Origin of the sequence: Cupriavidus sp. H39 (assembly GCF_050271075.1) — a bacterium.
Lineage (GTDB): Bacteria > Pseudomonadota > Gammaproteobacteria > Burkholderiales > Burkholderiaceae > Cupriavidus > Cupriavidus necator_B.
The window spans coordinates 898,087-1,009,400 of the sequence record NZ_CP189848.1; the positions used below are offsets into that span (position 1 = coordinate 898,087).

A 111,314-nucleotide genomic window follows, 5' to 3' on the forward strand; every position below is an offset into this window, starting at 1 on the left:
GGCCAGCCCGCGCGGCTCATGCCAGATGCGCTGGCCCAGCTTGTTGTAGTACGACAGGGACGAGGTCTCGACGGCGATCGCGGCCAGTGCATCGCGCAGGCCCAGCTGGTCCAGCACGCGCACGGCGTGCGGCAGCAGGTTGATGCCCACGCCCAGCGGGCGCAGCGATTCGCTGGCTTCCCAGACCTCGGCCTCGATGCCGTGGTGGTGGCACAGCAGCGCCAGCGTCAGTCCGCCGATGCCGCCTCCGGCGATTGCGATCTTCATGGTGTCTCCCGCGTGCAGTTCGCGCCGGAGCCGCGCATGGCGGCACCCGGCGATCGAATTTGTTATGGAGTATAACGATTCGACCGGTTGCGGCAAGACGGGAAAGACCCCGGCGCATGGCGTCCGGGGTCGGGAAAAACCCTGCTCAGCCCAGCGCGGCGCTCTCCGGCTTGGATTGCGGCTTGGACTGCGCCTTGACCGACGGCACCGGGAACACGATGTCGTACAGCCAGTTGTACACCAACGCGTAGACCATGTAGAAGCCGGCCACGGCGATGTCCATGATGAGCGCTTCGACCAGGCTGATACCGAGATACCACGCCAGCGACGGCAAAAACACCACCAGCAGGCCCAGCTCGAACAGCAGCGCGTGCAGCACGCGCACCGGCACCGATTTGCGCAGCTGGCCGGTGAAACGCAGCATGCCCTTGTCGAACAGCACGTTGTACAGGTAGTTCCAGCCGGTGGCGATCAGCGAGGCGACCGCGCCGATCAGCCCCATCTGGTGCAGTTCATAACCGAAGGCCCAACTCGCCAGCGGGGCGAAGATCAGCAGGCCGACCACCTCGAAGCCAACGGCATGGCGGATCCGGTCCCAGGTTTTGCGCATGGTTTCTCCTTGCAGGCAAACACGATGGGGCCTAGTCTATCTGCTGGGCAGGGATTGCCAAGTTGGATACCATCGGTTTAACAGATAGATGTCGAGACGGAGGTACGGATGAGTCTCTCGCTGGAGCAATTGCAGGCCTTCGTCGCGGCAGCCGACACCGGCTCGTTTTCCGCCGCCGCGCGCCGCCTGGGCAAGGCCCAGTCGGTGGTCAGCGCGGCGGTGTCCAACCTGGAGATCGATGCCGGCAACGCGCTGTTCGACCGTGCCGGCCGCTACCCGGTGCTGACCCCGGCCGGCGAGCGGCTGCTGGCGGAGGCACGCGTGATCCTGGAGCGCTGCGAGCACTTCCGCGGCGTCGCCAAGAGCCTGGGCGAGGGCGTGGAGACGCGGCTGGTGCTGGCGGTCGACGAGCTGTATCCGGAAGAGACGCTGGGCGTGCTGCTGGAAGAATTTTCCCGGCGCTTCCCGGCGGTAGAGCTCGAGCTCCTCTTTCCGCTGATGGAGGACGTCAGCCGCCTGGTGCTCGAGGGCTGCGCCGACCTCGGCATCATGTGGCGCCAGGAGGTGCTGCCACCGGAACTGGGCTTCCATGCGCTGGGCTGGATGCCGATGCAGATCCTGTGCGCGCCCGACCATCCGCTGGCATCGCAACGGGTCGACTGGGAAGAGCTCAAGCGCTACCGCCAGCTGATGGTCGCGACCCGCACCGATAGCGAGGAAAAGATGCGCCTGCGTGTCGCCGCCGACGTGTGGTGGGTCGAAAGCCAGTGGGTCATCGTCGAGCTGGTCAAGCGCGGACTGGGCTGGGCCTTCGTGCCATGGCACGTGGTGGCCAATTCGCCGGCCGCGGCGCAGCTGGTGTCGCCGCCGCTGGCGTTCCAGCAGCAGGACTGGCCGGTGGCGATGGAGCTGGTCTGGCACAAGCAGCGGCCGCTGGGCAAGGCCGCCACCTGGCTGCGCGAGCGCATCTGCGCGCAGCCGTTGCCGAGCGCGCCGCAGCGCGGCGCCTAGCGCTGCCCGACGGTGGCGGCTTCCTGGCCACCGGCATTGCCATTCACCGGCTGGGCGTGCCAGCCGCCCCCCAGCGCCTTGATCAGCACCACGGCTGCGGTGTACTGGCGCCCGCTGATCGACAGCGCGGTGCGCTCGGCGGTGTAGGCGCTGGTCTGCGCCGTGAGCACATCGAGCAGGCCCGCGGTGCCGGCGCGGTAGCGGTTGTTGACCAGCGCCAGCGCCTCGCGCGCCGAGCGCAGCGCGTCGTTCTGCACCACCGCCTCCTCTTCCAGCAGCCGCTGCGCGGCGAGGTTGTCCTCGACCTCCTGGAACGCGCCCAGCACGGTCTGGTGGTAGTTCGCCACGGTCTGGTCGTAGGCCGCCACCGCTTGCGCCTTGGCCGCGCTGCGCAGGCCGCCGTCGAACAGTGTGCCGGCCAGCCCGCCGCCGATCGACCAGATCCGGTCGGGCAGCGACATCCAGCGCGCCAGCGTGCTGGCGGTCAGGCCGCCGCTGGCCGACAGCGACAGGGTCGGGTAGTAGGCCGCCTGGGCCACGCCGATCTGCGCATTGGCCGACGCCATGCGGCGCTCGGCCGCGCCGATGTCGGGGCGGCGCTCCAGCAGTTGCGACGGCAGCGCGGCCGGCACGCGCGGCGCGGCGGCGCGGAACTCGCCGGCGGCCAGCGACAGTGCCGCGGGCGGCTTGCCCACCAGCACGGCGATGGCGTGCTCCAGTTGCGCGCGCGTGATCTGGATATCGATCTGCTGCGCCTGCGCACTCTTGAGCTGGGTCTCGGACTGCAGCACGTCGGAGCGCTGCGCGGTGCCGGCGGCGTACTGGTTCTGCACCAGCTGCAGCGACTTCTGGTAGTCGGCCACGGTGCGGTCCAGCAGCGCCTTCTGCGCATCGGCCACGCGCAGCAGGAAGTAGCTTTGCGCCAGCGTCGCCTGCGTCGACAGCAGCGCCGACGCCAGGTCGGCCTCGCTCGCCTGCGCGCTGGCCTCGCTGCTTTCCACCTGGCGCCGCACGCGGCCCCAGACGTCGAGCTCCCAGGTCGCGCCCAGCGTGAGGTTCTGCCCGTTGAGCGTGTTGCCGCTGGCGCCGCGCGCGCGCGAGGCCCCGGCTTGCGCATCAACGGTGGGGAAGAACCCGGCGCGCGCGGCCTGCAGCGACGCCACCGCCTGGCGGTACTGCGCCTCGGCGGCCTTGATGTTCTGGTTCGAAATCTGCACCTCGGCCATCAGCGCATCGAGCTGCGCGTCGCCGAACACCGTCCACCAGTCGGCGCGCGCCAGCGCATCCTGCGGCTCGGCGGGCTTCCAGTCGCCACGCCAGGCCGGGGTGGCGGCATCGGCTTCCTTGAAGGATTCGGACACCGGCGCATCGGGGCGCTGGTAGTCGGGGCCGACGGCGCAGCTGGTCAGCAGCAGCGCGCACGCCAGCGGTACTGGCAGGGCATGGGTCAGCAAGCGGGAAAAAGCGGTCATGGCGAATCTCTGCATCACTAAACGGCGGCCGGCTGGTCAGGCGTGCCGGCGCCGCGACGGCGCTGGCGCCAGGCCTTGACCCGCAGGCGCCAGCGGTCCAGCGTCAGGTAGACCACCGGCGTGGTGTACAGCGTCAGCAGCTGGCTCACCACCAGTCCGCCGACAATGGAAATACCCAGCGGCGCGCGCAGCTCGGCGCCGTCGCCGCGGCCCAGCGCCAGCGGCACCGCGCCCAGCAGCGCGGCCATGGTGGTCATCAGGATCGGGCGGAAGCGCAGCAGGCAGGCGCGATAGATGGCGTCGCGCGGCGACAGACCCTCGCGCCGCTCGGCGTCGATGGCGAAGTCGATCATCATGATCGCGTTCTTCTTGACGATGCCGATCAGCAGGATCACGCCGATCAGCGCGATGATGCTGAAGTCGGTCTTCGACGCCAGCAGGGCCAGCAGCGCGCCGACGCCGGCCGACGGCAGCGTCGACAGGATCGTCAGCGGGTGCACGTAGCTCTCGTACAGCACGCCCAGCACGATATAGATCGTGATCAGCGCCGCCAGGATCAGGATCGGCTGGCTCTTGAGCGAATCCTGGAACGCCTTGGCGCCGCCCTGGAAGTTGGCGCGCAGCGTCTCCGGCGCGCCGATGCGCGCCATCTCGCGCGTGATCGCGTCGGTGGCCTGCGACAGCGAGGTGCCCTCGGCAAGGTTGAACGAGATCGTCGAGGCCGCGAACTGGCCCTGGTGGTTCACGCCCAGCGGCGTGCTGCTCGGCGTCACGTGCGCGAACGCGGCCAGCGGCACGCGCTTGCCATTGCCGGTGACCACATAGATGTCCTTGAGCGCATCCGGCCCCTGCAGGTATTCCTGGCTCAGCTCCATCACTACGCGGTACTGGTTCAGCGGATGGTAGATGGTCGACACCAGCCGCTGTCCGAAGGCGTCGTTCAGCACCGCGTCGACCTGCTGCGCAGTCACGCCCAGGCGCGAGGCCGCATCGCGGTCGATGATCACCGAGGTCTGCAAGCCCTTGTCGTTGGTGTCGGTATCGATATCCTCGAGCCCCTTCAGGTTGGACAGCGCCGCGCGCACCTTGGGCTCCCACGCGCGCAGCACTTCCAGGTCGTCGGACTGCAGCGTGAACTGGTACTGCGAACTGCTCTGGCGCCCGCCCACGCGGATATCCTGCACCGACTGCAGGAACAGGCTGGCGCCGGGCTCCTTGGCCAGCTTGCCGCGCAGCCGCGCGATGATGGCGTCGGCCGATTCCTTGCGCTCAGACAGCGGCTTGAGCGTGACGAACATCTGCCCGGTATTGCGCTGCGAGCCGCCGGTAAAGCCGGTCACGTTGACCACCGCCGGGTCGGACTGGACGATCCTGATGAAGCTGTCGAGCTTGCCGCGCATGGCCTGGAACGAGGTGGCCTGGTCGGCGCGGATAAAGCCGATCAGCCGTCCCGTATCCTGCTGCGGGAAGAACCCCTTGGGCACGATCACATACAGGTACACGTTCAGCGCGATGGTGGCGATCAGCACCAGCCACACCAGCGGGCTCAGCCGCAGCGCGGTCGACAACGAGCGCGCATAGCCGTCATGCAGCCACTGGAACATGCGCTCGGTGGCGCGGAAGAAGCGGCCCTGCTTCTCGGGCTCGGCCGGGCGCAGCAGCCGCGCGCACATCATCGGCGTGGTGGTCAGCGAGACCACCAGCGACACCAGGATCGCCACCGACAGCGTGATCGCGAACTCCTGGAACAGCCGGCCGACAATGCCGCCCATCATCAGCAGCGGAATAAACACCGCGATCAGCGACAGGCTCATCGACAGCACCGTGAAGCCCACCTCGCGCGCGCCGCGCAGCGCGGCGGCGAGCGGCTTCATGCCATCCTCGATATGGCGCGAGATGTTCTCCAGCACCACGATGGCATCGTCGACCACGAAGCCAGTGGCGATGGTCAGCGCCATCAGCGACAGGTTGTTCAGCGAGAACCCGGCCAGGTACATCACCGAAAACGTGCCGATCAGCGACACCGGCACCGCCACGCTGGGAATGAAGGTGGCGCGCACGTTGCGCAGGAACACGAACACCACCATGATCACCAGCGCTACCGAGATCATCAGCGTGTGCTCGACCTCGCGCAGCGAGGCGCGGATGGTCGGCGTGCGGTCCATCATCACGTCCATCGAGATCGCCGCCGGGATCATCTTCTGCAACTGCGGCAGCATCTCGTTGACGCGGTCGACAGTCTCGATGATGTTGGCGCCCGGGGAGCGGTTCAGCACCAGCAGCACCGACGGCTTGCCGTTGGCCGAGCCGGCATTGCGGATGTCCTGCACCGAATCGACCACATTGGCGACGTCGCGCAGCCGCACCGGCACCGCGAACGCATTCGGCCCGCTGGTGGCGCTGGTGCCGCCGGTGGCGCCGCTGGTGATGGTGGTGGTGCCGCTGCTGGTGGTCAGCGTGGTGACGGTGACGCCGTTGACCACCTTGGTGCTGACCCCGCCGCTGGCGGCGGCGTTGGCGGTGCTGGCGATCAGCGCGCCGGCCGATGCCGACGAGTACGTGCCGGGCGTGGCGTAGCGGATGATCAGCGGCATGTAGTCTTCCGCCTTCATCGCCTGGTCGTTGGCGTAGACCTGCCAGTTGCTGGCGGCATTCTCCAGCGTGCCCAGCGGCCGGTTGGCGTTGGTCGCGCTGATGGTGCTGCGCACGTCCTCGAGCGAGATGCCGTAGCGGTTCAGTGCGGTCGGGTTCAGCTCCACCCGCACCGCCGGCAGCGAGGCCCCGCCGATGGTGACCTGGCCCACGCCCTCGACCTGCGACAGCTTCTGCGCCAGGATGGTCGAGGCCGCGTCGTAGAGCTGCCCGCGCGTCATGGTCGGCGAGGTCAGCGCGATGATCATGATCGGCGCGTCGGCCGGGTTGACCTTGCGGTAGGTCGGGTTGTTGGGCAGGCTGGTCGGCAGCGTCGCGCGCGAGGCGTTGATGGCCGCCTGCACGTCGCGCGCGGCGCCGTCGATATTGCGCGACAGGTCGAACTGCAGCGTGACCCGGGTCGAGCCGAGCGAGCTGCTGGAGGTGATCTCGGTCACGCCGGCGATGGTGCCGAGCGCGCGCTCGAGCGGCGTCGCCACCGTCGCGGCCATGGTTTCGGGGCTCGCGCCCGGCAGCGACGCCGATACCGAGATAGTGGGGAAGTCCACCTGTGGCAGCGGCGACACCGGCAGCAGCCGCAGCGCGGCCAGCCCGGCCAGCAGGATGCCGAGCGTCAGCAGCGCGGTCGCGACCGGCCGGTGGATAAAGGCGGCGGACAGGTTCATCGCTGGGCCGGCTCCTCGCCGGTTCCGCCTTCCTCAGGATCGCCGAAGCGGCGCTTGCGCCAGCCCTTCACACGCGTCGCCACGCGGTCGAAGGCCAGGTAGATCACCGGCGTGGTGAACAGCGTCAGCACCTGGCTGACCAGCAGCCCGCCGACCATGGTCACGCCCAGCGGCCGGCGCAGCTCGCTGCCGATGCCGGAACCCAGCATCAGCGGCAGCGCCGCCAGCAGCGCCGCCATGGTGGTCATCAGGATCGGGCGGAAGCGCAGCAGGCAGGCCTGGAAGATCGCGTCGCGCGGGCGCATGCCGCCTTCGCGCTCGGCCTCGAGCGCGAAGTCGATCATCATGATCGCGTTTTTCTTGACGATGCCGATCAGCAGGATGATGCCGATGATGGCGATGATGCCCAGGTCCTGCCCCGCCACCAGCAGCGCCAGCAGCGCGCCGACGCCGGCCGACGGCAGCGTCGACAGGATCGTGACCGGGTGGATGGTGCTTTCATACAGCACGCCCAGCACGATATACATGGTCACCACCGCGGCCAGGATCAGCCACAGCGTGTTCGACAGCGACGCGCGGAACGCCAGCGCCGCGCCCTGGAAGCTGGTCTGCATCGAGATCGGCAGACCCAGTTCATGCTCGACCTGCGTGATCTTGTCGACCGCCGCGCCCAGCGATTCGCCCGGGGCCAGGTTGAACGAGATCGTCGCCGCCGGGAACTGCCCCTGGTGGTTGATCACCAGCGGCCCGGTGCGCTCGGTGATGCGCGCGAACGCGCCCAGCGGCACCTGGCCGCCGGAAGAGGAGGGCAGGCGCAGGTCGGCCAGCGACTGCGGGTTCTTGCGGAATTCCGGCATGGTCTCGAGCACCACGCGGTACTGGCTCGACTGCGTGAAGATGGTCGACACCAGCCGCTGGCCGAAGGCGCTGTACAGCGCGCTGTCGATCACCGCGGTGGTGATGCCGAAGCGCGCCGCGGCGTCGCGGTCGATATCGACATAGGCGCGCAGGCCGTTGTTCTGCTGGTCGCTGGTGACGTCGCGCAGTTCGGGCTGCTGGCGCAGCCGCTCCACCAGTTTCGGCACCCATGTGGCCAGCGTGGCAGGATCAGGATCCTCCACCGTGAACTGGTACTGCGTGCGCGAGACCTTGTCCTCAATGGTCAGATCCTGCACCGGCTGCGTGTACAGCGACACGCCGCCCAGGTCATGTACCGCCTGCTGCAGCCGCTGCGTGACCACGTCGATGGGATCGCGCTCGCCCTTGGGCTTGAGGTTGATCAGCATGCGCCCGGCATTGAGCGTGGTGTTGGTGCCATCCACGCCGATGAACGACGACAGGCTGGCCACCGCCGGGTCCTGCATCACCACCTTGGCCACGGCTTCCTGCTTGCGCGCCATGGCGCTGAACGAGGTGGTCTGCGCAGCTTCGGTGATGCCCTGGATCACGCCGGTGTCCTGCACCGGGAAGAAGCCCTTGGGCACCAGCAGGTACAGCAGCACGGTCAGCGCCAGCGTCGCCACCGCCACCACCAGCGTGGCCTTCTGGCGATCCAGCACCCACTCCAGTCCGCGCCCGTAGCGCGCGATCACGTCGTCGAAGAAGCGGCCGGTGGCGCGGTGGAAGCGCGACAGCTTCTCTTCCGGCACGTGGTGCAGCAGGCGCGCGCACATCATCGGCGTGAGCGTCAGCGACACCACCGCCGAGATCAGGATCGACACCGCCAGCGTGATCGCGAACTCGCGGAACAGCCGGCCGACCACATCGCCCATGAACAGCAGCGGGATCAGTACCGCCACCAGCGAGAACGTCAGCGAGATAATGGTGAAGCCAATCTGCCTGGAACCCTTCAGCGCCGCCTGCATCGGGGAATCGCCTTTTTCGATGTAGCGCATGATGTTCTCGATCATCACGATCGCGTCATCGACGACGAAGCCGGTGGCGATGGTCAGCGCCATCAGCGTCAGGTTGTTGATCGAGAAGCCGGCCAGGTACATCACGCCGAAGGTGCCCACCAGCGACAGCGGCACCGCCACGCCGGGGATGATGGTGGCGGGGATATTGCGCAGGAACAGGAAGATCACCAGCACCACCAGCGCGATCGCCAGCAGCAGCTCGAACTGCACGTCCTCGACCGAGGCGCGGATGGTGGTGGTGCGGTCGGTCAGCAGTTGCACATGGACCGAGGCCGGTAGCGCATTCTGCAGCTGCGGCAGCAGCGCCTTGATGCGGTCCACCACCTCGATCACGTTGGCGCCCGGCTGGCGCTGGATGTTCAGCACGATCGCGGGCTTGTCGTTGGCCCATGCGGCCAGGCGGCTGTTCTCGGGGCCGTCGACGATCTCGGCCACGTCGGTGATGCGGATCGGCGCGCCGTTCTTGTAGCCCAGGATGATCTGGCGGTATTCGTCGGCCGAGCGCAGCTGGTCGTTGGCGTCGATGGTAGAGGCGCGCGCCGGGCCGTCGAAGCTGCCCTTGGCGCCGTTGACGTTGGACGCGCCGATGGCGGTGCGCAGGTCGTCGATCGACATGCCCAGCGACGCCAGCGCGGCCGGGTTGGCCTGGATCCGCACCGCCGGGCGCTGGCCGCCGCTGATGGTGACCAGGCCCACGCCCTGGATCTGCGAGATCTTCTGCGCCACGCGGGTATCGACCATGTCCTGCAGCTTGGGCAGCGGCATGGTGTCGGAGGTCATGGCGATGGTCATGATCGGCGCGTCGGCCGGGTTGACCTTGCTGTAGACCGGCGGCATCGGCAGGTCGGACGGCAGCAGGTTGCTGCCGGCGTTGATGGCGGCCTGCACCTCCTGCTCGGCCACGTCCAGCGGCAACGTCAGCTCGAACTGCAGCGTGATCACCGAGGCGCCGCCGGACGAGGATGACGACATCTGCTTCAGGCCCGGCATCTGCCCGAACTGCCGCTCCAGCGGCGCGGTCACCGACGAGGTCATCACGTCCGGACTGGCGCCGGGGTAGAGCGTGGTGACCTGGATGGTCGGGTAGTCGACCTCGGGCAGCGCCGACAGCGGCAGCAGCCGGTACGCCACCAGCCCGGACAGCAGGATGGCCAGCATCAGCAGCGCCGTGGCAACCGGGCGCTCGATGAAGAGGCGTGAGGGGTTCATGCGCGGTCCTTACTGCTGCGGGCCGCGCGCGCCTGGCACGCTGGCGCCCGCTTCGCGGTGGCGGCGGTGTTCGCCCTGCGGCGCCGAGGCCCCCGCGGCCGCGCTGGCATCGGCATGCGCGCCGCTGGCGCCGCCGGCGCCGTCGCGCTGGCGCCGCCCGCGTGCGCGCGGCTGGCTCGCCGGCACCACCGCCGCGGCGCGCGCGGCCGGGTCGACCGCCTCGACCGTCATGCCTTCCTTGAGCCGGTCGGCGCCGTCGATCACCACGCGCTGGCCGGGCTCCAGGCCCTTCAGCACGGCGTTGCGGCTGCCATCGCCAGGGCCGAGCGTGACCACCTGCACCTTGACCTTGCTGGCCTCGTCCACGGTGTAGACAAAGGTGCCCTGCTGGCCGCGCTGGATCGCCGCGACCGGGATCACGGTGGCATCCCTGAGCGTGTCCACGCGGGTGCGCACGTTGACGAACTGGTTGGGGAACAGCATGCCGTCGGCATTGGCGAAGACCGCCTTGAGCTTGACCGTGCCGGTGGTGGTGTCGATCTGGTTGTCGGTGGTCAGCAGCGTACCTTCGCCCAGCTGGTTGCGCACCTGGCGGTCCCAGGCCTGCACCGGCAGTTTCTCGCCGGCGTTGAGCTTCTTCAGCACCGAGGGCAGGTTGTCCTCGGGGATGGTGTACATCACCGCGATCGGCTGGATTTGCGTGATCAGCGCGATGCCATTGGTGTCGCTGGTATTGACGATGTTGCCCGGATCGACCTGGCGCAGGCCGATGCGGCCCGACACCGGCGCGACGATCTTCGTATAGCCGAGCTGCAGCCGCGCGTTGGCGACATTGCCCTGGTCGGTCTTGACCACGCCCTCGTACTGGCGCACCAGCGCGTCCTGGGTGTCGACCTGCTGCTTGGAGATCGAGTCCTGGCCCAGCAGGGTGCGGTAGCGCTGCTGGTCCAGCCGCGCGTTCTGCAGCAGCGCCTGGTCGCGCGCCAGCTGGCCCACGGCTTGGTCGAGCGCGGCCTGGAACGGGCGCGGGTCGATCTCGGCCAGCACGTCGCCGGCCTTGACCATCTGGCCTTCCTTGAACAGCACCTTGAGCAGCGGCCCGGACACTTGCGCGCGCACGGTGACGTTCGAGACCGGGGTCACGTTGCCCAGCCCGTTCAGGACCACGTCCATGTCGCGCTGGACCACGGTGGCTACCACCACCGGAGAGCGCGGCATGCCGGCGCGCCCGCCCGGGCCGCCGGGACCTCCCGCCGCGGGTCCGCTGGCGCCGCCGGGGCCCCCGGCGACGCCTTTGGGGGCGTCGCCGCGGTGCGCATACCAGTACCAGCCGCCCCCGGCCAGCAACAGCACCAGCAGCCCGGCATACAGGCGGCGCCGGTTCCTGCGCGGGGTGCCTGGCGGCAGGGGTGGGCGGGAAGACGGGGAGGGGGAAGGGTTAGGTTGGCCTGGTTCGGGGTGGGACATGTCCGCAATCCTGGGAACGGCGCGCCCGGGCGCGCCGTAATGTTCTGCTGGCAAGTGGCGATGCCGCAGTATGCCGCATCGCATGGGCGCAGGCCGGCCTCGCGGGGAAGCGGGTCCAAGGGGCCGCAAGCGTGCCGGCGTGTGCCGTGCGGCGCGCATGGGGCGGCGCCGCCGGCGAGTCATGCGGCAAGGATAATGTGCGGACGCGGACGCCCGTATTTCGGTGGCCGGCCGATTTATTACAGAGGATTACCAGGACCCCGGGTGTAACCTGCGGAAACAAAACCGTCCGGCCCCGCCGGCGTATGTGGCGCCGGGGCTGACTATCATGTGCCTATGCGAACGAACCAGCCTACCCAGATCCTCGTCGTCGACGACGATCCCGAACTGCGCGATCTGCTGCGCGAATACCTGACCCAGCAGGGCTTCGCCGTCTCGGTGATGCATGACGGCGACGGCCTGCAGGCGCGCCTGGAGCGCGAGCGGCCGGCGCTGATCGTGCTGGACCTGATGATGCCCAAGGTCGACGGCCTGACCGCGCTGCGCAACCTGCGCGCCAGGAACGACGATATCCCGGTGATCCTGCTCACGGCCCGCAGCGACGAGATCGACCGCATCGTCGGCCTGGAGATCGGCGCCGACGACTACCTCGGCAAGCCGTTCTCGCCGCGCGAACTGCTGGCGCGCATCAATGCCGTGCTGCGCCGCAAGCTGGCGCGCCCGGCGGCGGCGCCCGAAGACCGCGAGTCGGTCGCGTTCGGCCCGTTCCGCGTCAACTTCCGCCAGCGCACGCTGTTGCGTGCCGGCCAGCCGCTGTCGATCAGCGATACCGAGTTCGCGCTGCTCAAGCTGCTGCTGATGCATCCGCTCGAAGTGCTGTCGCGCGAGCGCATCGTCGAGCTGATGTATGGCAGTGCCAGCGGCATCAGCGACCGCGGCATCGACGTGCAGATCTGGCGCCTGCGCCGGCTGCTGGACGAGGATGCGCAGCGCCCGCGCTATATCCAGACCGTGCGCGGGCGCGGCTATACCTTCGTGCCCGATGAAGCGGAAGAGATTCCGGCGGGGCTCCCCGAATAATGGCTGCGCCCGCCACGCGCTGGCGCCGTTAGCCACCAGAACTGCCTTCCAATGAAGTTGCGACGTATCGATACCCTGTTCGGCCGCATTGCGCTGCTGATCGCCGCGGTGCTGGTGATCAGCCATTTCTCGTGGCTCGCCATCCTGCGCATGGACCGCCGCCAGCAGCAGGTCGACTATTCCGTGGAGCAGATGCTGTTCCAGCTCGACAGCATCGAGCGCGCGCTCGACGCGCGCCCGCCGGCGAAGCTGCCGAGCCTGGTGGAGACCGCCAATACCGCCGATGCCGACGAGCACGCCACCGTGCCAAAGGGCGGGCGCTCGCGCCGGCTGGTCGAACAGTTTATCCGCAGGCTGCCGCAGGGCACCGAGATCCGCCTGGAGGACGAGACCACGCCGCGCATCTGGATCAAGCTGCCGGACCGCGCCAACTGGATCGCCATGCCGATCCTGTGGGTCCACAACCCGCCGCCGGACAACCGGCTGGTGCCCGGCGTGATGCTGGTGGTGGGCGTGGCGATCGTGTTCGCTGTGCTGATCGCGTGGCAGATCCAGCGCCCGGTGCGCGACATGGCCAACGCCGCCGCGCTGCTGTCGCGCCAGCACGCGGTGCCGCCGCTGCGCGAGCGCGGCCCGCATGAGCTGCGCCAGCTGATCGAGCGCTTCAACCGCATGGTGGCCGACCTGGCGCGCATCGACCAGGAGCGCAACACCATGCTGGCCGGCATCGCCCATGACCTGAAGACGCCGCTGGCGCGCCTGCGGCTGCGTGCCGAAATGCTCGCCGATCCGAAAGCCGCCGCGGGGGTCACGCGCGACGTCGAATCGATGGCGGCCATCGTCGAGCAGTTCCTGAGCTTCGCGCAGACCAGCGAGTCGACCGCGCGGCCGGTGCCGGTGGACCGGCGCGTCAACGAGCTGGCCGCATCGCTGGCCGAGCAGGAGCGCCAGGTAGTGCTGTCGCTGGAGGCGGGCGATGGCTTCCGCATGATCGCCACGCAGCTGGACCGCATCGTCGGCAACCTGGTCGACAACGCCTACGCCTACGGCAAGCCGCCGGTCTGCATCGCGACCTCGCGCACGCCGGATGGCTACATGCTGGTGGTGGAGGACCAGGGCGACGGCATTCCCGATGGCGACAAGGAACGCGCCACGCTGCCGTTCGTGCGGCTGGACCCGGCGCGCGGCGGCAATGCGCATTCGGGGCTGGGGCTGGCCATCGTCGACCGGCTGGTGCGGCAGGCGGGCGGCAAGCTCAACCTGGTGAATGCCGAGGGGGGCGGGCTGCGGGTGGAAATGGTGTTCGGGGCGGGGGTGGTGTGATGAACGCTGGTTTGCCCCCCTCTCACGCAAGCGGGAGAGGGAGTACGCCGCGGGGGTGCTGATGTGGTCAGCCGTTGCGTTTGCCAGTGGGCTGCATGCTTCAAACCTTCTTCTTCTCCCCGATCCGGCTTTCCTTGCCCGCCAGCAGCTTGGCGATGTTCTGCCGGTGCCGTGCAATCAGCAGCACGCTGATCATGAAGATCGCGCCGGCCATCACATCGACGCCGTTCATCAGCACGTGGAAGAACGGCGCGAAGATCGCCGCCACCAGCGCCGCCAGCGACGAATAGCGGAAGAAGAAGGCGATGATCAGCCAGGTGGCCAGCGTGCCGAGTCCCAGGACCGGGTTGATCGCCAGCAGGATGCCGGCCGCGGTGGCCACGCCCTTGCCGCCGGCAAAGCGGTGGAACACGGGGAACAGGTGGCCCAGGAACACCGCCAGCGCCACCATGGCGAGGCCGGTGTCGTTGAGGCCATGCGCCGGCCCGAAGCGCGCCGCCAGCCAGACCGCCAGCCAGCCCTTCAGGGCATCGCCGATCAGCGTCAGGATCGCGGCCTTCTTGTTGCCGGTGCGCAGCACGTTGGTGGCGCCGGGGTTGCCCGAGCCGTAGGAGTGCGGGTCCGGCAGCCCCATCAGCTTGCTGACGACCACAGCGAAGGAAACAGAGCCGATCAGGTAGGCGGCAAGGGCAAAAAGCAGATTGGCCATGTGGAGTGGGATGTTTGCAGGCTGGCGCGATTGTAGCGCGGCGGGGGCCGCCGCCACGACCGTGATTTCTCCGATTGGCGTGGAGGCTTCCCTCGAGCTGCCGCCAGTCAGGCTCAGTCGGGCAGCGCGCACTGCACCGGCTGGGCGTCTAGCAGCGCGGGCAGCAGCTTCGGGTCCAGGCTCACCAGGTAGCCGCGGCGCCCGCCGTTGATATAGATGCGCGCCAGTTCGAGCACGGTCGCTTCCACATACACCGGCATGCGCTTCTTCGTGCCAAACGGCGAGGTGCCGCCCACCAGGTAGCCGCTATGCCGCTGCGCCACCTCGGGCTTGCACGGCTGCACGCTCTTGCGCCCGGTCTGGCGCGCCAGGTTCTTGGTCGAGACCGAGCAGTCGCCGTGCATCAGCACCACCAGCGGCTGCGCGCGCTCGTCTTCCATGATCAGGGTCTTGATCACGTCATGCTCGGGCACGCCAAGTTGGCGCGCCGACTCGCCGGTGCCGCCGTGCTCGACATAGGCATAGGGGTGCTCGCCGAAGGCAACGCCATGCTTGCGCAGGGTTTGCGTGGCGGGAGTTTCCGAAACGTGTCTGGACTTGCTCATGACAGTGGCCGCCGCCCCGGCGTTCAGCCGCGCGGATGGTGCTGCTGGTGCAGCTCGCGCAGGCGTTCGCGGGCGACGTGGGTATAGATCTGGGTGGTTGAGATGTCGGCGTGCCCCAGCAGCAGCTGCACCACGCGCAGGTCGGCGCCGTGGTTCAGCAGGTGCGTGGCGAAGGCATGCCGCAGCGTGTGCGGTGACAGCGGCGCGTGCACGCCGGCATCGCGCGCATGGCGCTTGATCAGGTGCCAGAACGCCTGCCGCGTCATGCCTTCGCCGCGCTGGGTGACGAACAGCGCATCGCAGGCACGCCCCGCCAGCAGCGCGGGACGCGCGCTGGCCAGGTAGCGGCGCAGCCAGTCGCCGGCCTGCTGGCCGAACGGCACCAGCCGTTCCTTGTCGCCCTTGCCCCCGACCACGCGCGCCACGCCCTCGTTCAGGCCGATCTCGATGGTCTTCATCTGGGTCAGCTCCGACACGCGCAGCCCGCTCGCGTACATCAGCTCGAGCATGGTGCGGTCGCGCAGCCCCAGCGGCGTGCCGGTGTCAGGCGCTTCCAGCAGCGCGTCGACCTGGGGTTCGGTCAGGGTCTTGGGATAGCGCGGCGGCTGCTTGGCCGGGCGCAGCAGCAGGCAGGGATCGGTCTGCACCAGGTGCTCGCGCAGCGCCCACTGGTAGAAGCGGCGAAACACCGCCAGGCGCCGGTTCGCCGACGACGCGCGGGTCTGCGTGTGGCGCGCGCTGAAGTACGCCGACAGCGCGCCGTCGTCAGCGCCCAGCAGCTCACCGCGGCGTTCGTGCTGCAGCCAGCGCGCCAGCAGCGTCAGGTCGCGCCGGTAGGCGTCGATGGTGTTGCGCGAAAGCCCGTCTTCGAGCCACAGCGCGTCGCAGAAGCGGCTGACCAGGGCCACGTCGGCATCGCTGGGGACGGCGGCGAGCTCGGCTGCCGGCGCGGCGCCGCTCATATCAGCATGGCGCCCTCATGGCGCAGCAGCCAGCGTTTGACGTCGAGGTAGAAGCCGTCTTCGGCATGGTGGGAGAAACCGCCGATGCCGCGCGCGGACACCACGCGATGGCACGGTATCAGTATCGGGAAAGGATTTTGTCCGCAGGCCTGGCCGACCGCGCGCGGCATCGCGCCGATGGCTTCGGCGATGGTGCCGTAGGTGGTGGTGGCGCCGCGCGGCACGGCACAGATGGCCTGCCACACGCGCTGCTGGAACTCGCTGCCGGCCGGGGCCAGCGGCAGGTCGAAAGCGGTGTCGGGATCGTCGTAATAGGCCGCCAGTTGCGCGGCGAGCCGCTGCGTCAGCGCATCGGCCGGCGCATGCGCCTCGACGTGCCCGGGAAGGTACACGATGGCCCGGATGCACGCCCCGTCCGTGCGCACGCCGATCTTGCCGAACGGGGCGGTAAGGATGGCGTCGTAGTTGGCGGGCATGGCGGTCGGGCTGGGGCGAATGCTGGATTTTAGTGCTTTTTGGCGGGCGCAGAAAAAAAGGCCGCCTCGCGGCGGCCTTCGGGCAGTTGGGCTTCGCTTGAGGTGGCTTCCAGCTAAACCACCCCTCACCCCGACCCTCTCCCCGTGAGGGGAGAGGGAGAACACCTTGCTCAGGCGAGCTCCGGCGGCTTGGGCGCGCTCAAAACCGCGCAGCCCGTTTTGCTTTTTTTACTGCTCCAGCTTGATGTTCTGCACCTTCACCAGATTCTTCATCTTGTCGAATTCCTTCTTGATTTCCGCCGCGTGCTGCGCCGGGGTGTTGCCCGACGGCTCGGCGCCGGCGGTGCGCAGGCGCTGCTGGAAGTCCTTGTCCTGCAGCGCCTTGACGGCGGCTTCGTTGAGCTTCTTGATGATCTCGTCAGGCGTGCCCGCCGGTGCCACCAGGCCGTACCAGGCCGGATCGTTCGGCTCCTTCAGGCCCATCTCGCCGAAGGTGGGCACATTGGGCATCGATTCCAGGCGCTTGTTCCAGGCCACCACGATCGGACGCAGCTTGTTGGCCTTGATGTAGGGCATCGACGACGGCAGGTTGTCGACCATGATCGGCACCTGGCCGGCCAGCACGTCGTTCAGTGCCGGGCCCGCGCCGCGGTACGGGATATGGACCATGAAGGTCTTGGTCGAGACCTTGAACTGCTCGCCCAGCATGTGGCCGAAGCCGCAGGTGCCCGACGACGCGTACGAATACTTGCCCGGGTTGGCCTTCAGCACGGCCAGGAACTCCTTGTAGTCCTTGGCCGGGAAGTTCGGGTTCACCGCGATCACGTTGGCGACGTTGGCCAGGTTGGTGATGGGCTTGAAGTCCTTGATCGGGTCGTACGACAGCTTGGGGTTGCAGGCCGGGTTCACGGCCATGGTCGAGACCGTGGAGATGCCGATGGTGTAGCCGTCCGGCGCCGCCTTGGCGATGGCGTCGGCGCCGATCGAACCGCCCCCGCCGGCGCGGTTTTCCACCACCACCGGCTGGCCCAGGATGCGGCTCATCTGGTCCGCCGCGCCACGGCCGACGATGTCGGTGGTGCCGCCCGGTGCGAACGGAATGATCAGGCGGATCGGCTTGGTGGGGTAGCTCTGGGCTTGCGCCGCGGTGGCGGCGGCCGCCAGGGCCAGGGTCAGTGCGAGTTTGCCAGCTTGCATGAGATCATGTCTCCCGTCAGAAATCCGGGCAGGGTGCCGCCCGGAAGCAAAAAAACCGTCGCAGTGCCACAGGTCGGGCGGTGCGCCGGCAGCGTAATCTGGTTCAGCCGCCCAGCAGGCCGCGCTTGACCCCGGCGTCGGCCGGGCGTTCGCCCAGGAACACCCGCAGCACGGCCTGGTAAAAATCTTCGCCGGGAATCGGCCGGCCGCGCGGGGTGCCGTTGATGGCGATGACCGTCCCCGTCTGCGGCGAAAAATCCAGGTTGATGACGTCGCCCTTGTGCGCGGTGCCGATCTCGCCCAGGGTGCGCTCGAACTGTACCAGCCGCGCTGCCAGCCCCTGCATCTGCGCCTCGCTGTGGTTGTCGCGCATGCCCTGGCGGATCGCGCGCACCACCGCCGGCGGCTCGGTCTCGCGCAGGATGCGCAACTGTAGCCGCTTGGCCCCCGGCGTGCCCAGTACCAGGGCTGCGTTGCGGGCCTTTTCCTGCAAGTACAGTGCGGCCACGTAGCCCTTGGTCAGGAAGCCGGTGCGCAGTGCCGCGCCATTGAGTTGCAGCTCCTTGCCGCCCACGCGCGCCGCATCGTCAAAGCGCATGCCTTCGATCTCGAGCGCGCGCGCCGGCCCGGGTACGGCGTGCACCGCGGCGGCGGCGCCGAGCGCCGCCAGCACGACGGCCAGGCGCAGGCGGCGGCCCTGCCGAAGGCCAGGGCGGAAGCGGGAGCGGAACAGGGTGTTCGCGCGCAGGCGCGCGCAACGGATGCGGGACAACATGGCGGCAGGCGTACAACTTGGCATGCCATGCTGCCCGAAATCTGGAAAAATACCTATCCGTATCTGCCCTAGTCTGCACATTCCGGCTTTCTTGCCGTTATCTCTCCCCTGCCGCCGTTTCCACGCGACGGCAGCAAGGGCCGCCGCAGCGCCATGCCACCACTACAACAACAACGCTAGATGTCTTCCGCCCTCCTGCTGGTCCCGGACTTCAGCCTGATCCTGATCGGCTGGCTGCTGGTGCGCTATTCCCCCTTCGACCGCGCCTTCTGGGGCGGGGTGGAGCGGCTGGTCTACTTCGTCCTGTTCCCGGCGCTGCTGCTGCAGTCGACCAATACCGCGGTGCTGGATTTCTCGTCGACCTCGGCCATGCTGGGCCTGGCGCTGCTGGTGCTGGCCACCGGCATAGCCGGCGGCTACGCCGTCAAATGGGTGCTGCGCCCGGACGCGCTCAGCTTTGCCTCGGGCCTGCAGACCGCGTTCCGCTTCAATTCCTATATCGGGCTGGCGCTGGCCTCGCGGCTGGGCGGTTCCGAAGGGCTGGCGCTGATGGCGGTGATCGTCGGCTGCACCGTGCCGTTGTGCAATGTGGCTGCGGTGTGGGCGCTGGCCAGGCATGGCCAAAGCACGCTGTGGAAGGAGCTGGCGCGCAACCCGCTGATCCTGGCCACCGCGGGCGGCCTGGCGACCAACCTGATGGGGCTGCACGCGCCCGAGGTGCTGGGCATGACGCTGAACCGGCTGGGCTCGGCGTCGACCGCGCTGGGCCTGATGACGGTGGGTGCGGGGCTGCAGATGAGCGGTGCCACCGGCACCGCCGGGCCGGTGGCGTGGTGGACCGGGGTCAAGCTGGTGGCGATGCCGTGCGTGGCATGGCTGGTGGGCCGGCACCTGCCGCTGACCGCGCTGCAGTATCAGATCGTGGTGCTGTACGCCTCCCTGCCCACTGCCTCCAGCGCCTATATCCTGGCCGTGCGCATGGGCGGCAACGGGCCGATGGTGGCCGCGACCATCTCGCTGATGACGGTGGCGGCGATCGTCACCACGCCGCTGTGGCTGGCGCTGGTGAGCTGAACGATCGCCGGGGCGGCTGGGCTAGAACCCGGTTCAGCCGTCCTGCTCCGCCGGCGGGCCGCCCTGCGCCAGGGCCCAGTCGATATGCTCGCGCACCAGCGGCGTGGCGCTCTCGCGCCGCGCCAGCAAGGCCGCGCGGATGCGCGCGGCCAGTGCCGCGTCTTCGGCGCGCGTGCCCGACAGTGCCGCGCGCAAGCTGTTGCCCAGCCCCACCGCCAGGTTGCGCAGCCAGCGTTCATGGCCGATGCGGCGGATCGGGCTGCCTTCAAGGCGCTGGTTGAATTCGGCTTCGGTCCACGCGAACAGCGCGACCATGTCGGGCGCGTCCAGCCCGTTGCGCACATCGAAGTCCGGCACCGTGGCCACGTGCGCGAACTTGTTCCACGGGCAGGCCAGCTGGCAGTCGTCGCAGCCGTAGACGCGGTTGCCCATCGGCGCGCGGAATTCCACCGGGATCGCGCCCTTGTGCTCGATGGTGAGATAGGAAATGCAGCGGCGCGCATCGAGCCGGTAGGGGGCGACGATGGCGCGCGTGGGGCAGATGTCGAGGCAGCGGTGGCAGTTGCCGCAATGGTCGGACTCGGGCGGATCGGCTGGCAGCGGGATGTCGACCAGGATCTCGCCGAGGAAGAACATCGAGCCGCCGTCGCGGTCCAGCAGCAGCGTATGCTTGCCGCGCCAGCCGAGTCCGCCCTGGCTGGCCAGCGCCACTTCCATCACCGGGGCCGAATCGGTAAAGACGCGGTAGCCGAATTTGCCGATCTCGGCCTCGATCCGGCTGGCCAGCTGCTGCAGGCGGCTGCGCAGCACCTTGTGATAATCGCGCCCGCGTGCGTACAGCGACACCACCGCGGTGGCCGGGTCGTCCAGCCGCGCCAGCTCGTGGCGGCGCCAGTCGGCGGCATCCGCGTGCGCGCCGGCGGCCGCAATGTACGGCATGCGAGCCACGATCGCGCGCACCGTGCCGGGCACCAGTTCTGCCGGACGGGCGCGCCGCAAGCCGTGGTTGGCCATATAATCCATGTCGCCGTGGTAGCCCTGCGCCAGCCAGGCCAGCAGTCCCGGCTCGGCGTGCGCGAGGTCGACATCGGCGATGCGCACCGAGGCAAAGCCCAGCGCCGCGCCCCATGCGCGGATCGACGCGGCCAACGCCGCAAGCTCCCCGGGGCCCGCGGCCGCATGGCCGGTGGTGTCTGGAACGGGAGTGGGCGGCGTATCCGCCTGCCCGGGGGCGACTCGGTCGATCATTCCTGAATTGTACGCAATGCCCTTGCTCGAAGAACGCACCCTGACGCTGCCCGACGAAGCCGCCACCGCGCGCCTGGGCGCCGCGCTGGCCGCCGCGGTGCAGGCCATGCCGCCGCGCACGGTCCATGTGCAGCTGTCCGGCGACCTGGGCGCCGGCAAGACCACGCTGTCGCGCGCCGTGCTGCGCGCGCTGGGCCACGCGGGCAAGGTCCGCAGCCCGACCTATACCCTGTGCGAGCCCTATGACGTCGCCCGCGCCGACGGCTCGCCACTGACGGTCTACCATTTCGACCTGTACCGCTTTGCCGACCCCGAAGAGTGGCTCGACGCGGGTTTTCGCGACTGTTTCGCCGAACCGGCCTTCAACCTCGTCGAGTGGCCGGAAAAGGCCGGGCGCCTGCTGGGGGAACCGGACCTGCACGTGTTGCTCCAATCGGACATGGCCGGCGCGGATGATGCCGGCGAGCGGCGGACCGCGATGATGCGCGCCTATACTCCCACTGGACTTACCTTGCTGAACGCATGCTGATCAAGCGACTTGCCACCGACCGCCCCGATGGACCCGACGGCCTGCTGCAGGCGCGCCGCAAATGGATGGCGCAGGCGCTGAAGCTGGGCGCCGGCACCGCCGTCCTGACGCTGGCCGGTCCCCAGATCGCGTTCGGCGCCGGTATTGTCGCGGTGCGCGTGTGGCCGGCCGAGGACTACACCCGCGTCACCATCGAATCCGATGCGCCGTTGGCCGCCGTGCACCAGATGATCCGCGACCCCGACCGGCTGGTGGTGGACATCGACGGCCTGGACCTGTCGCCGACGCTGCGCGAGCTGGTGGCCAAGATCACCCCCAACGACCCCTATATCCAGACCGTGCGCGTCGGCCAGAACCGCCCGCGCGTGGTCCGCATGGTGTTCGACCTGAAGGAAAACGTGGCGCCGCAGGTGTTCACGCTGGCGCCCATCGGCAGCTACCGCAACCGGCTGGTGTTCGACCTGTACCCGGTCAACCCGCCCGACCCGCTGTGGAAGCTGGTGCGCGACACCGAGGAAAAGCAGCGCCGCTTTGCCACCTCCGACCCGGCGCCGGGCGCCGAGGGCATCGCCGGCGCGCCGGCCGGCGCGGAAGAAGACGCCATCGGCGCGCTGGTGCGCCGCTTCGACGAGAAGGGCGAGGTGCCGCCCACCACCGCGCCGCCGCCGGTGGCCGCGGCCCGGCCCAAGCCCTCGGCACCGCCGGTGCCGGCCCCCAGTGCCCCCGTGGTGCCCCCGGTCGCGCGCGACAATCCCACCGCCGAGCGCCCCTTCAAGATGCGCCGCCTGCTGACCGTGGCGATCGATCCCGGCCACGGCGGCGAAGACCCGGGCGCGACCGGCGCCGCCGGCTCGCGCGAGAAAGACGTGGTGCTGCAGATCGCGCACCGGCTGCGCGCCAAGATCGATGCGCAGCCCAATATGCGCGCGATGATGACGCGCGACGCCGACTTCTTCGTGCCGCTCAATGTGCGCGTGCAAAAGGCGCGCCGGGTGCAGGCCGACCTGTTCGTATCGATCCACGCCGATGCCTTCCTGTCGCCCGAGGCGCGCGGCGCGTCGGTGTTCGCGCTGTCCGAGCGCGGCGCGTCGAGCAGCGCGGCGCGCTGGCTCGCCAACAAGGAAAACGCCTCCGACCTGATCGGCGGCGCCAACATGGGCAACAAGGACGCGCAGGTGGCGCGCGTGCTGCTGGACTTGTCGACCACCGCGCAGATCAACGACAGCCTGCAGGTCGGCAAGGCCGTGCTGGGCGAGATCGGCGGCATCAACAAGCTGCACAAGGGCAGCGTCGAACAGGCCGGGTTTGCGGTGCTGAAGGCGCCGGATATTCCGTCGATCCTGATCGAGACCGCGTTTATCAGCAATCCGGAAGAAGAGCGCAAGCTCAACGACAACGCGCACCAGGAGCAGCTGGCCAACGCCATCCTGAAGGGCATCCGCGCTTACTTCGCGCGCAATCCGCCGCTGTCGAAGAATCCGTCGGTCTGAGCCGTCGCGCTCGCGGCGGGCACAAAAAAACCGGGGCATGCCCCGGTTTTTTCATGGCGGCGCGCGTCAGGCCCGCGCTGTGGCCTGGTCCTCCAGCAAGGCATCGCGATTGGCATAGCGCGACGCGATCACCGAGCAGACGATCAGCTGCAGCTGGTGGTAGACCATCAGCGGAAGCACCAGCAAGCCCAGCGCAGGATGGCCGGCGAACAGGATCTTGGCCATCGGGATGCCGTTGGCCAGGCTCTTCTTCGAGCCGCAGAACACCGCGGTGATCTCGTCCTCGACCGAAAAGCCCAGGCGGCGCGCGGTCAGCGTGGTGAAGCCCAGCACCACGAACAGCAGCACCGCGGCGATCGCCATCACCGCGCCGATGGTCTGCCACTGGTACTGGTGCCACAGGCCTTCGGCGGTGGCGTCGCAGAACGACGAATAGACGATCAGCACGATCACGCCGCGGTCGATCTTGTTGGTGATGTGCTTCTTCTTGGCCAGCCAGTTGCCGATCAGCGGACGCAGCAACTGCCCCAGCGCGAACGGCAGCAGCAGCTGCAGCGCCACGCCGGTCAGCGCCTTGCCCAGCGGCATCGACGCGCCGCTGGCGCTGATCACCAGCCCCATCAGCAGCGGTGTCACCAGCATGCCGATCAGGCCCGAGATGGTGGCATTGAAGATCGCACCCGAGACATTGCCGCGCGCCATCGAAGTCATGGCCACCGACGACGACACCGTCGACGGCAGCGCGCACAGGAAAAACACGCCCAGCAGCAGGTCGGGCGGCAGCGTATTGCGCAGCGACAGCATCAGCAGCGCGCCCACCACCGGGAACACCACGTACGTGAACACCTGCACGAACACATGCAGGCGCCAGTGCTTGGCGCCCGCGACCAGCTTGTCGCGCGACAGCGCCGCGCCGTGCAGGAAGAACACCAGCGCCACGCCCAGGCTGGTGACCACGCCCAGTTGCAGCGGGCCATCGCCGGTGCCGAGTTCCGGCGCGGCCAGCGCGATGGCGATGGCCGTCAGCATGACGAGCACAAAGCCGTCGATCAGGTCATAGAGCTTCTTGAGATTGCGGACAATACGGGACATGACTGCGGGTGAAATCCTGCGGTGTAAGGGTTTTGCCTAGTATTGGACGCTAGCCGGGTCTAGAATGCAAATTCATTTATAGAATCTATTTATCCGCTTGTTGCATGAATTACACATTGCGCCAGTTGCGCGTGTTCCTGGCCGTGGCCAACAGCGGCGGCTTCAGCCGGGCCGCTGACGCGGTCGGCCTGACCCAGCCAGCCGTCAGCCGCGGCGTGGCAGAGCTGGAAGACGCGCTCGGCGTGCGGCTGCTGGATCGCACCACGCGCGAAGTGGTGCTGACCGAAGCCGGCCATGCGCTGGCGCCGGCGCTGGAGCGCCTGCTCGGGCAACTGGACGACACGCTGGAAGAAACCCGGCAGCTGGGGGAACGCTATCGGGGTCGTGTAGTGATAGCGGGGGCGCCGACGATCTCCGCCCGGCTGATGCCGCTCTACGTGGCCGCCTGCGCCGCGCAATATCCGGAGATCCGCCTGACCGTGCGCGACAACGTCCAGGCCGACGGCCTGGAACAGGTTCGCGCCGGCGCGGTGGACTTCGGCGTGCTGATAGATCCGCTGGTGCGCGACGGGCTGCTGGTCGTGCCGGTGGCGACCGATCCGTTCTGCTTTGTGTGCCGGCGCGACCATCCGCTGGCGCAGGCGGATTCGGTGCCGTGGTCGGCGCTGCACGGCTTGCGGCTGGTGCTGCTGGACTTTGCCTCGGGCAGCCGGCCGCTGATCGACCGCGTGTTCGGCCGGCACGGCGTGGCGCCGCAGGTGGTGCAGGAACTGGGCCATTCGGCCAGTGTGTTCGGCATGGTCGAGGCCGGCATCGGCGCTTCGGTGCTGCCGTCGTTCTCGCTGCCGTTGCCGGCGGCGTCGCCGCTGGTGTGGCGGCCGCTGGTACCGCGCGAGGAACGCAGCATCGTCATGGTGCGGCGCGAGGATCGTTCCCTGTCGCCGGCCGCGGCGGCGGTGTGGGAGCTGGTGCGCCGCCTGACGGTGCGGGCGGAGGCGCCAGCCGTCAGCGCCGCGGCCTGAGCCGGGCGCGTCCGGTCACCGCGCGGTGACCATGACCGCTTCCAGTTCAAAGCTGCCGTCTTCCTGCACGCGATAGTGCTCGCGCACTTCGGCCGGCGCCACCCGCCACAGGTGCCGGATCGCGTCCACCGCCACCGCTGGCGTGCGCATGCGTTGCACCCAGCTGTCGAACGCGATGCCGATGCGCCAGATCTCCGATACCGCGATGGCCTCCGCGGCAAAACCCGCGGCTTCGAACATCTCCCGCCAGCCGGCCGGGGTGTAATCGCGCACGTGCGAGGGATCGCGCAGCAGCTCGACCGATTGCAGCCAGGTATCGCGCAGCGGGTCCGGCGCGCCGGCGATATCGATCATGACCACCTTGCCGCCGGGCTTGAGCACGCGTCGGATTTCGGCCAGCGCGGCCGGCACATCGCGCCAGTGGTGCGCGCTCATGCGCGACACCACCGCGCAGAAGCTGGCATCGTCGAACGGCAGCTGCTCGGCCGCGCCCTGGCGGGTGCGGAGATTGGACAGCCCGCGCTCGCGCGCCGCGGCCTCGACCACGGCCAGCATGTCGGCCGACAAGTCGTAAGCGGTGACTTCGCCCGCCACTGCAGCGGCGGCGAAGCTGGCATGGCCGGCGCCGCAGCCCAGGTCGAGCACGCGGCTGCGCGGGCGGTTGGCCGCGGGAATGAGCGCGGCCAGTTCGTCCTTCAGTTGCTGCAGGTCCGCGCCGCTGGCGTGGACCGCGCTGGTGAGATAGGCGCTGGCGGTGGCGCCGAATTGCGCGGCGACGAGTTCCTGTTGCTGCATGGTGCTGGGCTCCTTGGGCCGCGGCCGAATCAGGTCGGGCTGGCGGTCTTGTTGTCTGGGGGAGGGACTTGCCCGCGAGGCGGGTACGGCATACTGTAGGCGGGCCATTTTCCCGGTACAAGTCACCGCTTTATCCTGGTATAAGCGCCACCAGCCTGCCATGTCGCCACTCGCTCAGCTTGCAGATCCCTCATCCTCGCCAGCATCGCGCGAAGCCGTGCTCGGCGCCTTCCTGCGCGCGCACCGCGAACGCCTGGCGCCGGCGGACGTGGGCCTGGCACCCGGCCAGCGCCGCCGCACCCCTGGCCTGCGCCGCGAAGAGGTCGCGCAGCTGGCGGGACTGAGCACAACCTGGGTGACATGGCTGGAGCAGGGCCGGCCGGTGGCGCTGTCGGCACGCGCGCTCGCCAGCCTCGCCGCGGCGCTGCGGCTGTCGCGCGCCGAGCGCGCCTACCTGTTCGAGCTGGCCGGCCGGCGCGACCCGCAACACGCCGCCGGCGAGCCGGTGCCGCCCGCGGTGCTGGCCAGCGTGCATGCCATCGACGGACCGGCTTACCTGCTTGACCGCCAATGGACCGCGCTAGCCTGGAACGGCGCGGCTGCGGACCTGTTCGCCGGCTGGCTCGACGCCGCCAGCACCGAGCGCAACCTGCTGCGCGCCATGTTCCTGTCGCGGGCGCTGCAGGCGCTGGTGCAAGACTGGCCGCACCGCGCCGCCCGGCTGGTGGCGGAGTTCCGCGCGCACAGCATCCGCCACGCCGAGGCGGCGCCGACACGGGCGTTGATCGAGGGATTGATGGCAGAGAGCGCGGACTTCCGCGCTGCCTGGCTGTCGCAGGACGTGGAAGACCGCGAGGGCGGGCGCCGCGGCTTCCGCCATCCGCGCCAGGGTGCGCTGCAGTTCGAGCAGGTCACGCTGGTGCCCGCGGCGGCGCCAGGGCTGATGTTGGTGATGCTGCTGCCCGGTTGAGCGGGCAGCAGCGAGCCATTACTTGGGCTGCATCCGGATCGCGCCGTCCAGGCGGATCACCTCGCCGTTGAGCATGGTGTTCTCGATGATCGAGCGTGCCAGCTTCGCATATTCGGCGGGCCGGCCCAGCCGCGGCGGGAACGGCACCATCTTGCCCAGCGCGTCCTGCACCTCCTGCGGCATGCCCAGCAGCATCGGCGTCTCGAACAGGCCCGGGGCGATGGTCATGCAGCGCACGCCATCGCGCGACAGATCGCGCGCGATCGCCAGCGTCATGCCGACCACGCCGCCCTTGGACGCGGCATAGGCGGCCTGCCCGATCTGGCCATCGAAGGCGGCCACCGAGGCGGTATTGATGATCACGCCGCGCTCGCCCTCGCTGTCCGGGGTGTTCTGCACCATCGCCGCGGCGGCCAGCCGGATCATGTTGAAGGTGCCGACCAGGTTGATGCGGATGGTCTTGTCGAAGGCGTCGAGCGGATGCGGGCCATTCTTGCCCACGGTCTTGTTGGCCGTGGCGATGCCGGCGCAATTGACCAGCCCGGCAAGGCGGCCAAGGGACTGCGCCGCCGCGACCACGGCCTGGCCATCGGCTTCCGAGGTCACGTCGCAGCGCACGAACCGGCCCCCGATCTCGCTGGCCAGGGCCTGGCCGGCGGCTTCGTTCAGGTCGGCAATGACGACCCTGGCGCCTGCTTCCGCGAGCAGGCGGGCCGTGCCCGCACCCAGGCCGGAAGCGCCGCCGGTGATGATGAATACGTTGTCCTTGATTTCCACGTTGGTGTCTCCTCGGGGGGTGGTTTCCGTTTACGTAAACGTCAATATTGTACGGAGCAAGGCCCGGCATGCAAGGGCTATCAAGGGTGGTTTCGGGTAGGAGAGGGGCATAAGGCGCGGTGATACCCGTCAACCAAAATGAAAAAGCGGCCGGAAGGCCGCTTTTTCATTGCTGCGCTGGCGAACAGGCGATTACTTCAACGCCTCGAACACCCGCGCGGTGATCTCGTCGACGTTGCCGACGCCCAGGATCTTGCGGTACTTCGGCGGTGCCACCTTGGCCGCGGCGTCGCCCTTGGCGGCCCAGTCCGAGTAATAGTCCACCAGCGGACGGGTCTGCTGCGAGTAGACGTCGAGACGCTTCTTGACGGTTTCTTCCTTGTCGTCGTCGCGCTGGATCAGCGGCTCGCCGGTCTCGTCGTCGACGCCCGGCGCCTTGGGCGGGTTGTACTTGAGGTGGTAGGTGCGCCCCGATGCCACGTGCACGCGGCGTCCGCTCATGCGTTCGATGATGGCGTCGAACGGCACGTCGATCTCGAGCACGTAGTCGATCGCCACGCCCGCTTCCTTCATCGCCTCGGCTTGCGGAATGGTGCGCGGGAAGCCGTCGAACAGGTAGCCGCCCTTGCAGTCGTCCTGCTTCAGGCGGTCCTTCACCAGGCCGATGATGATGTCGTCCGACACCAGTCCGCCCGCGTCCATGACCTTCTTGGCTTCCACGCCCAGCGGCGTGCCGGCCTTCACCGCGGCGCGCAGCATGTCGCCCGTGGAGATTTGCGGAATGCCGAACTTCTCGCAGATGAACTTGGCTTGCGTGCCTTTGCCGGCGCCAGGCGCGCCCAACAGGATCAAACGCATTTACGGGTCCTCAGAGTTTTTAATCCGGTATGGCGGGAGATCAGAAGGAGGGTAACGCCGTAACTTGACGCAAGACTTACTGCGGTCCCGGTGCGTGCTGACTGCGTTCAGCGCGGGCACGGCTCAGGCGTACCCACGCGTACGGCCGGCGGCGGCTGCCAGGTGGATGGCGGCGCGGCGCACCGGACGGGCTCTATCTTTATCTCCCCACCGAGCCTTGGCCGGCGGCGCGATTGCTCGTGCCAGCGGGGCGGCTCTGTATCGGCAAGCATTATGCCATGAGGCGGGCTGGATTCGGCCCGAAATCGGCCCCCCGATTGAGGTTGCAGCAGAATCAACCGGAGCGGGCAGGCGCTCGCGCGGGCGCCGTGCCCGGACCGATGGGGCGCCGGTCAGGGCCCTTCCTGGGCCATCGACTGCGCCCATAGCGCGCGCACGCGTTCAAGGTCGGCCTGGGTGTCGACGCCGGGCGCGGGCGCGCCGGCGGTCTGCATCACGGCGATGCGCTCGCCATGCCACATGGCGCGCAGCTGCTCCAGCGCCTCGGTCTGTTCCAGCGGCGCTGCGGGCAGCGTGGGGAAGCGGCGCAGGAACCCGGCGCGATAGGCATACAGGCCGATATGGCGCAGCACCGGCATGGCCGGCAGCGGTACCTGCGCCAGCGCGGCGGGCACGGCCGGCACGCCGGACCAGGCGTCGCGCGCCCACGGAATCGGCGCGCGCGAGAAATACAGCGCGCGGCCGGCGGCGTCGCACACCACCTTGACCACGTTGGGGTTGAACACTTCGGCGCTGTCGTGCAGCGGATGGGCCGCGGTGGCGATGGCGCAATCGGCGTGGCGCGCCAGGTGCAGCGCCACTTCGTCGATCAGCGCCGGCTCGATCAGCGGCTCGTCGCCCTGCACGTTGACGACGATGGCGTCATCGGCCAGGCCCAGTTGCGCGGCCACCTCGGACAGGCGGTCGGTGCCGGAAGGGTGGTCGGCACGCGTCAGCACGGCTTCAATGCCGTGCGCGGCGCAGGCCTGCGCCACCGCGGGCGCGTCGGTGGCGACTACCGTGCGCTGTGCCGACGACGCATGCGCGCGTTCGGCCACGCGCACCACCATCGGGCGCCCGCCGATATCGGCCAGGGGCTTGTCGGGCAGGCGGGTCGAGGCCAGCCGCGCCGGAATGACGACGGTAAACGCGGGCAGGGTCATGGCCGCGCTGCTCAGTTGCCCGCCGGCGCGTCCGGCTCGACCACGCGGCCCGGCACCGACTGGCGGGCCTCGTCGGCCAGCATCACGGGGATGCCGTCGCGGATCGGGTACGCCAGCTTGTCGGCGTGGCAGATCAGCTCTTGGGCGGCGCGGTCGTATTCCAGCTTGCCCTTGCATAGCGGGCAGACCAGGATTTCAAGCAGCCGGTTGTCCATCTCGGTGTTCCTCGTTGCGCCCGGCGGCGCCGCTCGCGGCGGCCGGCGCGTTCGGCGCGGGTTGGATTTGCGCCTGCACGGCGCGGCGGATTTTATCGATCAGGGCCGCATCGATCACGGGCTTGGTGGGGACGACCCAGATGCGCGGGTCGTCGAAGCGCTCGCATTTTACGGCATCCTTCTCGGTGATCAGGATCACGTCGGCATCGAGGGCATCGGGATGGTCGAAGAACGGGTCGGCGACGAAGTCATAGTGGTCGGGCAGCGGCAGCGTCTTCGGCGCGAGGCCGGCGCCGCGCAGGCTGGCGAAGAAGCGCTCGGGGTTGCCGATACCGGCCGCGGCCAGCACGCGCCGGCCGGCAAAGGCGCTGAGCGGCCGCGCCATGGTCGGATCGGCAAGCTGCCAGGCGTCATCGAGTTCCAGCCGCATGCCGTACACGCCGGGGCGGTCAGGCGTGGCGCGGAAAGTGGGGTCGTTGATCAGGGTGGCGTCGCGCGGGCGCGACAGCGGCTCGCGCAACGGGCCGGCCGGCAGCATCAGGCCGTTGCCACCCATGCGCGCGTCGAACATCACGATCTCGAAGTCGCGCTGCAGCTTGTAGTGCTGCAGGCCGTCGTCGAGCAGCAGCACATTGACGCCGGGGTGCGACACCAGCATGGCCTGCGCGCACAGCGCGCGGTCGGGAAAGACCCACACCGGCACGTCGGTGGCGCGCGCGATCAGCAGCGGTTCATCGCCGACGTCGCCGGCCTGCGAGGTGGGCTTGACCCGGCGCGGGTGCTTCAGCTGCACGCCGTAGCCGCGCGAGACCACGCCGGGCCGCAGCCCGGCCTCGGTCAGCGCCTGCGCCAGCGCAATCACCGCCGGGGTCTTGCCGGTGCCGCCCACGGTGACGTTGCCGACCACCACCACCGGCATCGGCAGCCGCGTCGACTTGAACCAGCCGCGCTGGTAGCCATGGCGGCGCACCCGCGCGACCAGGCCGAACAGTAGCGAGAACGGCAGCATGACCCACGCGAACCAGCCGCGGCGTTGCCACTGGGCGGTTACGAAATCGGCAAGGGCATGACGGGGAACGGGCATGGACGCGGCGGGCGAGAGTCGAAGGTCGGGATGCGATTGTAGTGCGCGCGCGGCTTCGCCCCTCGGGCGACCCAACCATTATGGGCATTGCCATGCGCATGGGGCAAGTCCGCCGGCCGCCGGCGGGGCGGGCCGGCCCGGGATCAGCGCGGCTGCGCGCTCTGGGTGGCGAAGGTCAGGCGCGACAGCCCCGCCAGCCGCGCGGCCTCCATCACATTGACCACGGCCTGGTGGGTGGCCTGCGCGTCGGCATTGACGATCACCACCGGCTGCTGGCCGCCGGCGCCGGAGGCTGCGCGCAGCCGGTCGGCGAGGCTGGTGACGTCTTTTTGCTCCATCACCTGCTTGTTGACCGAATAGACGCCGCGAGAAGACACCGATACCACGATCTCCTGCGGCTGCTGCCGGGCGCGCTCGGCATCGGCGGTGGGCAGCTGGATCTGCAGCTCGGTAAAGCGCGAGTACGTGGTCGTGATCATCAGGAAGATCAGGATCACGAGCAGCACGTCGATCAGCGGGATCAGGTTGATCTCCGGCTCTTCGCGCCGCTGGCGGGAACGGAAGTGCATGGCGTTCGCTTTGCGTGCGGCGCTCAGGCGCGCCGCTGCGGCAGGATGGCGTCGAGGAACGAGGTGGCGCGGAATTCCAGTTCGGCCACGTAGTCGTCGACGCGGCGGCGGAAGTAGCGCCAGAAGATCAGCGCCGGGATCGCCACGATCAGGCCGAAGGCGGTGTTGTACAGCGCCACCGAGATGCCATGCGCCAGCTGCTCGGGGCTGGTGCCGGTGCCGCCCTGGCTGCCGAAGATCTCGATCATGCCGATCACCGTGCCCAGCAGCCCCATCAGCGGTGCCACCGAGGCGATCGTGCCGAGTGCGTTCAGGTAGCGCTCGAGCTCATGCGCGACCACCCGGCCGGCTTCCTCGACCACGTCCTTGGCGGCGTCGCGCGAGGTATGCGGCTGCAGCACGACGTGGCGCAGCCCCGCGGCCAGCACCCGGCCGAGCGGTGAATTCTGTTCCAGCGTATTGACCACTTCCGGCGTGGCGCGGCGCTGCTGCGCGGCCGCCAGCGCTTCGTCATAGAGCCGCGCGGGCAGCACCTTGCTGCGCTTTAGCGACAGGAAACGTTCGACGATCAGCGCCAGTGCGATGACCGAGGCGAGCAACAGCGGCCAGATCGGCCAACCGGCCGCTTGAATGATGGAAAACAATTGGACCCCCGGGATCGACCACCGAATAACGAAACCCCAAACCACCAGTCGGCATGCCTTGAGGCGCGTCGGCATGATGCCTTGCTGCGCGCTCCGGCATTGCTCTGAAAAAACAGGCGCCACTCTAACCCGCGGCCTGGCGCGCGGCAAGGGACCGCGCGCCGCTGTCTCCGGCGCGCATCGCGCCGGCAGTCGCCGCCCCGCGCTGTCCACAGCGCGCAGGGACAGTGTTGTGGATCGATTGTGGAAAGCTGCCGGACAAGATGGCTAAGCCATTGATCGGAAAGGGCAAAGCAAGCGCTGCTTAAATTTTATGCAACGCCGCTCCTTACGTGCTGCGGCGCATTCGGCACGTGCCGCAGTGATGGCTGCCACAGCATCAGGCCATGCCTCGGTGCGCAAGGGCACCTTTGGACACAACTTTCCACAACGCAGCGGGACAGTACTGTGGAGGTCTTGTGGACAGGTGCCTGAGAAATTACCTAACCCGTTGATTCTAAAAGCAGTCGAACTCGATGCTTAAAAAACAGGCAGGCCGGCATTTCCACTGCGGGCGGGCGCCACGGCAGGCAGGCCCGGCAAAAAATTGGGGTTGTCCACAGCGGCGAGGGAGAGCATTGTGGACGGCTTGTGGACAAATCCGGGAAAAGAGATTCAAGTCTTTGAATTTATATGGTTTTTTCAGCGATGCCGAGAAATTGTGCAAGCGCAGCACTAAACGCTCGCAAGCGCACCGCATTCAGGGCGGTGCTGGCCGCGCGAAGAGCGAGGCGCATGGCGCATCCGATAAGCGGACTACTCGTCATGCGATCCTGTAAAGTGTTTTATGCGTTGCATTTTATCCAGAGAAGCTGTGGATAACTTTGTGAACAAGCCCTTCGGCCGCCGTGTAAGTGGTTGATGCAAAAGAGAAATGGTTATATTGCCTAATTTTTGTTGTGCTTATAAATCGCATAAGAATCAAAGGCTTGCACGAATTCATGCGGCTTCCGGGGCAACCGTCAGGCATCAGCGCTACCCCCTTGACATAGCAGTTATGCTGTGGACATGTCTGATCCACGCCGCTTGCCCGCGGCTTGCCCATGCCTGACTTGCCGAATTTTTCACGTGACCCTTCCTCCACCGCACCGCGTGGCGGCCGCGAGGTGATCTCCGTCGGCGAACTCAACCACGCCATCGCCGGCGTGCTCGAACGCAGCTTCCCGCTCGCCTGGGTACGCGGCGAGATCTCAAACTTCACGCGCGCGGCGAGCGGCCACTGGTATTTCTCGCTGAAGGACGCGCGCGCGCAGATCCGCTGCGTGATGTTCCGCGGCCGCAACCAGCATGTCGACTTCCAGCCGCGCGAAGGCGAGGCCGTTGAAGTGCGCGCCGTGGTTTCGATGTACGAGGCGCGCGGCGAACTGCAGCTGGGGGTCGAGGCCATGCGCCGCGCCGGGCTCGGCAACCTGTATGAAGCCTTCCTGCGGCTCAAGGAAAAGCTGTCGCAGGCTGGGCTGTTCGCGCCCGAGCGCAAGCGCCCGGTGCCGGCGCAGCCCCGCCGCATCGGCGTGGTCACGTCGCTGCAGGCCGCGGCGCTGCGCGATGTGCTGAGCACGCTGCGGCGGCGCGCGCCGCATGTGCCGGTGGTGGTTTATCCGGTACCGGTGCAGGGCGCCGGCGCGGCGCAGAAGATTGCGGACATGCTCGATGCCGCGGCGGCGCGCGCCGAATGCGACGTGCTGATCCTGTGCCGTGGCGGCGGCAGCATCGAGGACCTGTGGTCGTTCAATGAAGAGGTGGTAGCGCACGCGATCGCGCGCTGCGCGCTCCCGGTGGTCTCCGGCGTCGGCCACGAGACCGATTTCACCATTGCCGATTTTGTCGCCGACGTGCGCGCGCCGACGCCCACCGGCGCGGCCGAGCTGGTCAGCCCGGATCGCGCGCACCTGCTTGCGCAGACGCTGCGCGCGCGCGATGCGCTGCGGCAATGCATGCGGCGCGGGCTGGACCTGCGCGCGCAACACGTGGACTGGCTGGCGCGGCGCGTGCGCAGCCCGCAGGCGCAGTTGCAGGAGCGGCGCGCACAGGTCGACAATCTGGCGCGACATTTGCGATCGGCATTGCGTGACACCGTGGTGTCGCAGCGGCATCGCCAGCAATTGCTGGCGATGCGCTGGCGCGCGAGCCGTCCCGACGCCGCCGCGGCCCGCGCCGACGTGGCGCGCTTGTGGCAACGGCTGCAGGCAGCCGCGCTGCGCCAGCACGAACGCGCGGGCCAGCGCCTGGCGCGCAGTGCCGGCGCGCTGGAACTGCTGGCGCCGCAGCGCACGCTGGAACGCGGCTATGCGGTGCTGCTGGACCAGCGCGGACGCGCGCTGCGCGCGCCCGCCGAAATCCGCGCCGGCAGCGTGGTCGAAGCGCATCTCGCCGAGGGCGTGGCAGACCTCGCCATCGCCGCCGTGCAGGCCAAGCTGCCGGAGTTCTGAGCCGCTGCGCGGCGTCGGGAACGCCTTTCATTCGAGTCGTTCCGCCGTCGCAGAGACGGCACGGAAATCTCCCGGAAACCCGCGCGCGGACAAACTAACATCGGAGCAGGGGACTTTGCGCCGCGGTTTGCGCGGGTCTTGCAAGTCCCCTACAATCGGCAATTCCGGACCCACAACCCCAACCCACAGAGACAGAACAATGGAACACAAGCTCCCCCCGCTGCCGTACGCGCATGATGCCCTGGCTCCGCACATCTCCAAGGAGACGCTGGAGTTCCATCATGACAAGCACCACCAGACCTACGTCACCAACCTGAACAACCTCATCAAGGGCACCGAGTTCGAGAACGCGACCCTGGAAGAGATCGTCAAGAAGTCGTCGGGCGGCATCTTCAACAACGCTGCCCAGGTGTGGAACCACACCTTCTACTGGGATTCGCTGAAGCCCAACGGCGGTGGCCAGCCGACCGGCGCACTCGCCGATGCCATCAACGCCAAGTGGGGCTCGTTCGACAAGTTCAAGGAAGAGTTCACCAAGGTTGCCGTCGGCACCTTCGGCTCGGGCTGGGCCTGGCTGGTCAAGAAGGCCGACGGCTCGCTGGACCTGGTGTCCACCTCCAACGCCGCCACGCCGCTGACCACCGATGCCAAGCCGCTGCTGACCTGCGACGTGTGGGAGCACGCCTACTACATCGACTACCGCAATGCCCGCCCGAAGTACGTCGAGGCGTTCTGGAATGTCGTGAACTGGGACTTCGCCGGCAAGAACTTCGCTGGCTGATCCACGGATCGTCCGCAGTGCAGGAAAGGGCCGCGAGGCCCTTTTTTGTTGCCCGCCTTCGGCGTTGCGACGTTGCCGGAGTTCCCGGCGCTAGGCCTGGTGCGGTTGGCCGTTCGAAGCCATCAGGCCGCCGTCGACCGGCAGGTTCACGCCGGTGACAAAGCGTGCATCGTCGCTGGCGAGGAAGGCGATCACCGCGGCGATGTCCTCGGGCTCGGCGGTGCTGCCAAGGGCGATGCGGTCGCGGAAGCGCTCGAGCAGCGCTTCATCGCTGAACATGTCCTCGGTCATGCCGGTGCGCGTCAGCGACGGGCATACCGCGTTCACGCGCACGCCGTCGCGGCCGTAGTCCATCGCCAGCGCCCGCGTCAGGTTGCTGACGCCGCCCTTGGCGGCGTTGTAGAACGACAGGCCCCAGTCGCCGCCAAGCCCCGAGACCGACGACACGTTGACGATGCAGCCGCGCGATTGCATCAGCGCGGGCATTGCCGCGCGGCAGCCATGGAAGACGCCGTCGAGGTCGATCGACATCACCTGGCGCCAGTCTTCCAGGCTGGCCTCGGTGATGCGGCCCTCGACCGCCACGCCGGCGTTGTTGACCATCACGTCGAGCCGGCCGAAGCGCCGCAGCGTGGCCTCGACCAGTGCCTGCACCTGCGGCCACTGCGCCACGTCGGTCACCTGCACCAGGCATCGGTCGGAGGGCAGCCCGGCGGCAGTCTTGTCGAGCTTGTCGCGCGTGCGTCCGGCCAGCGCCACGCTGGCGCCTTCGTCGGCAAAGCGCCGCGCGGTGGCCGCGCCGATACCGGAACCGGCGCCGGTGACGATCACTACCTTGTCAGCAAATCGTGCCATCGCTCCGCCTCCTGATGGGGTTCAGCGTGCCTTCGAATCCGGCACGCGGGTCTGGTCGATCGAGGCCCCGCCGGTGCCCTTGCGCGGCTTGCCATGCAGGCCGTCGCGGTCGGCCTTGCCGGCGCTCTCCGAGGCCGGCTTGGGCTTGTCGCGGCCGGGCAGACCGCCGGCGGTGTGCGGCTCCTTGGGTACGTCGCCGAGGTCCTTGGCGAGGCCGCCGGGGTTGGTCGGCGTGGCGCCGGGCGTGCTGCCCGGCGTGGTGCTGGCACCGGGCGGCGGAATGGTCTGGCTGCCCTTGGGGCCTTTGTCGGTGCGCACGCCGGTATCGGCCGGCTGTGCCAGCGCCGCCCCTGCCAGCGCGGATAGCAGCACGAGCGCTGCCGCATGTGGGATCGAGGATCGCATCTGGAATCTCCTGGTGAACGCGGGCATGTGGTACGCGAAAAGCATTTGCCGGGCCAACCCGCGCGCTGGCGCGTAGGGCGCGGCGGCGGACCGGCGCAAAGCACTTTCTACAAGCGCCGGCGGTTGTTACAAGCAAGCGGCGCGGCGCGGCGGCCGGATCCGTGCGCGGGGGCGTGGGGCCAGGGTGGGAACGAAGCTTGCGCGCTCCTTGGTGTTGGCCGGCACTTGCAGCCGGTATTACCGGAGGCGCCATGAAGCACAGCAAGCACGATACGTCGAACAAGCCCTCGCTTGACCAGCGCCAAGGCCTGGATGACCGTGAACTGAAGGAAAACGCAGCGGACAACCAGCGCGCCCGCGAACGCGCGCGAGCCGATTGGGAGAATGCCGCGTCACACCGCAAGGACGAGCCGAAAAAGCCGAAGGCCCCGCAGCCCGGCAAGGGCGAAATGCCACCCGGCGTCGGCTCGCGTGACCTGCACGATCCCGGCAGCCGTGATCCCGACGCGCCGCCGACCGTGAACCGGTCCTGACGGGTCAGCCGGGCTTCGCGCCGCGCGCCAGGCGCGCGGCCGCGCGCAGGCTGCGCACGATGCGGTCGAAGGCCGCGGCGCGCGCTTCGTCGCTACGCTGGCGCAGGGCAAAGGAGGGGTGGTAGGTCGCGATGACCAGCCGCCCCTCATGCTCAACCGGTGTCTCCATCATGCCCGCCAGCGTCACGCTCTTGCGGCCCAGCACCGCGCGCGCAGCGGTGGCGCCCAGCGCCACCACGACGGTGGGATGCACTTGCTCCAGCTCGCGCTCCAGCCAGAGGTTGCAGGCCTCGATTTCCTGCTGCGCCGGCGATTTGTGCAGCCGGCGCTTGCCACGCCACTCGAACTTGAAATGCTTGACCGCATTGGTCATGAAGAGCTTGTCGCGGTCCAGGCCGGCGGCCTGCAGCGCTTCGTCCAGCAGATGTCCGGCCGGCCCGACAAAGGGCGAGCCCTGCAGGTCTTCCTGCGAGCCCGGCTGTTCGCCCACCAGCATGATGCGTGCATGGGCCGCGCCGGCGCCGGGCACGCCCTGGGTGGCGTTGCGCCACAACGGGCAGCGCCGGCATTCGTTCAGTTCGCCGCGGCTGACAGGCGGCTTGTTGCGCTCGGGCATGGCGGATGGCAGTAGCGCAGCGCGCGCAGGCGCTGCTGCCGGTTTGCAGCACGTTCCGCGCCATGGCGGGGCGCGCGCTGCGAGCCGCCCGCGCCGCATTGTCATCGGTATGGAACTTGCCTTGCCCCAAGACCCCGCGGCGGCCACGCCACCGCGCCGGGAGCCTTGCCTGCTGCACCAAACGCCTGACGCCTGAACCGCGCGCATGCCCCAGACCATCCGCCCCGCTTCCCGCCGCCGCATCGCCGCGGAACTGTTCCGCGCGATCTGGCGCTTCCGCGCCCGCGTGCTGATCGCGGTGTCCCTGCTGCTGCTGGCCAAGGCCTGCGCGGTGGCTGTGCCGCTGATGCTCAAGCTGGTGGTCGATGAAGTCACGCCGGCCGCGGCCGGCACCGACGCGGCGCGCCTGGGGCTGGTCACCATGCCGGTGTTCCTGGTGCTGGCCTATGCCATCCTGCGGCTGCTCGGCAACGCCTTCAGCGAGCTGCGCGACGTGGTCTTCGCCTACGTGACGCAGAGCACGGTGGCGGGCTTCATGGAACGTGCGTTCGCGCACCTGCATGCGCTGGGTGCGCGCTTCCACGCGCAGCGGGCCACCGGCAGCGTGATCCGCGACCTCGAGAAAGGCACCGCGGCGATCGGGTTCCTGCTGGGCGTTGCGGTCTTCACCATCGTGCCGACGCTGATGGAGATTGTGTCGGTGCTGGCCATCATGGTCGGCGCCTATGGCACGGCCTTCGCCGCCATCATCCTGGGCGTGTTCGTGTTGTACGCGGGCTTTACCTACGTTTTCACGCAGCGGCGCATGCGGGTGCAGCGCCAGGTCAATGCGATGGAAGCGACCACCAACAGCAAGCTGGTGGACAGTCTGCTCAACTACGACACCGTCAAGTTCTTTGCGCGCGAGTCCTTCGAAACCCGGCGGCTGTCCGGGATGCTGCAGCGCTGGGTCGGCATCAGCGTGGAAAACCAGTATGCGCTGTCGGCGCTGCATATCGGGCAAAGCCTGTGCATTGCCGTGGGCGTCGGCGCGGTGATGCTGCTGGCCACGCAACGGGTGATCCAGGGCTCGCTGTCGGTGGGCGACCTGGTGCTGATCAACGCCTACATCATCCAGGTGGTGTTGCCGCTGAACACGCTGGGCTTTATCTTCCGCGAGTCGAACGACGCCATGACCAACGTGGAGCGGCTGTTCGCGCTGCTCGATGCCCACGGCAAGCCCGGCGAGGACAGCGACGCACCGGCCGCGCGGCCGTTGCGCGTGACCCGCGGCGAGATCGTGTTCGACCGCGTCAACTTCAGCTACGACCCCAGCCACCAGACCCTGTGGGACGTCAGCTTCCGCGCCGGGGCCGGCCAGACCGTGGCGGTGGTGGGCGGCAGCGGCTCGGGCAAGTCGACGCTGGCGCGCCTGCTGTTCCGGCTGTACCAGCCCGACAGCGGCAGCATCAGCATCGACGGCCAGGATCTGCGCCTGGTCACGCAGCGCAGCCTGCGCGAGCTGATCGGCATCGTGCCGCAGGACACCATCCTGTTCAACGACACCATCGCCTACAACATCGGCTATGGCCGCGAAGGCGCGACCCGCGCCGACATCGTCGCCGCGGCGCGCGCGGCGCAACTCGACGCCTTTATCGACCGCCTGCCCGACGGCTATGAAACCCAGGTGGGCGAGCGCGGCGTGCGCCTGTCGGGCGGCGAGCGCCAGCGCGTGGCGATTGCGCGCGCGATGCTGAAGCGCCCGCCCATCGTGGTCTTCGACGAGGCCACCTCGGCGCTGGACACGCGCTCCGAACGCGCGATCCAGCAGGAACTGTCCGAAGTGGCGCGCGGACGCACCGCGCTGATCATCGCGCACCGGCTCTCGACCATCGTCGACGCCGACCGCATCCTGGTGATGGAGCACGGCCGCATCGTCGAAGACGGCAACCACGCCACGCTGCTGGAGCACGGCGGCATCTACACGCAGATGTGGCAGTTGCAGCAGCAGCAGCGCGAACTGGAGCGCGCCGAGCGGCGCCTGGCGCTGCAGCCGGTGCGGCTCGAGATCCTGGTCGCCAGCGTGGTCGACGGGCTGCGCGAGCTGATCGCCGAGCGCCGTCTCAACCTGTTCACGGTGCAGAGCGAGTCGGAGCTGCGCGTCACCGGCGACCCGGGCGTGCTGCAGAAGGCGATCTGGGAGCTGTGCCAGCACATGATCGCCACCGTCGAGCCGGGCGGGCGGCTGGAGTTGCGGCTCGAGCGGCTTGACGGCCAGGCCGGCCTGCGGCTGTCTTCCACGCCGGGCGACCTGCCGTTGCCGGATGTGCAGGGCCTGCACGAATGGCTGGCCGAGCACGGCGTCGCGCTGGCTGCCGACGGGGCGGCGCACGCGTACCAGCTGCTGATGCCGATGCGCGCCGTGCAGGAAGCCGAGCCACGCCGCGCCCCGGCCACGCAGCCAACCACCGAGGCCGCGCCCGAGGCGCCGGATGCGCAGGCGCTCAAGGGCCTGCGTGTGCTGCTGCTGGACGACGACGAACCCACGCGCGAGGTGCTGAGCGCCTCGCTGGAAGACTACGGTGCCCATGCCATCGCGCAGCAGCGCGGCGATGACGTGATCGCGCTGCTGGCGGGCACGCATCCGGGCCAGTGGCCGCAGGTGCTGCTGTGCGACCTCGCGCTTGACGAGGAAGACGGCTACACCGTGCTGCGCCGGGTGCGGCGGCTGGAAGCGCAGATGCAGGTGCCGCTGGGCAAGCGCATGACGGCGATCGCCCTGTCCGGGCACGCCGAGCCCCAGGACCGCATGCGTGCGCTGATGGCGGGGTTCCAGCTGCACCTGTCCAAGCCGGTGCGGGTGGGCGAGCTGGTGGCGGCGATCCGTTCGCTGGCGGTGCGCTCGACGCAGGAAGCGTAGCGCGGCCGCATCTCAGGCGCGCGGCTCGCGCAGCCGGCGCCGCAGTGTCAGCACCTCTGGCGGGATCACGCGCCGCTCCTGCCATACCCACGGCATGCCGCCCAGCATTTCGGCCACGCCGCGCCATCCCTGGCAGCGCCACAGCTGCGGCAAGGCCGCCGCGGTTTCTTCCAGCGCCATATGCCACGGCAAGCGCAACCAGGCGGACCAGATTGCATTGCGCGCCAGCAGCGAGCGGCGCTGCGCAGGGTTGCGCAGCGGACTGGGATGGTGATGCACCACCAGCTGCGGCGCATACACCAGCTGCCAGCCATGCGCGGCGAGATCCAGCGCCAGCAGCGTTTCCTCGCCGCCAAGGAAGAAGCGTGGATGGTAGCCGCCGGCCTGCCGGAACGCATCGGTGCGGAATGCGGTGGCGCCCGCCATCAGGCCCAGGATGGCGCGGCCGGGCAGCCTCGCCGAGGGCAGGGGGCTGGCCGCCATGCGCGCGCAGGTCGGGTCTTCGCCGCGGTGCTCGCCCACCAGGATGCGCGCAGTCAGCGCGCCGACGCGCGGATGGCGCTCGAACATCGCGCAGGCGGCCGACAGCGATCCCGGCGCCCACCAGCAATCGTCGTCGCAGAAGGCGACATAGCGGGTGCGGGCCCAGTCCGCGCCGAGGTTGCGGCCGGCCGCGCCGAGATTGCACGCGCTGCACAGCAGCGCCGCGTGCGGAAACTCGCGCCGCACCATGGCCGCGGTGCCATCGTCCGAGGCGTTGTCGACCACCGCGATGGGCGGGCGCTCGGGCAGCGCGCTCAGGCGCGCCAGCGCGGTGCGCACCGTATCGCGACGGTTGTGCGTCAGCACCACCACGCTGATGTCGCAAGGGGCGGCGCGCGCGGACAGGCGGGCAGGGGGAGCGTTGGTTGGTATCGGCATTGGGGTTGGCATGGCTCAGGCAGGGTCGGCGCCGGCCGGCTGCAGCATCCAGTAGCGCTCGGGCGCGCACAGGTCGCATAGCTTGTCTTCGCTGAACAACTGCAGCTGGCTCTGATAGGCGTTCAACGCATAGCTCTTTTGCGTCAGGTACTGCGTCACCGGCAGGTTGAGCGGCGTGGCGCGCAGGCCGCTGTCCCGGCATTGCGCCAGCCGTTGCTGCAGCAGGCCGGGCATGCGGCGGTAGATCGCGTCCTCGTAGTAGAGCCACTGCACGGGCGGTGGGCTCCACGCCGGACCGTACGCGGGCGTGGCCAGCATCAGCAGCCGGCAGGCATCATGCACCAGCGCATGGTCGGAATGAAACAGCCCGAGGGGGGCCACCACCACGCCCTCGGTCTGCGTCAGCAGCACGGTGTGCAGGGCGTCGGCAAGCTGTTGAGGGGTGTAGCGGCGACCATACTGGCTGTCCCAGAACTCCAGCCACACCGCGTGCGCGCCCAGCATGGTCAGCGCGTGGTTGTCCTCGCGCCGGCGCGACAGCACCGCCTGTTCGGCGCTGGCAAAACCGGCGGCCTGGTCCCAGTCGGGGGCCGGCAGGTCCGCGGGCGGCACGCCCGCGAACACGGTCACCACGCGCGCCGCGCGCGCGGCCGCGATCAGCCCGCCGCAACTGAACACGGCATCGTCCAGGTGCGGCGAGATCACGGTCACCGGGGCGGCGAGATCGACCACCAGCGCCGTGCCCATGCCGCCCCCTCGCGCGCTCCGGCACGCCGTCAACTGAGCGCGGCACGCGCTTCGCGCGCGGTGGCGGACACCGGCACCACGTTGCCCGGCGCGCCGGCGGCATGCGCCTGGGCGGCGAGCCGCGCGGCAAAGTAATCCACGGTGCGGCGCAGGCCGTCTTCCAGCGCGGTGTGCGGCTCCCAGCCCAGCAGCTGGCGCGCCAGCGTGATGTCGGGGCAGCGCTGGTGCGGGTCGTCGGCCGGCAGCGGGCGCATCTCGATGGCCGACTGCGAACCGGTGGCGCGCAGCACCGCCTGCGCAATCTGCAGCATGGTGGTCTCGCACGGGTTGCCCAGGTTGACCGGCGTGCCGCTCGCCGGCGCCTCCATCAGGCGGACCAGCGCGTCGACCATGTCGTCGACGTAGCAGAAGGCACGGGTCTGCGCGCCGTCGCCGTACACGGTCAGCGGCTGCCCGGCCAGCGCCTGGGTGATGAAGTTCGATACCACGCGGCCGTCGGCGGGGTGCATGCGCGGCCCGTAGGTGTTGAAGATGCGCGCAATGCGCACGTCCAGCCCGTGCTGGCGGTGGTAGTCCATGAACAGGGTCTCGGCGCAGCGCTTGCCTTCGTCGTAGCAGGAGCGGATGCCCACGGGATTGACGTGGCCCCAGTAGCCTTCCTGCTGCGGATGGTGCTCGGGGTCGCCATAGACTTCGCTGGTGGAGGCTTGCAGGATGCGCGCCCTGAGCCGCTTGGCCAGTCCCAGCATGTTGATGGCGCCGTTGACGCTGGTCTTGGTGGTCTGCACCGGATCGTGCTGGTAGTGCACCGGCGAGGCCGGGCACGCCAGGTTGTAGATCTCGTCGACTTCGACATACAGCGGGAAGGTGACGTCGTGGCGCAGCAGCTCGAAATTGGTCCGGCCGAGCAGGTGCGCGATGTTTTCCTTGGTGCCCGTGTAGAAGTTGTCCACGCACAGCACGTCCTGCCCGGCGCGCACCAGCCGCTCGCACAGGTGCGAGCCGAGGAATCCCGCGCCCCCGGTGACCAGGATGCGCTTGCGATCGCTTTCCTTCATTTCCGCTCTCCTTCGATTGACTTGCACTGGGTGGCTTGCATTTACCGCCAGCCTCAGGCCGCGGCACGGCCGGCCGCTGCTTGCAGCGCCGGGGCGCCGGCACAGACGCGCGCATAGACCGCTTCCATCTGCCGGGCCACGCCGGCCCAGGTGAAATGCGCCTGCGCGCGGTGCCGGCCGGCTTCGCCCAGCTGGCGCGCCAGCGCAGGATTCGCGGCCAGCTGCGCCAGCCGCGCCGCCAGCGCCGCCGGCGCCTTGGGCGGCACCAGGAAGCCGGTGTGCCCGTCCACCACCGTGGAGCGGATGCCGCCGACGTCGGCGCCGATCACCGGTGCGCCGCACGCCATCGCCTCCACCGGCGTGATGCCGAAAGGCTCATACCACGGCGTGGTCACGAAGACATCCGCAGCGCTGTAGAACAGGCGCAGGGTGTCGCGCCCGCGCCGGCCGGTAAACACCACGCGATCCGCCACGCCCTCGGCGCTGGCCACGTCCTGCAGCCGGCCGATCTCCGGCGTGGCTTGCACGCTGGGCTGCTCGGCGTTGCCGCCCACCACGTACAAGGTGGCGTCGAGGTCGGTGTCGCGGCGCAGGCAGCCCAGCGCGCGGATCACGTTGTCGATGCCCTTGCGCGGCACCAGCCGGCCCAGCTGCAGCACGCGAAACCCGTGCAGCGGCCAGCCCAGTGCGCGCCGCGCCGCGTCGCGCGGCACCGGCGCGAATTCGGCGGCGTCGAAGCCGCACGGCACGGTCTGCACGCGCGCGGGGTCGGCGCTGTACAGGTTGACCAGGTCGTCGAGGTCCTGCGGACATTCCGCCACCACGCAGTCGGCCTCGCGCACCAGCGTGTCCTCGATCTCGAAGCGCTCGTCGGGAAAGCCGTCGGTGCTGCCCTGGTGCAACCTGCGCACCTTGCCCAGCGCGTGGAAGGTCATCACCAGCGGGATGCCGAGCGCGTGGCGGGCGCGCAGCGCCGCCAGCCCGGACATGAAGAAGTTGGCATGGAGCACGTCGTAGCCGGTGACATCGCGGCGCACGAAGTCGGCCAGGAACGCGCCGAAGTCCTCCATATAGGGCAGCAGCTGTTCTTTCGGGATCTGCACCGGCGGCCCGGCAGTGACGTGGATCACGCGCACGTTGGGTGCGAACGCCACCACCTCTGGCAACAGCGCCTTATCGCGCCGCGTGAATACATCGACCTGGTAGCCGCGGCTGCCAAGCTGCCTTGCAAGATGCGCCACATAGATGTTCTGTCCGCCGCAGTCGGTGCTGCCGACACTGGCGAGTGGCGAGGCATGTTCGCTGATCAGCGCGATCTTGCGCATGGTGGGCTCCGGTGTATTGCGGCCGTGCCCGCGAACGCGGGCGGGATGGGAGGCCGTGGCTCTTGCAGCTAGCGTGCCATCCGCAGTTGCCGACGATTAAGGCGAAAAAATTCATCGGACTAGGGAACCGATGGAGAGGCGATATAACGCTTCTTTCCTGGTATGGGTGCCCGCATTGCGAAGAAGACGCACCGGCGCGCGCCCGGCCCGGTTTGGTCATTCTTACGCCGCCGCTTTGTAATTTGCGCTTACGGATCTTTCAGTGGCGAGCGCATCCAGCGCAGGCTTGCGACCGGCCCGATGTTTGCTGGGTCGATGGCTCCGATGCAAGCCGCGCTGCACGCGATGCCGGCGCGGCGTGCGCTGCCAACTCTCGATGGAGCTGCCCATGCCACTCACCCCTGAAGCCGGCCAGGCGCCCCGCGCCTCCCATGCCGGCGCAAGCCGGTTCAGCGATCCTGCCGCGGCACGGCGCGCGGTCGAACTGGCGTTGCCGATGCTGCAAGCTTCGCTGCGCGACAAGGCGGTCGGCGAAAGCGGCTGCATGCATGTGGTCGTGATGGATCCGACGCTGCAGCCCGGCGATTGCGCCTTCGAGGAAGCGATCCTCTAAGAGCACTCGCTGCCGTCGCGCGAGGCCTGGGACGCGGACTACAGCCGCTATGCGCGCGCCAAGGCCAGCCTCAGCTGGCGCACCGGCATGGCCAGCGCGCAGGTCGTGCACTGCAGCCCGCACCGGCTGCGCAGCGACGACACGCTGCTCGGCGGGGCGGTGGTGGTGGACGGCATCGTAGTGGCGGTGAGCGGTGCCAACGCCTGGTACGACGAGGCCTTTGCCGGCTGTGTGGCGATGCTGCTGCGGGCCGTGGCGCAAGGCGCTTGCGTGCGGGCCCAGCCGCCTGGCTGATGGCTGCGCACGCGGCTTCGCCTGACTGTTGGCACACATTTCGCACCGACAGCAAGCCTGCGCACGAAGAGATGCCTGCCCTGAACGCAGCATGCCGCCACCGCCAGGGCACCAGCGCCGATGTCCGTTTGTTGTCCGAATCACCGTCCACCACACACCGAAGGCCAAGGAATCCACCATGCAAACTTCGCATCCGCCCCGCCCCGCCGCGCACACCGAGGCCGCCATGCCGCTGCAGGACCGCACTTACCTGGTCAGTGGCGCGGGCAGGGGGCTGGGCGCCGCCATTTGCCGCACCCTGAGCGCGGCCGGCGCGGCCGTGATCGTGGCCGATATCGACGACCAGCTGGCGCACGACAGCGCCGGCGCGCTGGCCGAAGCCGGCGCGCACGCTTGGCCGCTGCACCTGGATGTCGCCGATCCCGCTTCCGTGCGCGCCGCCTTCGAGGCGGTGCGGGCGCGCGGCGAGCGCCTCGACGGTATCGTCAACAACGCTGCCATCGACATCACGCTGCCGGTGGACGAGGTCGATGCCGAGACCTGGCGCAAAGTGCTGATGGTCAACCTGTACGGTCCGTACCTGATGGCGCATGCGGCCGTGCCGCTGCTGAAGGCGCAGGGCGGGGGGCATATCGTCAACATTGCTTCGACCGCGTCCAAGCGCGCGTGGCCCAATGCCTCGGCCTACCACGCCACCAAGTGGGGCCTGCTGGGCTTTTCGCATGCGCTGCACGCGGAATTGCGGCCGCACGGTATCAAGGTGTCGGCGATCGTGGCGGGTGGCATGCGCACGCCGTTCCTGCTCGACCGCTTTCCCGATATCGACCAGGGCAACCTGCAGGATCCGGCCAACGTCGCCAACGCGGTGCGCTTCGTGCTGACGCAGCCCGAAGAGACCGTGATCCCCGAGGTGATGGTGTTGCCCATGAAGGAGACCTCCTGGCCATGAGCGCCGCGATCGTGCCCGGGCGCGCGCTCAGCGCCGCCGTGCTGCTCGACAAGGATGGCACGCTGCTGGACGACGTTCCCTACAACGTGGATCCGGCGCGCATGCGGCTGGCGCCCGGCGCCGCCGCCGCCCTGCGGCTGCTAGGCGGATTGGGCCTGCCTCTGGTGGTGGTGACGAACCAGCCGGGGGTGGCCCATGGCCTGCACAGCGAGGCGGATCTTGCGCCAGTGCGTGAGCGGCTGGCGGCGATGTTTGCCGAGCACAGTGCCGCGCTCGCCGGCTTCCTTTACTGCCCGCATCATCCCGCGGGGCAGGTGGCGCCCTATGCGCGCGCATGCCTGTGCCGCAAGCCGATGCCGGGACTGCTGCTGCAGGCTGCCACGGCCTTGCGGCTCGACCTGGCGCGCTCATGGATGATCGGCGACATCCTCAATGACGTCGAGGCCGGCAAGCGTGCGGGTTGCAGCACCGTGCTGGTCGATTGCGGCAACGAGACCGAATGGCAGATGTCGCCCGCGCGCCAGGCGGACTACGTGGTGCCCACGCTCGATGCCGCCGCGCGCATTGTCGTCGCCCGCATCCGCGCCGTGGCCCAACGCTACGCGGAGGCGCCATGAGCGGCTGGCAATCCGCGCGCAGCGTGCTGTGCGTGCGCCTGGACAATATGGGCGACGTGCTGATGAGCACGCCCGCCATGCAGGCACTGGCCGAGTCGCTGCCGGAACGGCGCCTGACGCTGCTGACCTCGCACAGCGCGGCGGGCCTGGCGCCGCACCTGCCGATGGTCAGCCGCGTGCTGCCCTGGGATGCGCCATGGGCCAGGCACGGCGAAGCCCATGCCGCGCCCGCGCCCGGCCCGCAGATTGCCGCGTGCGCACGCTGGCTGGCGCGCTTTCGCTTCGATGCGGCCGTGATCTTCACCGTCTACAGCCAGAGCCCGTTGCCGGCAGCGATCCTGTGCGCGCTCGCCGGCATTCCGCTGCGGCTGGCGTGCTGCCGCGAGAATCCGTACACGCTGCTGAGCGACTGGGTGCCGGATACCGAGCCCGGCGCGCAGCCGGGACAGCGCCCGCGCCACGAGACGCAGCGCCAGCTGGACCTGGTCGCGCACGTCGGGGCGATCGCGCGCGACACGCGCCTGCGCTTCCGGGTGCTGGCGCCTGACCGCGCCGCGGTGGCCGCGCGCCTGGCTGCCATCCGCGCAGGCCGCAGCGGGCCGGTGGTGGTGGTCCATCCCGGCGCCAGTGCGCCGTCGCGGCGCTGGCCCCCCGCGCGCTTTGCCCAGGTGGCGCACGCGCTCGCGGTGAAAGCCGGTGCGCATGTGCTGGTGACCGGCGATGCCGCCGAGCACGACATCGTGCGCGCGGTATGCGCCGCCGCCGGCCACGCGCGCGTGGTGCCGCTGGCCGGCGCGTTGCGCCTGGGCGAGATGGGCGCGCTGCTGGAAGCGGCCGACCTGCTGGTCTCGAACAACACCGGACCGGTGCACCTGGCCGCCGCGCTGGGCACGCCGGTGGTGGACCTGTACGCGCTGACCAATCCGCAGCACACGCCCTGGCAGGTGCCGCACCGCACGCTCTTTGCCGACGTGCCGTGCCGCTATTGCTACAAGAGCCTGTGCCCGCAAGGACATCATCGCTGCCTCGAAGACGTGCCGGCCGCGCACGCGGTGCAGGCCGCGCTGGCACTGCTGGGCGGCAATGCCGACGGCATGCCCGCGGTCGAGCTGCCCTGGCCCGGCGCCGGCATGCCGCACGCGGGGACCGGTGCGGCGCCGGCGCGTCCCGATGCCGCGCCGGCGATACCGGACGCCGGATCGACCAACCCTGTTCCTCACGACGAGGCCGCCCATGTACACCCTTGGCATTAACGCCGCCTACCATGATTCCGCCGCCTGCCTGGTGCGCGATGGCGAGGTCGTCGCCGCGGCGGAGGACGAGCGCTTTACGCATATCAAGCACGGCAAGCGCCCGGTGCCGTTCACGGCGTGGGAGCTGCCGTTCCACGCGATCGACTACTGCCTCGGCGAAGCCGGCATCGTGCTGCGCGACGTCGACCACGTCGCCTACTCGTACGATCCCGAGCTGATGCTGGGGGCGCGCCGGCATGACGCGACCGTGACGTTGCCGCTGGAGCCCTCGGCACAGGGCGCGGCCACCGGGCACGAGTCGCCGTGGGATCCGCTGTTCCTTTCCTACGTGGTCAATACGCCGCGGCAACTGGCCAGCGGCGCGCCGCATCACCTGGCCGCGCGCTTTCGCGGCGTGACGCATGACGGGCCGTTCCGCTGGCATTTTGTCGAGCACCACATGGCGCATGAAGCCAGCGCCTTCCTGGCGGCGCCGTTCGCGCGCTGCGCGGTGCTGACCATGGACGGCCGCGGCGAGCGCGCCACCACCAGCTATGGCGTGTTCGACGGCAAGGATTATCGGCGCATCAAGCAGATCGACCTGCCGGACTCGCTGGGCCTGCTGTATGAACGCGTCACCCGCCACCTGGGCTTCCTGCATTCGTCGGACGAGTACAAGGTGATGGCGCTGGCCTCATACGGCCAGCCCGCGCATCTGGGCGTGTTCCGCGACATGGTCCGGCGCGATGCCGAGGGCGGCTACCGCGTGGCGCAGGCCGACCTGGCCGCCTTGCTCGGGCCGCCGCGCCAGCGCGGCGAGGCCTTCGGCGCCGCGCATTTCGATATTGCGCGCTCGTTGCAAGAGGTGCTGGAAGAAACCGTGGTCGGCATGACCACGTGGCTGGCAGAAACCACCGGCGAAAGGCAGCTTGCCATGGCCGGCGGCGTGGCGCTGAACTGCGTGATGAACGCGCGCGTGCGCGACCAGAGCCCGTTCGACGAGGTCTGGGTGCAGCCGGCCGCCGGCGACGCCGGCACTGCGCTGGGCGCGGCGCTGTGGACCGACTTCGTGCACAGGGGGCGGCCGGCGCGGCACTGGTCGATGGAACATGCCTACCTCGGGCCGGATTATGACGAGGACGAGATCGCGGCCTTCCTCGACTGGGCCAAGCTGCCTTACCGCCGGCTCGATGACCTCGCCACAGAGACCGCGGAGCTGCTGGCGCAGAACAAGATCATCGGCTGGTTCCAGGGCCGCATGGAATTTGGCCCGCGCGCGCTGGGCGCGCGCTCGATCCTGGCCTCGCCGATCGATCCCGGCATGCAGCAGCGGCTGAACCAGATCAAGGACCGCGAAGACTTCCGCCCGGTGGCGCCGGTGGTGATGCAGGAGCGTGCGCCGGACTGGTTCAGCGCGGCCAAGCCCGGCCGCGGCGAAGCGCCGTTCATGCTGTTCATCTACGACGTGCGCCCCGAGCAGGCGGCGCGCATCCCCGCGGTCTGCCACGTCGACGGCACCGCGCGCGTGCAGACCGTGCGCCGCGAGCAGAATCCCGCCTACTACGACCTGCTGGCGGCGTTCGAGCGCCGCACGGGCGTGCCGATCCTGGTCAACACCTCGTTCAACACGCGCGGCGAGCCCATCGTGTGCACGCCGCGCGATGCGGTGGAATGCTTCTGGACCTCGCCGCTGGACGCGCTGGTGATCGGCCCGTTCCTGCTGGAGAAACCCGCCGCCGGAGGCGCACATGGACCGGCCTGAGCCCAGCATCTCGGTGGTCATTCCGACCTGGCGACGTCCGGCGCTGCTGGCCCGCTGCCTGCAGGCACTGTGCGCGCAGCGCCTGCCCGCGTGGGCGTACGAGGTGATCGTCGCCGACGACGGCTGCGAGGCGCGCATCGAACGGCTGGTGGCGCTGATGGCCGCGCAGCATCCGCATCATGCACTGCGCTATGTGCCGGTGCCGGGCACGCAGGGGCCCTCGGGCGCCCGCAACGCCGGCTGGCGCCGCGCGCGCGCGCCGGTGATCGCGTTCACCGACGACGACACCGTTCCGGATCCCGGCTGGCTCGAAGCGGGCTGCGCCGCGCTGGCGGACCAGCCGGAGTGCTGCGCGGTAGCGGGCACGGTGTTCGTGCCGCTGCCGCCGCGGCCCACCGACCACGAGCGCGATACCGGCGGCCTCGCGCACGCCGAGTTCGTCACCGCCAATTGCTTCGTCCGGCGCGACGCGCTGCGGCGCATCGGCGGCTTCGACGAGCGCTTTACGCGGGCGTGGCGCGAGGATTCGGACCTGCAGTTCCGGCTGATCGAGCAGGTGTGCCCGGTGGGGCGCGCGCCGGCGGCCGTGGTGGCGCATCCGGTGCGGCCGGCCGCATGGGGCAGCAGCATGGCGGCACAGGCCAAGGTGTACTTCGACGCGCTGCTGTACAAGAAGCATCCGCGCCTGTACCGGCAGCGCATCCGGCGCGTACCGCCATGGCATTACTACGTGACGGTGCTGGCGCTGCTGGCCGCGCCCACGGCGTGGCTGGCGGGCGCACCCGTGCTGGCCGCGGCGGCAGGCTTGCTATGGCTGGGGTTGACCACGGCATTCTGCGTGCAGCGCCTGCGCGGCGCCGCGCTGACGCCGGCCCACGTCGCCGAGATGGCGGTCACCTCCATGCTGATCCCGCCGCTGTCGCTGTACTGGCGGCTGCGCGGCGCGCTGGCGTTCCGGGTGGTGTTCCTATGAGCGCCTGCGTCGAACCCGTCAAGGCCTTGCCGCTGGCGCAGCCTCTGCAGCGGCGCCGCGCGGCGCCGGCGCGCGCGCGGCGCATCGCCGTGTTCCGCGCGCTGCAGCTGGGCGACATGCTGTGCGCGGTGCCGGCGCTGCGCGCCCTGCGCGCCGGCGAGCCCGAGGCCCGCATCACGCTGATCGGCTTGCCGTGGGCGCAGGAGTTCGTGTCCCGCTTCAGCGCGCTGGTGGATGACCTGATGGTCTTTCCCGGCGCGCCGGGCATGCCCGAGCAACCGTGCGCAGAGGCCGCGGCGGGCCCGTTCTACGCCGCGGCGCACGCGGCGCGCTTCGACCTGGCGATCCAGTTGCACGGCAGCGGCGCGCTGACCAACGACGTGGTGCAGCGGCTGGGCGCGAAGCGCATGGCCGGGTTCTGCCCCGATCCCGCCGCGGCGCGCTGCGATCGCGCCGGCGTGCTGGTGCCCTGGCCGCAGGGCAACGAGGTGGAGCGGCTGCTGGCGCTGATGCAGGCGCTGGGCTATCCGTGTGCGGACCGCAGCCTGGCGTTTCCGCTGCGCCCGATCGACCATGCCAGCTGGCGGCTGCTGGCGGCCGAGCATGGCCTGGTGGCCGGCGAATACGTCTGCCTGCACGCCGGGGCGCGCATGCTGTCGCGGCGCTGGCCAGTGGAGCGCTTCGCCGAGGCCGGCCGTGCGCTGCGGCGCCACTGGAAGGTGGTGCTGACCGGCAGCCGCGACGAGTCGGCGCTGGTGGCGCAGCTGGCGCGGCGCGTCGGCAAGCCGGTGGTCAACCTGTGCGGGCAGACCGCGCTGGGCACGCTGGCCGCGCTGATCCGCGATGCGCGGCTGCTGCTGTGCAACGACACCGGCGCCTCGCATATCGCCGCGGCGGTCGGCACGCCCAGTGTGGTGGTCTCCTGCGGCAGCGACAGCGCGCGCTGGGCACCGCTCGACACCACGCTGCACCGCGTGCTGGCCGACCAGCCGGCATGCCGGCCGTGCATGCACCAGCGCTGCCCGGTCGCGGGGCACCCGTGCGCGTCGAATATCAGCGTGGCATGCGTGGTCGAGGCCGCGCTGGCGCTGGCGCAGCAGGGGCGCGGCCATGGCTAGGCGGCTGCGCATCCTGACCTGGCACGTGCACGGGAACTACCTGTACTACCTGTCGCAGATCCCGCACGACCTGTACCTGGTCACGCGCGCTGACGGCACCCCGGGCTATGCCGGCGCCGGCGGCGCGCTGCCGTGGGGCGGCAACGTGCACGAGGTGCCTTACGACGCCGTCCCGGCCGGCCGCTTCGACTGCGTGCTGTACCAGCATCGCGACCATTACGCGCACGACCGCGTGGCGCTGCTGAGTGCCGCGCAGCGCGCGCTGCCGGCGATCTACCTCGAGCACGATCCGCCGCAGGAACATCCGACCAACACGCGCCACCCGGTGCAGGACCCGTCGATGCTGCTGGTGCACGTGACGCCGTTCAATGCGCTGATGTGGGACAGCGGCGTCACCCCGTGCCGCGTGATCGAGCACGGCGTGCTGGTCGACGAGGCGGTGCGCTACAGCGGTGAGCTGGCGCGCGGCATCAGCGTGGTCAACAACCTGTCGCGGCGCGGCCGTCGCCTTGGCGCCGACCTGTTCGCGCGGGTGCGCGAGCAGGTGCCGCTGGACCTGGTCGGCATGGCGGCGCAACAGGCGGGCGGGCTGGGCGAGGTGCCCAACCCCGACCTGGCGGCATTCGTCGCGCGCTATCGCTTCTTCTTCAACCCCATCCGCTACACCAGCCTGGGGCTGGCGGTGGTGGAGGCGATGATGCTGGGGGTGCCGGTGGTGGGCTTGGCCACGACCGAACTGGTCACAGTGATCCAGAGCGGCCACAACGGCTATGTCGATACGCGCCCCGACGTGCTGGTCAGCGTGATGCGCGAGCTGCTGGATGATCCGGAACTGGCGCGGGTCTGGGGAGAGCGGGGCTGCCACCTGGCGCGCGAACGCTTTGGCATTGGCCGCTTCGTGGCCGAATGGGACGAGACCTTGCGCGCCGTCTGCGCGTGACGATGACCGGCGCGGGCGACGCACGCGGGGGCTAGCCCGGCTCGCCGTTGTGGCCGCCGTCGCCGCCGCCGTTGTGGCCGCCGCCATGCAGCCGCGCGCGGGCGCCGGAAGAGGCCGTGCAGCACACCAGGTAGTACGCGCGCTTGAACTCCAGCGCCGCCTCCAGCCTGCGTCCGGCGGCGGCCTCGGCAAACGCGGTGTGCAGGCAGCGCGCGATGCTGTCGGCGGTGCCGCCTTGCTCGAACAGGCCCGGTGGGCGCTGCTCCCACAAGCGCATCAGCACGGCGCGCCGCTGCGCCAGCGTATGCGGGGGCCACGCGTGGTCGCGGCTGAGCAATTCCAGCCGCGTCGCCAGCAGCGTTTCCAGCAACATGGTGGGCCGTGCGAAGCGCGTAGGAGGTGCCGCCTCGTGCGTTGCCGACGCAGCGGACGTTGCGGGCATGGCGGGCGTGGCCGCGGTATCGACCAGTGCCGCGGGCAGGGGCGTGGCGTTGGAAGAGCGGTCGGTCATGGCAGACAGCCTGGCGCAGCCGGGCGCGACACGACCACCCAGCACGTGACAGCCGCGGCTTTCATTCCGTGGCCGCTTCGGGGACGGATTCTTCGGCGTCTGCCATGGCGACGGCCGCTGCGGGCTGCGCCAGTGGCTCGGCGGCCCGGATGCGCAGCACGGTCTGGCGCGACGTGCTGAAGCGCCGCGCGGTCTCGCTGACCGAATAGCCCGCGGCGAGCGCACCCAGGATGGCATGGCGCTGTTCCGGCGTGTGCTTGGGCGGACGGCCGACCTGGCGCCCCATGGCCTTGGCCGCGGCCAGGCTTTCGCGCACGCGCACGCTGCGCGTCGCGCCTTCCAGCGCGGCCACCGCGCGCAACACCTCGACCGCTTCAGGCGGTGTTGCGTTGGCCAGGTCGTCGCGCGACAGCTGCACGCAGTACAGCGCCACGCCCAGCAGGCGGAAACGCCGGACCGTGGCCAGCACTTCGGGCACGCTCCAGCCCAGGCTGCACAGGCGCAGCGCCACTACCGCGTCGCCCGCCTGCACCTGGTGCTGCAGCGCGCGCAGGCGCGGGCGCTGCAACGCCGGCACCGAGGCCGGCGCGGCTTCCCAGAAGACGTGTTGCGGGTCGATGCCATAGCCGGCGGCGCTGGCGGCCTGCAGTTCGTCCTGGACCGCCGACAGGGCATCGGCGCAATTCGAGTAGAGGAAGGTGGTCGGCATGATGGTGTCGGACGGCGCGGACGCCGCACCCTGGTGATGGCGGTTCGGACAGAGGATCTGTTCCGGCTTGCGGGTCCTGCCGCAACTTTCATGCCGCGCGCCCCGGCGCATGGCCGGGGCGGCGCAACGTGATACCGGCGCGGCAACGCGATGCGCGATTTCGGGCGTTGCCTCACGCGCCGCCGCGGGCACAATTACAAGGCTTCGCGCAGGAATTGCAATGACTGGCAGGCCGGCTCGCCGTGTGCGCGGCGCCGCGCTGCTGCAGCGCGGGCACGGAACCTGCCTGCGTTCCGGGGCGAAGCCGGAGTGCCGGCTCCCCACCAGGAGAAAACCGTGGACAAGTCGAAGATCCCCGCAGACCAGGCCGAGGCCCTCGGTGCCTTGATGGACGATCACCGCGCCGCCAAGAAGCAGTTCAAGGCGTTCAAGGACACCGACGATCGCGGCGAGAAGGAATCGATCGCGCTCGAGGTGTGCCACCAGCTGACCGTGCATGCCACCATCGAGGAAGAAATCTTCTATCCGGCGTTGCGGGGCGTCAGCGACGAGATCGACGACATGCTCGACGAAGCCCAGGTCGAGCACCAGGTGGCCAAGGACCTGATCGCCGCGATCGAGGAAGATCCGGCCGGCGACATGCTCGAGGCCAACTACACGGTGCTGTCGGAATACGTCTCCCACCACATCGAGGAAGAGGAAGGCGAGCTGTTCAAGAACGTGATCAAGGAAAAGATCAACCTGCGCGACGTGGCGCAGGCCATGGCCGCGCGCAAGGAAGAGCTGATGCGCGAGACCGCCTGACGCCGCAGTGCCGGGCGGGGCGTGCGCGGCGCCCCGCCGCTTCAGCAGTTTTGAACGACTCGCACAAGCCGGCGCCTCCCACGCGCGCCGGCCGGGCGTTAACATCACGCACTGATTTCCTGCCGTTCCGTGACTGCCCCATGACCTTTGTCGTGACGGATGCCTGCATCCAATGCCGCCATACCGATTGCGTCGAAGTCTGCCCGATGTCGTGCTTCCACGAAGGGCCTAACTTCCTTGCGATCGATCCCGACCAATGCATCGACTGCTCGATGTGCGTGCCGTTGTGCCCCGTCGGCGCGATCTATTCCGAGCATGATGTGCCGGAACACCAGCGCCATTTCATCGCGCTCAATGCCGAGTTGTCGCGGCGGCCGGACTGGCTGCCGTTGTTGAAGGCCAAGGGGCCGATCGATGGCCACGAGCAGTGGGCCGGCCATCCTGAGCGCCTGTCGTTGCTGCGGCGCTAGCGCGGCGGTGTAGCGCTGTCATTGTCGCTGTAGTCCGGGAAGGCTTCCGGCAAGGTCTGCACGGTGCCGGTCAGCGTGCCGTCATAGCCGGGCAGCGCATTGACGCGCTGGCGGAAGGCCTCGCTGGTCAGCGCGCCGACCGCGCCGGCCAGCGCCGCGCTGCGCAGCTTGGCGCGCTCGATCGCAAAGAAGTAGCGCTCCTTGATCACGGGCACGAAGGCCAGCCCGAAGCGCCGCGCCGCGGTTTCCACGCCAAAGCCCACGTCGGCCATGCCGCTGCCGATATACGCCGCCACCGCGGCGTGGGTAAATTCCCCGTTGCTGTAGCCCTCGATGCGCGCGCCGTCGATGCCGCGCGCCGCCAGCATCAGGTCCAGCAGCAGCCGCGTGCCGGAGCCGACCTGCCGGTTGACGAAGCGGACGTCGGGCCGGGTCAGGTCCTCGAGCGCATGAATGCCGAGCGGGTTGCCGGGCCGCACGAACAATCCCTGGCTGCGCACCGCCAGGTGCACCAGGCAATGGGTCTCGGGCTTGAGCCAAGTGGTGAAGTGGCGCCACATGCCGTGCTCGAACTCGCCCACCGGCACATGGAAGCCGGCGATGTCGCAGGCGCCTTCGGCCAGCGCCGCCACGGCCTCGACGCTGCCGCAGTACTTCAGGTCGTGACGCACCTGTTGCTCGTCGAGGAAGTCGCGCAGCGCCGCCACCGCAAAGCCGTGGCTGGCATGCAGCCGTGCCGTGGCCTCTGGCTGCGCCATCAGCTTCTTCAGCTCGATCTCCAGTTCGGACGCAAGGCTATCCAGCGTCGGCGACAGCCGCGCGCCGATCCGCTTGCTGGCCCACACCAACTGCTGCGCCAGCGGCGTCAGCGCGCTGCCGCGCCCGCGCGTCTTGTCGATCAGCGGGCCGCCGAACAGCGCCTCGGCATCGCGCAGGATGCCCCACGCATAGCGGTACGACAGCGAGACCGCCTGCGCCGACTGGCTGATGCTGCCGGATTCCCCGATATGGCCGAGCAGGGCCACCAGCCGGGACACGTCCAGCGGCTCGCCGCCCGGATAGGCGTCGTCGCGGATTTGCAGATGGGGGTGGATCGAGATGCGAAGCATATGTAGAAAATAGCTTATTGAACGGTCGCTGTCACTCTCATATAGTCCGCCTAACGGGCCAGACGGCGATCCGGTAGCCCGGAAATAGGAAAAAAATAGCATATAAGCGGGATCCAGGCAGGCATTGCCGCCGGTCCTGGCGAGCCCTCACAGGAGACGCCATGCCAGATATCGCCCCCAACGCACCGGGTGCAGCCGGTGCCCCGGCAGCCCCCGCCGCTGCCGCGCGCATTGCCGCCATCGTCGCGGCACGCCAGCACATGCCGGGCGCCCTGCTGCCGATCCTCCATGAGATCCAGGACACCCAGGGCTTTATCCCCGACACCGCCGTGCCCGCGATCGCCCGCGCGCTGAACCTGTCGCGCGCCGAGGTGCATGGCGTGATCACGTTCTACCATCACTTCCGCCAGCAGCCCGCCGGCCGGCATGTGGTGCAGGTGTGCCGCGCCGAGGCGTGCCAGGCCGTGGGCGCCGAGGCGCTGGCCGCGCACGCGCAGCGCGCGCTGGGCTGCGGCTTCCATGAAACCAGCGCGGACGGGCAGGTGACGCTTGAGCCGGTCTATTGCCTGGGCCAGTGTGCCTGCGGACCGGCGGTGATGGTCGGCGAGCAGCTGCACGGGTATGTCGATGCCGCGCGCTTCGATACGCTGGTGCGCGCCTTGCGCGCCTCCACTACCGCATCCCCCGCCAAAGCGGAGGCCCAGGCATGAGCCCGACCACCACCATCTTCGTGCCGCGCGACTCCACCGCGCTGGCGCTGGGCGCCGATGACGTTGCGCGCGCCATCGCGCGCGAAGCCGAGGCCCGCGGCGAGCCGGTTCGCATCGTGCGCAACGGTTCGCGCGGCATGTTCTGGCTGGAGCCCCTGGTCGAGGTGCAGACCGCCGCCGGGCGCGTGGCCTATGGGCCGGTCAGCGCGGCCGAGGTGCCGGGACTGTTCGATGCCGGGTTGCTGCAGGGTGGCACGCATGCGCTGGCGCACGGCCTGACCGAGGAGATCCCGTTCCTGAAACGGCAGGAGCGCCTGACCTTCGCCCGCGTCGGCATCACCGACCCGCTGTCGCTGGACGACTACCGCGCGCACGAGGGCTTCGTCGGCCTGGAGCGTGCGCTGGCGATGCAGCCGGACCAGATCGTGCAGGAGGTCACCGACTCGGGCCTGCGCGGCCGCGGCGGCGCCGCGTTCCCGACCGGCATCAAGTGGAAGACCGTGCTGGGCGCGCAGTCGGCGGTCAAGTACATCGTCTGCAATGCCGACGAAGGCGACTCGGGCACGTTCTCCGACCGCATGGTGATGGAAGACGACCCCTTCATGCTGATCGAAGGCATGACCATCGCCGGCCTGGCGGTGGGCGCGGAGCAGGGCTATATCTACTGCCGCTCCGAATACCCGCATGCGATCGCTGTGCTGGAAAGCGCGATCGGCATCGCCGGCGCCGCGGGCTGGCTCGGCGACGACCTCCGCGGCAGCGGCAGGCGCTTCCATCTGGAAGTGCGCAAGGGTGCCGGCGCCTATGTCTGCGGCGAGGAAACCGCGCTGCTGGAAAGCCTGGAAGGCCGGCGCGGCGTGGTGCGCGCCAAGCCGCCGCTGCCCGCGCTGAAGGGACTGTTCGGCCAGCCCACGGTGATCAACAACGTGATTTCGCTGGCCACCGTGCCGGTCATCCTGGCGCGCGGCGCGCAGTACTACCGCGACTACGGCATGGGCCGCTCGCGCGGCACGCTGCCGTTCCAGCTAGCCGGCAACATCCAGCGCGGCGGGCTGGTGGAGAAGGCTTTCGGCGTGACGCTGCGCGAGCTGCTGGTCGACTACGGCGGCGGCACCCGCAGCGGCCGCGCCATCCGCGCGGTGCAGGTGGGCGGACCGTTGGGCGCCTACCTGCCCGAATCGCGCTTCGATGTGCCGCTGGACTATGAAGCCTATGCCGCGTTCGGCGGCGTGGTCGGCCACGGTGGCATCGTGGTGTTCGACGAGACCGTCGACATGGCCAGGCAGGCGCGCTACGCGATGGAGTTCTGCGCGATCGAGTCGTGCGGCAAATGCACGCCGTGCCGGATCGGCTCTACCCGCGGCGTCGAAGTGATGGACCGCATCATCGCCGGCGAGCAGCCGGTCAGGCACGTCAAGCTGGTGCGCGACCTGTGCGACACCATGCTCAACGGCTCGCTGTGCGCGATGGGCGGCATGACGCCGTACCCCGTGCTGTCCGCGCTGAACGAATTCCCCGAGGACTTCGGCCTCGCATCCAATCCGGCCAGGGCCGCCTGAGCCAGGTCCGTCAGAGACACGGGAGACAAACCGCCATGAACGCCCGCAACGAGATTGATTTCGGCACGCCCGCCAGCCCATCGACCGAGCTGGTCACCCTGGAAGTCGATGGCGTCAGCGTCACCGTGCCGGCCGGCACTTCGGTGATGCGCGCCGCGATGGAAGCGCAGATCGCCGTGCCCAAGCTGTGCGCCACCGACAGCCTGGAAGCGTTCGGCTCGTGCCGGCTGTGCCTGGTCGAGATCGAGGGGCGCCGCGGCTATCCGGCATCGTGCACCACGCCGGTCGAGGCCGGCATGAAGGTCAGGACCCAGAGCGACAAGCTTGCCGACCTGCGCCGCGGCGTGATGGAGCTGTATATCTCCGACCACCCGCTTGATTGCCTGACCTGCCCGACCAACGGCAACTGCGAGTTGCAGGACATGGCCGGCGTGGTCGGCCTGCGCGAAGTGCGCTACAACGATGGCGGCCCGCAAGCCGCGTCGAGCGTGCCGACCGCCACGCACACGCAGATGAAGAAGGACGAATCCAATCCTTACTTCACCTACGATCCGTCCAAGTGCATCGTCTGCAACCGCTGCGTGCGCGCCTGCGAGGAAACCCAGGGCACCTTCGCGCTGACCATCAGCGGCCGCGGCTTCGATGCGCGCGTCTCGCCCGGCACCAGCCAGTCGTTCATGGACTCGGACTGCGTCTCGTGCGGCGCGTGCGTGCAGGCCTGCCCGACCGCGACCCTGACCGAGACCTCGATCATCAAGCTGGGCCAGCCTTCGCACAGCACCGTGACCACCTGCGCCTATTGCGGCGTCGGTTGCTCGTTCAAGGCCGAGATGAAGGGCAATGAAGTGGTGCGCATGGTGCCGTACAAGGACGGCAAGGCCAACGAAGGCCACGCCTGCGTCAAGGGCCGCTTTGCCTGGGGCTATGCCACGCACAAGGACCGCATCCTCAAGCCGATGATCCGCGCGAAGATCACTGATCCGTGGCGCGAGGTGTCGTGGGAAGAGGCGATCGACTATGCTGCGTCGGCGTTCAAGCGCATCCAGGCGCAGCACGGCAAGGACTCGATCGGCGGTATCGTGTCGTCGCGCTGCACCAACGAAGAGGGCTACCTGGTGCAGAAGCTGGTGCGCGCGGCGTTCGGCAACAACAACGTCGACACCTGCGCGCGCGTGTGCCATTCGCCCACCGGCTATGGACTCAAGCAGACGCTGGGCGAATCGGCCGGCACGCAGACCTTCAAGTCGGTCGAGAAGGCTGACGTGATCATGGTGATCGGCGCCAACCCGACCGATGGCCATCCGGTCTTTGCCTCGCGCATGAAGAAGCGCCTGCGCGCCGGCGCAAAGCTGATCGTGGTCGATCCGCGCCGCATCGACCTGGTCGATTCGCCGCATATCCGCGCGGATTTCCACCTGCAGCTGCGCCCGGGCACCAACGTCGCGCTGGTTACCTCGCTGGCGCATGTGATCGTCACCGAAGGCCTGCTCAATGAAGCCTTTATCGCCGAGCGCTGCGAGGACCGCGCTTTCAGCCAGTGGCGGGACTTCGTCGCGCTGCCGGAGAATTCGCCCGAGTCGATGGCAAGCGTCACCGGCATCCCGGCCGAACAACTGCGCGGGGCTGCGCGCCTCTACGCCACCGGCGGCAACGCCGCGATCTACTATGGCCTGGGCGTGACCGAGCATGCGCAAGGCTCGACCACCGTGATGGGCATCGCCAACCTGGCCATGGCCACCGGCAATATCGGCCGCGAGGGCGTGGGCGTGAATCCGCTGCGCGGGCAGAACAACGTCCAGGGCTCGTGCGATATCGGCTCGTTCCCGCATGAGCTGCCGGGCTACCGCCATGTGTCGGACTCGACCGTGCGCGGCCTGTTCGAAGATGCCTGGCAGGTCGAGATCAGCCCGGAGCCGGGCCTGCGCATCCCCAACATGTTCGAGGCCGCGCTGGCCGGCAGCTTCAAGGGCCTGTACTGCCAGGGCGAGGACATCGTCCAGTCCGACCCGAACACGCAGCACGTGTCCGAGGCGCTGTCGTCGATGGAATGCATCGTGGTGCAGGACATCTTCCTGAACGAGACCGCCAAGTACGCGCACGTATTCCTGCCGGGCTCGTCGTTCCTGGAAAAGGACGGCACCTTCACCAACGCCGAGCGCCGCATCTCGCGGGTGCGCAAGGTGATGCCGCCCAAGGCGCGCTATGCCGACTGGGAAGCCACCATGCTGCTGGCCAATGCGCTCGGCTATCCGATGGACTACCAGCATCCATCCGAGATCATGGACGAGATCGCGCGGCTGACGCCGACCTTCGCGGGTGTCAGCTACCAGCGCCTGGACCAACTGGGCAGCATCCAGTGGCCGTGCAATGCCGACGCGCCGGAAGGCACGCCGACCATGCATATCGACGCCTTCGTGCGCGGCAAGGGCAAGTTCATCATCACCAAGTATGTGCCGACCACCGAGAAGATCACGCGCGCCTTCCCGCTGATCCTGACCACGGGGCGCATCCTGTCGCAGTACAACGTCGGCGCGCAGACGCGGCGCACCGACAACGTGCACTGGCACGCCGAGGACCGGCTGGAAATCCATCCGCACGACGCGGAAGAGCGCGGCATCAAGGATGGCGCCTGGGTCGGGGTGCAGAGCCGCGCCGGCGACACCGTGCTGCGCGCCATTGTCAGCGAACGCATGCAGCCGGGCGTGGTCTACACCACCTTCCACTTCCCCGAGTCCGGCGCCAACGTGATCACCACCGACAACTCGGACTGGGCCACCAATTGCCCCGAGTACAAGGTCACCGCGGTGCAGGTGCTGCCGGTGGCGCAGCCGTCGGCATGGCAGCAGCAGTACCAGGACTTCAACGCCACGCAGCTGCGGCTGCTGGAAGCGGCCAGCGCCGATCCGGCGCAGGCCGCGGGCTGAGCGGAGGGCGACGCGATGATGCGCTGCCTGCAGTCGCCGGAACTGGATCCGGCCACGGCGCAAGACGCCGTGACAGCCACCCACACCACTTTCGCGGTCAACCGCTGGCGCGGCGGCGAGCTGATGCTGGGCCCCGACGAGGTGGCCGAGGAAGTGCCGGTGGCGCTGGAGTATAACGGCATCTCGCACGCGGTGATGCTGGCCACGCCGGCCGACCTGGAAGACTTCGCGCTCGGCTTCAGCCTGAGCGAAGGCATCGTCGGCAGCGCGCGCGAGGTCTACGACATCGAGATCGACACGCGTCCCCAGGGCATCGCCGTGCGGCTGGAGATCGCCTCGGCCGCCTTCATGCGGCTCAAGGACCGGCGCCGCTCGCTGGCCGGGCGGACCGGCTGCGGGCTATGCGGCACCGAATCGCTGGAACAGGTGATGCGGGCACCCGCGCCGGTGCAAAGCACGGCGAGCTTCCACACCGACGTGATCCAGGCCGCCTTCGTGCAACTGCAGCTGCGCCAGGCCCTGCAGCGCCATACCGGTGCGACCCATGCTGCCGCGTGGCTGCGTGCCGACGGACACGTTTCGGTGGTGCGCGAGGACGTGGGCCGCCACAACGCGCTGGACAAGCTGGCCGGCGCGCTGGCCCGCGGCGGCGAAGACATCGCCGGCGGCGCGGTGCTGGTGACCAGCCGCGCCAGCTATGAAATGGTCCTGAAGGCCGCCGCCATCGGCGCCGGCGTGCTGGCGGCGGTGTCCGCGCCGACCGCGCTGGCGGTGCGGCTCGCCGAACAGGCCAACATCACCCTGGCAGGGTTCGTGCGCGCCGGCGCGCACGTGGTCTATGCCCATCCCCAACGTCTGCAACACGAAGCGAGCCTGGCATGAAGATCGACAACCTCATCACCATGGCCAACCAGATCGGCAGCTTCTTCGAGGCCATGCCGGATCGCGAGGAGGCCGTCGCGGATATTGCCGGGCATATCAAGCGGTTCTGGGAACCGCGCATGCGCCGGGCGTTGCTCGGGCATGTCGATGCCGAGGCCGGCAGCGGGCTGCTCGATATCGTGCGGGAAGCACTGGGCAGGCATCGGCAGATTCTGGAGTAGCAGGGGGCGGGCCGTCTTGCCGGCTGCCCCAACGGCCCCTTATTTCAACCGCAACGGCTCCAGCAACGCCCCGTCATACTCCCCCCGCGAAATCCTGCCCAGCTCCAGCATGCGCCGCAGGATATAAACCTGCCGCTGCCGCGCCCGCCTGGGATTCGCCACCGGATTATTGGCCGAGGGGGCCTTCGGCAGCCCTGCCAGCATCGCGCACTCCGCCAGCGTCAGCTGGTCCAGCCGCTTGCCGAAGTAAGTCTGCGCGGCATCGGCAAAGCCATACGCGCCCTGTCCCAGGTAGATCTTGTTCAGGTACAGCTCCAGGATCTCGTCCTTGCTGAGCGCCTTTTCGATCCGGTACGACAGCAGCACTTCATACAGCTTGCGCGTGTAGGTCTTGTCCCGCGATAGATAGAAATTGCGCGCCACCTGCATCGTGATGGTCGACGCCCCCTGCGACAGCTCGTCCGACAGGTTGGCGACGCCGGCGCGGATGACGCCGACGTAGTCGATGCCGTCGTGCAGGTAGAAGCGCTCATCCTCGATCGCTACCACGGCCTCGGTCAGCGCGCGCGGCATCTTGCCGATCGGCACGTAGTCCCGCGTATCACGGAACGCGGTGAGCGCGTCGAGCGAAGGCAGCTGCCGGTTGGCGGCCAGGATGGCGATGGCGGCCAGCAGCGCGCCGCCGATCACGGCGAGCAGCAGCAGCCTGGCCAGGGCGGAGCAGAGGCTTTTCATGGCGCGTATTGTGCCAGCCGCCATGGGCCCCGCGTGCGCGAGCGGCAGTGATCTGAAATAATTGGAGCCGACCATGAAGGTTCTGCTGCGCGGTGTCAGGGCCGGGCTGGACCCGGCGGCGCGGCGCAAGGCGCCGGCGCGGTATGCGAAGATCCGTCCAGTGGAACTGGTGAAGGAAGGCGACCGCCGCCGCCCCTGGGCCTCGGGCGATATCGACGCCGGAGCCGCGCGCCTCGCAACGACAATCTGGAAAGAACAATGCTCAAGTGGCTTCAACGCGCGGCATGCCCGCACGCCTTCGCGGCCGTGCCGCGATCGCCGGCGGCGGCCGGCGCCGCGCAAGTGGTGCATGACCTGGTCTTCGAACGCATCAGCAACGCGCGCGACCTGGGCGGGCTGGTTGGCGCGGAAGGGCGCCGCGTGCGCCACGGCCGGCTGTACCGCAGCGGCAATCCCGCGCTGGCCAGCGCCGCCGACCTGGACCGGCTGCAGGCGCTCGGGCTCGACATGGTGGTGGATTTCCGCTCGCCGGGCGAAAAGTCGCCCGGCGAAGCGGCCTTCGGCCAGCGCTTCCGCTGGCAGGCGGTGCCGGTGCTGGAGGGCAGCATGGCGATGGATGTGCTGATGCCGCGCCTGCGCGCCAGCACGCCGGCGCAGATGGATGCGTTCATGCTGGAGGTGTACGGCGATTTTCCGGTGCGCTACCGCCAGGCCTTCGGCGGCTTCATGCAGACCGTGCAGGGCGGCCAGACGCTGCTGTTCCACTGCACCGCGGGCAAGGACCGCACCGGCTTTGCCGCGCTGCTGTTGCTGGCGGCGCTGGGTGTCGGCCAGGACGATATCCTGGCCAACTACCTGGAATCGAACCAGCGCAACGCGCAGTTCAACGCGGCGGCGCTGGCGCAGATGGAGGGGCTTGGGATCGATGCCGCGGTGATGATGCCGCTGCTCGAAGTCCGGGCCAGCTATCTCGACGCGTCGATGCAGGCGATCGACGCGGGCTGGGGCAGCGTTGGCAACTATCTGCGCGACGCGCTGCAGGTCGACGTCGCGCAGCTGCGCGCGCACTACCTGGCCAGCTGAGTCACAGCTTGCCGCGGTCGCGCAGGTGCGCGCGGGGCTCCCGCGCGCATGTCGCTGCTGACGCCGGACACAGCGGTGTGGCGCGCAGCCACGCTGGAAAACTCCGTTGTCGGATCGCCAAATGGGATTGCCGGGATTACCATAACCGCGTTTCGGACTTCATTGCGGTGCCGGCCGGCGCCCGACTGCCATGCTTGAACTCCAGGGAGCCATCTGGTTCCGCTCCGGCTCGCAGGATTGGGGCGGCAAGGACCGCATCGCCCTGCTTGCCGCGATCGGCGCACACGGCTCGATCACCGCCGCCGCGCGCGCCGTCGGCATCAGCTACAAGGCGGCGTGGGACGCCATCGACGCGATGAACAACAGCGCTGGCGAGCCGCTGGTGGTGCGCGCCGCCGGCGGCAAGGGTGGCGGCGGCACGCGCCTGACCGCGCGCGGCGAACAGCTGATCCGCACCTACCGCGCGCTGGAACACGAGCACCGGCGCTTTGTCGCGCAGCTGTCGCGCCTGGGCGAGGGCGCGGCCGACGATATCCACCTGATGAGGCGAATGATGATCAAGACCAGTGCGCGCAACAAGCTGTTCGGACGTGTGGCCAGCGTGACGGGCGGGGCCGTCAACGACGAGGTCGTGCTGGAACTGGCCGGCGGGCAGCGCATCGTCGCCACCATCACGCATGAAAGCGTCGAGACGCTGGAGCTGGCCGAGGGCGTGGAGGCGTTCGCGCTGGTCAAGGCGTCGTCGGTGCTGGTGGGGCTGCCCGATCCCTGGATGCGGCTGTCGGCGCGCAACCAGCTGGCGGGCGTGGTGTCGCGCGTGATGCCCGGTGCCGTGAACGCCGAGGTGGTGATCGAGCTCGACGGCGGCGGCACGATCGCGGCGATCGTCACCAATGGCAGCGTCGAGGCGCTGGGGCTGCAGGCCGGCGTGGCCGCGGTGGCGGTGTTCAAGGCATCGAGCGTGATCCTCGGCGTGATGGCGTGACCGCCGCGGCGTGCAATAATAGCCGCCCCGAAAGCATGTCGTTCCCCCCGCAATGCACGCCGCGCTGGCTGGCTTTTCCCTCGGTCTTTCCCTGATTCTTGCCATTGGTTCCCAGAATGCGTTCGTGCTGCGGCAAGGCCTGCGGCGCGAGCATGTGTTCTGGGTCTGCCTGGTGTGCGCGCTCTCGGATGCGTTGCTGATCCTGCTGGGCGTGTCGGGCTTTGCCGTGATGATCCGCACGCTGCCGTGGCTCGGCGAGGCCATGCGCTATGGCGGCGCGGCCTTCCTGGCCTGGTATGGCGCGCGCAGCTTCATCGCGGCGTGGCGCTCTAACGCGGTGCTGGACCCCAGCGACGCCGCGCCGCGGCCGCTGGCGCCGACGCTGGCGGTGTGCCTGGCGTTCACCTGGCTGAATCCGCATGTGTACCTCGATACGGTGATGCTGATCGGTTCGGTGTCGACCCAGTTCGCGGGCCACGCGCGCGAATTCGCCGCGGGGGCCATGACCGCGTCGTTCCTGTTCTTCTTTGCGCTGGGCTATGGCGCGGCGCTGCTGCGGCCCGTGTTCGCGCGGCCGCGGGCCTGGCAGGTGCTGGAAGTGGTGATCGGCATCACCATGTGGGTGATTGCCGCGCGTTTGCTGATCGGTTGAACCGCAGGAGTACGGATGCCAAGAAACGTCGAGATCAAGGCCCGCATCGACAGCGTCGAGTCGCTGCTGCCGCGCGCCGCGGCGCTGGCCGACCACGGGCCGGAATACATCCGCCAGGACGATACCTTTTTCCGCTGCGCCAACGGACGCCTCAAGCTGCGCGAGTTCGCACCGGACCGCGGCGAACTGATCTTCTATGCGCGCGCCGATGCGGCCGGCCCGAAAGAGAGCTTCTACATCCTGTCGCCCACGCCATCGCCGGGCACGCTGCGCGCCGCGCTCGCCGCCGCGCACGGTGAGGGCGGGCGGGTGCGCAAGCTGCGCACGCTGTACCTGGCGGGACGCACGCGCGTGCACCTGGACCGGGTCGAGGCGCTGGGCGATTTCCTCGAGCTGGAAGTGGTGCTGGCCGATGCGGAAAGCGTCGAAGACGGCGTGGCCGAGGCCCACGCGCTGCTGGCGCGCCTGGGCATCCCTGTGTCGGCCCTGATCGAAGGCGCCTACGTCGACCTGCTGCGCGCGGCTCAGGCCACGCGCGCCGACACCGGCGCGTAGACCGGCGGATGGTGGCGGCTGGTGCCGCTGCCGAAGATGCGGCCTTCGCGGATCTCCAGCACGTGGTCGCCCAGCGCCTCGACATCGGCGGGGTCGTGCGAGATCACCAGCATCGGCACATCCAGGCTGGCCTGCAGCGTGCGCAGTTCCGCCCGCATGCGCGCGCGCAGCGCAGGGTCCAGCGCCGAGAACGGTTCATCCAGCAAGACGATATCGGGCTGCGCCACCAGCGCGCGCGCCAGCGCCACGCGCTGCTTCTGGCCGCCGGAAATCTCCGCCGGGTAATTGCCGGTGATGTCGGCCAGGCCAAAGGCATCGATCCAGCGCTGCGCTTGCGGCTGCACCGCGCCGCGGCGCGGATTGCGCCAGCCGCGCGCCAGCCCGAAGGCGATGTTCTGGCCCACGGTCAGGTGCGGGAACAGCGCATATTCCTGGAACAGGTAGGCCACGCGGCGCTGCTGCGGGCGCACGTCAATGCCGGCGTCGGCGTCGAACAGGGTGCGGCCGTTCAGCACGATGCGGCCGCTGTCCGGCGCCAGCAGGCCGGCAATGGCACGCAGCGTCAGGCTCTTGCCCGCGCCCGAGGGGCCGAACAGCGCAATGCGCCGGCTGGCTGAATCGAAATCGATATCCAGGGCAAAGTGGCGGTCGGCCGAGACCATCTGCTTGCGGATGCTGACGTGCATGCTCATGGCGATATGCGGGCCCTGGTGTTAGCGGACGCGCGGGCGCAAGCGCCGGCGTTCATAGTGTTCAGCGGGGTTGCGCGCGGCCGCAGGCACCATGCGTCCGGCAATCACCAGCAGCAGCACGCAGGTGACGGAAGTCACCAGCACCAGCAGGTTGGCGGTGTTGTCGTCGCCGGCCTGCACCGCCTCATAGATCGCGACCGACAGCGTCTGCGTGCGCCCGGGCAGGTTGCCCGCGACCATCAGCGTGGCGCCGAATTCGCCCAGCGCGCGGGCAAAGGCCAGCAGCACGCCGGCGATGATGCCGCGCGCGGCCAACGGCAGCGTGACGCGGAAGAAGATGCCGGCTTCGGGCACGCCCAGCACGCGCGCGGCGTTTTCCAGCTGGTGATCGACGCCTTCGAAGGCGGCGCGCGCGGACTTGAGCACCAGCGGGAAGGCGACGATGGTCGAAGCCAGCACCGCCCCCTGCCAGGTAAAGACCAGTTCGATGCCCAGGCGCGCCAGCCACTCGCCGAACACGCCACGGCGTCCCACCAGCACCAGCAGGTAGTAGCCCAGCACTGTCGGCGGCAGCACCAGCGGCAGCGTCAGCACCGCATCGACCACGTCGCGCAGCGGCGAGCGCCAGCGCGCCAGCGCCCAGGCCGCGCCAACGCCGAGCACGGCGTTCAGCGCGGTGGCCCAGCCGGCCACCTTCAGCGACAGCAGCAACGGTACCCAGACGGCATCCATGGTGCGCGGCGCGGCGTCAGGGCTTCTGGAAGCCGAACCGCGACAGGATCGCCTGGCCTTGCGGCGAGGCGACATAGTCGACAAACTGCGCCGCTGCCTGCGGCTGGCGTGCCTGGCTGGTGATGGCGATCGGGTAGGTTACCGGCGTGCGGCTCGGCACGCGCACGGCCACCCGGACCTTGTCGGGCATCACCGTGGCATCGGTGGCAAAGACGAAGCCGGCCTCGACCTCGCCGCGCGCGACGTAATCGAGGCTCTGGCGCACGTTCTGCGCCGGCACGCCCTTGGCGGCCACCGCGTCCCACAATCCGTCCGCTTCCAGCGCAGCGCGCGTATAGCGGCCTACTGGCACCGAGGCCGGGTTGCCGTAGGCGATGCGCCGGACTTCCGGGCGCTTCAGGTCCTGCAGCGAGGCGATGCCGAGCTGGCTGTCGGCCGGCACGATCAGCACCACCTGGTTGGCGGCGAAGTTGCGGCGCGAGCCCGGCGCGATCACCTTCTCGGCCTCGGCCTTGTTCATTGCCTGCTGGTCGGCCGAGGCGAACACATCGGCCGGCGCGCCCTTGACGATCTGCTGCATCAGCACGTCTGAAGCGCCGAAGTTCAGTACCACGTGCGTGCCGGGGTGGGCGCGCTCATAGGACTCGGCCAGCGACTTGAAGGCGTTGGTCAGGCTGGCTGCGGCCGATACCACCAGGTCGGCGGCGAAGGCGGGCGTGGCGGCCAGCGCCAGCGCCGCGGCGGCGGCCAGCAGCAGCCCGCGGCGGCGGGGACGGAAGGCAGACATCGGAATCCTCGGGAATCGGCCACCGGCATGCATCGCAGGCGCGGCCAGGCCGGGGGGGACGGTCAGGCGCAATATACGTCTGTATATAGCGACGCGTCAATGATGCGCCATGACGGCGATCACGGGTATTCCGATGGCCATAAGTGGAGTATCAGGGGCTGCGAATGTGCCCCGCGCGAAGCGGCTGGCGCAGCGCGGCGCCAGCCGGCCCCCCGGCTTCAGGCCGGCGGCGTGCCTTCCTTGAACATCGTTTTCAACTGGCTGCGCAGCTCAGGCGTGTCCTGATGCTGGTGCACCGCCACTGCGTGCTGGACCGCGGCTTCCAGCAGTTCGTCTTCGCTGTCGGCGCTCAATGCGACCGTGCAGTGGGTGTCGCTCGGGTAGTCGCGGCAATCGATAAACTTGCGTGCCATGATGCCTCCTGACCCCGGCCCGCAACATGGCGGGGCCGGTGCATCCAGTATAGGCAGGCGCGCCGGCCGCTACAGCACCGGCGTCAGCACCTTGCCGCCGGCGAGGAAGGCATCCAGGTTCTGCAGGGTCAGCGCGGTCATGGCGGCGCGGGTTTCGTGCGTGCCGCTGGCCACGTGCGGCGCCAGCACGACATGGTCCATGGCCATCAGCGCCGGGGGCACGTTGGGCTCGTCCTGGAACACATCCAGGCCCGCGCCGCCGAGGCGGCCTTCGCTCAGGGCCGCGACCAGCGCCGCCTCGTCGACCACGCTGCCGCGCGACACGTTGACCAGGATGCCGCGCGGGCCGAGAGCGTCGAGGATTTCGCGCGACACCAGCCCCGCGGTCGAGGGCCCGCCGACGGTCGCCACCACCAGGAAGTCGGCCCACGCTGCCAGCGCCTTCAGGTCGGCTTCGAAGCGCCACGGCGCGCCTTCGCGCGGGCGGCGGTTGTGGTAGGCGATCTCCATGTCGAAACCCTGCGCGCGGCGCGCGACGATCTCGCCGATGCGGCCCAGGCCGAGGATGCCCAGCTTCTTGCCCGATACGCGCGTGGTCAGCGGGAAGCCGCCCTGCGGCCAGCGCCCGGCGCGCACGAAGCGATCGCCATGGGCGATGCCGCGGGCCGCATCCAGCAGCAGCCCGAAGGCCAGGTCGGCGACGCAGTCGTTGAGCACGTCGGGCGTGTTGCTGACCTGGATGCCGCGCGCACGGGCCGCGTCCAGCGCAATCGCGTCATAGCCGACGCCGAAGCTGACGATGGCTTCCAGGCGCGGCAGCGCGTCGATCAGCGCGGCACTGCAGCCGTGGCGCGCCGAGGTCACCACCACGCGCACCTGCTGGGCTTCGCTGCGCGCCCATGCAATGGGATCGGCCTGCTGCCACAGCGCCGCGGCGCCGTACCGTTGTTGCAGGGTGGTGTTGGTCTGCGGTGCGAGCGGGCCGACCTGGAGGATCTGGGGAGCGGGCATGGAGGAAAGACGATCGAGGTGTGACGGGCAATGGTAGCCCAGGGCCGCGCCCGGCGCAGGCGCGCGGCCAGTCGCGGGTGCGCAAGCTGTGCGATGTTCGGGCAGCCGCAGCGTGCCACGTGCACGGGCCCCGGGTTATGCTGCCATCCTCGCGGCTTGCCGCCACGCCATGCTTCTTTCACCCGCCATGACCACCATCTACCTCGCCGGCTTTGACGTGTTTCGCACGGATGCGCGCGCCTGGGGCGAGCACCTCAAGGCGCTGTGCGCGGCGCATGGCTTCACCGGGCTGTATCCGCTCGACCAGGCCGCGCCCGCGGGCCGCAGCGGACCCGACACCGCGCGCTGGATCTATGACGCCAATCTTGCGCTGCTGCGGCGCGCGGACCTGGTGATGGCCAACCTCGATGACTTCCGCGGCCCCGGCGAACCCGATTCCGGCACCGCGTTCGAGGTCGGCTTTGCCGTGGCACTGCAGAAGCCCGTGTGGGGCTACAGCGCCGATTCCGGCACGCTGCGCGAGCGCGTCACGGTGGCCACCGATGCGGACGGCACGCCGCTGGATGAGCGCGGCTTCACCGTGGAGGACTTCGGCCTGGGCAAGAACCTGATGCTGGCGTGTTCGGTGCGGCTGGTGCAGGGCGGCGCGGCCGAGTGCCTGGCGGCAATGGCCGCCGCCCGGCGCGACGGCTAGCGCCGCAGCGACTGCACGCCGGCCGCGATATCGTTGGCGGTGCTTGCCACGATCTCTCGATAGGCCGCGACCACGCCATCGACCGCACCCGGCGCGGGCAACTCGGCCTGGGTCCTGCCGCTCACCACCTTGCCGTCGGGCAGCCGCCGCACGGTCCAGTTGATGGTGGCGCCGGCACGCTGGCCCAGGTCGGCATCGAGCCGCAGCACTTCGGTGGTGATGCGATACAGCGGTTGCACGTCGGACAGGCCCTGCTGGTAGGTGTCGACCGCGCCCAGCGTGGCCTGCAGGCGCTGCGACAGCGCATCGCGCAGCTCGTCCGGCAGCGGCGCGGACCAGCGCGACAGGTCCAGCAGGCGCAGGCTGGCATCGCTGCCGTTGCCGTTGCCGCCATCGCGCACCACCAGTTGTGGCCGGTTGAGGCGCTCCGGCACGCGCACCGGCGCGACTTCGAGCCACAGCGTGTCAGTCGATGGGGCCGCTGCCGGCGCCGGCGCCGGCGCCGCCACGGCGCCCGGGCCCTGCGCCAGCGTGTAGTAGCGCGGCTCGGGCGAGGCGCAACCGGCCAGCACCGCCGTGGCGACGCTGGCGCAGACCAGGGTGAGCGGAACGCGCTTCATCATTCTTTCTCCGGCTTGCCGCGCAACAGCGCTTCAGGGTGGCGTTCAAGGTAATCGGTCAGCGCGCGCAGCGACGTGGCGGTGCGCGTTAGCTCCTGCAGCATGCGCCTCGTGTCCTGCTGCAGCGGTGCGTCCGACGCGAGCGTGCCGTTGGCGGTGCTCAGGGTCTTGCGCGCATCCTGCAGCGCCGCGAGCACCTGCGGCGCGACATCGCCATTGAGCTGCTGCACCAGCTTGTCGGCGGTGGCCAGGGTCTGGTTCAGGCTGGCCACGGTGGTGCGCAGGTCCTGGCCGATCTGGTCGAACGGCACCTTGTCGATGCGGTTGATGATGTCGCCCACCTGCGCCTGCAGCTGGTCGAACGTGCCCGGCGTGGTGGCGAACTCCGGAATCGGCGCGTCCAGGTCAACCTTGGCCGGCGCCGCCTTGGGGAAGAAGTCGAGCGCCACGTACAGCTGGCCGGTGAGCAGGTTGCCGGTGCGCAACTGCGCGCGCATGCCTCGCTGCAGCAGGCCCTGGATGATCTTGCGCGCGCGTTCGCGGTCTTCGACGTCGCGTTCGCGGAAGCCCATGCGCGACGGGTACAGCTCGACCACCACCGGCATGCGGAAGGCGCGCTTCTCGCGCTGGAACTCGATGCCGATCGAACGCACCTGGCCCACGATCACGCCGCGGAAATCTACCGGCGCGCCCGGCGACAGCCCGCGCACGGACTGGTCGAAATTGAGCACCGCCAGCGTGGGGGCCAGCTCTTCGGGCTCCTTCATCGCCTCGGCCTGGTCGCCCGCCAGCAGGAACTGGGTGTTCTCGGCGGCGGCCTCGGTGGCGGTGGTGTGGTCCGGCGCCTGGAAGGCGACGCCGCCCAGCAGCACCGTGACCAGCGATTGTGTCGACAGCTTGAGGCCGCCGGCGTCGAGCTTCAGGTCAACCCCGCTGGCATGCCAGAAGCGCGTGTCGGCGGTGACCAGCTTGTCATAGGGCTTGTTGACGAACACGCGCAGCGTGAGGTCGCGCCCGTTGGGATCCAGCTGGTAGGCCACCACCTGGCCCACCAGCACGCGCCGGTAGTAGACCGGCGAACCGATATCGAGCGACCCCAGCTCGGCCGCGCGCAGCACGAACTGCTTGCCGGAAGCGTCGGTGGTTACCACCGGCGGCACTTCCAGGCCCTTGAAGTCGCGCGCGGATTCGTTCGACTTGCCGGCATCGACGCCGATATAGGCGCCGGACAGCAGCGTCTCCAGCCCCGACACGCCGCTCGCCGCGAAGCGCGGGCGCACCACCCAGAAGCGGGTGTCGGCGACGGCGAAGTTTTCGGCGTCCTTGGTCAGGTCGATCGTCGCCAGCACGTGCGAGCGGTCGCGCGCCAGGCGCACCGACTTGACCAGGCCGATGTCGACGTCCTTGTAGCGCACCGCGGTCTTGCCGGGCGTGAGGCCTTCGGCGGTGCGGAAAGTCACGGTGATCTCGGGCCCGCGCGAGGCCAGCGTATGCACCAGCAGCGAGATGCCGACCACGGCGGCGACGATCGGGATCAGCCACACCAGCGAGGGCAGCCAGCGCGCGCGGCGCCGGCGTTCGGGCCGCGGCAGGCCGGACGGCGGTGGCGAGGGCGGCGGCGAGGGCGGCATGGCATCCGCGGGGGCTTGGTTGTCAGTGTCGGGCATTGTCAGGTTCCAGCGAATCCCACAGCAGGCGCGGATCGAAGCTGAGCGAGGCCAGCATGGTCAGGACCACGACCGCGCCGAAGGCGAGCGCGCCGCCGCCGGGGATGATGGTGGCGAGCGCCCCGGCCCGCACCAGCGAGGCCAGCAGCGCCACCACGAAAATATCGAGCATCGACCAGCGGCCGATCACCTCCACCAGCCCGTACAGCCGGGTCTGCTGGCGGATCCGCCAACTCGAGCGGAAATGCACGGACAGCAGCAGGAAGGTCAGGATCGCCATCTTCAGCAGCGGCACGACAATGCTGGCGACCAGCACCAGCACCGCCAGCATGTGCGAGCCGGACAGCCACAGGTAGATCACGCCCGACAGGATGGTGTCCTGCTGCGTGCCGAGGATGGACTGCGTCACCATCACCGGCAGCATGTTGGCAGGAATATAGAGGATGTACGCGGCCAGCAGGAAGGCCCAGGTGCGCGCCAGGCTGTCGGGCTTGCGATGGTGCAGGGTCGCGCCGCAGCGCGGGCAGGGCGCGCCTTCCAGCGTGCGCGGGCTGACCAGGTCGCAGGCGTGGCAGGACAGCAGGCCCAGGCGGCTGGCGGTGGGCACTTGCGGCAGCGGCTTGCTTTCGTCGTCATCGGTCAGTTCGGCCACCACCTCGCGCGCGAGTTGTCGCGGGCGGGCAAGCCGAGCGGCGGGCGGGCGCGGCGGCGGTCGCTGCGGTTCCGTCATCGCGGCTCCTCGTGCGCCGCCCCGGCCTCGTCAGCGGGCGTTTCCAGATAGCGCCACAGGTCGCGCGGGTCGAACGACAGCATCGCCGCCAGCACGATCACCAGCGCGGCGAATGACCACAGCGCAATGCCCGGCAGCACGCGCGCCATGGTGGACAGCTTCACCAGCGTGACCAGCACGCCGATCATGAAGACCTCGATCATGCCCCAGGGCCGGGTCTGGCGGATGCCGCGCACGATGCGGTCGAAGCCGGGCGGCATCCGGTGCTGCGCCATCGGCACCAGCAGGTAAGCCATCATCAGCAGTTCGGACAGCGGAAACAGGATGGTGGTGGCGAACACCAGCGCCGCCACCAGTGCCATCTGGTCGGCATACAGCGCCTGCACCGCGCCCAGCAGCGTGGTCTGGGTGCGCACGCCTTTCAGGTCCATCTCGACGATCGGGTAGGCGTTGGAGACCAGGAACAGGATCAGCGCGGTAATCACCAGCGGCAGCAGGCGGTGGTAGTGCCGCCGGCTTTCGCGGTAGAGCTCGCCGCCGCAGCGCAGGCACAGCGCGCGCTCGCCGGGCGAAATCGGCGTGCGCTCATAGACCGCGTCACAGTATTCGCATGCCACCAGCCGGTGCAATGCCTCCGGCGAGGTGTCGGGCAGCAAGGGGTCCGGCCGCGCGGCGGGTGCATCGTGTGCCGCCATCAGCCGGACCGCTTGCCGGTGGCGGCCGGCGGCACATCGGGATTGTCGACCACGGCCGGGGCCGCCGCCGGCGCCGGAGGGGACGCCAGCGCCGCGCCTTGCTGCAGGTCGCGGTGCAGCTCGCCCTGCGAGCCGATGGTCCAGTCGCGCAGCAGCGCATAGGCCACCGCCAGCAGCGTCGGGCCGATGAACACGCCCAGGAAGCCGAACGCCAGCGCGCCACCCAGCACGCCCAGCATGATCCAGATCAACGGCATGCCGGTGCCCTTGCTGATCAGCAGCGGCTTGACGATGTTGTCGGCCATGCTGACCACGCCCACGCCCCAGACCACCAGGAAGATCGCCCAGCCGGTGGCGCCGGTGTGGTACAGCCACAGCGCGGCCGGCAGCCACACCAGCGGCGGCCCGACCGGCACCACCGACAGGAAGAAGGTGACGAAACCCAGGATGGCGGCGCCCGGCACGCCCGCGATCCACAGGCCGATGCCGGCCAGCACGGCCTGGATGAAGGCCGTGCCCAACACGCCGTAGACCACGCCCTTGACGGTGCTGCCGGCCAGCTCCAGCAGGTGGTCGGCGCGCTCGCCGGCGATGCGGCGCATGCCGGCGCGCAGCCAGGCGATGGCGAACTCGCCGCCGGTGTAGAAGAAAAACGCCAGGATGATCGACAGCGCCAGCTGGCCCAGGCCGGCGCCGATCGACAACCCCGCGCCCAGCAGCACGTGACCTACCGGCGCGATCAGCTTGCGCAGGTTGGCGACCATCTCGGAATCGGCATTGATGACGCTGTCCCACGAGCTTTGCAGATAGGAGCCGACATAAGGCAGGCTGCTCAGCCACAGCGGCAGTTGCGGCAGCCCCTGCTCCATATAGCGGTCGACCAGCGCGGCCAGGTCATCCAGGTGCGCCGAAAAGCTGGCACCGGCGTAGACGAAGGGGCCCAGCACGATCACCGTGGCCACCAGCACGCAGATCAGCGCGGCCAGGCCGCGCCGGTTGCCGAGCCAGCGCGACAGCACGGTGTACGGGTGCCACGAGCTGAACGCCAGGATTGCGCCCCACAGCAGCGCCGTGGTGAACGGCGCCAGCACCAGCAGCGAGCCGCCGATCAGCACGATCAGTGCGAATACGGCGGCGATTTTCTCAATTAACTGGCCGGAACTCATGGTGGGGCTCTCCCTTGGCCCCGGCGGTGTGACGGGGACGGCGTAAATATAGCTTACGTCGGTGTGGGATGAGGGGAAACCCGGGGGAGAGGGATAGTCGTCACGATGGACGAGGCGCCCGGCGGGAGGGCGGCGTGTTGCGCGGATGGGCACCAGGCCGCGGGTTGATCGCGTTGATGGCGGGGGGCGGCGGCGGGCACCGACCCCATTCGCCAGCGACTCAGTCCGGCACCGCCATGACACCGCTCTTCAGCAGCGCGGCAACCAGGTCAGACTGCGTCACCATGCCGACTACGCGGCGTTGGTCGTCGATCACGGGCGCGTGGTGCAGCCCGCCGTCAGAGAAGGCCTGCGCCAGTTCCACCATCGGCTGCTCGGGGCGGGCGGTGACGACGGCGCGCGTCATCAGGTTGCGCACGGTGCCGGCCAGACGCCGCGCGCCGGTGTCGCGCTGCGCTGCAAAAAAATCGCTCTGGGTGATGATGCCGACCAGCTTGCGGGTGGCGTCGACCACCGGCAGGGCCTTGATGCGGTGCCGCGACAGCAGGTGCCCGGCCTCCTGCGCGGGCTGGTCCGGCGTCACCGTGATCACGTCGCGCGACATGATTTCGCCGCACAGCACGTTGCCAAAGTGGCGGCGGTAGGCGCGCAGCTGCGCCGCGACCAGGATCTGCTCGAGGTCGTCTTCCTCGATATCGAGGAATTCGCCGCGCACTTTCAGCGCGGCATCGAGGTCGGCACGGGTCACGCCCAGGCGCTGCGACGGCGGCACGTCCCTGGTGCCATGCTGCACGGCAGGTTCGGGCGGACGGTGCGGGTAGCGCCGCCGCGACAGGTTGTTGAAGGCCAGCGCCATCAGCAGCAGCAGCATCGAATTGAACAGCACCGGCACGGCCACGAAGCCGAAGCCTAGCGCACTGACCGCCGGCCCGCCGAAGACGGCGGTAATGGCGACCGCGCCGCTGGGCGGGTGCACGCAGTGGAACTGGAACATCAGGGCGATGGCGACGGCCACCGCCACGGCGGCGGCCAGACCCGGGTCCGGAATCCAGCGTGCACAGGCCACGCCGATCACCGCCGCGATCAGGTTGCCGCCGATGATCGACCAGGGCTGCGCCAGCGGCGAGGACGGCACCGCGAACAGCAGCACCGCCGAGGCGCCCATCGGCGCGACAAACCACGGATTGAAGCCGCCCAGCGTCTGGTGGCTGATCCATTCGGTGCAGAGCAGGCCGAGCAGGGCACCGAAGCAGCTCTTGAGCCGCTCTTTGCGGCTGGCGGCAACCGGTAAGGGAACAAATGTGCGCAGCCAGGCACGGGCGTTATGCGCCAGGGCGGAAACGGGGGCGGTTGGCATTCTTGTGACGGGGGGCGCTTGGGAATGGTGCACGTAATATATCACGGGGTGATATATTTGGCCGCCTTTGGTGCAGCGCGTCCCGATGCCGGGGCATGCCGCACCGCACCAGAGCAGTACCAGAGCGCGCAAGCGCGCACGAGAGCAAGGAGCCCCAACCATGTCGTCTGTCATGCCGGTCGAAAAACGCGACTATGCCGTCAACCGCCGCCTGCTGTTGCTATCGGTCATCGCGCTGGGCATCGGCGCCCTCAGCACGGTGGCGGCGGATGTGCTGGTCAACCTGATCCGGTTTTTCACCAACCTGTTTTTCTATCAGACGCTGTCGCTGGCGGAGCGCTCGCCGGCGGACCATGCGCTCGGCGCGTGGGTGATCGCGGTGCCGGTCGTGGGCGGCCTGAGCGTCGGCCTGATGGCCCGCTATGGCAGCGACAAGATCCGCGGCCACGGCATTCCCGAGGCGATCGAGGCGGTGCTGTTCGGCAAGAGCAAGATGTCGCCGCGGGTGGCGGTGCTCAAGCCGCTGTCGTCAGGGATCGTGATCGGCAGCGGTGGGCCGTTCGGCGCGGAAGGGCCGATCATCATGACCGGGGGCTCGCTGGCGTCGCTGCTGGCGCAATACCTGCACCTGACCGCGGGCGAGCGCAAGGCGCTGCTGGTGGCGGGCGCGTGCGCCGGCATGACGGCGATTTTCGGCACCCCGGTAGCGGCGGTACTGCTGGCGGTGGAGCTGTTGCTGTTCGAACTGCGCCCGCGCAGCTTGCTGCCGGTGGCGCTGGCGTGCGCGGTGGCCGGTTTCCTGCGCCCGCTGCTGTTCGAGGCCGGGCCGCTATTTCCGCTGCAGACCGCGGCGGCGGGCACGCCGGCGCTGCTGTCGTGCGTGCTGGCCGGCCTGCTGTGCGGCGTGCTGGGCGCGGGGCTGACGCTGGCGCTGTATCGCACCGAGGACGCATTCTCGCGCCTGCCGCTGCACTGGATGTGGTGGCCGGCGCTGGGCGGGCTGGTGGTCGGCATCGGCGGTTATTTCGAGCCGCGCGCGCTGGGCGTGGGCTATGACGTGATCGGCGACCTGCTGAACAACCGCATCGCGATCGAGATTGCGCTGGCGCTGCTGGCGGTCAAGGCCTTGATCTGGATTGCAGCGCTGGGTTCGGGCACCTCGGGCGGCGTGCTCGCGCCGCTGCTGATGCTGGGCGCGGGCCTGGGCGTGGTGCTGGCGCCGTGGCTGCCAGGGGGTTCGCCGCAGTTGTGGGCGCTGGTGTGCATGGCCGGCGTGCTGGGCAGCGTGCTGGGCGCGCCGCTGACCGCCATCGTCTTCGCCTTCGGACTGACCCACGACACCCAGGCGCTGCTGCCGCTGCTGCTGACCACCGCGGTGGCGTACGGCTTCTCGGTGCTGGCGATGAAGCGCTCGATCATGACCGAAAAAATTGCCCGGCGCGGCCTGCATATCTATCGCGAATACAGTGTCGATCCGCTCGAGCGCGCCCATGTGGACGAACTGATGACGCGCAACGTGGTGACCATCGACGCCGACCTGCCGGTGGCGGAGGCGATGGTGCGCTACTTCGGCGAACATGCGGCGCATCGCGCCTACCCCGTGGTATCCGCTGGACGCGTGCTCGGCATGCTGGAGCGCACCGCCATCCGCGCCCTGGCCGCGGGGGAGGCGCCGCCCGGCATGCGTTGCCGCGACCTGCTGAGCGCGCCGGCGCAGGTGCTGCTGCCGGGCCAGACCGCGCGTGCGGCGGCCGGCAGCATGGCGGCGCTCAGCGTGGCGCGCCTGCCGGTGGTGGAAAGCGTGGAGACCATGCGCCTGGCCGGCATCGTGTCGCTGCGCGACCTGCTGCGCCCCACCGGCAGCGTGTTCCACGAAGAATCGCGGCGCGAGCGCTTGCGCGGCCGCGCCGCGGCCTGAGCGGCGCCTACTTGTAGGTCGACAGCAGGATGCTGGTCTCGGTGGCGCTGATGCCGTCGATCAGTCGGATCCGGTCGAGCGCGCGGTCGAAGGCCTCGAGCGTCTCGGCGCGCAGCTCGGCGATGATGTCCCAGCGGCCGTTGGTGGTGTGCAGCGCCTGCACGTTGGGCTCGCCGCGCAGCGCCTGCAGCACGGTGCGGGTCTTGTTGCCTTCGACGGCAATCGTCATCCAGGCGCGGATGCGGTGCGCCTCGGCCTCGGGCCGCAGGCGTACGGTGTAGCCGACGATCACCCCCTCCTGTTCCAGTTTGTCGATGCGGTTCTGCACGGTCGCGCGCGACACGCGCAGTGCCTGCGCCAGTGCCGTCACCGGCGTGCGCGCGTTGTCACGGAGCAGGGAAATCAGCTGCTGGTCGGTGGCATCCATGGGGGTGGGGGCACTTTGGCAAAGCGCCAGCGGCACCTGGCGTTTTGCTCAATGATAGGCGCAAACTGCGCAGATTGTTGGCTTTTGGGTAACGCGGGCTTGCACCAGAATGGAATGGACCGATGGCTTTCCCTGCGGGGATGCCTTCGCCCCCATGCCAACCAGGAGCCGCCGTGATCCAGACCCCGACCATCCTGCTAGTCGAGCCGACCTTCTATGACGTGTCGTACAGCATCAATCCGTGGATGGATCCGGCCGCCTGGGCGCGCGATCCGCACGGCATGCATCGCAATGCGATGGAGGCGTTCCACGCGCTGCGCGACGCGCTTGGCCGCGCCGGTTTTGCGGTGGAGGTGGCGCCCGGCGCGCCCGGGCTGCCCGACATGGTATTCCCGGCGAATGCCGCCGTGGTGCTTGACGGGCGCGCATTGCTGGCCCGCTTCCGCTATCCGCAGCGCCGCGGCGAGGAAATGCCGTTCGCCGACATCTTCGGCAAGCTGCGCGAGCGCGGCCTGCTCGATGAGGTCGCGCTGCTGCCGGAAGGCTGCTACCAGGAAGGCGCCGGCGACTGCATCTGGGACGCGGGGCGCGGCCACTTCTGGGCTGGGTTTGGCCCGCGTTCGTCGCACGAGGCGGCGCTGGCGGTGTCGCGCTATTTCGGCAAGGACGTGGTGCCGCTGGAGCTGGCCACCGAGCAGAGCTACCACCTCGACGTGTGCTTCTGCCCGCTGTCGGGCGGCGAGGTGCTGTACTACCCGCCAGCGTTCAGCGAAGCGGCGCTGCGCGAACTGCGCGCGCGCGTGCCGGCGCGGCTGCGCATCGAGGCCAGCGCCGACGACCTGCGCCACTTCAGCGTCAATGCCGTCAATCTGGACGACCAGGTGGTAATGACCCGCACCACGCCGCACCTGCGCATGGAACTGGGACGGCGCGGCTACCAGTTGCGTGAGGTTGACCTCTCGCCGTTCATGCTGTCGGGCGGCGGCGCCTATTGCATGACCTTGCGGCTGGACCGCAGCAGCGGGCGCGGCATGGCCGCGGCGGCCGCCTGAACGCAGGCCGGCATGGATAGCCAGGGAGAGGGTCATGAAGAACACCGTCCGATCGCTGTTTCTCGACGCGGCCGATGTCGCCAGGCTGGTGGCCGTGATCGGCCCCGAGGCTGCCATTGTCGAGCTGGCCGCGCAGGTGCGCCTGGCTTTTGCGCGCTGGGCTGATTTCGACAAGTCCGCAAGGCTGGCCAGCCATTCCGGGCGCGGCGTGATTGAACTGATGCCGGTCAGCGACGGCAGCCAGTATGCGTTCAAGTACGTCAACGGCCATCCGCGCAATGCACAGCATGGCATGCCCACGGTTATGGCCTGCGGCCTGCTGGCCGAGGTGGAAACCGGCTTCCCGCTGATGCTGGCAGACCTGACGCTGGCCACCGCGCTGCGCACCGCGGCCACTTCGGCGCTGGCGGCGCGCGCCATGGCCCGGCCCGGCGCCGCGACCATGGCGCTGATCGGCAACGGCGCGCAGGCGGAATTCCAGGTGCTGGCGTTCCACGCGATGCTGGGGGTGCGCGAGATCGCCGCCTACGACATCGATCCCGCCGCCACCGCGCGGCTGGTGCGCAACCTTGCCGCCGTCCCCGGCCTTGCCATCCGGCGTGCCGATTCCGTCGAGGCCGCGCTGGCCGGCGCGGACATCGTCTCGACCGTCACCGCCGACAAGACCCGCGCCACCATCCTGACGCCCGACATGGTGCGGCCCGGCATGCACCTGAACGCGGTCGGCGGCGATTGCCCGGGCAAGACCGAACTGCATGCCGATATCCTGCGCCGCGCGCGCATCGTGGTGGAGTATGAACCGCAGACCCGCATCGAAGGCGAGATCCAGCAGTTGCCGGCCGACGCGCCCGTGACCGAGCTGTGGCAGGTGCTGGCCGGCCACGCGCCCGGCCGCGCCGCGGCGGACGAGGTGACCGTGTTTGATTCGGTGGGATTCGCGCTGGAAGACTATGCCGCGCTACGCTGGCTCTACGCCGCGGCGCAGGCGCACCGCGCCGGCACGGCGGTGGAACTGGTGGCGATGCCGCCCGACCCGCGCAACCTGTACGGGTGGATGCTGGCGCAGGCAAACGGCGGTGACGCCGGCAGGCCAATGCCACGGCCCGCGGCCGTGGCGTGAGCCTCAGGCGGCGCGGCCCATCATCAGCTGCGCCCGCAGGAAGCCCTTGACCTCTTCGAGCGAGGGCGTCTTCAGGAACACCATGATGCCCCAGTGCTGCAGCGCATCGGCCACGCCCTCATAGGCCTGGCGGTTGGTGATCACCGCGAAGATCACATGCTGGCTGGCAAAGAAGTTCTGCAGCTTCTCGACGGTGGCCGACTCGGCGTCGTTGAGCTCGTCGACGTAGTACAGCACCACGCGCGGGTGCTCGCTGACCGAGGTGATGACGGTGTCGAGCACATCATCGACCACCACGCTCTTGAGCGGCAGGCCCCACTTGCCAAGCTGGCTGTGGATGCGCTGCGCCTCCTGGTGGTTGGGGTGGAACACCACCAGGTCAAGCCCGTGCGGCGATGCCGACTCGGGCCCGATGCGCGTCGCCAGCAGGCGGTGCACGGTTTCCTTGTGGATGCGCCGATGGCCGCCATTGGTCTTCCAGGCCCCCAGTTCGCCGCGCTCGACCATCTTCTGGACCGTGCCCAGTGAGACGTTGAGCAGTTTTGCCGCTGTACGCGTGCTGTAGTAAGGCTTTTCAGCCAGTGCCGGATCAAGTTTCATCCCATCACCCGTAGTCCATATGGCAGCCGCGCCGCCATGGCGCACGCGGCCCCTGGCACTGGCGCCGCGCGATTGTCACTGCCAACAGTTGACTGACCCTGTGTGCCCGACCCGCTCCCCCGCCGGCCGGACTGCTTTTTGTGGTTGTTTTGATCGTTTGTGCATTTCCAGCAAAGCGCAACGGACTCCGAATGTATTGGATGTCTTGAATGCTGGATTTGCTGGAAGCTAATAATATGCTGCAAACGACAAAGTATCTGTAGGAAAAAACATAAATCTGCAGAGCTTTTGTTTCTTAACGCACATTGAGTGCATTCTGATGACAAGCGGGTCGTCAGTGCAGACACGCTCGCCTCGTCATGGTTCCCGACGGCGCGATGTCGCCCGCGTGTGAATTCAGCGGGCGCTTCACAATCCGTACTTGCGCACCTTGTCGAACAGCGTAGTCTTGGCCACCCCCAGCGCTTCGCTGGCGCGGCTGAGGTTGCCGTCGTGGCGGCGCATGGCGTCGGCAATCAGCGCGCGCTCGAATTGCTCGACCGCTTGCGCAAGCGGCATGGCCTCGGGTGCGGTGGCGCCGTGGCCGGGGTTGCAGCCCAGCCCCAGCACGTGGCGCTCGGCCAGGTTGCGCAATTCGCGCACATTGCCCGGCCATGGGTAGGCCACCAGCGCGGACAGTTCGGCCGGCGTGGCCGGCACCGCGTCGCGCCCGAAGCGCAACGCGGCCTGCGCGACGAAATGCTCGAACAATGCCGGCACGTCCTCGCGCCGCTCGCGCAGCGGCGGCAGTTCCAGCGTGATCACGTTGAGTCGGTAGTACAGGTCGGCGCGGAACTGGCCGGCATCGGACTGCGCGCGCAGGTCTGCCTTGGTGGCGGCCACCACGCGGGCGTTGACCGGCACCGGCTGGTTCGATCCGAGGCGTTCCACCACGCGTTCCTGCAACACCCGCAGCAGCTTGATCTGCAGCGGCATCGGCATGCTCTCGATCTCGTCGAGAAACAGCGTGCCGCCTTCCGCATGCTCGATCTTGCCGATGCGGCGGCGCGCAGCGCCGGTGAAGGAACCGGCCTCGTGGCCGAAAATCTCGCTTTCGAACAGCTGCTCGGGCAGGCCGCCGCAGTTGATCGCGACAAAGTTGCGCGCATGGCGCTGGCTGGCCTCGTGCAGGCAGCGCGCGACCAGCTCCTTGCCGGTGCCGGTCTCGCCGTGGATCAGCACGTTGGCGTCGGTGCCGGCCAGGTCCGCAATCAGCCGCCGCAGCCGCTCGACGGCGGGCGAATGGCCGATCAGGCGGGTTTCCAGTTTCTCGCGGCCGGCCAGCCGTTCGCGCAGTTCTGATACTTCGAGCGCGAGCCGGCGCTGTTCCAGCGCGCGGCGGGTGGCCTCGACCAGCTGCTCGGGCGAGAACGGCTTTTCCAGGAAGTCGTAGGCGCCTTGCTTCATCGCCTGCACCGCCAGCCCCACGTCGCCGTGCCCGGTGATCATGATCACCGGCAGGGCGGGATCGCGCGCGCGCAATTGCGCCAGCAGCGCCATGCCGTCCTGGCCGGGCAGGCGGATGTCGCTGACCACCACGCCGGCGTAGTCCGGGCCGGCCTCGCGCAGCGCAGCCTCGGCGCTGCCCACGCCGCGCGTGGCAATGCCCTCCAGGCGCAGCGCCTGCTCGCAGCCCAGGCGCACGTCGGCGTCGTCTTCGACGACCAATACGGTCAGCTCAGCCGGCATGTTCTGCATCCTGAAAATTCGATTCCGGCGCCAGCGGCAGCACCAGCGTAAAGCAGGCGCCGCCGTCCGGATGGTTGGTGGCGGACAGGCTGCCGCCGTTCTCGTTGAGGATGCCGGCCGACAGCGTCAGCCCCAGCCCCAGCCCCTGGCCGGCCGGCTTGGTGGTGAAGAACGGTTCGAACAGCCGCGCGAAGGCCTCCTCGGACAGGCCGTCGCCGTTGTCGCGCACGGTCAGGTGGACCAGGCCGCCGGCCACGTGCGCATGCAGCGCGATGCGCGCAGCGGGCTTGCCGGCGACGGCGTCGAGCGCGTTGCCGAGCAGGTTGACCAGCACCTGTTCCAGCCGGTTGGGGTCGCACACCACCGCCAGCGTCGGATCGACATCCCGCTGCAGCGCCGGCTGCACGGCGTCGATGCGGGTCTGCAGCAGGAACAACGCGTTGTCGATCGCCTCGGCCAGCCTGGCCTGGCGCCTGCCGTTGCCAGGCTTGCGCGCGAACGACTTGAGCGCGCCGGTGATGCGGCCCATGCGCTCGACCAGGCCGATGATGGTGTCGAGGTTGGCGCGCACCGTGGCGTAGTCGCCGCGCTCGAGGAACTTGCCGGTATTGCCGGAGATCGTGCGCAGCGCCGCCAGCGGCTGGTTCAGCTCATGCGCGATGCCGGTCGACATCTGCCCCACCGCGGCCAGCTTGCCGGCCTGCAGCAGCCCGTCCTGGGCCTGGCGCAGCACGGTCTCGGCGCGGATGCGCTCGGCAACCTCGGCCTGCAGGCGCTGGTTGGTGGTGGACAGGTCGGCGGTGCGCTCGGCCACCTTGCGCTCCAGCTCGCTATTGGCCGCCTCCAGCGCCGCGCGCGCCGCCAGGCGTTCATTGATGATGCGCCGGCGCACGTTCCAGGCGGCGCCCAGCAGCAGCACGAAGGCGGTCAGCACCCCGGCCAGCGCCGCCGTGTTGAGCGCGGCCACGCGCGCCTGCGAAGTATTGGTCAGCAGCGTCAGCTGCCAGTCGGTGCCGGGCAGCGCGGCATGCTGGGCCAGCATCGGCGGGCCGCGGCGCAGGCGCACCAGCTCGTCGCTGCTGCTGCTGCTGCTGGTGTTGCCGCCGCCGTTGCCGCCGCCGTTGCCATTGTCCAGCTTGCGCACCAGGGCCAGCGGCAATTGCGGCAGCGGGGCGCGGTTGTACTGCAGGCTGCGCGCCAGGCGCTCGCGCGCCTCGGTCGACAGCGGGCGCAGCGCGGCCAGCTTCCAGGACGGGTCCGAGGCCAGGATCACCACGCCGTTCTCGTCGGTCAGCAGCATCTGGCTGTCGGCGCCCTGCCAGCGGTTTTCCAGCGGCTCCAGGCCGATCTTGACCACCGCCACGCCGACCGGGTTGTCGCGCTCGCCCAGTGGCGCCGACAGGTAGTAGCCCGATTCGCTGCGGGTGGTGCCGACGCCGTAGAAACGGCCGAGCTGGCCATCCATGGCCGAGCGGAAATACGGGCGGAAGCTCAGGTCTTCGCCAAGGTAGCTGTCCGGGCGCTGCCAGTTGCTGGTGGCGAGCACCTTGCCGTGCGCGTCCAGCACATAGATCACGCGCGTGCCGGCGCGGGTGTTGAGAGCGCTCAGGTAGTCGTTGGCGCGCGCGGCGCGCGATGCGTCGTCCGGGCGGAGCAGCAGCGCGGCGATGCGCTCGTCCAGCGACAGCAGGCCGGGCACGTAGTCGTAATGTGCCAGCTCGCTTTCCAGCGCCTGTGTGTACAACCGCAGCTGCACCTGGCCGCGTTCGGCCTGGCGCGCCAGCGCGGTGTCGTAGGTGTAGCGGTAGCCGAGCGCGCCGGCCAGCCCCACCAGCACGGCCAGCGCCAGCAGCGCGAGCAGCGGCGCGGCGCCGCGCAGGCCGTGGGGCAGGCGCGAGCCGTTGGCCGCGGCGGTGGCGCGGGTGGTCTCGCCGGGAGGGTGGAACGGGCCGGTCATCAGGTGTTGGGTGAGGCAGGTGGCAAAGCCGCCGCGCCGGCAGTGGCTGGAGCTTGGCGCGGGAGCCTACTTTTACCACACCAACGGGGGGTATCGGCCGCACCGAACGCAAAAAGGCCCGGTTGCCTGATCGGCAACCGGGCCCTGGCACGCCTGGCGGACGGTGTTACTTGCCCGCGAGGACCTGGGCAGGTGCCAGGCCGGTGGTGGTATCCGCGGCGGGTTCATCCTCCTCGGACGGTACCGGCGCGCCGATGGCGCCTTCGCTTTTGGCGACGACGGCGGTGGCAATCGCGTTGCCGAGCACATTGGTCACGGTGCGACCCATGTCGAGTACGTGGTCGATGCCCAGCACCAGCAGGATGCCGGCCTCGGGCAGGCCGAACATCGGCAGCACGGCGGCGACCACCACCAGCGAGGCGCGCGGCACGCCGGCGATGCCCTTGCTGGTGACAAGCAGGACCAGCAGCATGGTGATCTGCTGGGTCAGCGACAGCTGGATGCCATACACCTGCGCCACGAACAGCGCGGCAAACGAGGTGTACATGATCGAGCCGTCCAGGTTGAACGAGTAGCCCAGCGGCAGCACGAAGTTGGTGATGCGCTCCTTGACGCCGAAGTGGGTCAGCTGGTCGATCACCTTGGGGTAGGCCGATTCGCTGCTGGCGGTGGCGAAGCCGATCATCAGCGGCGTACGCATGCCCTTGAGCAGGCGGAACACGTCGCGGCCCAGGAAGTAGTAGCCGCCGGCAATCAGCGCCACCCACAGCAGCGCCAGCGCCAGGTACAGGCTGCCGATCAGCTTGGCGTACACCAGCAGCACGCCCAGGCCTTGCGCGGTGATGACCGCGGCGATCGCGCCGAACACGCCCACCGGCGCAAACGCCATCACGTAGTTGGTGACTTTCAGCATCACCGCGGCGAGGCCCTCGATGCCTTGCAGCACGGGCTTGCCCACGCCGTCCTTGACCGTGCCCAGCGCAAAGCCGAAGAACAGCGAGAACACCACGATCTGAAGGATCTCGTTATGCGCCATCGCCTCGGCAAAGCTCTTGGGGAACATGTGGGCGATGAAGTCGCGCAGGTTCAGCGCGCCGGTCTTCAGGTTCGAGGCGGCGTCGGCCGGCGGCAGCGGCAGGTTCATGCCGTGGCCGGGCTCGAGCAGGTTGGCCATCACCAGGCCCAGCAGCAGCGAGGTGATCGAGGCGCCGATAAACCACATCATCGCCTTCATGCCGATGCGGCCGACGGCGCGGCCGTCGCCCATGCTGGCGATGCCAGCTACCAGCGTGGCGAACACCAGCGGCCCGATGATCATCTTGATCATCCGCAGGAACACGTCGGTCAGGATGGACAGGTGGTCCGCAATCGATTTGGCGGTGGCGGCGTCCGGCGCCAGGTTGTGCGCGGCGGTGCCGGCCAGCACGCCTAGCAGCATCGCAATGAAGATCAGGGTGGGCAGTCGATTCAGTTTCATCGTGGATCAGGCCTGTGCGACCGTTCCCGGGGCCGGGACGGGCGTCTGTGTATTGCAGGAGGCAGGGCGACGTCGGGGCGCCGGCCCGGCCGTGTCAGGGTTCAGCGCGGCAACAGGTGCCGGGGATGCGCCGGGATGGCGACTGGGGTGGGCAAGGCGGGGTCGGTCATGGGTGTGTCCTCCTTTGTTTTTTCGGCATCGGCCGGGACGCTGGAGCGTGCCGGCGTACCTGTCTGGCGCTGTGAGCGGCGGCCTATATTGCACGCGCCGTGCCAGCGGAAAGGCCTTGCTCGCGTGGCGCAAGTTATTGAAAGAAAAGGAGAAAATGATGTGATCCCGGCGCACGGTTCGGGAACCCGGATGGGCGCGCGAAAACGCCGTTCGGGAATCCGAACGGCGTTCTAGGTGTTAACCCCCGGTTTTTAGGGGCGAGGGCGGGGTGCCGGGCGCAGCCACGGCGGTGGAAAAAACCGAAGGCCCGCTTGAAGTGGTTCCTTGCTGGACCACCCCTCACCCCGGCCCTCTCCCCATGAGGGGAGAGGGAGAACACCTTGCCTGGGCAAGGTCCGGCGACTTTGGGGCACCTAAAAACGGTAGCCTTAGCCGCCCAGCAGGCGGTAGCACAGGCGCGCGGCCACGCGCGCGCCGCAGCCGTCGCGGTCGTATAGCGGATTGAACTCGGCAATATCCGCCACGCGCAGCTTGCCGCTGTCGCGCAGCAGCGTGGCGATGGTCTCGACTACCGCCACCGGCACGCCATAGGCGGCCGGGGCCGAGACGCCGGGCATGACCGCGGCGGGCAGCACGTCGAGGTCGATGGTCAGGTAGACGTGGTCGGCGTCGGCGACCCAGCGCTCCAGTTCGGACAGGCGCGCGTCCAGGTGGCGCTCCTGCATGTCGGTGTCCTCGACATGGCGCACGCCCAGCGCGTGCGCGCGCGCAAACAGCGCGGCGGTGTTGCCGAGCCGGCTGACGCCCAGGCAGGCGTAGTCGAACGGCATGCCGCGCTGCCGGCAGTCGGCGGCGATCTGGTCGAAGGGCGTGCCGGAGCTGCCGGGGCGGCTGCCGCGCAGGTCGAAATGCGCGTCGAGGTTGACGATCAGCACGCGGCCGCGGTCGCCGCGCGCATCGAGGTGCATGCGCAGCCCTTGCCACGTGCCCCAGGCCACCTCATGCCCGCCGCCCAGCACCAGCGGCCAGGCGCCCACCGCCAGTTCCGCGGCCACGGCCTGGCCCAGCCGCTGCTGCGCGGACTCCAGCGCATCGCCTTCGCAGTGGATGTCGCCGCCATCGATCAGGCGGCCGATGCCGTGCGCCGGCACGCCGGCCAGGGCGCGGCGCAGCTCGCGCGGGCCGCCCGCAGCGCCCGGCCGGCCCTGGTTGCGCACCACGCCGGCGTCGCAGCAGAAGCCCAGCAGCACCGGCACGCCGGGCGTGCGCGGCGTGGCCGGGCCGGCGACGATATCGAACAGGCGGCGGGTGTCGCCCGCCTCGCCGGTATCGCGGCGGCCGCGCCAGACCGTATCGTGGCCGGCGGCGGCCGCAGCGGCCACGGCCGGCGCGAAGTCTGCCAGGTCGCTCATTGCAGCCGCCGCCCCAGCGTTTCGGGCACCATCAGCAAGCCGAGCAGCGACAACAGGCCGCAGCCGATCACGTACAGCGCGGGAGCATTGACGTTGCCGGTGGCCTGGATCAGTTGCGTCGAGAAGTACTGCGCAAAGCCGCCGAAGATGGCAATGGCCACGCAATAGGCGATCGACAGGCCGGTGGCGCGCAGGCGCTTGGGCAGCACCTCGCTGACCAGCACCATCGATGCCGGCGCGGTCATCGACATCGGCACCGACAGGCAGGCCACCACCACCAGCAGCCGCGCCAGCGAGGGCTCGGCATTGATCAGCACGAACGCCGGGTAGACCATCGCCAGCAGCGCCACGCGCGACCACAGCACCACGGTCTTGCGGCCGACGCGGTCAGCCAGCCAGCCCGCGAACGGCGACAGCGCCACCTGCACCGCGGCGGCCACGCAGCCCGCCCAGATGCCCAGCGACAGCGGCATCTTCAGCACGCTCACGGCGTAGTTGCTGAGGTAGTAGACGACGATATAAGTGGAAGACGCCAGGCCGATCATCAGCAGGATGCTGGCAAAGACCTCGCGCGCATGGCGGCGCAGCAGCGGCCATTGCGCGGCGTGTTCGCCGTGGTGCGCGGGCGTGGCGGTCTCTTCCAGGCGGCGGCGGATCAGCAGGCCGACCGGGATCACCAGGATGCCGATCAGGAAGGCCAGGCGCCAGCCCCAGGACGCCAGCTCGGCCGGCGCCAGCAGGTTGCTCAGCAGCAGGCCGGTGACCGCGCCCAGCAGCGCGGCCAGGCCCTGGCTGAACGGCTGCCAGGCGGTATAGAAGCCGCGCGTGCGGTCGTCGGCGTATTCCAGCAGCAGCGCGGTCGAGGCACCCATCTCGCCGCCGATGGCGAAGCCCTGGACCAGCCGGGCGACCACCACCATGATCGGTGCCAGGACGCCGATCTGCGCGTACGGCGGCGTCACCACGAAGATCAGCGAGCTCAGCCCCATCAGCCACAGTGTCAGCGCCACGGCCGGCTTGCGCCCGGCACGGTCGGCATACATGCCGATCAGCAGGCCGCCGAGCGGCCGCATCAGGAAGCCGACGCCAAAGGTGGCGAACGACATCAGCAACTGGCCGGTGGGATTGTCGACGGGGAAGTAAAGCCGGCCGATCAGCGTGGCAAAGAAGCTGTAGACCACGAAATCGTAGAACTCGAGGCCGTTGCCGATGGTGATGGCGGCAATGGCGCGCGTGCGCGACAGGGCGGGGGTGGGGGCGCCGGCCTGGGCGCCTGCGACACCAACACCATCGTAGGCGGGTGCAGTGGTATCGGATGGCATGCGGTTGTCTCCTGTGGAATGCATCGGTTTGCGCCCCTCTCCCGCAAGCGGGAGCGGGGCGCAAACACTGGGTTCTTGAAGGCCGGGTCAGTCGCGCAGCATCGGCAGGTCCAGGCCCTGCTCGCGCGCGCAGTCGACGGCGATCTGGTAGCCGGCGTCGGCATGGCGCATCACGCCGGTGGCCGGGTCGTTGTGCAGCACGCGGGCGATGCGCGCCGCGGCCTCGTCGGTGCCGTCGCACACGATCACCACGCCGGAATGCTGCGAGAAGCCCATGCCCACGCCGCCGCCGTGGTGCAGCGAGACCCAGGTGGCGCCGCTGGCGGTGTTCAGCAGCGCGTTCAGCAGCGGCCAGTCAGAGACTGCGTCCGAGCCGTCCTGCATCGCTTCGGTCTCGCGGTTGGGGCTGGCGACCGAGCCCGAGTCCAGGTGGTCGCGGCCGATCACGACCGGCGCCGACAGCTCGCCGCTGCGCACCATCTCGTTGAACGCCAGGCCCAGCCTGGCACGCAGGCCCAGGCCGACCCAGCAGATGCGCGCCGGCAGGCCCTGGAAGCTGATGCGCTCGCGCGCCATGTCGAGCCAGCGGTGCAGGTGCGCATCATCAGGGATAAGTTCCTTGACCTTGGCGTCGGTCTTGTAGATGTCCTGCGGATCGCCCGACAGCGCGGCCCAGCGGAACGGGCCGATGCCACGGCAGAACAGCGGGCGGATATAGGCCGGCACGAAGCCGGGGAAGTCAAAGGCGTTGGCCACGCCTTCTTCCTTGGCCATCTGGCGGATGTTGTTGCCGTAGTCGAAGGTCGGCACGCCCAGCTTCTGGAAATCCAGCATGGCTTGCACATGCGCGGCCATGGATGCCTTGGCGGCCTTCACCACCACGGCCGGCTCGCGCTGCGCGCGCTCGCGGTATTCGTCCCAGCTCCAGCCGGCGGGCAGGTAGCCGTTGAGCGGGTCGTGCGCGCTGGTCTGGTCGGTGACCATGTCGGGGCGCACGCCGCGGCGCACCAGTTCTGGCAGCACTTCGGCGGCGTTGGCGCACAGGGCGATGGAGATCGCCTTGCCTTGCGCGGTGTAGCGGTCGATGCGGGCCAGCGCGTCGTCCAGGTCAGTGGCCTGCTCGTCGACATAGCGGGTCTTGAGGCGGAAATCGATGCGGCTCTGCTGGCATTCGATATTGAGCGAGCAGGCGCCGGCCAGCGTCGCGGCCAGCGGCTGCGCGCCGCCCATGCCGCCCAGGCCCGCGGTCAGCACCCAGCGGCCCTTCAGGTCGCCACCATAGTGCTGGCGACCGGCTTCGACGAAGGTTTCATACGTGCCCTGGACGATGCCCTGGCTGCCGATGTAGATCCAGCTGCCGGCGGTCATCTGGCCGTACATGGCCAGGCCCCTGGCGTCGAGCTCGTTGAAGTGCTCCCAATTGGCCCAGTGCGGCACCAGATTGGAGTTGGCGATCAGCACGCGCGGCGCGTCGCGGTGGGTGCGGAACACGCCGACCGGCTTGCCCGACTGCACCAGCAGGGTCTGGTCGTCCTCCAGCCGGGTCAGGGCTTCGACGATGCGGTCATAGCATTCCCAGTTGCGCGCCGCGCGCCCGATGCCGCCATAGACCACCAGTTCCTTCGGGTTCTCCGCCACCTCGGGGTCGAGGTTGTTCATCAGCATGCGCAGCGGGGCTTCGGTCAGCCAGCTCCTGGCGGTGAGCTGGGTGCCGCGCGGCGCGCGGATTTCGGTGTCGCGGAAACGCGTGGGTTGGGTGGGGGTCTGGCTCACGGGTAACTCCTTCGGTCTGGCGGGTCTGAACGCGCGCTGTCGATCAACGCATAGGCATGTATATTCCTGTATATACAAGTTCGTATGAATCGGGGTAATCCCGTACGACAGGGCGGCCAGATGCGACGCTTGCGTTACAAACGCGGAGGGAGTTTGGGTTGAGGCACCCGGCCTAGGAAGTAAACCGGCCTTCCAGCCGATGCAGCGAACCGGGATGCACCAGCCGCACCGATGTCACCACGCGGCCGGCGGACCAGGTGCGGCGCCGGATCAGCAGGCAGGGCTCGCCCCGCGCGATGGCGAGCAGCTCGCACTCTTCCGGCAGGGCCAGCACCGCTTCGACGACATGCTCGCCCTCGGTCAGCGGGGCGATGCGGGACAGGTACTGGTAAGGGGTTTCGCTGGTGAAGTCCTGCGCCAGGTAATCCGGCGCGACCACGGCATTGACATAGCGGTCCTCCAGCTGGATCGCCACGTCGTCCTCATAGTGGACGATCACCGAATGGAACACGCGCGCTTCCAGCGCGACCTCCAGCGCGGCGGCCTGCGCCGGACCGGCGCGCTCCGCCGCCAGGCTGACCACGCGGGCGCGATGGCGGTGTCCGCGCGACGCGATGTCATCGGCGATATTGTTGACCGCATACAGCGCGGTCCGGCGCTTCGGTTCAGCAACGAAGGTGCCGACCCCCTGCAGCCGCACCAGCATGCCCTCGGCGGTCAGCTCGCGCAGCGCGCGGTGCACGGTCATGCGGCTTACGCCGAGCGCCTCGACCAGCTCGGTCTCGGACGGCACGCGGTGATGGGGCGGCCAGCTGCCATCGGCAATCCTGCTGCTGATGTGTTGCTTGACGCGCGCATACAGCGGCGCCGGCGTCGGGTCGGACACGAGCGACAACGGGTTCCCCTTGGATTCGGCCACGCGGCCTTGCGACAGGCGCCGAATGTATCACGCTCAGGGGCGCCGGCTACGAGGCCTGCGCATTGCGTTGTGTATGGCCGGCCAGGAACACGTCCAGCGCCACCGGCCGCCCGATCGCATAGCCCTGCGCATAGTCAACGCCGATCGCGCGCAGCGCGTCGAGGGTGCGTTCGTCCTCCACCCACTCCGCCACCGTGCGCACGCCGAGCCGGTGCCCGATATCGTTGATCGAACTGACGATCTCGCGGTCCACGGCGTTGTCGGCGAGCTGCCGGATAAAGCTGCCGTCGATCTTCAGGAAGTCCACCGGGAACTGCTTCAGGTAGGCGAACGACGACAGGCCCGAGCCGAAATCGTCCAGCGACACGGTGCAGCCGGCGCGCCGCATCTCTGCCACCAGGCGGTTGGCCGCGGCCATGTTGTTGATCAGCGCGGTTTCGGTGATCTCCAGCCGGATGCGGCTCGCGGGCAGGGCGCTGGCCTCCAGTTCGGCATGCAGGAACGGCAGCAGGAATGGCTCGCCCAGCGAGTTGGCCGACAGGTTGATCGATACGGAAAGCCCCGGCACGGCGCGCAGCCGTTCCCCATAGCCGCGCAGCACGTTGCGGATGACCCAGCGGTCGACATGGCCCATCAGGTCATAGCGCTCGGCGGCCGGAATGAAGGCGCCCGGCAGGATCAGCTCGCCGTGCTCGTCGACCATGCGCACCAGGATTTCGATATGGCGGTGGGCGCTGCCGTCCGCGTTCTGTTCCGGCTGCAGCGCGCGGATCTCCTGCGCGAACAGGCGGAAGCGATTGGCCTCCAGCGCGGAATGGATGCCGGCGGCCACTTCCAGCTCGCGGTGGTGGCGGCGCGCGTCGCTCTCGTCGCGGCGGTAGACCGAGACCCGGCTGCGGCCCGCGGCCTTGGCCGCATAGCAGGCCACGTCGGCGCGGCTCATCAGCTCGCTGACCGGCGGCACGTCGAGGTCGATCGCGGCGATGCCGATGCTGGCGCCGACGTCGTACACGCGTCCTTCCCACGGGAAGCGGCGCCCGCGGATGGCGTCGATCACGCCCTGGCAGACCTGCTCGGCCTGGTCGACGGTGCAGTCCTTGAGCAGCAGCGCGAACTCGTCGCCGCCCAGGCGCGCCAGCACATCGTCCGGGCGCACATGGTTGCGGATCAGGTAGCCGAGCTCGCGCAGCAGCACGTCGCCGGCGCCGTGGCCGGCGGTGTCGTTGACGATCTTGAAGCGGTCCAGGTCGATAAAGCACAGCGCCGCGCGATGGCCGTGCAGCCGCGCCGCCTCGCACGACTCGCGCAGGCGCTTCTCGAACCAGGTGCGGTTGGGCAGGCCGGTCAGCGCGTCGTGCATGGCCGAGCGCGCCAGCTCACGCTGCAGCGCGCGTGCGGTGGTGATGTCCTGGAACACCAGCACCGCGCCCAGCACCTCGCCGCGCGCGGTCAGCACCGGCGCGGCCGAGTCCTGCACGTCGTGGCGTTCGCCGGTCAGGCTCTGCAATACGGCGCCTTCCTGCAGATAGGCCGGCGTGAGCGTGCGCAGGCAGGCCTCGACCGGGCTCGGGATGGACTCGCCGGTGGCCTCGTCAACGATGCGGAAGACCCGTTCCAGCGGCAGCCCGGTGGCGCCGGCCATGGACCAGCCGGTGAGTTGTTCCGCAATCGGGTTCATGAAGGTCACGTGCATGGTGGCGTCGGTGCAGATCACGGCATCGCCGATCGAGCGCAGCGTGATATGCAGGCGTTCCTTCTCCTCGAACAGCGCATCGGTCAGGCGGCGCTGCTCGGTGATGTCCCAGTTGGTGCCCACCAGGGCGTGCGCGGTGCCATCGTCGCTGCGGGTCACCATCGCCATCGCGCGCACATGGCGCACCTCGCCGCCGGGCCGCAGGATGCGGTATTCGGTGTCGAACGGCGCCTCGTCGCGGATGGCCCGGCGCATCTCGCCACGCACGCGGCTGACATCGTCCGGATGCACCAGTGCGATCCATTGCTCGGCCAGCGGCGCGCCGGCGGCGGCATCGGTGCCGTGCAGCGCATGCATGCGCGCGTCCCAGGTAATGCCGGCGCTGGCGAGATCCCATTCCCAGATGCCGACACCGCCGGCTTCCACCGCCAGCTGGATGCGCCGCGACAGCCGTTCCAGCTCTTGCTGCGCCAGCTTGCGCGCATGGATGTCTTCGACCTGCGTGATGAAGTGCTGCGGCTCGCCGCTCTGCTCGTCGCGCACCAGCGACACCGCCAGCAGCACCCAGCGGTAGTGGCCGTCCTTGTGCCGGTAACGCTTTTCCAGGCGGTAAGCCTCGACCTTGCCGGACAACAGGTTGGCGACCTGGCGCAGGTCGCCGGTCAGGTCGTCGGGATGGGTCAGCTGCTGGTAGCTCAGCTCGCGCAGTTCGGCCGCGCTATAGCCCAGCAACTCGGTCATGGCGCGGTTGACGGTTTGCCAGCGGCCATCCATGTCGACCAGCGCCATGCCGATCGCCGAATGCTCCATGGCCTGGCGAAAGCGCTTGTCGCTGCTGCGCAGGCTGGCGCGGCCGTGCCGGTTCTGCTCGGTCAGGTAGGCGATGCAGACCGGCAGCACCATGATCACCGCGGCCGACAGCGGCACCGCTTCATGGCGGTGCGAAAGCAGCATCAGCGCCTGCAGGCACAGCGTGGCCACCAGCGCCAGCAACGCGGTGGCGAACGGATTGCCGGCCAGCGCCAGCAGCACCAGCGGCAGCGACATCGCGGCGAACGGGTCGTGCCCCTGCCACTGCGCCAGGGCGCCGATGGCCAGGCTCAGCGCCAGCGCGCCTGCCTGCGGCGCCAGCATCGGCCGCGCGCCGGCGGCACGCACGCGCCCCGCCGTCATCGACAGCATCATCGGCAGCAGCAGCACCATGCCCAGCGCGCTGGCCTGCCACCACGTCCACCAGACCGGGGCGAAGCGGCTGCCCTCGACCGCGGCGATGGCCGCCGCGCCGGCGGTGGCGCCGACCATCGGCGCCAGGATGCCGCCCACCGCCAGCATCACCGAGAACGCCGCCAGCGGGCCCTGGCGGCCGGTAAAGCCATGCCGGTCCAGCAGGCGCAACAGCAGCAGCGCGGACAGCATCTCCGCCAGGTTGGCGCCGGTCAGCATCAACGCGGTGCCGACGCTGTCGCCGGCACCGTGGTTGGCCAGTACGCTGGCAACCAGCATGCCGGCCAGCAGCCACGGCCCCTCGGCGCGCGGCCGGTGCAGCAGCATGCCCAGCCCGAACGCATTAGGCAGCCAGACCGAGGCCACGGTCCCAGGCAGCCGCGCCAGCCACAGCGCTGCCGCCGCCAGCATGAAGTAGCCGGCGCCGGCCAGCAGCAAGGCCAGCCAGCGGCGCGGCGGGGCGGAAGGGGCCGGAGCGGCCTGGTGGCTTGGCGGGGCCGTGTCGGGCGTCATGGACGATAGCGGTGCAAAGGCGATGCGGTTGGGGTCAGGATGGCAGCGGCTTGACCGGCGCGCCCGGCGGCACGGCCCCCGAAACACCCGGACGTACTGCCGCCCAGCGTAGGGGCAATGTAGCGAGGATAGGCGCAGGGCCATCGGCAGGACAGGGGCAGGTTGGGGGGTTACTTGCCTCTGGTGCTGGGGGCGATTTTTTGGTAGGGGCGGTGGCGACCGCGGCAAGCGCGGTGGTCCGGGAGCGTCAGTTCCGTGCCAATAACCTCCCCGGTAATCGCGCCGAGGCGCCCCCGCAACGATCATGCAGCCATGGCCTGACGCCATACCCAAGCGCTTGACCACCCTACCCAAGGAGAATGCCATGTCCGCTGCCATCCCGGCCCAGTCCCCGCAGGTTGCACACGCTGCCACGCTCGCCGACCGCTACCTCGCGGCCTGGAACGAGACCGATGCCGCGCGCCGGCGCGAGCTGATCGCGGCGGCGTGGACCGAATCGGCGAGCTATGTCGATCCGCTGATGCGGGGCGACGGCCATGCCGGCATCGACGCGATGATCGCCGCGGTGCAGGCGAAGTTTCCCGGTTTCCGCTTCACCCGCGTGAGCCCGGTCGATGCGCACGGCGAGCACCTGCGCTTTAGCTGGGAACTGGGTCCCGCCGGGGAAGCGGCGCTGGTGGTGGGCACCGACTTTGCCACCGTCTCCGCCGATGGCCGGCTGGCGCGCATGACCGGCTTCATCGACCGCGCCCCGGCCGGGCTTGCCTGAGCCTGCCGCGCACTGCCGCTATGTGGCCTTTCCCACCGACAGCCCCCCGTGCCCTGGCGGCAAGCTGCGGCATCCAGTGCGGCGGAGAGGGGAAGGCAAATGGCGCGATTACTGCGGAGGGCGGCATGGGGGCTCGCCGGCACGGCCGTGATCGTGGCCGCGGCGGCGTTTGCCGCGGCATGGGTGGGCGAGCGTAAGGCGCAGCGCATTGTGCACGTCCAGGTCGCCCCGGTTGCCATCCGCGAGGATCCCGCCGCCATCGCCCATGGCAAATACCTGTACGAATCGCGCGGCTGCATGGAATGCCATGGCGCCGGCGGGGGCGGCAAGCAGGTGATCGACGACCCCGGCGGCCTGCGCGTGCGCGCGCCCGACCTGACCCGCGCCAATCCGGCCATCGCCGCCTACCAGCCGGTCGACTGGGTGCGCAGCATCCGCCATGGCGTGGCGCCCTCGCACCGCCCGCTGCTGGTCATGCCCAGCGAAGACTACAACCGCCTCAGCGATGAGGACCTGGGCGCGCTGATCGGCTACCTGCGCAGCCTGCCGGCCGCGATGGGCGCGCCCGCCGAGATCACCATGCCGTGGCTGGTGCGCGCGCTGTATGGCGTGGGGGTGGTGAAGGACGCGGCGTCCAAGATCGACCACAGCCTGCCGGCGCAGCCGGCGATGGTGCCCGAGCCGACGGCCCGCTATGGCGCCTATGTCGCCAGTGTCTGCGTGGGCTGCCACGGGCCCGCGTATCGTGGCGGCAAGATCCCCGGGGCGCCGCCCGACTGGCCGCCTGCGGCGGACCTGCGCCCGGTGCCCGGCGGCGCGTTGGCGCGCTACGGCCAGCCCGCGGCGTTTATCGAGATGATGCGCAGCGGTAAGCGGCCCGACGGCACCGCGGTCAGTCGCGTGATGCCGTTCGATTCCTTCGGGCGCATGAACGATACCGAGCTGACCGCCTTGTACCTGTTTCTCGCGGGGCTGCCACAACGCTGAGGCAGTAGCGGCGAGCTAGCCGCGTGCCAGCCGCCGACCAGCCGCGATGCCCGGCAGTTCGACCCAGCGGTGCAGCAGCCAGGCCAGCGCCAGCGCCAGGCCGGCAACGATGGCAAAGCGCAGCAGCTGCAGGGCGGTCTGGTCCGCGCCGGGCTCGGGCATCAGGCGCTTGACCCCTTCGATCACGGTGGGATGGGTCAGGTACAGCGCGTAGGACAGTTCGCCCAGCCAGATCAGCGCGCGCGGCACGCGCAGCATGCCGGTGTGTTCGGCGGCGACCACGCCGGCCACCAGCAGCGCTGCGGGCAAGCCGCGTCCGGCCAGGCTGAAATCCGGCCCGACCAGCGGCAGCGACAGCATGAACGCCGCGCTGCCGAGCGCCAGCAGCGCCAGCGCCAGCGCCGGTGTCAGCAAGTGGCGCCAGCGCGCGTAGGCCCATGCCAGCCCGCAGCCCAGCAGGAACTCGAGCACCAGCGGATTGCTGGCCATGGCCAGCCATGGCGCCGCGAAGGCGTAGCCCTGCGCGGGATCTGCCACCAGCGTGCCGAAGCGCCACCACGGCAGCACCAGCGTGAACAGCGCGAAGACCGCCAGCACCACCAGCAGCGCGCGCCGCCCGGCCAGCAGCAGGCCGAGCGCGAAGGCCGCGTAGAACGCCAGCTCATAGTTGAGCGACCAGCCTACGTACAACGCCGGATAGCCGTAGTAGGGGGGATGGTCCGTAGCAGTCGGCAGGAATGCCAGCGACGCGGCGAACACCGCCGGCGTGACCGGGTTCAGCAGCAGCGCATGGATCGCCGACATGGTCCAGTAGGGCGGTGCCAGCCGGCAGATGCGCCGGATCATGAAGCTGAGCGGGCGCTCCGGGCGGGGCCGGGCCAGCACCGCGACCCAGGCGATGATGAAGCCGCTGATGACAAAGAACACGTCCACGCCGACATGGCCGCGCTTGATGACGTGGTGGGTCAGCCAGTTCAGCACCGGCGCGTTGGCGCCCCCCAGCGTGAGCCCGGAGTGGTAGAGCACCACCAGCGCGGCGGCCAGCCCACGCAGGGCCTGGATGCTGTCGAGCCGCGCCACCTGCGGTGACGGTGCCGCGCGGGGGCGGGCGGTGGGCGGGGCCGTGCTGGCTGCGGGAAATGAGTTTTCTGGAATAGTCGACGGCACTGTTTCAGCGGCGGGAACCGGATCGATTCGAAGCGCAAGGCAATCCCTGAGGGACAGCCATTGCTTGCACAAAGTTCGTGCAAGCGGCGCTCGCGGGCAGGGTAGGGCGCAAAGCGCCCGGCAAGGTGGCGCAAATTGCACTATCCTCACTTGTCCGTTGCGCCAGGCTGCGGCGCAAAGGTAATGACCAGCGGGCAACGTACCCAAGGAGTGTCCCCCAAAATGACCACCCTCTCCATCAACGTCAACGGCAAGACCCGTGAAGTCGACGTGGACCCGTCCACGCCGCTGCTGTGGGCGCTGCGCGACAACCTCGAGATGACCGGCACCAAGTTCGGCTGCGGCATGGCCGCGTGCGGGGCCTGCACCGTGCACGTCAACGGCCAGGCCACGCGCAGCTGCGTGACGCCGGCATCCGCGGTGGCCGGTGCGCGCATCACCACCATCGAAGGCATCGGCACCGACCGCGTCGGGCGCGCCGTGATGGACGCCTGGCTCAAGCACGATGTCGCGCAATGCGGCTACTGCCAGAACGGCCAGGTCATGAGCGCCGTCGGCCTGCTGCGGAGCAAGCCGCGGCCCACCGACGCCGACATCGACCAGGCCATGGCCGGCAACCTGTGCCGCTGCGGCACGTACCAGCGCATCCGTGCGGCGATCAAAGACGCCGCCCGTGCGCTGGCCTGAGCGGGAGCGAAACGATATGCGTATCCGAGGCATCGAAGCCCTGGCCGGCGGCCAGGCAGGCAATAGCGGCGAAGCGCACCCGGGCGCCGGCGTGGCAACGCTGGACCGCCGCAGTTTTCTCAAGCTGACAGGCCTGGCCGGCGGCGGCCTGGCGCTGGGCGTGGCATCGCTGGCGCAGGCGCAGGAGGGCGCCAGGCCCAAGGCGCCGCCGTCGCCGCCCCAGGCGTTCCTGGTCATCGCGCCGGACAACACCGTGACCGTGGCCGTGAACCGGCTCGAATTCGGCCAGGGCGTGCATACCGCGCTGCCGATGGCGCTGGCCGAAGAACTGGATGCCGACTGGCGCAACGTGCGCGCGGCGCTGGCGCCGGCGGGCGACCCGTACAAGGATCCCGGCTTCGGCATGCAGATGACCGGCGGCTCGACCGCGCTGAACCACTCGTTCCAGCAGTACCGCGAACTGGGCGCGCGCGCCCGCGCCATGCTGGTCGCGGCCGCGGCGCAGCAATGGAAGGTCGATCCGGCCAGCTGCAAGGTCGAACAGGGCGTGGTCACGTCCGGCAGCCACCGCGCCACTTTCGGCGAACTGGCGCCGGCGGCGATGGAAATGCCGGTGCCGCAGCAGGTCACGCTGAAGGATCCGGCGCAGTTCCGCATCGTCGGCAAGCCCACGCCGCGGCTGGATGCGCGCGGCAAGATGGAGGCGACCACGCCGTTCGGCATCGACACGCAGCTCAAAGGCATGGTGGTGGCCGTGGTGGCGCGTCCGCCGCGCTTTGGCGGCAAGGTGAAAAGCTTCAGCGCCGACAAGGCCCGCGCGGTGCCGGGCGTGCGCGGCGTGCTGCAGGTGCCGGTCGACCGCGGCGGCAGCGGCGTGGCCGTGATTGCCAGCGGCTACTGGCCGGCCAAGATGGGCCGCGATGCGCTCGAGGTCCAGTGGGAGGATGCGGGCTCGAAAGTCTCGTCGCAGGCCCTGTTCGATGAATACGCCAGGCTGGCCGGGCAACCCGGCACGGTCGCGCGCGCGGGCGAGGGCGATATCGCCGGGGCGATCCAGCGTGCCCCGCGCAAGATCGAGGCCGACTTCCGCTTCCCGTACCTGGCGCACGCGCCGATGGAGCCGCTCAACTGCACGCTGCAGCCCGAGGTGGCGGGTGGCAAGGTGCAGTCGGTCAAGGTCTGGGTGGGCTCGCAGTTCCAGACCGTCGACCAGGCCGCGGTGGCGCGCACGCTGGGCCTGGCGCCGGACAAGGTGGTGCTCAACACCATGATGGCGGGCGGCGGCTTCGGCCGGCGCGCGGTGCCGACCTCTGACTACATTGTCGAAGCGGCCAACGTGCTCAAGGCCTGGGTCGCCGCGGGCCACACCGAGCCGCTCAAGGTGGTCTGGAGCCGCGAGGACGATATCCGTGGCGGCTACTACCGCCCGCTGCACCTGCACCGCGCCCGCATCGGCCTGGACGCGCAGGGCAAGGTGGTGGGCTGGCAGCACACCGTCGTCGGCCAGTCGATCCTGAAGGGCACGCCATTCGAGCCGTTCATGGTCAAGAACGGCGTCGACGCCACCATGACCGAGGGCATTGTCGAGAACGACTACGACCTGCCGCTGCAGATGTCGGTGCACCACCCGCAGGTGGACGTGCCAGTGCTGTGGTGGCGCTCGGTCGGCAATACGCACACCGCCTTCGTCAAGGAAACGCTGGCCGACGAGATGGCCGCCGCCGCAAAGCAAGATCCGGTGGCATTCCGCCTGGCGCGGCTCGACGAGAAGAAGCACGCGCGCCATCGCGCCGCGCTGCAGCTGGCGGTGGACAAGTCCGGCTATGGCAAGCGCAAGCTGCCCAAGGGCCATGCCTGGGGCGTGGCCGTGCACGAGTCGTTCAACACCGTGGTGGCCTATGTGGTCGACGTCTCGGTGGTGAAGGGCGAGCCGCGCGTGCATCGCGTCACCGCCGGCGTGCATGCCAACCGCGTGGTCAACCCGATGTCCGCCGAGGCCCAGATCCAGGGTGCCTGCGTGTTCGGCCTGGCCATGACCAAGCCGGGGTTTGCCATCGAGATCGAGAACGGCGCCGTGAAGAACAGCAACTTCCCGGACTATCCGCCGCCGCGTATCACCGATGCACCGGTGGTAGACGTGTTCTTCGTGCCCTCGCAGGAGAACCCCACCGGCCTGGGCGAGCCGGGCGTGCCGCCGATCGCGCCGGCGGTGGCCAACGCGCTGTTCACGCTGACCGGCAAGCGCCAGCGGCAGCTGCCGTTCGTGATGGCGTAGACGGGCGCGCAGCCTGGCCGGCGGCGCCCGGCCAGGCTGCCCGCTTTCGGCTGATACCTTCGACAGGCCCTGGGCCAGCCCGCTCCGTGTCGTATTCGCACAGCCCGGATGCGGCCCTATTGCCTTTGCCCGGCGAGCCGGGTAGAACGTTGAGGCACGGCGCCTGCAGAGGCGCCGGCCGCCACCCTTGCGGGCGGCAAGGCACAACGCTAGAGGATCGAGGTGTGGCCATGGAGACCCAAGAAGGCGCGCTGACGCTTGCCCTGATGACACAGCCTGCGCGGGCCACGATCTGCCGCGCGCTGCTCGAAGCCGGCGAGGCCGGGCTCCCCGCCGCCGACCTGGCGCGGCTGGTCGCGCTGAGCCTGCCGCGCGCCGCGCACTTGTTCCAGGAACTGCTGCAGGCCGAAGTGGTGGCACTGTCCATCCGCGAACGCCAGGTCTGCTACGTGCTCAAGGCCAGGCGCCAGGTACGCGAAGCGCTGAGCTATATCGACAGCGGCGGCCTGGCCGACTGATCCTTGCTGCGTGGCCGGGCGCAGGTTGGCGCGGCCCGGTTCGACCGCGGTCCCGCCAGCGCGGGCGCCGCGCCAGGCTACTTCCGGACTTCCTTCAGTGCCCGCTCACGTGCGGCTTCCCTGTCCTCCATGAGCCGGTAGGCCGCGTAGTACTTGAAGATGTTGCGCACATAGGTGGTGGTCTCGATGCCGATCTTCTCCGCCACCACGATCTCGACATTGTTGAACCACTTGTCGGGGTCCAGCCCGCGCGCCGCAGCCTCCTTGCGCATCTTGGCGATATTGCCCGGCCCGGCGTTGTAGCTGGCGAAGGCGAACAGCGGCCGGTTCGATTCCGAGAAGTGCGCGTCGGGGAAGTACTTGGTCATCAGCCGGTCCATGTACTTGGCGCCGGCGTGGATGTTGGACTCGACCATCTTGATATTGCCCACATTCAGTTCCTTGCCGGTGGCGGGCATGATCTGCATGATGCCGACGGCACCCACGCGGCTGCGCGCCTGCTGGTTGAGCTGTGATTCCTGGAAGCCCTGTGCGGCCAGCATCAGCGGATCGAAGCCGTAGTCCTTGCCGTACTTCTCGAAGAACGCAACGGTCTGCTGGAAGCGCTTGTATTCGGCATCTTCAGTGTTGTTCTTGATCTGCTTGATCCGGCGCATGGATTGCTTGAGCAGGTATTCCGCCACGCCCTGCTTCTTGACATGGTTGAGATAGAAGTCATCGATTGCCTGCCGCAACTGCGGGCTGTTCTTGCGGAAGGCCCAGCCTACATAGCCGCCTTCGCGCACTGCCAGGTCCTGGCGCACCTTGATGTCGGGCAGGATCTGCGCCCACATTGCAGCCTTCCAGTCGTCGACCACGACGATAGGCAGCAAGCCCGCATTGACCATCTCCAGCACGTCTTCGTCTTCCAGGGCATCCGGCAGCAGCACCAGTTGCATCCGCGGCTTGCCGGCACGGTTCAGGCTGTCGTTCAGCGCGGTCAGGCTTTCGTAATAGCTGCTCGCGCGGCGCACGTGGACGGTCTTGCCCGCCAGGTCGTCCAGGCTCTTCAGGGCGGGGGATTTCGGGCCGGTCACGATTAGCTCGCGCACCGGCTTGCGGTCGCGCGGGGCTGCAAAGTCCACCAGTTTCAGCCGCGCCTCGGTCTCGGTGAGGTTGCCCGCGGCAATATCGCCCAGTCCCGCCGCCACGTCGGGCAGCAGGCGGTCGCGCGTGGTGGGGATGATGATCACCGTAAGCGGGCGCTTGCCCAGGCGATCCGAGTAAGTCTTGTTCAGGTACCGTTCGAAGTCCCGCACCAGCTCGGCAGTCAGCCCGCGCTCATGGCCTTTGTCGCTGAAGTAGAGCGTGCGGCTGAACGGCACCAGCACGCGAATGACACGGCGCTTGAGCATGGCATCGAAGTCGCCGGTGCGGGGCTGGTTGGCCAGGTCGAGGGCGCGGGCCTTGGGGGATGCCACGCCCTGCGCGGGCGGCGCCGCCGCGACGGTCGCGCGGGCGGATGCCGGTGCCGGCTTCTGCTGCGCCACCGCAAATGGACTGGCCAGGCTGAGTGCGCCCATCAGGCCGGAGAGCAACAGGCTTGCAAACCAATGATGTGGGCGGACAACGGGCATGGCGCGGATGGCAAGCCGGGCAGAGGAGCACGCAGCTGGCTCACATCGAGTCTAGGCGTGATCGGCGCGCTTGCAAGCCGCCAGCATGCGGATGGGGCTGGAGGGATGAACGCAGTGAGTGGGGAGGAAAGAACGAGGGCGGCGGGCCGAGCCCACCACCCTGCGAACCTCTGCTGTTATTGCTTCGGTGCAGCCATTTCCTGCTTGGCCGTTGCATCCGCTGCCTTGTTCTCGACCTTGCGTTCCTGCTTGGCAGCGCCGACTTCATCCTTGTACTCGCCCTTGGCGGCCTTCTTTTTCGCCTTGTATTCGGCAGCCGCCTTCTGGCGCGCCTCGCGGCGCTCAACCAGCGGATCCTTCGGCGGCTGGATCTGGGTCACGCCGGGCGCGACGCCCTGGCCGCCGGCGGGGCTGGCCGCGGTGGCCGGCATGGCGGGGGTGGCGGGGGTGGCCGGCATGCCTTGCGCGGCAGGGGTGGCCGGCGTGGCCGGGGTGGCGGGCGTGGCGGGGGTCTGTGCGATGGCCGCGGCACAGCTGAGGCCTGCCAGACCTGCCGCAATCACGCTGGCAATTCGGGTATGGCGAGCGGGTTGTTTCGGATCCATGGAATACCTCCAGGGTTAGGGTCGGAAGCGCCGGCCTAGCGGCTCGGCGCGACGTATGCCGCACATGCCTGCCTGGCAGGCCACGCGGCGACAAGGCCAGTCTAGGCAGCAGGCTGGCTTTGCGCTGTCAGGCATGCGCCGATGAGGGGCCGGAATTGTTCCTACAAGCCTCGGATCCGGCCTGCGCCTTTCAAGATTCTTTAATGCGCCGGCAAGAAGATTCACTTCTGCCGTTGCCGCACTTCCGCCACCATGGCTGCCACCAAAGCCCGGACTGGCAGCTGATGGCAGGCTTGTCATCGTGGCAATGCAGCGTGCGATGGCATAAGAACGGACGGGGTAGACGATGCGAGCCCAAGGCCTCCTGGTGTTCATGCTGCTGGCCGGCCTGGTGGCCGCGCCAGCGCCCGCCATGGCCCAGGCGGAGCCAGCGTTCCGCGTGGTCGGGTCCAATGTGCAGAAGCAGTCCAGCGCGGTGCTGACGCTGATGTCGTTCGCGGTCGTGCCGGACCTGGCTTCCAGCTCGCTTTCGATCAGCAATGCCAGCACCGACAACCCCGACCTGACCCTGTGGCAACTCGGCGGCGGCTTCACGCTGAGCCAGTCATTTCCGCTCTATCTGGAGGGGTCGATCGCCTATAACCGCTACGACCCCGCCTTTGTCGCCACCAACGGGCAGGAATCGCGCCGCTTGCCGGCCAAATGGAATACCTTCGCGGGCACGGTTGGCGTCGGCTGGGATTTCCCGCTGATCCCCAGCAAGGAACTGGTGTTCCGCCCGATCTTCAACGCTTCGCTCGGCCGCGTCGCCAGCGACCTGTCCATCGCCCAGTTCGCGGTCGAGCACAAGACCGAGCGCGACATCGCCTTCCTCGACGGCGGCGCGATGAATGCCTATGGGCTGGGTGGAGCGGTGATGCTCGACTGGGAAAGCCACCGCGACAACCGCGATATCGACGTGGAGCTGCGCTATACCAACATCTACCTGCGCAGCTTTGGCGGGTCGTCGGGGGTCGAGGCCTCGTCCGCCGCGCAAACCGCCAGCCTGTATGCGCGCTGGCGGGCCCCGACCGGGATGCGTGCCCTCGACCGGCCGGTGCGCTACGTGCTGGAACTGTCGCACTCGCATTACTTCGGCAACCAGGCCGGGGCGCTGGGATTCAACTACCTCACCACGCTAGGCACCGGCCTCGAGCTCGACACCAGTGCCCACGAAGTGTTCGTGACCCGCATCCGCGCGGTGGTGCGCTATGTCTTCGGCAATAACGTCTCCGGCGTGTCGTTTGGCCTTGCCGCGAGTTTTTAGCGTCTCCTGACTGCCCCGCAAGCTCCGGCTCGAACCGGGCTTTGCGAGAGAAAGAAAATCTGTCGGCTTCTCGTCGCCGCAGCAGGCAAGCTAAAAAAACAGGGCGGTAAAATTCCCACGAAAAGCCGCTACATCAGCATGGGCGCGACCGTGCTAACCTTTCGCATCCGTCAAGAAAAACTTTCCCGCCATGAAATCGCCGGTTTATCTCAATGCCCTGCGCGCCTTTGAAGCCAGTGCCCGGCATCAGAGCTTCTCGGCCGCCGCAGCGGAACTGAACGTGACGCCCGCAGCCATTGGCCAGCTTGTGCGCAGCCTGGAAGACTGGCTTGGCACCCCGCTGTTCCATCGGCAGGCCAGGGGCCGCGCACGCCTGGTCCTGACTGAAGTGGCGGAACGCGCGCTGCCCGACATTCGCGCGGGTTTTGACCGGCTTGCCGTCGGCCTGGACCGGCTGAAGGAAGGCTCTGCGAACGGCATCCTGACGGTGACCACCAGTCCGGCTTTCGCCGCCAAATGGCTGCTCCCGCGCATCGAACGCTTTCACGCCCGGTGGCCAGATACCGACGTGCGTCTGGACACCAATCTCAAGCCGCTGGATTTCGCCGCGCATGGCATCGATATCGGCGTTCGCTATGGCGCGGGGCAATGGCCGGACGTGAGCGCCGAGAAGCTGATGGACGAGCAGATCTATCCAGTCTGCTCGCCCGAATATGCCCGCGGCAAACGGATCAGAAAGCCGGCCGATCTCGCCAGCGTCACGCTGATTCATGACCTCTCGGTCCCAAGTCATGCCGGCTTTGCCTCATGGGATGCCTGGCTCAAGGCAGCAGGCATCGAGGGGGTCGGCGCCAAGCGCGGCATGAGGATCAATAATTCGGCGGCGGTCTTGCAGGCGGCGATCGATGGCCATGGGGTAGCGCTGGGCCGCAGCGTCATGGCGAGGGACGATCTTGCGTCGGGCCGGCTGGTTCGGCTTTTCCCAAGCATCGAATGCCTCTCCGCGCTGGCCTATTACGTCGTATATCGCCCGGAATGCGCAAGCCTGCCGAGACTGGTTGCGTTTCGCGATTGGCTGTTCGAGGAAACGGCGACCGCCGCGAAGTGACGGCCCGGGTTTGGCGGCCTGCGGCTGGTGATGCGCGCTCCGATCGTCGCCGTGGCGGGTCGGGCCGGAGCGCGCCGTGAACTACCTGGGCAGCTGTGCGTGGGCTTCCAGCACGCGCGCCGAGTAGGTCAGTGCAGCACCCGCGTTCAGCGCGACCGCGACGCCCAGGGCTTCCGAGATTTCGCCCAGCGTGGCGCCATGCTCCACGGCCTTTTTGGTGTGCACCGAAATGCAGCCGTCGCACCGGGTGGTCACCGCCACGGCCAGCGCAATCAGCTCATGCATTTTGGGATCGAGATGGCCGGTCTTGACCGCTGCGTTGTCGATCGTCTGCAAGCCGCGCATGACATCGGGGCTCTGTCGGGCGAAGTCGCCCACGCGTTCCAGAAGGGCGTCGCGATAGGCATTCCAATCTTGCATCATTGCTGTAGTTCCGGTTGAGTTGAATGGCGGACGCCAGAACGGCGTCCCGCCATGAAGGATCATGCAACCTGGTAGATCCGGACGTCTGGCGCGGCGTCGAGCAGCGGCTTGAGGCCGGCGACCACGTCGGCGGTAAACAGCTCGCTGCGCAGATAAGCTTCGGCGTTTTCCCTGGAGTCAAAGCCGTGCAGCACCTGCACGTCTTCTTCGCGCACCAGCAGTTGCTTGGACCTGGCGCCGGCGACGGTGGCGAGGAACGGGTCCTTGTACTTCTGGTAGATGCCAGCCGCAGCGCCGCGGTTGGCTTCGGCGATCTTGAGGGTGATCTGCAGATAGGTCACTTGTGTTTTCTCCTTGCCAGGTAAATGGGTCTCACGGGGGCGATGCAGGGCCAGCGCGTGGCACTTTGCCCATCGCGTATCAGTTCCGGCCAGCCATCACGCCGCCGTCCACATCCCAGATGGCGCCGGTGACCCAGCTCGCCTTGTCCGAAAGCAGGAACACGATGGCCTCGGCAACATCGCGCGGCGTGCCTACGCGACCGATCGGATGGAAGCTGTTGAAACCCTGCAGCGCGCTGTGTACCTCCGCCTTGGGGATAAAGCCCTCGTAGATCGGGGTCTGGACCACCGCGGGCGAGACCGCATTGACGCGGATACGCCTGGGCGCGAGTTCCATCGCCAGGTGTTGTGTCAGCGAATGCAGGCCGGCCTTGGCCATCGAGTACGCGGACGACGGCGTCGCGGCGATGGCCTGTTTCGCCCACATCGAGCCGATGTTGACGATCGCGCCGGGACGCTCGACGGCAACGAGGTTCGCTGCCACTTTCTGCGTCACGAAGAAGAACGCCTTGTTCAGCTTCATGTACTGGTCGTAATCCGCATCCTCATGCTCGAGGAAGGGTTTCGGGAAGAACACGCCCGCGGCGTTGACCAGCAAGTCGATGTCCTTATGGTCTTTGTCGATGGCCTCGCGCAGCGCTGCCAGCCCGGCGTCGCCCGACAGGTCGGCGGTCAACGCCCACACGTTGCCGAGGGCCGCCAGCTCCTTGCGGGCGTCTTCGGTTTTCTCCGGACGGTTGCCCACGATCACGGCACTACCACCCTGGGCCAGCACCATGCGCGCCGTTTCCAGGCCCATGCCGCTCGTGCCGCCTACGACCAGAAGCTTCCTACCTGCAAACTCGTTGCTCATCTCGCTTACTCCGTTCAAAGTCTGTAAGGACGCTTGTCACCGGAAGGAAATCTTCACGGTGGAGATGCCGGCTGGCTCTGGTTCAAGCGTCTGCAGAACACTGCATGTCGGGAATTTTTGGCGATTTCTTGCGACCGGGCAAACCAGATATTGTGTCCCTCCGAGATAGTTTTTCTTTGCGGAAGCGACCCGCCGCTGAGGGCCTGCGAAATAAGCGGTTTCATCACCCTGGCATTCCCTGCAGGGTGGTTGTGCGGTAAGTGCTCAGAACACCGATGGCGAGACCAAGCAAGGGCCGCTGCCGTTTTTCCGTGAATCCGGCGCCGCGGCCAGGGGTCCCGCATCTTCTAGGGGAAAACCCGCATTCGGCACCTGTCTTGAAATGCCACTACCCCGTCCCTATAATTAGCACTCGTCAGGGGTGAGTGCTAACAGCCTCTGCGACACCTGAACATTTCTGACGGCCGTCGCCTCGGTAGCCGGCCGATTTGTGATCAAAAACTCACTTTGTATCTAGGAGTCCGTATGAATCTGCGTCCTCTGCACGACCGCGTGATCGTGAAGCGTCTGGACAACGAAACCAAGACCGCGTCCGGTATCGTGATTCCCGACAACGCTGCCGAGAAGCCCGATCAAGGCGAAGTGCTGGCGATCGGCCCCGGCAAGAAGGATGACAAGGGCAACAACATCGCCCTGGACGTCAAGGTCGGCGATCGCGTGCTGTTCGGTAAGTATGCCGGCCAGGGCGTGAAGGTGGATGGCCAGGAACTGCTGGTCATGCGCGAAGAAGACATCATGGCCGTGGTCAACAAGTAATCCGTTACTTGTAGCCCCACCCGTACAGATTTCAGGAGATTCAGAACATGGCAGCAAAAGACGTAGTGTTCGGCGACGCCGCCCGTGCCAAGATGGTCGAAGGCGTGAACATCCTCGCCAACGCAGTCAAGGTGACCCTGGGCCCGAAGGGCCGCAACGTGGTGCTGGAGCGCAGCTTCGGCGGCCCGACCGTGACCAAGGACGGCGTGTCCGTGGCCAAGGAAATCGAGCTGAAGGACAAGCTGCAGAACATGGGCGCCCAGATGGTCAAGGAAGTGGCTTCCAAGACCAGCGACAACGCCGGTGACGGTACCACCACCGCAACCGTGCTGGCCCAGTCGATCGTGCGCGAAGGCATGAAGTTCGTCGCCGCCGGCATGAACCCGATGGACCTGAAGCGCGGCATCGACAAGGCTGTCACCGCCGCCGTGGAAGAGCTGAAGAAGGTCAGCAAGCCCACCACCACCAGCAAGGAAATCGCCCAGGTCGGCGCGATCTCGGCCAACAGCGACACCTCCATCGGTGAGCGCATTGCCGAAGCCATGGACAAGGTTGGCAAGGAAGGCGTGATCACCGTCGAAGACGGCAAGTCGCTGGCCGACGAGCTGGAAGTCGTGGAAGGCATGCAGTTCGACCGCGGCTACCTGTCGCCGTACTTCATCAACAACCCGGAAAAGCAGGTGGTCCAGCTGGACAGCCCGTTCGTGCTGCTGTTCGACAAGAAGATCAGCAACATCCGCGACCTGCTGCCGGTGCTGGAGCAAGTGGCCAAGGCCGGCCGCCCGCTGCTGATCATCGCTGAAGACGTCGAGGGCGAAGCCCTGGCGACCCTGGTGGTCAACAACATCCGTGGCATCCTGAAGACCGCCGCCGTCAAGGCTCCGGGCTTCGGCGACCGTCGCAAGGCCATGCTGGAAGACATCGCCATCCTGACCGGCGGCACCGTCATCGCTGAAGAAATCGGCCTGACGCTGGAAAAGGCCGGCCTGAACG

At 69.0% G+C, this 111,314-nt stretch carries 103 protein-coding genes and 1 pseudogene (2 of these 104 only partly in view); 44 read left to right on the plus strand and 60 right to left on the minus strand.

Annotated features, from left to right (window positions below):
* Both ACOCMH_RS19610 and ACOCMH_RS19615 read right to left on the minus strand, forming a co-directional pair.
* Positions 1-267 carry the beginning of a flavin-dependent oxidoreductase gene (locus ACOCMH_RS19610; protein ID WP_427312615.1) on the minus strand. Its footprint begins 987 nt before the window's first position, so the window shows 267 of its 1,254 coding nt (coding positions 1-267); its start codon is at positions 265-267; its stop codon lies beyond the left edge, outside the window.
* A gap of 145 nt (positions 268-412) precedes the next feature.
* Complete coding sequence (locus tag ACOCMH_RS19615) at positions 413-877, minus strand: PACE efflux transporter (RefSeq protein WP_427312616.1); 465 nt, start codon at positions 875-877, stop codon at positions 413-415.
* A gap of 108 nt (positions 878-985) precedes the next feature.
* Between ACOCMH_RS19615 and ACOCMH_RS19620 the strand changes: the two genes are divergently transcribed.
* Positions 986-1,888, plus strand: a complete 903-nt coding sequence (locus ACOCMH_RS19620) for a LysR family transcriptional regulator (RefSeq protein WP_427312617.1) — start codon at positions 986-988, stop codon at positions 1,886-1,888.
* Here the strand turns inward: ACOCMH_RS19620 and ACOCMH_RS19625 are convergent.
* From ACOCMH_RS19625 to ACOCMH_RS19640, 4 genes are read right to left on the minus strand one after another with little or no spacing between them, the layout of a single operon-like run.
* Positions 1,885-3,360, minus strand: coding sequence for an efflux transporter outer membrane subunit (locus tag ACOCMH_RS19625; RefSeq protein WP_427312618.1), 1,476 nt, complete (start codon positions 3,358-3,360; stop codon positions 1,885-1,887). The two genes, ACOCMH_RS19620 and ACOCMH_RS19625, sit on opposite strands and share 4 nt — an antisense overlap.
* Positions 3,361-3,377: 17 nt before the next feature.
* Positions 3,378-6,677 carry an efflux RND transporter permease subunit gene (locus ACOCMH_RS19630; RefSeq protein WP_427312619.1) on the minus strand — a complete coding sequence of 1,100 codons (3,300 nt, stop codon included), beginning with the start codon at positions 6,675-6,677 and terminating at the stop codon, positions 3,378-3,380.
* Positions 6,674-9,802 carry an MdtB/MuxB family multidrug efflux RND transporter permease subunit gene (locus ACOCMH_RS19635; RefSeq protein ID WP_427312620.1) on the minus strand — a complete coding sequence of 1,043 codons (3,129 nt, stop codon included), beginning with the start codon at positions 9,800-9,802 and terminating at the stop codon, positions 6,674-6,676. Before ACOCMH_RS19635 ends, ACOCMH_RS19630 begins: the two co-directional genes overlap by 4 nt.
* Positions 9,803-9,811: 9 nt before the next feature.
* A complete protein-coding gene (locus ACOCMH_RS19640; RefSeq protein ID WP_427312621.1) occupies positions 9,812-11,269 on the minus strand; it encodes an MdtA/MuxA family multidrug efflux RND transporter periplasmic adaptor subunit in 1,458 nt (485 codons plus the stop codon).
* A gap of 336 nt (positions 11,270-11,605) precedes the next feature.
* Between ACOCMH_RS19640 and ACOCMH_RS19645 the strand changes: the two genes are divergently transcribed.
* A complete protein-coding gene (locus ACOCMH_RS19645; protein ID WP_427312622.1) occupies positions 11,606-12,349 on the plus strand; it encodes a response regulator in 744 nt (247 codons plus the stop codon).
* Positions 12,350-12,400: 51 nt separating this feature from the next.
* On the plus strand, positions 12,401-13,672 hold the full coding sequence (locus ACOCMH_RS19650) for an ATP-binding protein (RefSeq protein WP_427312623.1): 1,272 nt from the start codon (positions 12,401-12,403) through the stop codon (positions 13,670-13,672).
* 100 nt (positions 13,673-13,772) lie between these two features.
* On the opposite strand, the gene plsY is transcribed toward ACOCMH_RS19650, so the two are convergent.
* The 6 genes from plsY to ACOCMH_RS19680 form a co-directional block, all read right to left on the minus strand.
* Positions 13,773-14,381: a glycerol-3-phosphate 1-O-acyltransferase PlsY gene (gene plsY, locus ACOCMH_RS19655; protein ID WP_427312624.1), complete on the minus strand. Its 609-nt coding sequence runs from the start codon at positions 14,379-14,381 to the stop codon at positions 13,773-13,775.
* Between the two features lie 113 nt (positions 14,382-14,494).
* On the minus strand, positions 14,495-14,986 hold the full coding sequence (locus tag ACOCMH_RS19660; RefSeq protein ID WP_427312625.1) for an aminoacyl-tRNA deacylase: 492 nt from the start codon (positions 14,984-14,986) through the stop codon (positions 14,495-14,497).
* Between the two features lie 23 nt (positions 14,987-15,009).
* A complete protein-coding gene (xerD, locus tag ACOCMH_RS19665; RefSeq protein WP_427312626.1) occupies positions 15,010-15,948 on the minus strand; it encodes a site-specific tyrosine recombinase XerD in 939 nt (312 codons plus the stop codon).
* Positions 15,945-16,424 (minus strand): methylated-DNA--[protein]-cysteine S-methyltransferase, encoded by a 480-nt coding sequence (locus ACOCMH_RS19670; protein WP_427312627.1) that lies wholly within the window; start codon positions 16,422-16,424, stop codon positions 15,945-15,947. Before ACOCMH_RS19670 ends, xerD begins: the two co-directional genes overlap by 4 nt.
* Positions 16,425-16,652: 228 nt before the next feature.
* On the minus strand, positions 16,653-17,621 hold the full coding sequence (locus ACOCMH_RS19675) for a tripartite tricarboxylate transporter substrate binding protein BugE (RefSeq protein WP_427312628.1): 969 nt from the start codon (positions 17,619-17,621) through the stop codon (positions 16,653-16,655).
* Between the two features lie 103 nt (positions 17,622-17,724).
* Positions 17,725-18,396 (minus strand): chalcone isomerase family protein, encoded by a 672-nt coding sequence (locus ACOCMH_RS19680; protein ID WP_427312629.1) that lies wholly within the window; start codon positions 18,394-18,396, stop codon positions 17,725-17,727.
* 180 nt (positions 18,397-18,576) lie between these two features.
* On the opposite strand from ACOCMH_RS19680, the gene ACOCMH_RS19685 reads away from it, so the two are divergent.
* Positions 18,577-19,470, plus strand: a complete 894-nt coding sequence (locus tag ACOCMH_RS19685) for an AEC family transporter (RefSeq protein WP_427312630.1) — start codon at positions 18,577-18,579, stop codon at positions 19,468-19,470.
* 33 nt (positions 19,471-19,503) lie between these two features.
* On the opposite strand, the gene queG is transcribed toward ACOCMH_RS19685, so the two are convergent.
* Positions 19,504-20,718: a tRNA epoxyqueuosine(34) reductase QueG gene (queG, locus tag ACOCMH_RS19690; RefSeq protein WP_427312631.1), complete on the minus strand. Its 1,215-nt coding sequence runs from the start codon at positions 20,716-20,718 to the stop codon at positions 19,504-19,506.
* Positions 20,719-20,734: 16 nt separating this feature from the next.
* Here queG and tsaE point away from each other — a divergent pair, with 16 nt between their 5' ends.
* A complete protein-coding gene (tsaE, locus tag ACOCMH_RS19695; protein ID WP_427312632.1) occupies positions 20,735-21,247 on the plus strand; it encodes a tRNA (adenosine(37)-N6)-threonylcarbamoyltransferase complex ATPase subunit type 1 TsaE in 513 nt (170 codons plus the stop codon).
* A complete protein-coding gene (locus tag ACOCMH_RS19700) occupies positions 21,241-22,737 on the plus strand; it encodes an N-acetylmuramoyl-L-alanine amidase (RefSeq protein ID WP_427312633.1) in 1,497 nt (498 codons plus the stop codon). Before tsaE ends, ACOCMH_RS19700 begins: the two co-directional genes overlap by 7 nt.
* A gap of 66 nt (positions 22,738-22,803) precedes the next feature.
* Here ACOCMH_RS19700 and ACOCMH_RS19705 read toward each other — a convergent pair whose 3' ends face one another.
* Entirely contained in the window at positions 22,804-23,829 is a 1,026-nt protein-coding gene (locus tag ACOCMH_RS19705) for a bile acid:sodium symporter family protein (RefSeq protein WP_427312634.1), read from the minus strand.
* Positions 23,830-23,933: 104 nt separating this feature from the next.
* Here ACOCMH_RS19705 and ACOCMH_RS19710 point away from each other — a divergent pair, with 104 nt between their 5' ends.
* Positions 23,934-24,851 (plus strand): LysR family transcriptional regulator, encoded by a 918-nt coding sequence (locus ACOCMH_RS19710; protein WP_171514076.1) that lies wholly within the window; start codon positions 23,934-23,936, stop codon positions 24,849-24,851.
* 15 nt (positions 24,852-24,866) lie between these two features.
* Here the strand turns inward: ACOCMH_RS19710 and ACOCMH_RS19715 are convergent, their stop codons facing one another.
* Positions 24,867-25,646, minus strand: coding sequence for a class I SAM-dependent methyltransferase (locus tag ACOCMH_RS19715; protein WP_427312635.1), 780 nt, complete (start codon positions 25,644-25,646; stop codon positions 24,867-24,869).
* Between the two features lie 160 nt (positions 25,647-25,806).
* On the opposite strand from ACOCMH_RS19715, the gene ACOCMH_RS19720 reads away from it, so the two are divergent.
* Entirely contained in the window at positions 25,807-26,616 is an 810-nt protein-coding gene (locus ACOCMH_RS19720) for a helix-turn-helix transcriptional regulator (RefSeq protein ID WP_427312636.1), read from the plus strand.
* Between the two features lie 18 nt (positions 26,617-26,634).
* On the opposite strand, the gene ACOCMH_RS19725 is transcribed toward ACOCMH_RS19720, so the two are convergent.
* The 7 genes from ACOCMH_RS19725 to ACOCMH_RS19755 all read right to left on the minus strand — a co-directional run bounded on the left by ACOCMH_RS19725 (position 26,635) and on the right by ACOCMH_RS19755 (position 31,965).
* A complete protein-coding gene (locus tag ACOCMH_RS19725) occupies positions 26,635-27,393 on the minus strand; it encodes a 3-hydroxyacyl-CoA dehydrogenase (protein ID WP_427312637.1) in 759 nt (252 codons plus the stop codon).
* Positions 27,394-27,585: 192 nt separating this feature from the next.
* Positions 27,586-28,251: an adenylate kinase gene (gene adk / locus ACOCMH_RS19730; RefSeq protein WP_427312638.1), complete on the minus strand. Its 666-nt coding sequence runs from the start codon at positions 28,249-28,251 to the stop codon at positions 27,586-27,588.
* Between the two features lie 392 nt (positions 28,252-28,643).
* The gene (kdsB, locus tag ACOCMH_RS19735) at positions 28,644-29,453 is read right to left on the minus strand and encodes a 3-deoxy-manno-octulosonate cytidylyltransferase (RefSeq protein WP_171514071.1); all 810 of its coding nucleotides are present in this window, start codon (positions 29,451-29,453) and stop codon (positions 28,644-28,646) included.
* A gap of 11 nt (positions 29,454-29,464) precedes the next feature.
* Positions 29,465-29,668 (minus strand): Trm112 family protein, encoded by a 204-nt coding sequence (locus tag ACOCMH_RS19740; protein ID WP_171514070.1) that lies wholly within the window; start codon positions 29,666-29,668, stop codon positions 29,465-29,467.
* Entirely contained in the window at positions 29,649-30,752 is a 1,104-nt protein-coding gene (gene lpxK, locus ACOCMH_RS19745) for a tetraacyldisaccharide 4'-kinase (protein ID WP_427312639.1), read from the minus strand. Before lpxK ends, ACOCMH_RS19740 begins: the two co-directional genes overlap by 20 nt.
* Positions 30,753-30,895: 143 nt before the next feature.
* Positions 30,896-31,321, minus strand: coding sequence for an ExbD/TolR family protein (locus tag ACOCMH_RS19750; RefSeq protein WP_427312640.1), 426 nt, complete (start codon positions 31,319-31,321; stop codon positions 30,896-30,898).
* 23 nt (positions 31,322-31,344) lie between these two features.
* Positions 31,345-31,965 carry a MotA/TolQ/ExbB proton channel family protein gene (locus ACOCMH_RS19755; protein ID WP_427312641.1) on the minus strand — a complete coding sequence of 207 codons (621 nt, stop codon included), beginning with the start codon at positions 31,963-31,965 and terminating at the stop codon, positions 31,345-31,347.
* A gap of 1,082 nt (positions 31,966-33,047) precedes the next feature.
* Here ACOCMH_RS19755 and xseA point away from each other — a divergent pair.
* Both xseA and sodB read left to right on the plus strand, forming a co-directional pair.
* Positions 33,048-34,433, plus strand: a complete 1,386-nt coding sequence (gene xseA / locus ACOCMH_RS19760) for an exodeoxyribonuclease VII large subunit (protein WP_427312642.1) — start codon at positions 33,048-33,050, stop codon at positions 34,431-34,433.
* 199 nt (positions 34,434-34,632) lie between these two features.
* A complete protein-coding gene (gene sodB / locus ACOCMH_RS19765) occupies positions 34,633-35,214 on the plus strand; it encodes a superoxide dismutase [Fe] (RefSeq protein WP_012351891.1) in 582 nt (193 codons plus the stop codon).
* 90 nt (positions 35,215-35,304) lie between these two features.
* Here the strand turns inward: sodB and ACOCMH_RS19770 are convergent, their stop codons facing one another.
* Complete coding sequence (locus ACOCMH_RS19770; RefSeq protein WP_427312643.1) at positions 35,305-36,069, minus strand: SDR family NAD(P)-dependent oxidoreductase; 765 nt, start codon at positions 36,067-36,069, stop codon at positions 35,305-35,307.
* Between the two features lie 21 nt (positions 36,070-36,090).
* On the minus strand, positions 36,091-36,474 hold the full coding sequence (locus ACOCMH_RS19775) for a hypothetical protein (RefSeq protein ID WP_427312644.1): 384 nt from the start codon (positions 36,472-36,474) through the stop codon (positions 36,091-36,093).
* 251 nt (positions 36,475-36,725) lie between these two features.
* Between ACOCMH_RS19775 and ACOCMH_RS19780 the strand changes: the two genes are divergently transcribed.
* Positions 36,726-37,007 carry a hypothetical protein gene (locus tag ACOCMH_RS19780; RefSeq protein WP_427312645.1) on the plus strand — a complete coding sequence of 94 codons (282 nt, stop codon included), beginning with the start codon at positions 36,726-36,728 and terminating at the stop codon, positions 37,005-37,007.
* 4 nt (positions 37,008-37,011) lie between these two features.
* Here ACOCMH_RS19780 and ACOCMH_RS19785 read toward each other — a convergent pair whose 3' ends face one another.
* Positions 37,012-37,623 carry a UdgX family uracil-DNA binding protein gene (locus tag ACOCMH_RS19785; protein WP_427312646.1) on the minus strand — a complete coding sequence of 204 codons (612 nt, stop codon included), beginning with the start codon at positions 37,621-37,623 and terminating at the stop codon, positions 37,012-37,014.
* Between the two features lie 205 nt (positions 37,624-37,828).
* Here ACOCMH_RS19785 and ACOCMH_RS19790 point away from each other — a divergent pair, with 205 nt between their 5' ends.
* Positions 37,829-40,522 (plus strand): ABC transporter transmembrane domain-containing protein, encoded by a 2,694-nt coding sequence (locus ACOCMH_RS19790; protein ID WP_427312647.1) that lies wholly within the window; start codon positions 37,829-37,831, stop codon positions 40,520-40,522.
* A 12-nt stretch (positions 40,523-40,534) separates the two neighbouring features.
* On the opposite strand, the gene ACOCMH_RS19795 is transcribed toward ACOCMH_RS19790, so the two are convergent.
* From ACOCMH_RS19795 to ACOCMH_RS19810, 4 genes are read right to left on the minus strand one after another with little or no spacing between them, the layout of a single operon-like run.
* Complete coding sequence (locus ACOCMH_RS19795; RefSeq protein ID WP_427312648.1) at positions 40,535-41,443, minus strand: glycosyltransferase family 2 protein; 909 nt, start codon at positions 41,441-41,443, stop codon at positions 40,535-40,537.
* A gap of 15 nt (positions 41,444-41,458) precedes the next feature.
* The gene (locus ACOCMH_RS19800) at positions 41,459-42,190 is read right to left on the minus strand and encodes a PIG-L deacetylase family protein (RefSeq protein ID WP_427312649.1); all 732 of its coding nucleotides are present in this window, start codon (positions 42,188-42,190) and stop codon (positions 41,459-41,461) included.
* 29 nt (positions 42,191-42,219) lie between these two features.
* On the minus strand, positions 42,220-43,248 hold the full coding sequence (locus ACOCMH_RS19805) for a UDP-glucuronic acid decarboxylase family protein (RefSeq protein ID WP_171514059.1): 1,029 nt from the start codon (positions 43,246-43,248) through the stop codon (positions 42,220-42,222).
* A gap of 53 nt (positions 43,249-43,301) precedes the next feature.
* Positions 43,302-44,573, minus strand: coding sequence for a glycosyltransferase family 4 protein (locus tag ACOCMH_RS19810; RefSeq protein ID WP_427312650.1), 1,272 nt, complete (start codon positions 44,571-44,573; stop codon positions 43,302-43,304).
* Between the two features lie 388 nt (positions 44,574-44,961).
* On the opposite strand from ACOCMH_RS19810, the pseudogene ACOCMH_RS19815 reads away from it, so the two are divergent.
* From ACOCMH_RS19815 to ACOCMH_RS19850, 8 genes and pseudogenes are all read left to right on the plus strand, one after another.
* Positions 44,962-45,480: pseudogene (locus tag ACOCMH_RS19815) on the plus strand (hypothetical protein).
* A gap of 178 nt (positions 45,481-45,658) precedes the next feature.
* Positions 45,659-46,429 (plus strand): SDR family oxidoreductase, encoded by a 771-nt coding sequence (locus ACOCMH_RS19820; RefSeq protein ID WP_427312651.1) that lies wholly within the window; start codon positions 45,659-45,661, stop codon positions 46,427-46,429.
* The gene (locus ACOCMH_RS19825; protein WP_427312652.1) at positions 46,426-47,046 is read left to right on the plus strand and encodes a D-glycero-alpha-D-manno-heptose-1,7-bisphosphate 7-phosphatase; all 621 of its coding nucleotides are present in this window, start codon (positions 46,426-46,428) and stop codon (positions 47,044-47,046) included. Before ACOCMH_RS19820 ends, ACOCMH_RS19825 begins: the two co-directional genes overlap by 4 nt.
* Positions 47,043-48,299, plus strand: coding sequence for a glycosyltransferase family 9 protein (locus ACOCMH_RS19830; RefSeq protein WP_427312653.1), 1,257 nt, complete (start codon positions 47,043-47,045; stop codon positions 48,297-48,299). The genes ACOCMH_RS19825 and ACOCMH_RS19830 overlap by 4 nt, the downstream gene beginning before the upstream one ends.
* The gene (locus tag ACOCMH_RS19835; protein ID WP_427312654.1) at positions 48,280-50,040 is read left to right on the plus strand and encodes a carbamoyltransferase family protein; all 1,761 of its coding nucleotides are present in this window, start codon (positions 48,280-48,282) and stop codon (positions 50,038-50,040) included. The genes ACOCMH_RS19830 and ACOCMH_RS19835 overlap by 20 nt, the downstream gene beginning before the upstream one ends.
* Positions 50,027-51,013, plus strand: a complete 987-nt coding sequence (locus tag ACOCMH_RS19840) for a glycosyltransferase family 2 protein (RefSeq protein ID WP_427312655.1) — start codon at positions 50,027-50,029, stop codon at positions 51,011-51,013. The genes ACOCMH_RS19835 and ACOCMH_RS19840 overlap by 14 nt, the downstream gene beginning before the upstream one ends.
* Positions 51,014-51,129: 116 nt before the next feature.
* Positions 51,130-52,131 carry a glycosyltransferase family 9 protein gene (locus tag ACOCMH_RS19845; RefSeq protein WP_427313326.1) on the plus strand — a complete coding sequence of 334 codons (1,002 nt, stop codon included), beginning with the start codon at positions 51,130-51,132 and terminating at the stop codon, positions 52,129-52,131.
* On the plus strand, positions 52,124-53,071 hold the full coding sequence (locus ACOCMH_RS19850) for a glycosyltransferase (protein ID WP_427312656.1): 948 nt from the start codon (positions 52,124-52,126) through the stop codon (positions 53,069-53,071). The genes ACOCMH_RS19845 and ACOCMH_RS19850 overlap by 8 nt, the downstream gene beginning before the upstream one ends.
* A gap of 31 nt (positions 53,072-53,102) precedes the next feature.
* Here ACOCMH_RS19850 and ACOCMH_RS19855 read toward each other — a convergent pair whose 3' ends face one another.
* Positions 53,103-53,582 (minus strand): hypothetical protein, encoded by a 480-nt coding sequence (locus tag ACOCMH_RS19855; protein WP_427312657.1) that lies wholly within the window; start codon positions 53,580-53,582, stop codon positions 53,103-53,105.
* A 61-nt stretch (positions 53,583-53,643) separates the two neighbouring features.
* On the minus strand, positions 53,644-54,291 hold the full coding sequence (locus tag ACOCMH_RS19860) for a recombinase family protein (RefSeq protein ID WP_427312658.1): 648 nt from the start codon (positions 54,289-54,291) through the stop codon (positions 53,644-53,646).
* 336 nt (positions 54,292-54,627) lie between these two features.
* Between ACOCMH_RS19860 and ACOCMH_RS19865 the strand changes: the two genes are divergently transcribed.
* Both ACOCMH_RS19865 and fdxA read left to right on the plus strand, forming a co-directional pair.
* Positions 54,628-55,095 (plus strand): hemerythrin domain-containing protein, encoded by a 468-nt coding sequence (locus ACOCMH_RS19865; protein WP_427312659.1) that lies wholly within the window; start codon positions 54,628-54,630, stop codon positions 55,093-55,095.
* Positions 55,096-55,235: 140 nt separating this feature from the next.
* Positions 55,236-55,565, plus strand: a complete 330-nt coding sequence (fdxA, locus tag ACOCMH_RS19870) for a ferredoxin FdxA (RefSeq protein ID WP_427312660.1) — start codon at positions 55,236-55,238, stop codon at positions 55,563-55,565.
* Here fdxA and ACOCMH_RS19875 read toward each other — a convergent pair.
* Positions 55,562-56,674: a substrate-binding domain-containing protein gene (locus tag ACOCMH_RS19875; RefSeq protein ID WP_427312661.1), complete on the minus strand. Its 1,113-nt coding sequence runs from the start codon at positions 56,672-56,674 to the stop codon at positions 55,562-55,564. The two genes, fdxA and ACOCMH_RS19875, sit on opposite strands and share 4 nt — an antisense overlap.
* Before the next feature lie 161 nt (positions 56,675-56,835).
* On the opposite strand from ACOCMH_RS19875, the gene ACOCMH_RS19880 reads away from it, so the two are divergent.
* From ACOCMH_RS19880 to ACOCMH_RS19900, 5 genes are read left to right on the plus strand one after another with little or no spacing between them, the layout of a single operon-like run.
* Positions 56,836-57,384 (plus strand): formate dehydrogenase subunit gamma, encoded by a 549-nt coding sequence (locus tag ACOCMH_RS19880; RefSeq protein WP_427312662.1) that lies wholly within the window; start codon positions 56,836-56,838, stop codon positions 57,382-57,384.
* Positions 57,381-58,943, plus strand: a complete 1,563-nt coding sequence (locus ACOCMH_RS19885) for a formate dehydrogenase beta subunit (RefSeq protein WP_427312663.1) — start codon at positions 57,381-57,383, stop codon at positions 58,941-58,943. Before ACOCMH_RS19880 ends, ACOCMH_RS19885 begins: the two co-directional genes overlap by 4 nt.
* Before the next feature lie 35 nt (positions 58,944-58,978).
* Positions 58,979-61,867, plus strand: a complete 2,889-nt coding sequence (gene fdhF / locus ACOCMH_RS19890; RefSeq protein WP_427312664.1) for a formate dehydrogenase subunit alpha — start codon at positions 58,979-58,981, stop codon at positions 61,865-61,867.
* Between the two features lie 15 nt (positions 61,868-61,882).
* Positions 61,883-62,749 carry a formate dehydrogenase accessory sulfurtransferase FdhD gene (fdhD, locus tag ACOCMH_RS19895; RefSeq protein WP_427312665.1) on the plus strand — a complete coding sequence of 289 codons (867 nt, stop codon included), beginning with the start codon at positions 61,883-61,885 and terminating at the stop codon, positions 62,747-62,749.
* Entirely contained in the window at positions 62,746-62,970 is a 225-nt protein-coding gene (locus ACOCMH_RS19900) for a formate dehydrogenase subunit delta (protein ID WP_171514042.1), read from the plus strand. Before fdhD ends, ACOCMH_RS19900 begins: the two co-directional genes overlap by 4 nt.
* A gap of 39 nt (positions 62,971-63,009) precedes the next feature.
* On the opposite strand, the gene ACOCMH_RS19905 is transcribed toward ACOCMH_RS19900, so the two are convergent.
* Positions 63,010-63,705, minus strand: coding sequence for a transglycosylase domain-containing protein (locus tag ACOCMH_RS19905; RefSeq protein ID WP_427312666.1), 696 nt, complete (start codon positions 63,703-63,705; stop codon positions 63,010-63,012).
* Between the two features lie 258 nt (positions 63,706-63,963).
* Here ACOCMH_RS19905 and ACOCMH_RS19910 point away from each other — a divergent pair, with 258 nt between their 5' ends.
* The 4 genes from ACOCMH_RS19910 (at position 63,964) to ACOCMH_RS19925 (ending at position 66,980) form a co-directional block, all read left to right on the plus strand.
* The gene (locus ACOCMH_RS19910; protein ID WP_427312667.1) at positions 63,964-64,788 is read left to right on the plus strand and encodes a tyrosine-protein phosphatase; all 825 of its coding nucleotides are present in this window, start codon (positions 63,964-63,966) and stop codon (positions 64,786-64,788) included.
* A 190-nt stretch (positions 64,789-64,978) separates the two neighbouring features.
* Positions 64,979-65,773 (plus strand): TOBE domain-containing protein, encoded by a 795-nt coding sequence (locus ACOCMH_RS19915; protein ID WP_427312668.1) that lies wholly within the window; start codon positions 64,979-64,981, stop codon positions 65,771-65,773.
* A gap of 52 nt (positions 65,774-65,825) precedes the next feature.
* Positions 65,826-66,425 (plus strand): LysE/ArgO family amino acid transporter, encoded by a 600-nt coding sequence (locus ACOCMH_RS19920; RefSeq protein ID WP_427312669.1) that lies wholly within the window; start codon positions 65,826-65,828, stop codon positions 66,423-66,425.
* A 15-nt stretch (positions 66,426-66,440) separates the two neighbouring features.
* Complete coding sequence (locus tag ACOCMH_RS19925) at positions 66,441-66,980, plus strand: class IV adenylate cyclase (RefSeq protein WP_427312670.1); 540 nt, start codon at positions 66,441-66,443, stop codon at positions 66,978-66,980.
* Here the strand turns inward: ACOCMH_RS19925 and ACOCMH_RS19930 are convergent.
* From ACOCMH_RS19930 to ACOCMH_RS19950, 5 genes are all read right to left on the minus strand, one after another.
* Positions 66,950-67,672: an ATP-binding cassette domain-containing protein gene (locus ACOCMH_RS19930; protein ID WP_427312671.1), complete on the minus strand. Its 723-nt coding sequence runs from the start codon at positions 67,670-67,672 to the stop codon at positions 66,950-66,952. The genes ACOCMH_RS19925 and ACOCMH_RS19930 overlap by 31 nt on opposite strands.
* A 21-nt stretch (positions 67,673-67,693) precedes the next feature.
* A complete protein-coding gene (gene modB / locus ACOCMH_RS19935; RefSeq protein WP_427312672.1) occupies positions 67,694-68,404 on the minus strand; it encodes a molybdate ABC transporter permease subunit in 711 nt (236 codons plus the stop codon).
* 16 nt (positions 68,405-68,420) lie between these two features.
* Entirely contained in the window at positions 68,421-69,191 is a 771-nt protein-coding gene (modA, locus tag ACOCMH_RS19940; RefSeq protein ID WP_427312673.1) for a molybdate ABC transporter substrate-binding protein, read from the minus strand.
* 218 nt (positions 69,192-69,409) lie between these two features.
* Positions 69,410-69,604 (minus strand): DUF1059 domain-containing protein, encoded by a 195-nt coding sequence (locus ACOCMH_RS19945; protein ID WP_171514031.1) that lies wholly within the window; start codon positions 69,602-69,604, stop codon positions 69,410-69,412.
* A 69-nt stretch (positions 69,605-69,673) separates the two neighbouring features.
* The gene (locus tag ACOCMH_RS19950) at positions 69,674-70,615 is read right to left on the minus strand and encodes a 2-hydroxyacid dehydrogenase (protein WP_427312674.1); all 942 of its coding nucleotides are present in this window, start codon (positions 70,613-70,615) and stop codon (positions 69,674-69,676) included.
* Between the two features lie 187 nt (positions 70,616-70,802).
* Between ACOCMH_RS19950 and ACOCMH_RS19955 the strand changes: the two genes are divergently transcribed.
* Positions 70,803-71,309 carry a nucleoside 2-deoxyribosyltransferase gene (locus tag ACOCMH_RS19955; RefSeq protein WP_427312675.1) on the plus strand — a complete coding sequence of 169 codons (507 nt, stop codon included), beginning with the start codon at positions 70,803-70,805 and terminating at the stop codon, positions 71,307-71,309.
* Here ACOCMH_RS19955 and ACOCMH_RS19960 read toward each other — a convergent pair.
* The 6 genes from ACOCMH_RS19960 to ACOCMH_RS19985 all read right to left on the minus strand — a co-directional run bounded on the left by ACOCMH_RS19960 (position 71,306) and on the right by ACOCMH_RS19985 (position 77,544).
* Positions 71,306-71,932 (minus strand): PqiC family protein, encoded by a 627-nt coding sequence (locus tag ACOCMH_RS19960; RefSeq protein ID WP_427312676.1) that lies wholly within the window; start codon positions 71,930-71,932, stop codon positions 71,306-71,308. The two genes, ACOCMH_RS19955 and ACOCMH_RS19960, sit on opposite strands and share 4 nt — an antisense overlap.
* Positions 71,929-73,596, minus strand: a complete 1,668-nt coding sequence (locus tag ACOCMH_RS19965) for an intermembrane transport protein PqiB (protein ID WP_427312677.1) — start codon at positions 73,594-73,596, stop codon at positions 71,929-71,931. The genes ACOCMH_RS19960 and ACOCMH_RS19965 overlap by 4 nt, the downstream gene beginning before the upstream one ends.
* A complete protein-coding gene (locus tag ACOCMH_RS19970; RefSeq protein ID WP_427312678.1) occupies positions 73,583-74,326 on the minus strand; it encodes a paraquat-inducible protein A in 744 nt (247 codons plus the stop codon). Before ACOCMH_RS19970 ends, ACOCMH_RS19965 begins: the two co-directional genes overlap by 14 nt.
* Positions 74,323-75,021, minus strand: coding sequence for a paraquat-inducible protein A (locus ACOCMH_RS19975; RefSeq protein WP_427312679.1), 699 nt, complete (start codon positions 75,019-75,021; stop codon positions 74,323-74,325). The genes ACOCMH_RS19970 and ACOCMH_RS19975 overlap by 4 nt, the downstream gene beginning before the upstream one ends.
* Positions 75,021-76,187 (minus strand): AI-2E family transporter, encoded by a 1,167-nt coding sequence (locus tag ACOCMH_RS19980; protein WP_427312680.1) that lies wholly within the window; start codon positions 76,185-76,187, stop codon positions 75,021-75,023. Before ACOCMH_RS19980 ends, ACOCMH_RS19975 begins: the two co-directional genes overlap by 1 nt.
* Before the next feature lie 220 nt (positions 76,188-76,407).
* Positions 76,408-77,544, minus strand: coding sequence for an HPP family protein (locus ACOCMH_RS19985; RefSeq protein WP_171514024.1), 1,137 nt, complete (start codon positions 77,542-77,544; stop codon positions 76,408-76,410).
* Positions 77,545-77,704: 160 nt separating this feature from the next.
* Between ACOCMH_RS19985 and ACOCMH_RS19990 the strand changes: the two genes are divergently transcribed.
* The gene (locus tag ACOCMH_RS19990) at positions 77,705-79,462 is read left to right on the plus strand and encodes a chloride channel protein (RefSeq protein ID WP_427312681.1); all 1,758 of its coding nucleotides are present in this window, start codon (positions 77,705-77,707) and stop codon (positions 79,460-79,462) included.
* A 7-nt stretch (positions 79,463-79,469) separates the two neighbouring features.
* Here ACOCMH_RS19990 and ACOCMH_RS19995 read toward each other — a convergent pair whose 3' ends face one another.
* The gene (locus tag ACOCMH_RS19995) at positions 79,470-79,889 is read right to left on the minus strand and encodes an Lrp/AsnC family transcriptional regulator (RefSeq protein WP_171514022.1); all 420 of its coding nucleotides are present in this window, start codon (positions 79,887-79,889) and stop codon (positions 79,470-79,472) included.
* Between the two features lie 173 nt (positions 79,890-80,062).
* On the opposite strand from ACOCMH_RS19995, the gene ACOCMH_RS20000 reads away from it, so the two are divergent.
* Together ACOCMH_RS20000 and ACOCMH_RS20005 are read left to right on the plus strand one after the other, a co-directional pair.
* Positions 80,063-80,941 (plus strand): dimethylarginine dimethylaminohydrolase family protein, encoded by an 879-nt coding sequence (locus tag ACOCMH_RS20000; protein WP_427312682.1) that lies wholly within the window; start codon positions 80,063-80,065, stop codon positions 80,939-80,941.
* A 34-nt stretch (positions 80,942-80,975) separates the two neighbouring features.
* On the plus strand, positions 80,976-82,061 hold the full coding sequence (locus ACOCMH_RS20005; RefSeq protein WP_427312683.1) for an ornithine cyclodeaminase: 1,086 nt from the start codon (positions 80,976-80,978) through the stop codon (positions 82,059-82,061).
* Positions 82,062-82,064: 3 nt separating this feature from the next.
* Here the strand turns inward: ACOCMH_RS20005 and ACOCMH_RS20010 are convergent, their stop codons facing one another.
* The 9 genes from ACOCMH_RS20010 to ACOCMH_RS20050 form a co-directional block, all read right to left on the minus strand.
* A complete protein-coding gene (locus tag ACOCMH_RS20010) occupies positions 82,065-82,661 on the minus strand; it encodes a helix-turn-helix domain-containing protein (RefSeq protein ID WP_171514019.1) in 597 nt (198 codons plus the stop codon).
* 408 nt (positions 82,662-83,069) lie between these two features.
* Positions 83,070-84,389: a sigma-54-dependent transcriptional regulator gene (locus tag ACOCMH_RS20015; protein ID WP_427312684.1), complete on the minus strand. Its 1,320-nt coding sequence runs from the start codon at positions 84,387-84,389 to the stop codon at positions 83,070-83,072.
* A complete protein-coding gene (locus ACOCMH_RS20020; protein ID WP_427312685.1) occupies positions 84,379-86,346 on the minus strand; it encodes a sensor histidine kinase in 1,968 nt (655 codons plus the stop codon). Before ACOCMH_RS20020 ends, ACOCMH_RS20015 begins: the two co-directional genes overlap by 11 nt.
* Before the next feature lie 166 nt (positions 86,347-86,512).
* Positions 86,513-87,823, minus strand: coding sequence for a dicarboxylate/amino acid:cation symporter (locus ACOCMH_RS20025; RefSeq protein ID WP_427312686.1), 1,311 nt, complete (start codon positions 87,821-87,823; stop codon positions 86,513-86,515).
* 599 nt (positions 87,824-88,422) lie between these two features.
* Positions 88,423-89,406, minus strand: coding sequence for a formimidoylglutamase (gene hutG / locus ACOCMH_RS20030; RefSeq protein ID WP_427312687.1), 984 nt, complete (start codon positions 89,404-89,406; stop codon positions 88,423-88,425).
* A complete protein-coding gene (locus ACOCMH_RS20035; protein WP_427312688.1) occupies positions 89,403-90,728 on the minus strand; it encodes an MFS transporter in 1,326 nt (441 codons plus the stop codon). Before ACOCMH_RS20035 ends, hutG begins: the two co-directional genes overlap by 4 nt.
* An 87-nt stretch (positions 90,729-90,815) precedes the next feature.
* Entirely contained in the window at positions 90,816-92,501 is a 1,686-nt protein-coding gene (gene hutU / locus ACOCMH_RS20040; RefSeq protein ID WP_427312689.1) for a urocanate hydratase, read from the minus strand.
* Positions 92,502-92,673: 172 nt separating this feature from the next.
* The gene (gene hutC / locus ACOCMH_RS20045; protein WP_427312690.1) at positions 92,674-93,396 is read right to left on the minus strand and encodes a histidine utilization repressor; all 723 of its coding nucleotides are present in this window, start codon (positions 93,394-93,396) and stop codon (positions 92,674-92,676) included.
* Positions 93,397-93,466: 70 nt separating this feature from the next.
* The gene (locus ACOCMH_RS20050) at positions 93,467-96,850 is read right to left on the minus strand and encodes a diguanylate cyclase (RefSeq protein ID WP_427312691.1); all 3,384 of its coding nucleotides are present in this window, start codon (positions 96,848-96,850) and stop codon (positions 93,467-93,469) included.
* Positions 96,851-97,214: 364 nt separating this feature from the next.
* On the opposite strand from ACOCMH_RS20050, the gene ACOCMH_RS20055 reads away from it, so the two are divergent.
* Positions 97,215-97,619: a nuclear transport factor 2 family protein gene (locus tag ACOCMH_RS20055; RefSeq protein ID WP_427312692.1), complete on the plus strand. Its 405-nt coding sequence runs from the start codon at positions 97,215-97,217 to the stop codon at positions 97,617-97,619.
* 99 nt (positions 97,620-97,718) lie between these two features.
* Complete coding sequence (locus ACOCMH_RS20060) at positions 97,719-98,606, plus strand: c-type cytochrome (protein WP_427312693.1); 888 nt, start codon at positions 97,719-97,721, stop codon at positions 98,604-98,606.
* Between the two features lie 15 nt (positions 98,607-98,621).
* On the opposite strand, the gene ACOCMH_RS20065 is transcribed toward ACOCMH_RS20060, so the two are convergent.
* Positions 98,622-99,686, minus strand: coding sequence for an acyltransferase family protein (locus ACOCMH_RS20065; protein ID WP_427312694.1), 1,065 nt, complete (start codon positions 99,684-99,686; stop codon positions 98,622-98,624).
* A gap of 309 nt (positions 99,687-99,995) precedes the next feature.
* Between ACOCMH_RS20065 and ACOCMH_RS20070 the strand changes: the two genes are divergently transcribed.
* The 3 genes from ACOCMH_RS20070 to ACOCMH_RS20080 all read left to right on the plus strand — a co-directional run bounded on the left by ACOCMH_RS20070 (position 99,996) and on the right by ACOCMH_RS20080 (position 103,253).
* The gene (locus tag ACOCMH_RS20070) at positions 99,996-100,460 is read left to right on the plus strand and encodes a (2Fe-2S)-binding protein (RefSeq protein ID WP_115706136.1); all 465 of its coding nucleotides are present in this window, start codon (positions 99,996-99,998) and stop codon (positions 100,458-100,460) included.
* 16 nt (positions 100,461-100,476) lie between these two features.
* On the plus strand, positions 100,477-102,735 hold the full coding sequence (locus ACOCMH_RS20075) for a molybdopterin cofactor-binding domain-containing protein (RefSeq protein ID WP_427312695.1): 2,259 nt from the start codon (positions 100,477-100,479) through the stop codon (positions 102,733-102,735).
* A 230-nt stretch (positions 102,736-102,965) separates the two neighbouring features.
* Positions 102,966-103,253: an ArsR family transcriptional regulator gene (locus ACOCMH_RS20080; protein ID WP_427312696.1), complete on the plus strand. Its 288-nt coding sequence runs from the start codon at positions 102,966-102,968 to the stop codon at positions 103,251-103,253.
* Between the two features lie 77 nt (positions 103,254-103,330).
* On the opposite strand, the gene ACOCMH_RS20085 is transcribed toward ACOCMH_RS20080, so the two are convergent.
* Together ACOCMH_RS20085 and ACOCMH_RS20090 are read right to left on the minus strand one after the other, a co-directional pair.
* On the minus strand, positions 103,331-104,869 hold the full coding sequence (locus ACOCMH_RS20085; protein ID WP_427312697.1) for a transglycosylase SLT domain-containing protein: 1,539 nt from the start codon (positions 104,867-104,869) through the stop codon (positions 103,331-103,333).
* Between the two features lie 176 nt (positions 104,870-105,045).
* Positions 105,046-105,474, minus strand: a complete 429-nt coding sequence (locus ACOCMH_RS20090) for a hypothetical protein (protein ID WP_427312698.1) — start codon at positions 105,472-105,474, stop codon at positions 105,046-105,048.
* Between the two features lie 346 nt (positions 105,475-105,820).
* Here ACOCMH_RS20090 and ACOCMH_RS20095 point away from each other — a divergent pair, with 346 nt between their 5' ends.
* Together ACOCMH_RS20095 and gcvA are read left to right on the plus strand one after the other, a co-directional pair.
* Positions 105,821-106,780, plus strand: a complete 960-nt coding sequence (locus ACOCMH_RS20095; protein ID WP_427312699.1) for a hypothetical protein — start codon at positions 105,821-105,823, stop codon at positions 106,778-106,780.
* Between the two features lie 190 nt (positions 106,781-106,970).
* Positions 106,971-107,888, plus strand: coding sequence for a transcriptional regulator GcvA (gene gcvA / locus ACOCMH_RS20100; protein WP_427312700.1), 918 nt, complete (start codon positions 106,971-106,973; stop codon positions 107,886-107,888).
* Between the two features lie 81 nt (positions 107,889-107,969).
* Here the strand turns inward: gcvA and ACOCMH_RS20105 are convergent, their stop codons facing one another.
* The 3 genes from ACOCMH_RS20105 to ACOCMH_RS20115 form a co-directional block, all read right to left on the minus strand.
* Entirely contained in the window at positions 107,970-108,311 is a 342-nt protein-coding gene (locus tag ACOCMH_RS20105; protein WP_427312701.1) for a carboxymuconolactone decarboxylase family protein, read from the minus strand.
* Positions 108,312-108,370: 59 nt separating this feature from the next.
* On the minus strand, positions 108,371-108,652 hold the full coding sequence (locus ACOCMH_RS20110; protein WP_427312702.1) for a hypothetical protein: 282 nt from the start codon (positions 108,650-108,652) through the stop codon (positions 108,371-108,373).
* Between the two features lie 79 nt (positions 108,653-108,731).
* A complete protein-coding gene (locus tag ACOCMH_RS20115) occupies positions 108,732-109,505 on the minus strand; it encodes an SDR family NAD(P)-dependent oxidoreductase (protein WP_427312703.1) in 774 nt (257 codons plus the stop codon).
* A gap of 525 nt (positions 109,506-110,030) precedes the next feature.
* Here ACOCMH_RS20115 and groES point away from each other — a divergent pair.
* Both groES and groL read left to right on the plus strand, forming a co-directional pair.
* The gene (groES, locus tag ACOCMH_RS20120; RefSeq protein WP_008644494.1) at positions 110,031-110,321 is read left to right on the plus strand and encodes a co-chaperone GroES; all 291 of its coding nucleotides are present in this window, start codon (positions 110,031-110,033) and stop codon (positions 110,319-110,321) included.
* 47 nt (positions 110,322-110,368) lie between these two features.
* On the plus strand, positions 110,369-111,314 hold the 5' portion of the coding sequence (groL, locus tag ACOCMH_RS20125; RefSeq protein ID WP_427312704.1) for a chaperonin GroEL. 698 nt of this gene lie beyond the right edge of the window; only the first 946 of its 1,644 coding nucleotides appear in the window; the start codon lies at positions 110,369-110,371; its stop codon lies off the right edge, out of view.

Bases quoted from the DNA above. Each gene is read 5' to 3' on its own strand.
- ACOCMH_RS19615 (WP_427312616.1), bottom strand. From the start codon at position 877: ATGCGCAAAACCTGGGACCGGATCCGCCATGCCGTTGGCTTCGAGGTG.
- ACOCMH_RS19620 (WP_427312617.1), top strand. From the start codon at position 986: ATGAGTCTCTCGCTGGAGCAATTGCAGGCCTTCGTCGCGGCAGCCGAC.
- ACOCMH_RS19625 (WP_427312618.1), bottom strand. From the start codon at position 3,360: ATGACCGCTTTTTCCCGCTTGCTGACCCATGCCCTGCCAGTACCGCTG.
- ACOCMH_RS19630 (WP_427312619.1), bottom strand. From the start codon at position 6,677: ATGAACCTGTCCGCCGCCTTTATCCACCGGCCGGTCGCGACCGCGCTG.
- ACOCMH_RS19635 (WP_427312620.1), bottom strand. From the start codon at position 9,802: ATGAACCCCTCACGCCTCTTCATCGAGCGCCCGGTTGCCACGGCGCTG.
- ACOCMH_RS19640 (WP_427312621.1), bottom strand. From the start codon at position 11,269: ATGTCCCACCCCGAACCAGGCCAACCTAACCCTTCCCCCTCCCCGTCT.
- ACOCMH_RS19645 (WP_427312622.1), top strand. From the start codon at position 11,606: ATGCGAACGAACCAGCCTACCCAGATCCTCGTCGTCGACGACGATCCC.
- ACOCMH_RS19650 (WP_427312623.1), top strand. From the start codon at position 12,401: ATGAAGTTGCGACGTATCGATACCCTGTTCGGCCGCATTGCGCTGCTG.
- plsY (WP_427312624.1), bottom strand. From the start codon at position 14,381: ATGGCCAATCTGCTTTTTGCCCTTGCCGCCTACCTGATCGGCTCTGTT.
- ACOCMH_RS19660 (WP_427312625.1), bottom strand. From the start codon at position 14,986: ATGAGCAAGTCCAGACACGTTTCGGAAACTCCCGCCACGCAAACCCTG.
- xerD (WP_427312626.1), bottom strand. From the start codon at position 15,948: ATGAGCGGCGCCGCGCCGGCAGCCGAGCTCGCCGCCGTCCCCAGCGAT.
- ACOCMH_RS19670 (WP_427312627.1), bottom strand. From the start codon at position 16,424: ATGCCCGCCAACTACGACGCCATCCTTACCGCCCCGTTCGGCAAGATC.
- ACOCMH_RS19675 (WP_427312628.1), bottom strand. From the start codon at position 17,621: ATGCAAGCTGGCAAACTCGCACTGACCCTGGCCCTGGCGGCCGCCGCC.
- ACOCMH_RS19680 (WP_427312629.1), bottom strand. From the start codon at position 18,396: ATGTTGTCCCGCATCCGTTGCGCGCGCCTGCGCGCGAACACCCTGTTC.
- ACOCMH_RS19685 (WP_427312630.1), top strand. From the start codon at position 18,577: ATGTCTTCCGCCCTCCTGCTGGTCCCGGACTTCAGCCTGATCCTGATC.
- queG (WP_427312631.1), bottom strand. From the start codon at position 20,718: ATGATCGACCGAGTCGCCCCCGGGCAGGCGGATACGCCGCCCACTCCC.
- tsaE (WP_427312632.1), top strand. From the start codon at position 20,735: ATGCCCTTGCTCGAAGAACGCACCCTGACGCTGCCCGACGAAGCCGCC.
- ACOCMH_RS19700 (WP_427312633.1), top strand. From the start codon at position 21,241: ATGCTGATCAAGCGACTTGCCACCGACCGCCCCGATGGACCCGACGGC.
- ACOCMH_RS19705 (WP_427312634.1), bottom strand. From the start codon at position 23,829: ATGTCCCGTATTGTCCGCAATCTCAAGAAGCTCTATGACCTGATCGAC.
- ACOCMH_RS19710 (WP_171514076.1), top strand. From the start codon at position 23,934: ATGAATTACACATTGCGCCAGTTGCGCGTGTTCCTGGCCGTGGCCAAC.
- ACOCMH_RS19715 (WP_427312635.1), bottom strand. From the start codon at position 25,646: ATGCAGCAACAGGAACTCGTCGCCGCGCAATTCGGCGCCACCGCCAGC.
- ACOCMH_RS19720 (WP_427312636.1), top strand. From the start codon at position 25,807: ATGTCGCCACTCGCTCAGCTTGCAGATCCCTCATCCTCGCCAGCATCG.
- adk (WP_427312638.1), bottom strand. From the start codon at position 28,251: ATGCGTTTGATCCTGTTGGGCGCGCCTGGCGCCGGCAAAGGCACGCAA.
- kdsB (WP_171514071.1), bottom strand. From the start codon at position 29,453: ATGACCCTGCCCGCGTTTACCGTCGTCATTCCGGCGCGGCTGGCCTCG.
- ACOCMH_RS19740 (WP_171514070.1), bottom strand. From the start codon at position 29,668: ATGGACAACCGGCTGCTTGAAATCCTGGTCTGCCCGCTATGCAAGGGC.
- lpxK (WP_427312639.1), bottom strand. From the start codon at position 30,752: ATGCCCGTTCCCCGTCATGCCCTTGCCGATTTCGTAACCGCCCAGTGG.
- ACOCMH_RS19750 (WP_427312640.1), bottom strand. From the start codon at position 31,321: ATGCACTTCCGTTCCCGCCAGCGGCGCGAAGAGCCGGAGATCAACCTG.
- xseA (WP_427312642.1), top strand. From the start codon at position 33,048: ATGCCTGACTTGCCGAATTTTTCACGTGACCCTTCCTCCACCGCACCG.
- sodB (WP_012351891.1), top strand. From the start codon at position 34,633: ATGGAACACAAGCTCCCCCCGCTGCCGTACGCGCATGATGCCCTGGCT.
- ACOCMH_RS19770 (WP_427312643.1), bottom strand. From the start codon at position 36,069: ATGGCACGATTTGCTGACAAGGTAGTGATCGTCACCGGCGCCGGTTCC.
- ACOCMH_RS19775 (WP_427312644.1), bottom strand. From the start codon at position 36,474: ATGCGATCCTCGATCCCACATGCGGCAGCGCTCGTGCTGCTATCCGCG.
- ACOCMH_RS19780 (WP_427312645.1), top strand. From the start codon at position 36,726: ATGAAGCACAGCAAGCACGATACGTCGAACAAGCCCTCGCTTGACCAG.
- ACOCMH_RS19785 (WP_427312646.1), bottom strand. From the start codon at position 37,623: ATGCCCGAGCGCAACAAGCCGCCTGTCAGCCGCGGCGAACTGAACGAA.
- ACOCMH_RS19790 (WP_427312647.1), top strand. From the start codon at position 37,829: ATGCCCCAGACCATCCGCCCCGCTTCCCGCCGCCGCATCGCCGCGGAA.
- ACOCMH_RS19795 (WP_427312648.1), bottom strand. From the start codon at position 41,443: ATGCCGATACCAACCAACGCTCCCCCTGCCCGCCTGTCCGCGCGCGCC.
- ACOCMH_RS19800 (WP_427312649.1), bottom strand. From the start codon at position 42,190: ATGGGCACGGCGCTGGTGGTCGATCTCGCCGCCCCGGTGACCGTGATC.
- ACOCMH_RS19805 (WP_171514059.1), bottom strand. From the start codon at position 43,248: ATGAAGGAAAGCGATCGCAAGCGCATCCTGGTCACCGGGGGCGCGGGA.
- ACOCMH_RS19810 (WP_427312650.1), bottom strand. From the start codon at position 44,573: ATGCGCAAGATCGCGCTGATCAGCGAACATGCCTCGCCACTCGCCAGT.
- ACOCMH_RS19820 (WP_427312651.1), top strand. From the start codon at position 45,659: ATGCAAACTTCGCATCCGCCCCGCCCCGCCGCGCACACCGAGGCCGCC.
- ACOCMH_RS19825 (WP_427312652.1), top strand. From the start codon at position 46,426: ATGAGCGCCGCGATCGTGCCCGGGCGCGCGCTCAGCGCCGCCGTGCTG.
- ACOCMH_RS19830 (WP_427312653.1), top strand. From the start codon at position 47,043: ATGAGCGGCTGGCAATCCGCGCGCAGCGTGCTGTGCGTGCGCCTGGAC.
- ACOCMH_RS19835 (WP_427312654.1), top strand. From the start codon at position 48,280: ATGTACACCCTTGGCATTAACGCCGCCTACCATGATTCCGCCGCCTGC.
- ACOCMH_RS19840 (WP_427312655.1), top strand. From the start codon at position 50,027: ATGGACCGGCCTGAGCCCAGCATCTCGGTGGTCATTCCGACCTGGCGA.
- ACOCMH_RS19845 (WP_427313326.1), top strand. From the start codon at position 51,130: ATGCTGTGCGCGGTGCCGGCGCTGCGCGCCCTGCGCGCCGGCGAGCCC.
- ACOCMH_RS19850 (WP_427312656.1), top strand. From the start codon at position 52,124: ATGGCTAGGCGGCTGCGCATCCTGACCTGGCACGTGCACGGGAACTAC.
- ACOCMH_RS19855 (WP_427312657.1), bottom strand. From the start codon at position 53,582: ATGACCGACCGCTCTTCCAACGCCACGCCCCTGCCCGCGGCACTGGTC.
- ACOCMH_RS19860 (WP_427312658.1), bottom strand. From the start codon at position 54,291: ATGCCGACCACCTTCCTCTACTCGAATTGCGCCGATGCCCTGTCGGCG.
- fdxA (WP_427312660.1), top strand. From the start codon at position 55,236: ATGACCTTTGTCGTGACGGATGCCTGCATCCAATGCCGCCATACCGAT.
- ACOCMH_RS19875 (WP_427312661.1), bottom strand. From the start codon at position 56,674: ATGCTTCGCATCTCGATCCACCCCCATCTGCAAATCCGCGACGACGCC.
- ACOCMH_RS19880 (WP_427312662.1), top strand. From the start codon at position 56,836: ATGCCAGATATCGCCCCCAACGCACCGGGTGCAGCCGGTGCCCCGGCA.
- ACOCMH_RS19885 (WP_427312663.1), top strand. From the start codon at position 57,381: ATGAGCCCGACCACCACCATCTTCGTGCCGCGCGACTCCACCGCGCTG.
- fdhF (WP_427312664.1), top strand. From the start codon at position 58,979: ATGAACGCCCGCAACGAGATTGATTTCGGCACGCCCGCCAGCCCATCG.
- fdhD (WP_427312665.1), top strand. From the start codon at position 61,883: ATGATGCGCTGCCTGCAGTCGCCGGAACTGGATCCGGCCACGGCGCAA.
- ACOCMH_RS19900 (WP_171514042.1), top strand. From the start codon at position 62,746: ATGAAGATCGACAACCTCATCACCATGGCCAACCAGATCGGCAGCTTC.
- ACOCMH_RS19905 (WP_427312666.1), bottom strand. From the start codon at position 63,705: ATGAAAAGCCTCTGCTCCGCCCTGGCCAGGCTGCTGCTGCTCGCCGTG.
- ACOCMH_RS19910 (WP_427312667.1), top strand. From the start codon at position 63,964: ATGCTCAAGTGGCTTCAACGCGCGGCATGCCCGCACGCCTTCGCGGCC.
- ACOCMH_RS19915 (WP_427312668.1), top strand. From the start codon at position 64,979: ATGCTTGAACTCCAGGGAGCCATCTGGTTCCGCTCCGGCTCGCAGGAT.
- ACOCMH_RS19920 (WP_427312669.1), top strand. From the start codon at position 65,826: ATGCACGCCGCGCTGGCTGGCTTTTCCCTCGGTCTTTCCCTGATTCTT.
- ACOCMH_RS19925 (WP_427312670.1), top strand. From the start codon at position 66,441: ATGCCAAGAAACGTCGAGATCAAGGCCCGCATCGACAGCGTCGAGTCG.
- ACOCMH_RS19930 (WP_427312671.1), bottom strand. From the start codon at position 67,672: ATGAGCATGCACGTCAGCATCCGCAAGCAGATGGTCTCGGCCGACCGC.
- modB (WP_427312672.1), bottom strand. From the start codon at position 68,404: ATGGATGCCGTCTGGGTACCGTTGCTGCTGTCGCTGAAGGTGGCCGGC.
- modA (WP_427312673.1), bottom strand. From the start codon at position 69,191: ATGTCTGCCTTCCGTCCCCGCCGCCGCGGGCTGCTGCTGGCCGCCGCC.
- ACOCMH_RS19945 (WP_171514031.1), bottom strand. From the start codon at position 69,604: ATGGCACGCAAGTTTATCGATTGCCGCGACTACCCGAGCGACACCCAC.
- ACOCMH_RS19950 (WP_427312674.1), bottom strand. From the start codon at position 70,615: ATGCCCGCTCCCCAGATCCTCCAGGTCGGCCCGCTCGCACCGCAGACC.
- ACOCMH_RS19955 (WP_427312675.1), top strand. From the start codon at position 70,803: ATGACCACCATCTACCTCGCCGGCTTTGACGTGTTTCGCACGGATGCG.
- ACOCMH_RS19960 (WP_427312676.1), bottom strand. From the start codon at position 71,932: ATGATGAAGCGCGTTCCGCTCACCCTGGTCTGCGCCAGCGTCGCCACG.
- ACOCMH_RS19965 (WP_427312677.1), bottom strand. From the start codon at position 73,596: ATGCCCGACACTGACAACCAAGCCCCCGCGGATGCCATGCCGCCCTCG.
- ACOCMH_RS19970 (WP_427312678.1), bottom strand. From the start codon at position 74,326: ATGACGGAACCGCAGCGACCGCCGCCGCGCCCGCCCGCCGCTCGGCTT.
- ACOCMH_RS19975 (WP_427312679.1), bottom strand. From the start codon at position 75,021: ATGGCGGCACACGATGCACCCGCCGCGCGGCCGGACCCCTTGCTGCCC.
- ACOCMH_RS19980 (WP_427312680.1), bottom strand. From the start codon at position 76,187: ATGAGTTCCGGCCAGTTAATTGAGAAAATCGCCGCCGTATTCGCACTG.
- ACOCMH_RS19985 (WP_171514024.1), bottom strand. From the start codon at position 77,544: ATGCCAACCGCCCCCGTTTCCGCCCTGGCGCATAACGCCCGTGCCTGG.
- ACOCMH_RS19990 (WP_427312681.1), top strand. From the start codon at position 77,705: ATGTCGTCTGTCATGCCGGTCGAAAAACGCGACTATGCCGTCAACCGC.
- ACOCMH_RS19995 (WP_171514022.1), bottom strand. From the start codon at position 79,889: ATGGATGCCACCGACCAGCAGCTGATTTCCCTGCTCCGTGACAACGCG.
- ACOCMH_RS20005 (WP_427312683.1), top strand. From the start codon at position 80,976: ATGAAGAACACCGTCCGATCGCTGTTTCTCGACGCGGCCGATGTCGCC.
- ACOCMH_RS20010 (WP_171514019.1), bottom strand. From the start codon at position 82,661: ATGAAACTTGATCCGGCACTGGCTGAAAAGCCTTACTACAGCACGCGT.
- ACOCMH_RS20015 (WP_427312684.1), bottom strand. From the start codon at position 84,389: ATGCCGGCTGAGCTGACCGTATTGGTCGTCGAAGACGACGCCGACGTG.
- ACOCMH_RS20020 (WP_427312685.1), bottom strand. From the start codon at position 86,346: ATGACCGGCCCGTTCCACCCTCCCGGCGAGACCACCCGCGCCACCGCC.
- ACOCMH_RS20025 (WP_427312686.1), bottom strand. From the start codon at position 87,823: ATGAAACTGAATCGACTGCCCACCCTGATCTTCATTGCGATGCTGCTA.
- hutG (WP_427312687.1), bottom strand. From the start codon at position 89,406: ATGAGCGACCTGGCAGACTTCGCGCCGGCCGTGGCCGCTGCGGCCGCC.
- ACOCMH_RS20035 (WP_427312688.1), bottom strand. From the start codon at position 90,728: ATGCCATCCGATACCACTGCACCCGCCTACGATGGTGTTGGTGTCGCA.
- ACOCMH_RS20050 (WP_427312691.1), bottom strand. From the start codon at position 96,850: ATGACGCCCGACACGGCCCCGCCAAGCCACCAGGCCGCTCCGGCCCCT.
- ACOCMH_RS20055 (WP_427312692.1), top strand. From the start codon at position 97,215: ATGTCCGCTGCCATCCCGGCCCAGTCCCCGCAGGTTGCACACGCTGCC.
- ACOCMH_RS20060 (WP_427312693.1), top strand. From the start codon at position 97,719: ATGGCGCGATTACTGCGGAGGGCGGCATGGGGGCTCGCCGGCACGGCC.
- ACOCMH_RS20070 (WP_115706136.1), top strand. From the start codon at position 99,996: ATGACCACCCTCTCCATCAACGTCAACGGCAAGACCCGTGAAGTCGAC.
- ACOCMH_RS20075 (WP_427312695.1), top strand. From the start codon at position 100,477: ATGCGTATCCGAGGCATCGAAGCCCTGGCCGGCGGCCAGGCAGGCAAT.
- ACOCMH_RS20080 (WP_427312696.1), top strand. From the start codon at position 102,966: ATGGAGACCCAAGAAGGCGCGCTGACGCTTGCCCTGATGACACAGCCT.
- ACOCMH_RS20085 (WP_427312697.1), bottom strand. From the start codon at position 104,869: ATGCCCGTTGTCCGCCCACATCATTGGTTTGCAAGCCTGTTGCTCTCC.
- ACOCMH_RS20090 (WP_427312698.1), bottom strand. From the start codon at position 105,474: ATGGATCCGAAACAACCCGCTCGCCATACCCGAATTGCCAGCGTGATT.
- ACOCMH_RS20095 (WP_427312699.1), top strand. From the start codon at position 105,821: ATGCGAGCCCAAGGCCTCCTGGTGTTCATGCTGCTGGCCGGCCTGGTG.
- gcvA (WP_427312700.1), top strand. From the start codon at position 106,971: ATGAAATCGCCGGTTTATCTCAATGCCCTGCGCGCCTTTGAAGCCAGT.
- ACOCMH_RS20105 (WP_427312701.1), bottom strand. From the start codon at position 108,311: ATGATGCAAGATTGGAATGCCTATCGCGACGCCCTTCTGGAACGCGTG.
- ACOCMH_RS20115 (WP_427312703.1), bottom strand. From the start codon at position 109,505: ATGAGCAACGAGTTTGCAGGTAGGAAGCTTCTGGTCGTAGGCGGCACG.
- groES (WP_008644494.1), top strand. From the start codon at position 110,031: ATGAATCTGCGTCCTCTGCACGACCGCGTGATCGTGAAGCGTCTGGAC.